The 113,345-nt window shown below is 72.5% G+C and carries 100 protein-coding genes and 2 pseudogenes (1 of these 102 running past the window's edge); 44 read left to right on the plus strand and 58 right to left on the minus strand.

Features of this window, described 5'->3' with window-relative positions:
* Positions 1 to 132, plus strand: a pseudogene (locus RM572_RS13790) (integrase core domain-containing protein); the annotation flags it as partial.
* Between the two features lie 226 nt (positions 133 to 358).
* Here RM572_RS13790 and RM572_RS13795 read toward each other — a convergent pair.
* Together RM572_RS13795 and RM572_RS13800 are read right to left on the minus strand one after the other, a co-directional pair.
* Complete coding sequence (locus tag RM572_RS13795) at positions 359 to 1,273, minus strand: SCO1860 family LAETG-anchored protein (RefSeq protein ID WP_311673627.1); 915 nt, start codon at positions 1,271 to 1,273, stop codon at positions 359 to 361.
* A gap of 211 nt (positions 1,274 to 1,484) precedes the next feature.
* Complete coding sequence (locus RM572_RS13800; protein WP_311673628.1) at positions 1,485 to 2,582, minus strand: amidohydrolase family protein; 1,098 nt, start codon at positions 2,580 to 2,582, stop codon at positions 1,485 to 1,487.
* Between the two features lie 450 nt (positions 2,583 to 3,032).
* Between RM572_RS13800 and ectA the strand changes: the two genes are divergently transcribed.
* The 4 genes from ectA to thpD all read left to right on the plus strand — a co-directional run bounded on the left by ectA (position 3,033) and on the right by thpD (position 6,421).
* On the plus strand, positions 3,033 to 3,566 hold the full coding sequence (gene ectA / locus RM572_RS13805; RefSeq protein ID WP_027762379.1) for a diaminobutyrate acetyltransferase: 534 nt from the start codon (positions 3,033 to 3,035) through the stop codon (positions 3,564 to 3,566).
* A gap of 94 nt (positions 3,567 to 3,660) precedes the next feature.
* A complete protein-coding gene (gene ectB / locus RM572_RS13810) occupies positions 3,661 to 4,929 on the plus strand; it encodes a diaminobutyrate--2-oxoglutarate transaminase (protein WP_311673629.1) in 1,269 nt (422 codons plus the stop codon).
* 81 nt (positions 4,930 to 5,010) lie between these two features.
* Positions 5,011 to 5,415 carry an ectoine synthase gene (locus RM572_RS13815; protein ID WP_027762381.1) on the plus strand — a complete coding sequence of 135 codons (405 nt, stop codon included), beginning with the start codon at positions 5,011 to 5,013 and terminating at the stop codon, positions 5,413 to 5,415.
* Positions 5,416 to 5,518: 103 nt separating this feature from the next.
* Positions 5,519 to 6,421, plus strand: coding sequence for an ectoine hydroxylase (gene thpD, locus RM572_RS13820; protein ID WP_311673630.1), 903 nt, complete (start codon positions 5,519 to 5,521; stop codon positions 6,419 to 6,421).
* Between the two features lie 24 nt (positions 6,422 to 6,445).
* Here the strand turns inward: thpD and RM572_RS13825 are convergent, their stop codons facing one another.
* The gene (locus RM572_RS13825) at positions 6,446 to 7,015 is read right to left on the minus strand and encodes a carboxymuconolactone decarboxylase family protein (RefSeq protein ID WP_311673631.1); all 570 of its coding nucleotides are present in this window, start codon (positions 7,013 to 7,015) and stop codon (positions 6,446 to 6,448) included.
* Between the two features lie 121 nt (positions 7,016 to 7,136).
* Here RM572_RS13825 and RM572_RS13830 point away from each other — a divergent pair, with 121 nt between their 5' ends.
* The 3 genes from RM572_RS13830 to RM572_RS13840 are packed head-to-tail and all read left to right on the plus strand — an operon-like array spanning position 7,137 to position 9,313.
* Positions 7,137 to 8,024, plus strand: a complete 888-nt coding sequence (locus tag RM572_RS13830; protein WP_311673632.1) for an alpha/beta fold hydrolase — start codon at positions 7,137 to 7,139, stop codon at positions 8,022 to 8,024.
* Between the two features lie 40 nt (positions 8,025 to 8,064).
* Positions 8,065 to 8,907 (plus strand): NAD-dependent epimerase/dehydratase family protein, encoded by an 843-nt coding sequence (locus RM572_RS13835; protein ID WP_311673633.1) that lies wholly within the window; start codon positions 8,065 to 8,067, stop codon positions 8,905 to 8,907.
* Between the two features lie 55 nt (positions 8,908 to 8,962).
* Positions 8,963 to 9,313, plus strand: a complete 351-nt coding sequence (locus RM572_RS13840) for a GlsB/YeaQ/YmgE family stress response membrane protein (RefSeq protein WP_247597796.1) — start codon at positions 8,963 to 8,965, stop codon at positions 9,311 to 9,313.
* A gap of 33 nt (positions 9,314 to 9,346) precedes the next feature.
* On the opposite strand, the gene RM572_RS13845 is transcribed toward RM572_RS13840, so the two are convergent.
* Positions 9,347 to 9,970 carry a TetR/AcrR family transcriptional regulator gene (locus tag RM572_RS13845; protein WP_311673634.1) on the minus strand — a complete coding sequence of 208 codons (624 nt, stop codon included), beginning with the start codon at positions 9,968 to 9,970 and terminating at the stop codon, positions 9,347 to 9,349.
* Between the two features lie 122 nt (positions 9,971 to 10,092).
* Here RM572_RS13845 and RM572_RS13850 point away from each other — a divergent pair, with 122 nt between their 5' ends.
* A complete protein-coding gene (locus RM572_RS13850; protein ID WP_311673635.1) occupies positions 10,093 to 11,025 on the plus strand; it encodes a DMT family transporter in 933 nt (310 codons plus the stop codon).
* A gap of 5 nt (positions 11,026 to 11,030) precedes the next feature.
* A complete protein-coding gene (locus RM572_RS13855) occupies positions 11,031 to 12,230 on the plus strand; it encodes a TerD family protein (RefSeq protein ID WP_311673755.1) in 1,200 nt (399 codons plus the stop codon).
* A gap of 78 nt (positions 12,231 to 12,308) precedes the next feature.
* Here RM572_RS13855 and RM572_RS13860 read toward each other — a convergent pair whose 3' ends face one another.
* Positions 12,309 to 13,784 carry an alkaline phosphatase PhoX gene (locus RM572_RS13860; RefSeq protein ID WP_311673636.1) on the minus strand — a complete coding sequence of 492 codons (1,476 nt, stop codon included), beginning with the start codon at positions 13,782 to 13,784 and terminating at the stop codon, positions 12,309 to 12,311.
* Between the two features lie 241 nt (positions 13,785 to 14,025).
* Between RM572_RS13860 and RM572_RS13865 the strand changes: the two genes are divergently transcribed.
* Positions 14,026 to 14,499, plus strand: coding sequence for a carboxymuconolactone decarboxylase family protein (locus RM572_RS13865; RefSeq protein ID WP_311673638.1), 474 nt, complete (start codon positions 14,026 to 14,028; stop codon positions 14,497 to 14,499).
* Between the two features lie 102 nt (positions 14,500 to 14,601).
* Here the strand turns inward: RM572_RS13865 and RM572_RS13870 are convergent, their stop codons facing one another.
* The gene (locus RM572_RS13870) at positions 14,602 to 16,122 is read right to left on the minus strand and encodes a hypothetical protein (protein WP_311673639.1); all 1,521 of its coding nucleotides are present in this window, start codon (positions 16,120 to 16,122) and stop codon (positions 14,602 to 14,604) included.
* Positions 16,123 to 16,488: 366 nt separating this feature from the next.
* Here RM572_RS13870 and RM572_RS13875 point away from each other — a divergent pair, with 366 nt between their 5' ends.
* Together RM572_RS13875 and RM572_RS13880 are read left to right on the plus strand one after the other, a co-directional pair.
* On the plus strand, positions 16,489 to 18,306 hold the full coding sequence (locus RM572_RS13875) for an endonuclease/exonuclease/phosphatase family protein (protein WP_311673640.1): 1,818 nt from the start codon (positions 16,489 to 16,491) through the stop codon (positions 18,304 to 18,306).
* Between the two features lie 148 nt (positions 18,307 to 18,454).
* Positions 18,455 to 19,066: a Uma2 family endonuclease gene (locus RM572_RS13880; protein ID WP_311673641.1), complete on the plus strand. Its 612-nt coding sequence runs from the start codon at positions 18,455 to 18,457 to the stop codon at positions 19,064 to 19,066.
* A gap of 23 nt (positions 19,067 to 19,089) precedes the next feature.
* Here RM572_RS13880 and RM572_RS13885 read toward each other — a convergent pair whose 3' ends face one another.
* The 8 genes from RM572_RS13885 to RM572_RS13920 all read right to left on the minus strand — a co-directional run bounded on the left by RM572_RS13885 (position 19,090) and on the right by RM572_RS13920 (position 25,585).
* The gene (locus RM572_RS13885; protein WP_311673642.1) at positions 19,090 to 19,920 is read right to left on the minus strand and encodes an EI24 domain-containing protein; all 831 of its coding nucleotides are present in this window, start codon (positions 19,918 to 19,920) and stop codon (positions 19,090 to 19,092) included.
* 67 nt (positions 19,921 to 19,987) lie between these two features.
* On the minus strand, positions 19,988 to 21,241 hold the full coding sequence (locus RM572_RS13890) for a WD40 repeat domain-containing protein (protein WP_311673756.1): 1,254 nt from the start codon (positions 21,239 to 21,241) through the stop codon (positions 19,988 to 19,990).
* A gap of 2 nt (positions 21,242 to 21,243) precedes the next feature.
* Positions 21,244 to 21,798 carry a SigE family RNA polymerase sigma factor gene (locus RM572_RS13895; protein ID WP_311673757.1) on the minus strand — a complete coding sequence of 185 codons (555 nt, stop codon included), beginning with the start codon at positions 21,796 to 21,798 and terminating at the stop codon, positions 21,244 to 21,246.
* Positions 21,799 to 21,932: 134 nt separating this feature from the next.
* On the minus strand, positions 21,933 to 22,937 hold the full coding sequence (gene dapD / locus RM572_RS13900; RefSeq protein ID WP_027762393.1) for a 2,3,4,5-tetrahydropyridine-2,6-dicarboxylate N-succinyltransferase: 1,005 nt from the start codon (positions 22,935 to 22,937) through the stop codon (positions 21,933 to 21,935).
* 157 nt (positions 22,938 to 23,094) lie between these two features.
* Positions 23,095 to 24,042, minus strand: a complete 948-nt coding sequence (locus tag RM572_RS13905; protein ID WP_311673643.1) for a CU044_5270 family protein — start codon at positions 24,040 to 24,042, stop codon at positions 23,095 to 23,097.
* A 1-nt stretch (position 24,043) separates the two neighbouring features.
* Positions 24,044 to 24,649, minus strand: a complete 606-nt coding sequence (locus tag RM572_RS13910) for an RNA polymerase sigma factor (RefSeq protein WP_311673644.1) — start codon at positions 24,647 to 24,649, stop codon at positions 24,044 to 24,046.
* Between the two features lie 40 nt (positions 24,650 to 24,689).
* Entirely contained in the window at positions 24,690 to 25,265 is a 576-nt protein-coding gene (locus RM572_RS13915; RefSeq protein ID WP_311673645.1) for a TetR/AcrR family transcriptional regulator, read from the minus strand.
* Entirely contained in the window at positions 25,265 to 25,585 is a 321-nt protein-coding gene (locus tag RM572_RS13920) for a DMT family transporter (RefSeq protein WP_311673646.1), read from the minus strand. The genes RM572_RS13915 and RM572_RS13920 overlap by 1 nt, the downstream gene beginning before the upstream one ends.
* 103 nt (positions 25,586 to 25,688) lie before the next feature.
* Between RM572_RS13920 and RM572_RS13925 the strand changes: the two genes are divergently transcribed.
* Positions 25,689 to 26,732, plus strand: a complete 1,044-nt coding sequence (locus RM572_RS13925; protein WP_311673647.1) for a hypothetical protein — start codon at positions 25,689 to 25,691, stop codon at positions 26,730 to 26,732.
* Positions 26,733 to 26,827: 95 nt separating this feature from the next.
* Here the strand turns inward: RM572_RS13925 and RM572_RS13930 are convergent, their stop codons facing one another.
* From RM572_RS13930 to RM572_RS13965, 8 genes are all read right to left on the minus strand, one after another.
* Complete coding sequence (locus RM572_RS13930) at positions 26,828 to 27,157, minus strand: metal-sulfur cluster assembly factor (protein WP_027762399.1); 330 nt, start codon at positions 27,155 to 27,157, stop codon at positions 26,828 to 26,830.
* Positions 27,154 to 27,648, minus strand: a complete 495-nt coding sequence (sufU, locus tag RM572_RS13935; protein WP_311673648.1) for a Fe-S cluster assembly sulfur transfer protein SufU — start codon at positions 27,646 to 27,648, stop codon at positions 27,154 to 27,156. Before sufU ends, RM572_RS13930 begins: the two co-directional genes overlap by 4 nt.
* 27 nt (positions 27,649 to 27,675) lie before the next feature.
* Positions 27,676 to 28,932, minus strand: coding sequence for a cysteine desulfurase (locus RM572_RS13940; RefSeq protein ID WP_311673649.1), 1,257 nt, complete (start codon positions 28,930 to 28,932; stop codon positions 27,676 to 27,678).
* Between the two features lie 5 nt (positions 28,933 to 28,937).
* Complete coding sequence (gene sufC, locus RM572_RS13945) at positions 28,938 to 29,693, minus strand: Fe-S cluster assembly ATPase SufC (RefSeq protein WP_136184707.1); 756 nt, start codon at positions 29,691 to 29,693, stop codon at positions 28,938 to 28,940.
* Positions 29,694 to 29,700: 7 nt separating this feature from the next.
* Complete coding sequence (locus RM572_RS13950) at positions 29,701 to 30,042, minus strand: non-heme iron oxygenase ferredoxin subunit (RefSeq protein ID WP_027762403.1); 342 nt, start codon at positions 30,040 to 30,042, stop codon at positions 29,701 to 29,703.
* A complete protein-coding gene (gene sufD, locus RM572_RS13955; RefSeq protein WP_311673650.1) occupies positions 30,039 to 31,220 on the minus strand; it encodes a Fe-S cluster assembly protein SufD in 1,182 nt (393 codons plus the stop codon). The genes RM572_RS13950 and sufD overlap by 4 nt, the downstream gene beginning before the upstream one ends.
* Before the next feature lie 99 nt (positions 31,221 to 31,319).
* Positions 31,320 to 32,741 carry a Fe-S cluster assembly protein SufB gene (gene sufB, locus RM572_RS13960; protein ID WP_027762405.1) on the minus strand — a complete coding sequence of 474 codons (1,422 nt, stop codon included), beginning with the start codon at positions 32,739 to 32,741 and terminating at the stop codon, positions 31,320 to 31,322.
* On the minus strand, positions 32,738 to 33,595 hold the full coding sequence (locus RM572_RS13965) for a helix-turn-helix transcriptional regulator (RefSeq protein ID WP_394813605.1): 858 nt from the start codon (positions 33,593 to 33,595) through the stop codon (positions 32,738 to 32,740). Before RM572_RS13965 ends, sufB begins: the two co-directional genes overlap by 4 nt.
* Before the next feature lie 156 nt (positions 33,596 to 33,751).
* Here RM572_RS13965 and RM572_RS13970 point away from each other — a divergent pair, with 156 nt between their 5' ends.
* From RM572_RS13970 to RM572_RS13985, 4 genes are all read left to right on the plus strand, one after another.
* A complete protein-coding gene (locus tag RM572_RS13970; RefSeq protein ID WP_027762407.1) occupies positions 33,752 to 34,675 on the plus strand; it encodes an ABC transporter ATP-binding protein in 924 nt (307 codons plus the stop codon).
* 158 nt (positions 34,676 to 34,833) lie between these two features.
* Positions 34,834 to 35,568 carry an ABC transporter permease gene (locus RM572_RS13975; protein WP_311673759.1) on the plus strand — a complete coding sequence of 245 codons (735 nt, stop codon included), beginning with the start codon at positions 34,834 to 34,836 and terminating at the stop codon, positions 35,566 to 35,568.
* An 84-nt stretch (positions 35,569 to 35,652) separates the two neighbouring features.
* Complete coding sequence (locus tag RM572_RS13980) at positions 35,653 to 36,651, plus strand: COX15/CtaA family protein (RefSeq protein ID WP_311673651.1); 999 nt, start codon at positions 35,653 to 35,655, stop codon at positions 36,649 to 36,651.
* Positions 36,652 to 36,817: 166 nt separating this feature from the next.
* Positions 36,818 to 37,228, plus strand: a complete 411-nt coding sequence (locus RM572_RS13985; protein WP_311673652.1) for a hypothetical protein — start codon at positions 36,818 to 36,820, stop codon at positions 37,226 to 37,228.
* 159 nt (positions 37,229 to 37,387) lie between these two features.
* Here RM572_RS13985 and RM572_RS13990 read toward each other — a convergent pair whose 3' ends face one another.
* Positions 37,388 to 38,326, minus strand: a complete 939-nt coding sequence (locus tag RM572_RS13990; RefSeq protein WP_027762410.1) for a heme o synthase — start codon at positions 38,324 to 38,326, stop codon at positions 37,388 to 37,390.
* Between the two features lie 345 nt (positions 38,327 to 38,671).
* Between RM572_RS13990 and tkt the strand changes: the two genes are divergently transcribed.
* From tkt to pgl, 5 genes are read left to right on the plus strand one after another with little or no spacing between them, the layout of a single operon-like run.
* A complete protein-coding gene (tkt, locus tag RM572_RS13995; RefSeq protein WP_311673653.1) occupies positions 38,672 to 40,747 on the plus strand; it encodes a transketolase in 2,076 nt (691 codons plus the stop codon).
* Between the two features lie 43 nt (positions 40,748 to 40,790).
* Entirely contained in the window at positions 40,791 to 41,909 is a 1,119-nt protein-coding gene (tal, locus tag RM572_RS14000) for a transaldolase (protein ID WP_311673654.1), read from the plus strand.
* Between the two features lie 6 nt (positions 41,910 to 41,915).
* Complete coding sequence (gene zwf, locus RM572_RS14005) at positions 41,916 to 43,442, plus strand: glucose-6-phosphate dehydrogenase (RefSeq protein WP_311673655.1); 1,527 nt, start codon at positions 41,916 to 41,918, stop codon at positions 43,440 to 43,442.
* Positions 43,439 to 44,572 carry a glucose-6-phosphate dehydrogenase assembly protein OpcA gene (opcA, locus tag RM572_RS14010; RefSeq protein WP_311673656.1) on the plus strand — a complete coding sequence of 378 codons (1,134 nt, stop codon included), beginning with the start codon at positions 43,439 to 43,441 and terminating at the stop codon, positions 44,570 to 44,572. The genes zwf and opcA overlap by 4 nt, the downstream gene beginning before the upstream one ends.
* Positions 44,569 to 45,354 (plus strand): 6-phosphogluconolactonase, encoded by a 786-nt coding sequence (gene pgl, locus RM572_RS14015; protein WP_311673657.1) that lies wholly within the window; start codon positions 44,569 to 44,571, stop codon positions 45,352 to 45,354. The genes opcA and pgl overlap by 4 nt, the downstream gene beginning before the upstream one ends.
* 69 nt (positions 45,355 to 45,423) lie before the next feature.
* On the opposite strand, the gene RM572_RS14020 is transcribed toward pgl, so the two are convergent.
* The 7 genes from RM572_RS14020 to RM572_RS14050 form a co-directional block, all read right to left on the minus strand.
* Positions 45,424 to 46,689 carry a GNAT family N-acetyltransferase gene (locus tag RM572_RS14020; protein ID WP_311673658.1) on the minus strand — a complete coding sequence of 422 codons (1,266 nt, stop codon included), beginning with the start codon at positions 46,687 to 46,689 and terminating at the stop codon, positions 45,424 to 45,426.
* Between the two features lie 5 nt (positions 46,690 to 46,694).
* A complete protein-coding gene (locus tag RM572_RS14025; RefSeq protein WP_311673659.1) occupies positions 46,695 to 48,008 on the minus strand; it encodes an MFS transporter in 1,314 nt (437 codons plus the stop codon).
* A 58-nt stretch (positions 48,009 to 48,066) separates the two neighbouring features.
* Positions 48,067 to 48,327, minus strand: coding sequence for a YciI family protein (locus RM572_RS14030; RefSeq protein WP_037789046.1), 261 nt, complete (start codon positions 48,325 to 48,327; stop codon positions 48,067 to 48,069).
* Between the two features lie 73 nt (positions 48,328 to 48,400).
* Positions 48,401 to 49,729, minus strand: coding sequence for an ATP-grasp domain-containing protein (locus RM572_RS14035; protein ID WP_311673660.1), 1,329 nt, complete (start codon positions 49,727 to 49,729; stop codon positions 48,401 to 48,403).
* Positions 49,726 to 50,691, minus strand: a complete 966-nt coding sequence (locus tag RM572_RS14040) for a sulfotransferase family protein (protein WP_311673661.1) — start codon at positions 50,689 to 50,691, stop codon at positions 49,726 to 49,728. Before RM572_RS14040 ends, RM572_RS14035 begins: the two co-directional genes overlap by 4 nt.
* 70 nt (positions 50,692 to 50,761) lie before the next feature.
* Positions 50,762 to 52,480, minus strand: coding sequence for a carbamoyltransferase N-terminal domain-containing protein (locus RM572_RS14045; RefSeq protein WP_311673662.1), 1,719 nt, complete (start codon positions 52,478 to 52,480; stop codon positions 50,762 to 50,764).
* Between the two features lie 52 nt (positions 52,481 to 52,532).
* Complete coding sequence (locus RM572_RS14050; RefSeq protein ID WP_158687288.1) at positions 52,533 to 52,739, minus strand: hypothetical protein; 207 nt, start codon at positions 52,737 to 52,739, stop codon at positions 52,533 to 52,535.
* A 468-nt stretch (positions 52,740 to 53,207) separates the two neighbouring features.
* Between RM572_RS14050 and RM572_RS14055 the strand changes: the two are divergent.
* A pseudogene (locus RM572_RS14055) lies at positions 53,208 to 54,062 on the plus strand (peptidoglycan-binding protein); the annotation flags it as partial.
* 102 nt (positions 54,063 to 54,164) lie between these two features.
* Here RM572_RS14055 and RM572_RS14060 read toward each other — a convergent pair.
* Together RM572_RS14060 and RM572_RS14065 are read right to left on the minus strand one after the other, a co-directional pair.
* Positions 54,165 to 55,646: a Glu/Leu/Phe/Val dehydrogenase dimerization domain-containing protein gene (locus tag RM572_RS14060; protein WP_311673663.1), complete on the minus strand. Its 1,482-nt coding sequence runs from the start codon at positions 55,644 to 55,646 to the stop codon at positions 54,165 to 54,167.
* A 672-nt stretch (positions 55,647 to 56,318) separates the two neighbouring features.
* Positions 56,319 to 57,458, minus strand: a complete 1,140-nt coding sequence (locus RM572_RS14065) for a methyltransferase domain-containing protein (protein WP_311673664.1) — start codon at positions 57,456 to 57,458, stop codon at positions 56,319 to 56,321.
* A 329-nt stretch (positions 57,459 to 57,787) separates the two neighbouring features.
* On the opposite strand from RM572_RS14065, the gene RM572_RS14070 reads away from it, so the two are divergent.
* Together RM572_RS14070 and RM572_RS14075 are read left to right on the plus strand one after the other, a co-directional pair.
* Positions 57,788 to 58,624, plus strand: a complete 837-nt coding sequence (locus tag RM572_RS14070) for a helix-turn-helix domain-containing protein (protein ID WP_311673665.1) — start codon at positions 57,788 to 57,790, stop codon at positions 58,622 to 58,624.
* An 8-nt stretch (positions 58,625 to 58,632) separates the two neighbouring features.
* Positions 58,633 to 58,827 carry a DUF397 domain-containing protein gene (locus RM572_RS14075; protein WP_311673666.1) on the plus strand — a complete coding sequence of 65 codons (195 nt, stop codon included), beginning with the start codon at positions 58,633 to 58,635 and terminating at the stop codon, positions 58,825 to 58,827.
* A 76-nt stretch (positions 58,828 to 58,903) separates the two neighbouring features.
* Here the strand turns inward: RM572_RS14075 and RM572_RS14080 are convergent, their stop codons facing one another.
* From RM572_RS14080 to RM572_RS14145, 14 genes are all read right to left on the minus strand, one after another.
* Positions 58,904 to 59,305 (minus strand): hypothetical protein, encoded by a 402-nt coding sequence (locus RM572_RS14080; protein ID WP_311673667.1) that lies wholly within the window; start codon positions 59,303 to 59,305, stop codon positions 58,904 to 58,906.
* A gap of 85 nt (positions 59,306 to 59,390) precedes the next feature.
* The gene (gene pgi, locus RM572_RS14085; protein WP_311673760.1) at positions 59,391 to 61,007 is read right to left on the minus strand and encodes a glucose-6-phosphate isomerase; all 1,617 of its coding nucleotides are present in this window, start codon (positions 61,005 to 61,007) and stop codon (positions 59,391 to 59,393) included.
* A 280-nt stretch (positions 61,008 to 61,287) separates the two neighbouring features.
* The gene (locus RM572_RS14090) at positions 61,288 to 61,575 is read right to left on the minus strand and encodes an RNA polymerase-binding protein RbpA (RefSeq protein ID WP_027762430.1); all 288 of its coding nucleotides are present in this window, start codon (positions 61,573 to 61,575) and stop codon (positions 61,288 to 61,290) included.
* A 221-nt stretch (positions 61,576 to 61,796) separates the two neighbouring features.
* Positions 61,797 to 62,033, minus strand: coding sequence for a preprotein translocase subunit SecG (gene secG / locus RM572_RS14095; RefSeq protein WP_311673668.1), 237 nt, complete (start codon positions 62,031 to 62,033; stop codon positions 61,797 to 61,799).
* 154 nt (positions 62,034 to 62,187) lie between these two features.
* Positions 62,188 to 62,964 (minus strand): triose-phosphate isomerase, encoded by a 777-nt coding sequence (gene tpiA, locus RM572_RS14100; RefSeq protein WP_311673669.1) that lies wholly within the window; start codon positions 62,962 to 62,964, stop codon positions 62,188 to 62,190.
* A 7-nt stretch (positions 62,965 to 62,971) separates the two neighbouring features.
* Positions 62,972 to 64,174, minus strand: coding sequence for a phosphoglycerate kinase (locus RM572_RS14105; protein ID WP_311673670.1), 1,203 nt, complete (start codon positions 64,172 to 64,174; stop codon positions 62,972 to 62,974).
* A 141-nt stretch (positions 64,175 to 64,315) separates the two neighbouring features.
* Entirely contained in the window at positions 64,316 to 65,320 is a 1,005-nt protein-coding gene (gap, locus tag RM572_RS14110; RefSeq protein WP_311673671.1) for a type I glyceraldehyde-3-phosphate dehydrogenase, read from the minus strand.
* 211 nt (positions 65,321 to 65,531) lie between these two features.
* A complete protein-coding gene (gene whiA / locus RM572_RS14115) occupies positions 65,532 to 66,509 on the minus strand; it encodes a DNA-binding protein WhiA (RefSeq protein WP_311673672.1) in 978 nt (325 codons plus the stop codon).
* Positions 66,500 to 67,522: a gluconeogenesis factor YvcK family protein gene (locus tag RM572_RS14120; RefSeq protein WP_027762436.1), complete on the minus strand. Its 1,023-nt coding sequence runs from the start codon at positions 67,520 to 67,522 to the stop codon at positions 66,500 to 66,502. Before RM572_RS14120 ends, whiA begins: the two co-directional genes overlap by 10 nt.
* The gene (rapZ, locus tag RM572_RS14125; RefSeq protein ID WP_311673673.1) at positions 67,522 to 68,457 is read right to left on the minus strand and encodes an RNase adapter RapZ; all 936 of its coding nucleotides are present in this window, start codon (positions 68,455 to 68,457) and stop codon (positions 67,522 to 67,524) included. The genes RM572_RS14120 and rapZ overlap by 1 nt, the downstream gene beginning before the upstream one ends.
* Before the next feature lie 26 nt (positions 68,458 to 68,483).
* A complete protein-coding gene (gene uvrC / locus RM572_RS14130) occupies positions 68,484 to 70,481 on the minus strand; it encodes an excinuclease ABC subunit UvrC (protein ID WP_311673674.1) in 1,998 nt (665 codons plus the stop codon).
* A gap of 73 nt (positions 70,482 to 70,554) precedes the next feature.
* Positions 70,555 to 73,362 carry a DEAD/DEAH box helicase family protein gene (locus tag RM572_RS14135; RefSeq protein ID WP_311673675.1) on the minus strand — a complete coding sequence of 936 codons (2,808 nt, stop codon included), beginning with the start codon at positions 73,360 to 73,362 and terminating at the stop codon, positions 70,555 to 70,557.
* On the minus strand, positions 73,359 to 74,015 hold the full coding sequence (locus RM572_RS14140; RefSeq protein WP_311673676.1) for an MBL fold metallo-hydrolase: 657 nt from the start codon (positions 74,013 to 74,015) through the stop codon (positions 73,359 to 73,361). The genes RM572_RS14135 and RM572_RS14140 overlap by 4 nt, the downstream gene beginning before the upstream one ends.
* Positions 74,016 to 74,127: 112 nt before the next feature.
* On the minus strand, positions 74,128 to 74,832 hold the full coding sequence (locus RM572_RS14145) for a maleylpyruvate isomerase family mycothiol-dependent enzyme (RefSeq protein ID WP_311673677.1): 705 nt from the start codon (positions 74,830 to 74,832) through the stop codon (positions 74,128 to 74,130).
* Between the two features lie 176 nt (positions 74,833 to 75,008).
* Between RM572_RS14145 and uvrA the strand changes: the two genes are divergently transcribed.
* Complete coding sequence (gene uvrA / locus RM572_RS14150) at positions 75,009 to 77,924, plus strand: excinuclease ABC subunit UvrA (protein ID WP_311673678.1); 2,916 nt, start codon at positions 75,009 to 75,011, stop codon at positions 77,922 to 77,924.
* A gap of 84 nt (positions 77,925 to 78,008) precedes the next feature.
* Here the strand turns inward: uvrA and RM572_RS14155 are convergent, their stop codons facing one another.
* The gene (locus tag RM572_RS14155; RefSeq protein WP_311673761.1) at positions 78,009 to 78,917 is read right to left on the minus strand and encodes a hypothetical protein; all 909 of its coding nucleotides are present in this window, start codon (positions 78,915 to 78,917) and stop codon (positions 78,009 to 78,011) included.
* A gap of 338 nt (positions 78,918 to 79,255) precedes the next feature.
* Here RM572_RS14155 and RM572_RS14160 point away from each other — a divergent pair, with 338 nt between their 5' ends.
* The gene (locus RM572_RS14160) at positions 79,256 to 82,615 is read left to right on the plus strand and encodes a phosphodiester glycosidase family protein (RefSeq protein ID WP_311673679.1); all 3,360 of its coding nucleotides are present in this window, start codon (positions 79,256 to 79,258) and stop codon (positions 82,613 to 82,615) included.
* Between the two features lie 10 nt (positions 82,616 to 82,625).
* On the opposite strand, the gene RM572_RS14165 is transcribed toward RM572_RS14160, so the two are convergent.
* The 3 genes from RM572_RS14165 to uvrB form a co-directional block, all read right to left on the minus strand.
* The gene (locus RM572_RS14165) at positions 82,626 to 83,654 is read right to left on the minus strand and encodes a TerC family protein (protein ID WP_311673680.1); all 1,029 of its coding nucleotides are present in this window, start codon (positions 83,652 to 83,654) and stop codon (positions 82,626 to 82,628) included.
* A gap of 257 nt (positions 83,655 to 83,911) precedes the next feature.
* A complete protein-coding gene (locus tag RM572_RS14170; protein ID WP_311673681.1) occupies positions 83,912 to 84,490 on the minus strand; it encodes a TerD family protein in 579 nt (192 codons plus the stop codon).
* Between the two features lie 73 nt (positions 84,491 to 84,563).
* Positions 84,564 to 86,699: an excinuclease ABC subunit UvrB gene (uvrB, locus tag RM572_RS14175; RefSeq protein ID WP_311673682.1), complete on the minus strand. Its 2,136-nt coding sequence runs from the start codon at positions 86,697 to 86,699 to the stop codon at positions 84,564 to 84,566.
* Positions 86,700 to 86,859: 160 nt separating this feature from the next.
* Between uvrB and RM572_RS14180 the strand changes: the two genes are divergently transcribed.
* Both RM572_RS14180 and RM572_RS14185 read left to right on the plus strand, forming a co-directional pair.
* Complete coding sequence (locus RM572_RS14180; protein WP_311673683.1) at positions 86,860 to 87,780, plus strand: glycerophosphodiester phosphodiesterase; 921 nt, start codon at positions 86,860 to 86,862, stop codon at positions 87,778 to 87,780.
* A gap of 87 nt (positions 87,781 to 87,867) precedes the next feature.
* Entirely contained in the window at positions 87,868 to 88,467 is a 600-nt protein-coding gene (locus RM572_RS14185; protein WP_394813606.1) for a methylated-DNA--[protein]-cysteine S-methyltransferase, read from the plus strand.
* Between the two features lie 84 nt (positions 88,468 to 88,551).
* On the opposite strand, the gene RM572_RS14190 is transcribed toward RM572_RS14185, so the two are convergent.
* Positions 88,552 to 89,403, minus strand: a complete 852-nt coding sequence (locus RM572_RS14190; RefSeq protein WP_311673684.1) for a M23 family metallopeptidase — start codon at positions 89,401 to 89,403, stop codon at positions 88,552 to 88,554.
* Between the two features lie 542 nt (positions 89,404 to 89,945).
* On the opposite strand from RM572_RS14190, the gene RM572_RS14195 reads away from it, so the two are divergent.
* Positions 89,946 to 91,304: an MFS transporter gene (locus tag RM572_RS14195; protein WP_394813608.1), complete on the plus strand. Its 1,359-nt coding sequence runs from the start codon at positions 89,946 to 89,948 to the stop codon at positions 91,302 to 91,304.
* Between the two features lie 46 nt (positions 91,305 to 91,350).
* Here RM572_RS14195 and RM572_RS14200 read toward each other — a convergent pair whose 3' ends face one another.
* Complete coding sequence (locus RM572_RS14200; protein ID WP_311673685.1) at positions 91,351 to 92,118, minus strand: PIG-L deacetylase family protein; 768 nt, start codon at positions 92,116 to 92,118, stop codon at positions 91,351 to 91,353.
* A 186-nt stretch (positions 92,119 to 92,304) separates the two neighbouring features.
* Between RM572_RS14200 and RM572_RS14205 the strand changes: the two genes are divergently transcribed.
* On the plus strand, positions 92,305 to 93,162 hold the full coding sequence (locus RM572_RS14205) for a class I SAM-dependent DNA methyltransferase (protein WP_311673686.1): 858 nt from the start codon (positions 92,305 to 92,307) through the stop codon (positions 93,160 to 93,162).
* A 57-nt stretch (positions 93,163 to 93,219) separates the two neighbouring features.
* Here RM572_RS14205 and RM572_RS14210 read toward each other — a convergent pair whose 3' ends face one another.
* Both RM572_RS14210 and RM572_RS14215 read right to left on the minus strand, forming a co-directional pair.
* On the minus strand, positions 93,220 to 93,717 hold the full coding sequence (locus RM572_RS14210) for a peroxiredoxin (RefSeq protein ID WP_311673687.1): 498 nt from the start codon (positions 93,715 to 93,717) through the stop codon (positions 93,220 to 93,222).
* A gap of 47 nt (positions 93,718 to 93,764) precedes the next feature.
* Positions 93,765 to 96,137 carry an MMPL family transporter gene (locus tag RM572_RS14215; protein WP_311673689.1) on the minus strand — a complete coding sequence of 791 codons (2,373 nt, stop codon included), beginning with the start codon at positions 96,135 to 96,137 and terminating at the stop codon, positions 93,765 to 93,767.
* A 150-nt stretch (positions 96,138 to 96,287) separates the two neighbouring features.
* Here RM572_RS14215 and RM572_RS14220 point away from each other — a divergent pair, with 150 nt between their 5' ends.
* The 3 genes from RM572_RS14220 to RM572_RS14230 are packed head-to-tail and all read left to right on the plus strand — an operon-like array spanning position 96,288 to position 98,084.
* Positions 96,288 to 96,575, plus strand: coding sequence for an acylphosphatase (locus RM572_RS14220; protein WP_311673690.1), 288 nt, complete (start codon positions 96,288 to 96,290; stop codon positions 96,573 to 96,575).
* On the plus strand, positions 96,572 to 97,420 hold the full coding sequence (locus RM572_RS14225) for a Mut7-C RNAse domain-containing protein (RefSeq protein WP_311673691.1): 849 nt from the start codon (positions 96,572 to 96,574) through the stop codon (positions 97,418 to 97,420). Before RM572_RS14220 ends, RM572_RS14225 begins: the two co-directional genes overlap by 4 nt.
* Positions 97,410 to 98,084 carry an AIM24 family protein gene (locus RM572_RS14230; protein WP_027762453.1) on the plus strand — a complete coding sequence of 225 codons (675 nt, stop codon included), beginning with the start codon at positions 97,410 to 97,412 and terminating at the stop codon, positions 98,082 to 98,084. The genes RM572_RS14225 and RM572_RS14230 overlap by 11 nt, the downstream gene beginning before the upstream one ends.
* Positions 98,085 to 98,119: 35 nt before the next feature.
* Here the strand turns inward: RM572_RS14230 and RM572_RS14235 are convergent, their stop codons facing one another.
* Positions 98,120 to 98,824 (minus strand): flavodoxin family protein, encoded by a 705-nt coding sequence (locus RM572_RS14235; RefSeq protein ID WP_311673764.1) that lies wholly within the window; start codon positions 98,822 to 98,824, stop codon positions 98,120 to 98,122.
* A 248-nt stretch (positions 98,825 to 99,072) separates the two neighbouring features.
* Between RM572_RS14235 and RM572_RS14240 the strand changes: the two genes are divergently transcribed.
* Together RM572_RS14240 and RM572_RS14245 are read left to right on the plus strand one after the other, a co-directional pair.
* Positions 99,073 to 100,335, plus strand: a complete 1,263-nt coding sequence (locus RM572_RS14240; protein WP_311673692.1) for a protein kinase domain-containing protein — start codon at positions 99,073 to 99,075, stop codon at positions 100,333 to 100,335.
* Between the two features lie 88 nt (positions 100,336 to 100,423).
* Complete coding sequence (locus tag RM572_RS14245) at positions 100,424 to 101,242, plus strand: SAM-dependent methyltransferase (protein WP_311673693.1); 819 nt, start codon at positions 100,424 to 100,426, stop codon at positions 101,240 to 101,242.
* Between the two features lie 40 nt (positions 101,243 to 101,282).
* Here RM572_RS14245 and RM572_RS14250 read toward each other — a convergent pair whose 3' ends face one another.
* The gene (locus RM572_RS14250) at positions 101,283 to 101,645 is read right to left on the minus strand and encodes an iron chaperone (protein ID WP_311673694.1); all 363 of its coding nucleotides are present in this window, start codon (positions 101,643 to 101,645) and stop codon (positions 101,283 to 101,285) included.
* A gap of 99 nt (positions 101,646 to 101,744) precedes the next feature.
* Between RM572_RS14250 and RM572_RS14255 the strand changes: the two genes are divergently transcribed.
* The gene (locus RM572_RS14255) at positions 101,745 to 102,491 is read left to right on the plus strand and encodes a hypothetical protein (protein ID WP_311673695.1); all 747 of its coding nucleotides are present in this window, start codon (positions 101,745 to 101,747) and stop codon (positions 102,489 to 102,491) included.
* Here the strand turns inward: RM572_RS14255 and RM572_RS14260 are convergent.
* Positions 102,475 to 103,743: a peptidoglycan DD-metalloendopeptidase family protein gene (locus RM572_RS14260; protein ID WP_311673696.1), complete on the minus strand. Its 1,269-nt coding sequence runs from the start codon at positions 103,741 to 103,743 to the stop codon at positions 102,475 to 102,477. The two genes, RM572_RS14255 and RM572_RS14260, sit on opposite strands and share 17 nt — an antisense overlap.
* 119 nt (positions 103,744 to 103,862) lie before the next feature.
* The gene (locus tag RM572_RS14265; protein ID WP_311673697.1) at positions 103,863 to 104,426 is read right to left on the minus strand and encodes a hypothetical protein; all 564 of its coding nucleotides are present in this window, start codon (positions 104,424 to 104,426) and stop codon (positions 103,863 to 103,865) included.
* Between the two features lie 220 nt (positions 104,427 to 104,646).
* On the opposite strand from RM572_RS14265, the gene RM572_RS14270 reads away from it, so the two are divergent.
* From RM572_RS14270 to RM572_RS14295, 6 genes are all read left to right on the plus strand, one after another.
* Positions 104,647 to 106,182: a tannase/feruloyl esterase family alpha/beta hydrolase gene (locus tag RM572_RS14270; protein WP_394813607.1), complete on the plus strand. Its 1,536-nt coding sequence runs from the start codon at positions 104,647 to 104,649 to the stop codon at positions 106,180 to 106,182.
* Between the two features lie 188 nt (positions 106,183 to 106,370).
* The gene (locus RM572_RS14275) at positions 106,371 to 107,156 is read left to right on the plus strand and encodes a 3-hydroxybutyrate dehydrogenase (RefSeq protein ID WP_311673698.1); all 786 of its coding nucleotides are present in this window, start codon (positions 106,371 to 106,373) and stop codon (positions 107,154 to 107,156) included.
* A gap of 118 nt (positions 107,157 to 107,274) precedes the next feature.
* Complete coding sequence (locus tag RM572_RS14280; RefSeq protein WP_311673699.1) at positions 107,275 to 108,675, plus strand: MFS transporter; 1,401 nt, start codon at positions 107,275 to 107,277, stop codon at positions 108,673 to 108,675.
* Positions 108,676 to 108,768: 93 nt separating this feature from the next.
* Entirely contained in the window at positions 108,769 to 110,700 is a 1,932-nt protein-coding gene (locus RM572_RS14285; protein WP_311673700.1) for a helix-turn-helix domain-containing protein, read from the plus strand.
* 153 nt (positions 110,701 to 110,853) lie between these two features.
* Positions 110,854 to 111,711, plus strand: coding sequence for a VOC family protein (locus RM572_RS14290; protein ID WP_311673701.1), 858 nt, complete (start codon positions 110,854 to 110,856; stop codon positions 111,709 to 111,711).
* A gap of 194 nt (positions 111,712 to 111,905) precedes the next feature.
* Positions 111,906 to 113,345 carry the 5' portion of an MFS transporter gene (locus RM572_RS14295; RefSeq protein WP_311673702.1) on the plus strand. The gene runs 72 nt beyond the window's last position, so 1,440 of the gene's 1,512 nt are visible here — the first part of the coding sequence; it begins with the start codon at positions 111,906 to 111,908; its stop codon lies off the right edge, out of view.

Genomic DNA, 113,345 nt, shown 5'->3' on the forward strand with positions numbered 1-113,345 from the left:
ACCAGCAACGAGCAGCGGACCGCAGCTCTGCAAGACTTCCTGCACACCTACAACCACCACCGCTGCCACACCGCACTCGGCGGCCAGCCACCGATCAGCCGTGTGAACAACGCTCCGGGTCAATACAACTAGGACCTGTCCGGCGGACCTTTGAGGGTCGGCCCGCGGCGTCGGATGCATGGGGTCTCCCCAGGCCCGCCAGGACCGTGGGGACGCATCGCAAGGCGGAGGATCGCAGCGCGTACGTGTCGTGCTCGCGCGAGGCGACAACGGTGGGGGCACCCCCGTGCCCGAAGGGCCACGGGGGAGAGGTGCCGTAGCCGTCGTCGCGGGCCCGAGAAGATCCGCCGGACAGGCCCTAGCCGCGGCGGCGGAGGGCGAAGACCGTCGCGGCGCCTGCGACGAGCAGCACCGCCGCGCCGCCGACGAGGTAATGCGTGGCCGGATCACCTCCTGTGGCGGCGAGTTCGGGACCGGCGGGCCGCTTCTCGCCGGGCACCGTCTGCGTCTGCGGGTCGGGCTCTTCCTCCGCCTCCGGCTCCGGCTCATCGCGCGGCGCGGGCGGTGCGGTGCAGGTCGCCTCCGCGACCGTGAGCGTGCCGGCGACCTCCGCGACACCGAGGTCCAGCGGGTCGACCTCCACGGACAGTTCGAGCGCCGTGGCGGCGGCCGTACGCGAGGTCCTGTCGGTGCGCGACAGTTCGAGCCGCACCTCGCCGACGCCGGGAACCGTCACCACCGTCGGGCCGCCCGCGGTCAGGGTCACCCGTTTGCCCAGTGCCCGCACGCTGCCGAGCACGTTCGCCTCGGCGGCGGGACGTTCGCCGGCCGCGCACTCCACCCGCGCGGTGACCTTCTCCAGTTCGACCACGGAAAGCAGCGGCAGCCCCGGGACGTGCACCCTGGCGTCGGCCAGGGTGACGGCACCCCAGCTCTTCGACGCGTCGTGGCCCGCCTCGGCGTCGGCGACCTGTGCCTGAAGCACGCTGAAGGGCTCGCCGCCCTGGACGCCGTCGAGCCGCGCCGTGAGCGCCGTGCGGCGTTCGGTGCCGCCGCCGTCCCGGGTGGTGACCTCGTTCAGGGTGCTGGTCAGCGGGACGTCGACGGTCTTGTTCAGCAGCCCGACGTCGAGCGCGGCACGGAGCACGGTGGCGCTCGCGGCGCCCTCGTCCCCCGCCCGGCGACCGTCGTCGCTGCCCGTGGCGTGCGCGGGTGCGGTGCCGGCCGCCGCCAGGACGGCGGCGGCGAGCAGACTGCGTACAGCTGTGTTCACGGTGTGAAACCCCCACGAAGGTGCTTGGTGTCAACCGGCGCACCCCTCCGGGGGTCGCTCGTGCCGGTGACGGAGACCAGCACATCGTTGACGCACACGGGTCACCCGAGAGGCGCAAGAGCGGAGATTCACCCACACGTGGGACATGTGGACGTATGCACGATTCTCCCGTCACTGCGGGCTTCCCACGCCCCTGCAGTCTCCGCCACCACTACTGGACGATGCGCCCCCGCAGCACCACCCGGCGGGGCCCGGCCAGCACCCGCACGTCCTCCCGGGGATCGGAGTCGTACACCACCAGGTCGGCCGGGGCGCCTTCCTCCAGGACCGGCCGGCCCAGCCACTCGCGTGCGCCCCAGGTGGTCGCGGACAGCGCAGCCAGCGGCGGGATGCCGGCCTTGACCAGTTCCTCGACCTCCTTGGCCACCAGGCCGTGCGGCAGCGCGCCCCCGGCGTCCGTGCCGACGAACACCGGGATGCCGGCGTCATGGGCGGAGCGGACGGTGTCGTAGCGGCGGGCGTGGAGCCGTCGCATGTGGTCCGACCAGCGGGGGAACTTCGCCTCGCCCCCGGACGCCAGGTGCGGGAAGGTCGCGATGTTGACCAGCGTCGGCACGATGGCGACGCCCCGTTCGGCGAACAGCGGGATGGTGTCCTCGGTCAGCCCGGTGGCGTGCTCGATGCAGTCGATCCCCGCCTCCACCAGGTCCCGCAGCGAGTCCTCGGCGAAACAGTGGGCGGTCATCCGGGCCCCCTCGGCGTGCGCCGCCTCGATCGCCTCCTCCACGGCCCAGCGCGGCCAGCACGCCGAGAGGTCGCCCTCGGCGCGGTCGATCCAGTCGCCGACGATCTTCACCCAGCCGTCCCCGCGCCGGGCCTCGCGCCGGATGTAGGCGGCGAGGTCGCCCGGCTCGATCTCGTGGGCGTAGTTGCGGATGTAGCGCCGGGTGCGGGCGATGTGCCGTCCGGCCCGGATGATCCGCGGCAGATCCTCGCGGTCGTCGACCCAGCGGGTGTCCGAGGGCGAACCGGCGTCGCGGATCAGCAGGGTGCCCGCCTCCCGGTCGGCCAGCGCCTGCTTCTCCGAGGTCGAGTCGTCCACCGGGCCGTGCGCGTCCAGGCCCACGTGGCAGTGTGCGTCGACCAGGCCGGGAAGGGCCCAGCCGTGGACCACGACGGGCTCCGGACCCGATCCTGCGGCAGGGGGCTCGTAGGTGACGCGGCCGTCCACCGCCCACAGCTCGTCCCGTACGTCCTCGGGGCCGGCCAGGATCCGCCCCTTGATGTGGAGAATTCCGCGGTCGCTCATGTCCGCACTGTACGAGGAGCCTGCTACGCTCCAGCACCCATCGGGCGCGGATGAATCGTCACCCTCGGTTTCACAGGGCTCACGACAAGAGATTCGGACACAATCCGGACTCGATTATCGTGTGTAGCCGTCCATATTCTTCTGCCCGCTTTTTTCCTTCTCAAACATTGAGATTTATCCCTTCACCGAAGCAGCAATTCCGGGGCGCTCCGGTCAGTCGTTATGCCAATGTGACAGACTCCACAGGCAGGACACTTCGTCCCGCCATGCCCGACATGAACAGGCAAAACGTCGCGCAGGTACGAAGAGGCTCGCGCCTGCGCGATACCACACAGCAGCACCCTTGTGAACCCCTTTCCGCGATGCGGTTTCAGATTCTCCTCGGTAAATTTGAATGCCATGACCGCCGCACAAGCAGACCATGCACGTGCCCCTAGCGATTTCCTGGAAATGCCGGAGGGACTGAAGCTCGACATTCCTCGACTGGAGGACGGAGCCGCGATGTGGCGCATCGCCCGCGACTCCCGGACGCTCGATCTCAACTCCTCCTACAGCTACCTGCTGTGGTGTCGCGACTTCGCCGACACCTCGGTCGTGGCCAGGGACGCGGGCGGCGACCCGGTCGGCTTCGTGTCCGGCTACCTCCGCCCCCGGAGCCCGCGGACCCTCGTGGTCTGGCAGGTCGCCGTCGACGAGGCGCAGCGCGGGCGAGGGCTCGCCGCCGCGATGCTCGACGGGCTGAGCTCCCGGGTGGCGGAGACACTGGGCATCGACGGGATCGAAACCACGATCACGCCGGACAACACCGCATCCAACCGCCTGTTCAGCCGTTACGCCGAGCGGCACAGCGCACCGCTGGAGCGCGAGGTGCTCTTCGACGCCGGGGTCTTCCCCGACGAGGGGCACGACTCCGAGGTGCTCTACCGGATCGGCCCGGCCCCTTCGCTCGTGGCGCTCGGACAGGCCGCGGATGGGCGTCCCTGACGTTCGCACCGCACGGCCCGGACAACCGACGACCCCTCTGCCCACCCCTTCAGACTTCCGCACTCTTCACGCGACACACTCCCAGGAGCATGCTGTGACCATCACCCCGCCCGACCTCAGTGTCTTCGAGACCGTGGAGTCGGAGGTGCGCAGCTACTGCCGTGGCTGGCCCACCGTCTTCGACCGCGCGCAGGGCGCCCACATGCACGACGAGGACGGCCACACCTACCTCGACTTCTTCGCCGGGGCCGGCACGCTGAACTACGGCCACAACAACCCGGTGCTGAAACGTGCCCTCATCGACTACATCGAGCGGGACGGCGTCACGCACGGTCTCGACATGTCGACGGCCGCGAAGCGCGCCTTCCTGGAGACCTTCTCCGAGACGATCCTCAAGCCCCGCGGCCTGAACCACAAGGTCATGTTCCCGGGGCCGACCGGCACCAACGCCGTCGAGGCCGCGCTGAAGCTGGCCCGCAAGGTCAAGGGCCGCGAGTCGATCGTGTCGTTCACCAACGCCTTCCACGGCATGTCGCTGGGCTCGCTGGCCGTCACGGGCAACGCGTTCAAGCGGGCCGGCGCCGGCATCCCGCTGGTGCACGGCACGCCGATGCCGTTCGACTCCTACCTGGACGGCGAGTACCCGGACTTCATGTGGTTCGAGCGGCTGCTGGAGGACTCCGGTTCCGGGCTGAACAAGCCGGCCGCCGTGATCGTCGAGACGGTGCAGGGCGAGGGCGGCATCAACGTCGCCAACGCCCACTGGCTGCGCGCCCTGTCGGACCTGTGCGAGCGGCACGACATGCTGCTCATCGTGGACGACATCCAGATGGGCTGCGGCCGGACCGGCGGCTTCTTCTCCTTCGAGGAGGCCGGGATCAAGCCGGACATCATCACGCTGTCGAAGTCCATCGGCGGCTACGGCCTGCCGCTGGCCCTGACGCTGTTCAAGCCGGAGCTGGACATCTGGGAGCCCGGTGAGCACAACGGCACCTTCCGCGGCAACAACCCGGCGTTCGTGACCGCCACCGCGGCGATCGAGACCTACTGGAACGACGCGCAGCTGGAGAAGCAGACACTCGCCCGCGGCGAGCATGTCGAGATGGCCCTCAAGGCCATCGCCGAGGAGCACCGGGACGCCGTCGCGGACGTCCGCGGCCGCGGCCTGGTGTGGGGCATGGAGTTCCACGACAAGCCCAAGGCGAACCTCATCGCCAAGCGCGCCTTCGAGCTGGGTCTGCTGATCGAGACCTCCGGCCCGGAGAGCGAGGTCGTCAAACTGCTGCCGTCGCTGACCATCACCTCCGAGGAGCTGGACGAGGGTCTGCGGATTCTGGCGCGAGCCGTCCGTGAGACCGTCTAGCCACCTCAGCCTCGGCCCGCCCCGCGCATGCGGGGCGGGCCGCCCCCTTGACAGCCACCACCCGAGAAAGGCACCACCGCAGTGATCGTTCGTTCGTTCAAGGACATCGAGGGCACCGACCGCGACGTGAAGTCCGCCTCCGGCACCTGGCGCAGCAAGCGCATCGTGCTGGCCAAGGAGCGGGTCGGGTTCTCCCTGCACGAAACAGTGCTCTACGCCGGCACGGAGACGTCGATGTGGTACGCGAACCACATCGAGGCCGTGCTCTGCGTAGAGGGCGAGGCCGAGCTCACCAACGACGAGACCGGCGAGAAGCACATGATCACTCCCGGCACGATGTACCTGCTCGACGGGCACGAGAAGCACACGCTGCGTCCGAAGACGGACTTTCGCGTGATCTGCGTCTTCAACCCGCCCGTCACCGGCCGTGAGGACCATGACGAGAACGGCGTGTACCCGCTTCTCACCGAGCCCGCCGACGGCTGAGTAGTTCCCGGACGGGTCAGGGGAGTGTGTTCTGGCCCATCCGGGTCACTCGGTTCATCCGCCCAACAGAAAGGGCCGTACGAGAGGAGAGGAAGGCAACACCATGACCACCGCACCCGAGCGCAGCATCGCCGACCTGTACCCGACCCGTGGCGCCACCGAGGTGGCGACTCCGCGCATGGACCCCGTCGTGTGGTCCGGACCGGGTACGCCGGGGCCCATCGAGGCCGCGGACCTGGCGGGCTACGAGCGGAACGGGTTCCTGGCGATGGACCACCTCATCACGCCCGACGAGGTGGACACCTACCGCCGGGAACTGGAACGGCTCACCTCGGATCCGGTAATGCGTGCGGACGACCGCTCCATCGTGGAGCCGAAGTCGCAGGAGATCCGGACCGTGTTCGAGGTGCACAAGATCAGCGAGGTCTTCGCTCGTCTCGTGCGGGACCCGCGTGTGGTGGGCCGTGCCCGGCAGATCCTGGGGTCGGACGTCTACGTCCACCAGTCCCGGATCAACGTCAAGCCGGGCTTCGGCGCCACGGGCTTCTACTGGCACTCCGACTTCGAGACCTGGCACGCGGAGGACGGTCTGCCCAAGATGCGGACCGTCTCGGTCTCGATAGCCCTGACCGAGAACTACGACACCAACGGCGGCCTGATGATCATGCCGGGGTCTCACCAGACCTTCCTGGGCTGTTCGGGCGAGACGCCGGAGGACAACTACAAGAAGTCGCTGCAGATGCAGGACGCGGGCACGCCCTCGGACGAGGCCCTCTCCAAGTTCGCCGACGCACACGGCATCGAGCTCTTCACCGGCAGGGCCGGCTCGGCGACCTGGTTCGACTGCAACTGCATGCACGGCAGCGGTGACAACATCACTCCGTACCCGCGGAGCAACGTCTTCATCGTCTTCAACAGCGTGGAGAACGAGGCGGTGGAGCCCTTCGCGGCGCCGGTACGGCGGCCGGAGTACATCGGAGCGCGTGACTTCACCCCGGTGAAGTGACGCGCCAGTAGCGGCGGCGCCCGGTCAGGCCGGCCGGGACCGTCGCAGGGGCACCTCGCACCGGTCGGAGAACCCCTGACCGCTCAGGCCGAGCGCGGCGTTCAGGCGCGACCGCTGGTTCTCCACCGCCACCATCAAGGCCAGCTCGACGAACGCCGGCTCACCCAGCCGCCGCACCAGTTCGGCGGCCATGGCGTCGGTGACGGCCGGCTCGGTCTCCGTCATCGCCTCGGCGAACTCCATCACGAGCAGTTCCCGTTCGGTGAACAGCTCACGGTGCTCGCGCCACTCCGGGACGTACTGCACCTTGTCCATCGGGAGCCCCTTCTCCGCGGCGTCCCAGTGGCCGAAGTCCACGCACCACGAGCAGCCGATCCGCACCGCGGACACCATGACGGCCAGGTGCTTCAGCGCGGGGTCCAGCTCCTTCCAGCCTGCGAGCCGCTGCTCGAAGCGGCCCCCGTCCCGCAGAGCACGAGGGTGGTGGCCCATGGCGCTGATCGGGTCGAGGACCTTCCCGTAGGTGCGGTGCGAGTACCACCGGGCGATGCGTACAGTGAGCGTGCGCGGCGGGTCGAGCGAGATGCGGGCCATCTCCAGGCCTCCTTCGACGGTTCTCGGAGCGTCTCTCCACCCGTACGACGGACCGGGGCCCGCGGAATGTGACATCCGCACCGGTTCCCTCCCGCTCCGGCCCACGAAGGAGTCACCGCTCATGCCCCAGGTGGAACTGTCGGCAGGCCCCCTCACCTACCTGGACACCGGCGGTGACGGACCGGTGGTCGTGCTGCTGCACGGCGTCGCGATGGACGGCAGCCTCTGGCGGAACGTCGTCCCGGCGCTGCGCGAGGACCACAGGTGCGTACTGCCCACGCTGCCGCTCGGTGCGCACCGCACCCCGATGCGGGAGGACGCCGACCTTTCGGTGCTGGGCGTGGCACGCCTGGTGGCCGAGTTCCTCGACGCGCTCGACCTGCGGGACGTCACCCTGGTCCTGAGCGACTGGGGCGGCGCGCAGGCGCTGGTCGCGGACGGCCGGGACGAGCGCATCGGCCGCCTCGTGCTGACCTCGTGCGAGGCGTTCGACAACTACCCGCCCGGCCTCCCGGGGCGGAATCTGCACGCCGCGGCGCGCCTGCCCGGCGGAACGGCCGCCGCGTTCGCCCTGCTGCGGCTGCGCGCGGCGCGGCGGCTGCCGATGACGTGGGGGTGGATGACCAGACGCCCGGTGCCGGCCGAGGTGATGGACGCCTGGTTCCGCCCGCTGTGGACCTCCGCGGCGATCCGCCGCGACCTGCGCCGCTACGTACTGGGCGTGCCGCCGCGGGAGGAACTGCTGCGCTGGTCCGAGGAGCTGCGGCGGTTCGACCGGCCGGCGCTCGTGCTGTGGGCGGCGGAGGACCGGGTGATGCCGCCCGAGCACGGCCGGCGGCTCGCAAGCATCCTGCCCCGGTGCACCCACGAGGAGATCCCGGACGCCTACACGCTCCTCCCCGAGGACCGTCCGGACGCCGTCGCAGCCCGTCTGCGGGCGTTCCTGGAGGCGACCGGCACGGACGCGGGACGGGCGGACGGTGCGGGAGGAGCCGCCGAGCAGCCGTAGGCTCCCGGGCTCCTGCGCCACACGGGCCTAGCATGGGGCGATGACCGCGCCCGCCTCGGCCTCGCCCCGCGCCGTCCCACCGCCCCGCACCGTTCTTCTCACCGGCGCGGCCGGCCGCATCGGCACCCTGCTGCGTGAACGGCTGCCCGGGTACGGTTACACACTGCGGCTGTTCGACGTCGAGCCGGTCGCGGGCGAGCCGGCGGCGGTGACGGCGGACCTCGACGACCAGGCCGCGCTGCGCCGGGCGGTGCGCGGCGTGGACGCGGTGGTGCACCTGGCGGGCATCCCGTCCGAGGCGCCCTTCGCACGCATCCTGCGGGCCAACATCGAGGGCACGACGCGGCTTTACGAGACGGTGCGTGAAGAAGGCGTACGGCGGGTGGTGTGCGCGTCGTCGAACCACGCGGTGGGGTTCACGCCGCTGCCGGGCCCGGGCGACCCTCGGATCCCGGTGCGCACCCCGCACCGGCCTGACACCTTCTACGGGCTGTCCAAGGCGTACGGCGAGGACCTCGCGCAGCTCTACTGGGACCGCCACGGCGTCGAGACGGTCTCGCTGCGCATCGGTTCCTGCGCGGCCGAGCCCGCCGATGTGCGGCAGCTGGGCATCTGGCTCAGCCCCGACGACTGCGCGCGCCTCGTCCACGCGGCGCTGAGCGCGGAGGGCGTGGCCCACACGGCCGTCTACGGCTCGTCGGCGAACACCCGCCTGGTGTGGGACCTCTCGGACGCACGCGCACTCGGCTACGCCCCGGAGGACGACTCCGAGACGTACGCCCCGGCGCTCCTCGCCGCGCAGGGCGCGCCGGAGACCGAGGGGGCAACGGCCCGGCTGCTGGGCGGGAGGTTCTGCACCGTCGACCCGCCCGGACTGCACTGACTCCTCCGCCGGCGGGCATGATGGAGACCAACGCCTGGCACACGGGGAGGACTTCATGGACGGCGCATTCGTCACGGCGGCCGCCGCTTTCGCGGCGGACGAGGAATCGACCGGGCTCGCCGAGCTCGCGAACTCGGGCGTGGTCAGCTGGCTGATCCTGGGGCTGGTGGCCGGCACGGTCGCCAAGGTGCTGCTGCCGGGCCGCGATCCGGGGGGCATCCTCGGCACCGCGCTGATCGGGGTGGCGGGCGCGTTCCTGGGCGGGTGGCTGTCCGCGACGTTCCTGGACCGGCCGGTGAGCGACAACTTCGTCGACCCGTCGCTGTGGCTGGCGGCGGTGGGCGGCTCGCTGGTGCTGCTGATCGCCTATCGCCTCCTCTTCGGCCACTCCCGCGAGCGCCGCTGACGGCAGGTCACCGCCCGTTTCCCGCCCGGCGCTTCACTCCGGGCGGCAGCCCGCCTCGCCCAGCGCCCGGGCCGCGAGCGCGCGGGCGGTGACGACCGGGTCGGCGCGACCCTGCCCCGCGCCGTTGTCACCGCCGCCCCCCTGACCGGCGACGGACAGCCCGCCGAGCACGGTGGCGCCCTCGTGCAGCAGGGCGAGCTCGTCGGCGAGGCGGTCCGGGTCGTCCGCGCCCGCCGCGACGGCGAGTTCCCGCAGCCGGCCGCGCAGCCACCGCTTCTGCCCGGTGATCACCGCGCGCGCCGGGTGGTCCGGGTCGGGGAGTTCGGCGGCGGCGTTGACGAAGCCGCAGCCGCGCGGGTTCTGCCGCCGCATCCACTCCCCCAGCGCGTCGAAGGTGGCGATCAGGCGTCCGTACGGCGTCTCCGCCCGGCGCTCGACCTCGGCGGTCAGCCAGGCGCGCCAGCGCTCGTCGCGCTCCCGGAGATAGGCGGTGACCAGCGCGTCCTTGGAGCCGAAGCGGTCGTAGAGCGTCTTCTTGGTGACGCCCGCCTCGCGGGCGACCAGGTCCACGCCGACGGCGGTGAGGCCGCGGTCGTAGAAGAGGCGCGCGGCCGCGTCGAGGATCTTGCGCGCACCGGGTGTGACCGTGCTCGTCATCTCCGTGACCTCCTGCCCGCCCTTGCGGTAGACCGATCTGTTTAGTTCACTGTAACCCGAGACCAGGTAAACAGATCGGTCTACTCGGCCTCACCGGGAGACCGGACGGAAGGGAGACCGGCGTGTCCACCCACAGCGCAACGGGAGTCCTCACCGGCGCGGGGCTCGTGGTGATGTGGAGCTCCGGCTTCATCGGCGCGGAACTCGGCACCCGCGCCGCCGGTGCCGACACCCTGCTGATGTGGCGGTTCGTCGCGGCGGCCGCGCTGTTCGGCGGCGGATGGCTGCTGCGCCGGCGCATGCCGCCTCCCCGTGCGCTCGCCGAGCAGGCCGTCGTGGGGCTGCTCTCCCAGGGCGTCTACCTCGGCTCGGTCTTCTGGGCCGTCGGCGCCGGAGTCCCCGCGGGAACCTGTGCGCTGATCGCCGCCCTCCAGCCGCTCGCGGCCGGGGCTCTCGCCGGCCGGCTGCTCGGCGAACGCGTCTCCCGCCGGCAGTGGGCCGGCCTGGTGGTGGGCCTCGCGGGAGTGACGCTGGTGGTGCGGGGCGATCTGGCCTCCGGCGCCGCACCGCCGTGGGCGTACGCGCTCCCGTTCGCCGGCATGGCGGGGCTGCTCGCCGCCAGCTTCGCCGAGCGGCGCGCGAAGCACCGCACGGCGGTCACCGACGCGCTGCCGTTGCACTGCCTCGTCAGCGCCGTGGCGTTCACCGCCGTGGCGGGCGCCGCCGGACACGCGGCGCCGCCCGCCGCCTGGGACTTCTGGCTCGCCGTCGCCTGGGTGGTGGCACTGTCCACGGCCGGGGGCTACGGTTTCTACTGGCTGAGCCTGCGGCGGCGCGGAGTCACCCGCACCAGTGTGCTGATGTACCTCACGCCGCCGCATGACGACCGCCTGGGCGTTCGTCATGTTCGGCGAGGCGCCGGGGACGGTCGCGCTGACCGGCACGGCGGTCAGCATCCTCGGCGTGACGGTCGCCGCCCTTCCCGGAAGGGCCGCGCGCGACCCGCTGCCGCCGGAGGAACCGGGATCCGGATCCGTTCGTTACTCCCGGCATGACTGCAATGACCCCTGGCTCGAACCTTCCGCTGACCACCGCGCGGGTCGCGGTGGACGTCACGGCCCCGGTGCGGCTGGACGTGTCGGGCCTGCTGATCGCCGCTGACGGCAAGGTGCGCTCCGACGACGACTTCGTCTTCTACAACCAGCCGCACGGCCCGGGTGTCACGCACAGCAGCGGCGGATCGGTCGACACCATCGCCGTCGACACCGCCGCCGTCCCGGCCGACGTGGAGAAGGTCGTGGTGACGGCCAGCCTGGACGCCCCGGGGGCCACGTTCGCCGGCACCGAGCCGACCGCCACCGTGCGCGACGCGCAGAGCCAGGCGGTCATCGCCACCTTCACCCCGCCCGGCCTCGGCACCGAGACCGCGCTCGTCGTGGTGGAGGTGTACCGGCGCAACGGCAGCTGGAAGGTACGGGCGGTGGGCCAGGGCTACGCGAACGGACTCGCCGGCATCGCCACGGACTTCGGCGTCACGGTGGAGGAACCCGCCCCCGCGCCGCAGGCCCCCGCGGCTCCCGCCGCCCCGCAGGCAAGTCCAGCCCCTGCCGCCCCGCAGGCTCCCTCGGCACCCGCCGCACCGCCCGCACCACAGGCACCCGCGGCTCCGGCTCCCGGCACCGGCAAGATCAACCTGGACAAGGGGCGCGTCTCGCTCCAGAAGAACCAGACCGTCTCCCTGGTCAAGGGCGGCCGTCCGGTGCTCACCTCGGTGCGGATGGGCCTCGGCTGGGAACCGGCGTTCCGCTCCAAGGACATCGACCTCGACGCCTCCGTCATCGCCTACGACGCGAACCGCAAGAAGATCGACGCCTGTTACTTCGGCAAGCTGGCCATCCTCAATGGCATCATCCAGCACTCCGGTGACAACCTCACCGGCGAGGGCGCGGGTGACGACGAGGTCATCACCGTCCACCTCGGCGACCTCCCGCCGCAGGTCACCGGCCTGGTCTTCACCGTCAACTCCTTCTCCGGACAGCGCTTCACGGACGTCGCCAAGGCGTACTGCCGCCTGCTGGACGGCGGCTCCGGAGAGGAACTGGTCCGCTTCGACCTCACCAACGCCGAGCCCCGCACCGGTGTGCTGATGTGCAAATTGATCCGCCAGTTCTCCGGCGAGTGGGACATGACCGCCCTCGGCGAATACGTCGACTCCCGCACCGTCCGCGGCATGGTCAAACCCGGCGGCGCCGCCCTCTGAGGTCCCCGCCGTGATGACGCATACGTGAAGGCGTCACCGGCACCCCCGTGCCGGTGACGCCCTCGCGGTGAGCGCCGGTCAGCGGTGGTGGCGGGGGCGGCGGCGCCAGGGGCCGGTGACGGCGAGGAGGATGCCCGGGGTCTGGATGCCGGCGAAGAGGGTGTCGCCGTCCGGCGAGAAGCACACGCCGGTCATCTCGCTGTACTCCGGCTCGTCCTCGGTGCCGATGTTGAACTCGTTGCGGGCGAGCGGGTAGGTCTCGCCGCGGTCGGTGGCCCCGAACAGGTGCTGCTGCCCCTCGCCGTCCTCGGCGATGATCAGGCCGCCGTACGGGGAGACCGTCACGTTGTCCGGGCCGTCGAGGGAACCGGGCCGCCCGGGGTCGGGGTTGACCCCCAGGAGGACCTTGAGGGTGACGGTGCGGCGGCGCGGGTCGTAGAACCAGACCTGCCCGTCGTGCGGCGTGCCGGGGCTCTCGTCCCGGGCGAAGGAGGACACGAAGTACGCGCCCCCGTCGCCCCACCACATGCCCTCGAGCTTGCGGGCCCGGGTGACCTCGCCGTCGGCGAACTGCTTCCGCACCGGGGTGGTGCGGGCGTCGCGGTCCGGTACCTCGGCCCAGTCGACGCCGTAGACGGTGCCGGCGCGGGTCGCGTGGGAGAGGTCCTCGACGAAACGGCCGCCGGAGTCGTGGCAGCGCATCGCCTGGAGCACCCCCGCGTCGTCCGCGAGGCCGCGCAGGGCGCGGCGGCCCTGGCGGAAGTTCCGCGGCGGCGTCCAGCGGTAGAAGAGGCCGTTGGGCCCGGACGCGTCCTCGGTGAGGTAGAGGTGGCCGCGCCGGGTGTCGACGACGACGGCCTCGTGGTCGTACCGGCCCAGGGCCTTGACCGGCTTCGGGTCGAGGTTGGCGCGGCGGTCGCAGGGGTCGACCTCGAAGACGTAGCCGTGGTCCTTGGTCATGCCGTTCTCGCCGGCCCGGTCGGTGTTCTCCTCGCAGGTCAGCCAGGTGCCCCACGGGGTCGCGCCGCCCGCGCAGTTGGTGGAGGTACCGGCGATGCCGACCCACTCCGCGACGTGGTCGCCGTGCCGGGAGACCTCCACCACGGTGCAGCCGCCCGCCGCGGCAGGGTCGTAGACCAGGCCGTCCGGCAGCGGGACCGGGTGGTCCCAGCCGCCGCGCGGGCCGCGCAGCTCGTGGTTGTTGACCAGGAGGACGGTGCCACGCGGGCCTTCGAAGGCGGCCGTGCCGTCGTGGTTCGAGGGCGTGGTCTCGCCGGACTCCAGGGTGGTGACGCCGGAGTGGGTGAGGATGCGGTACGAGAAGCCCTCCGGCAGCGCGAGCACCCCGGCCGGGTCGGAGAGCAGCGGGCCGTAACCGAGCTCCGGGCGGTGCCCGCCCTCACGACCGCCGTCGTGTCCGTGACCACGAGCGTGGCCGGACGGGTTCCCCAGCGCGCCGGGGGCGCTGGCGAGGACCCCGACGCTGCCGGCGAGGGCGACGCCCGCACCGGTGGCGGCGGAGCGCGTGGTGAAGTCTCTGCGGCTGATCGGCATGTGTACCGGCCTCTCCTGACGTGCGCGAAAGCGGGCACGGCACACGTTCGCCCGCCCCGGAGAACGGCGGTTGAACTGCGCACGACGACGGGCGGGCGTCCACCGTACGCGGTGCGGAAGATGGTGGTGGCACCGAAGCCCTCCCGAGTGTGGCGCACATCACAGGCAGGCCGTGTCACAGCCGGCGCCGCCCCGTCCGTCCTGGAGGTGCAACCACTCGACGACGACACAGGAGTGCGCCATGGAGGCTCGTCTCAACCTCTTCGAGAACCCGGTCGCAGCCCGGTTCGTGCGGCAGCTGACCGCCGCGAACAAGGTGCTGGCCGAATCGACCCTGCCGGCCGCGACGCAGGAGCTGGTGAAGCTCCGCGCCAGTCAGATCAACGGGTGCGGTTTCTGCGTCGACATGCACGCCAAGGACGCCTTGCACGCCGGGGAGACCGCGACGCGCCTCAGCCTGGTCGCGGCCTGGCGGGAGGCCACGGTGTTCACCGACGCCGAACGGGCCGCGCTGGAGCTGGCCGAGCAGGGCACCCGCATCGCCGACGCGGCGGGCGGGGTGACGGACGAGGCCTGGCAGAACGCGGCCAAGCACTACGACGAGGAGCAGCTCGGCGCGCTGGTGAGCGTCATCGCCCTGATCAACGCCTTCAACCGCGGGAACGTGATGATCCGGCAGCCCGCCGGGGGCTACCAGCCGGGCCAGTTCGCGTGACGGCCCGCTGAGCCGGGGCCGGCACCCGGCCGGGCCCGGTCGTCTGAACCGGGCAGCCGTGCGGGTCCCGGACCCGCACGGCGCCGGGCCGTGCGCGGGGGGTCAGCCGGGGTGCGCGGAGCGGGCCTTGAACGCGGCCTTGCGGGCCTCCTTGGCGGTGCCGCGGTCCGGGTGGAGGCGCCCCATCGCCTCCAGCACGTCGGCGGCCGCCGGGTGATCGACCTTCCACGCCTTGTCGAAGAACCCGGCGTGCTGGTCGACCAGGCCGCGGATCAGCTCCCGCAGCTCGTCGGGCTCACCGGCGGTGGCGAGCTGCGCGGCGAGGGTGTCGACGGCGAGCCAGAAGACCATGCGCTCGTCCGGCGGCGGGACGTCTTCGGCACCGTGCTCGACCAGCCACACCCGGGCGAGGCCGCCGAGTTCGGCGTCGTCGAGCACGTCGCGCAGCGCGGGCTCGGCGGCGTCCCCGGCGAGGGAGAGCGCCTGCTGGCACACCAGCCTGCGGCCCGGCGCCTCGTCGTCGCGGCCCCGTGCGGCGGCCAGCAGGTCGCGGGCTGCCCGGTCGGCGGAGTCCCGGGCGGCGAACCAGCCCTCCACCTCCTCGCGGGCACCGGTCTCGGGGTAGGAGACGAGCGCACCCAGCAGCGTGGTGGCGTCCTCCTCGGCGAGGTCGCCGACGAGCGGGGCGTCGATGCCGGCGTCCAGCATGCGCTGCCGCATTCCGTGCAGGCCCAGCGGGGTGAGGCGCACCATGCCGTAACGGGAGACGTCCTCCTCCTCGTCGGGGGCGGGTTCGTCGTCCGGCAGCGCGTCGTCGGCCTCCTGCGTCAGCGCCTCGTCCACCGGCCGGTAGGCCAGCATCCCGGTGGGCTCGAGGATGCGGAACTGCTCGTCGAGCCGCATCATCGCGACCGAGACCTCTTCCAGCACCTCGTCCGTCGGCTCGTCCATGTCGTCGGGGACGATCATCGAAGCGGCGAGGACGGGCAGCGGCACCATGGCGCCGGAGGCGACGGCCGGGTCCTGGAGGGTGAACAGGTAGAGGTTGCCGAGGGCGCTGTCGAGGAAGTCGGTCTCCTCCTCCGGGTCCCACTCCAGGGCGTCGAGGTCGACGGCGTCCGGGTCGATCTCTCCGTCGTCGCCGACGACGCCCTCCAGGTCGCCGAGGAGGTCCTCGAGACTGGGCGTGGCCGCGTCGGCGAGGACCGTCTCCATCCCGCCCTGCCAGAGCTCCAGGACCTCCGCGGGCGCAACGGAGCCGGTGAGGCGGGCGAGCTCGCCGCCGCCGGATGCGGTGCCGACGGCCTCGTCGCTCTCCAGGGTGGGTTCGGCGTCCTCGTCCTCGTCGACCTCGAGCAGGCCGGTGTCCACGGCGAGGTTCCACGCCTCGGCGGTCGCGGCGGTGCCCTCCGGGTCGGCGATCAGGCCGAGGCGCGTGGCGGCCTCGGCCAGTCCGTCGGCGAGCAGTTCGCCGCCCGCTCCGACCGGCACGGGCTTCTCGTCCGCCCAGCGGGCGAGGGAGACGGCGCGTGCGAAGAGCGGTGCCGCCAGGGCGTCCCGGGCCAGCTCGGCCTCGGAGGGCAGCCGCACGGGGGGCATGGTGGGGCGGTCGTCACCGGACATGGAACGGGGCTCCTCGCGGGGCGTCGATCGGCGGGGCGTGGACGGTGTTCCAGGCGTCCGGGGGCCGCGCGGACGGCGCGGCGGGAGGTGGACGTGCGGCGGGAACGACCGGAGCCCGGGGGCAGGGCCAGCCTAGAGGACTCGGCCTGGAAAGTCGTAAGTGAGACCTGCCGGTACGGCGGCGCCGCAGCCGCACGAGCAGGGACGTCGCCGTGCGGCCGCCTCGGGTTCACCCGTCCCCGACCGGGTGACTTCCTGCCGTCCCTTGACAACGACCTCCCCCTCGGCAAGCTTTACGCGCGTAGAGAACCGCCTTGCCACTTCCGGCGTGTTCCGGTGCTTCTCACCCGCCCCACGGAGGACCTCTTGACCACCCGTCACACCGCCGCGCTCGGTGCGCTCACCGCCGCCGCACTGACCTCGACCCTGCTCGCCTCCCCCGCCCTCGCCGCGGACGGCGACCCGCTGCGCATCCACGACATCCAAGGCTCCACCCGCCTGTCTCCCTATGCGGGCGAGGAGGTCCGGGAGGTGGCGGGCATCGTCACCGGCGTGCGCACGTACGGCTCGCGCGGCTTCTGGTTCCAGGACCCGGAGGGCGACGGATCGGCCGCCACCAGCGAGGGCGTGTTCGTCTTCACCGGCTCGGCACCCTCCGTGCGGCCCGGCGACGAGGTGCGGGTGACCGGCACGGTCGGCGAGTACTACTACGGCGGCCGGGACGGCGGGAACCAGTCGGTCACGCAGATATCCGGGCCCGAGGTGACCGTCGTCTCCTCGGGCAACCCGATCCCGGCTCCCCGCACCCTCGGCTCCCGCAGCGTGCCCTCGGCGTACGCCCCGGAGGGCGGCGCGGACGGCGGCATCGAGGACCTGGAGCTGCGCCCCTCGCGGTACGCGCTGGACCTGTACGAGTCGCTGGAGGGCAGCAACGTCCGCGTCCGGGACGCCCGGGTCGCCGGCCCCAGCACCGAGTACGCCGAGATGTGGGTGACCGTGGAGCCGCGGCAGAACCCCACCGCCGGCGGCGGCACCCGCTACGGCGGCTACGACGAGCAGAACCCCGGGCGCCTCAAGGTCGAGTCGCTGACCCCGCTCGCCGAGGAGCCGTTCCCGGCGGCGGACACCGGCGACACGCTGTCCGGCACGACGGAGGGCCCGCTGGACTACGAGCAGTTCGGCGGCTACTACCTCGCCGCCCGCGAGCTGGGCACCGTCGAGGACGGCGGCCTGGAGCGGGAGCAGACCCGCGAGCAGCGGCGCCGCGAGCTGGCGGTGGCCACGTACAACGTGGAGAACCTCGACCCGGGCGACGACGAGGAGAAGTTCGCACGCCTCGCCGACGGCCTGGTGAACGCCCTGGCCTCGCCGGACATCGTCGCCCTGGAGGAGATCCAGGACAACACCGGCCCCGAGGACGACGGCGTGGTCGCGGCCGACGAGACGGTGGCCAAGCTGATCGACGCGGTGGTCGCGGCGGGCGGACCGCGTTACGCATGGCGCGGCATCGACCCACAGGACAAGCAGGACGGCGGCCAGCCCGGCGGCAACATACGCAACGTCTTCCTCTTCAACCCCGAGCGGGTCGACTTCGTGGACCGCCCCGGCGGCGACGCCACCACCGCCACGGACGTGGTCGAGCGCCGCGGCCGGGCCACCCTCACGCACTCCCCGGGCCGCATCGACCCGACCGCCGCCGCCTGGGAGGACAGCCGCAAGCCCGTCGCAGGCGAGTTCCGCTTCCGCGGCCGCACGGTCATCGTGGTCGCCAACCACTTCGCGTCCAAGGGCGGCGACCAGTCGCTGCACAGCCGCTTCCAGCCGCCGTCCCGCTCCTCCGAGGAGCAGCGGCTGCTGCAGGCGCGGTCGGTCAACGCCTTCGTCAAGGACGTCGTGAAGGTGCAGCGGAAGGCCGACGTCGTCGTCCTCGGCGACATCAACGACTTCGAGTTCTCCGCCACCACCGAGCAGCTGACCGACGGCAGGGTGCTGCGCAGCGCGGTGCACGCCCTGCCGGAGTGCGAACGCTACACCTACGTCTACGACGGCAACTCACAGGTGCTGGACCAGACGCTGGTGTCGCCCGGCATCCGCCGCTTCGACTACGACATCGTGCACACCAACGCCGAGTTCGCGGACCAGGTCAGCGACCACGACCCGCAGGTGCTGCGGTTCCGTCCGTGACGCCGTGACCTTCCGGGCCCCCGGCCCCCGGCCTCCTGTGAGTGGCGCCGGTGGGACACGTGTGGTGACGCCACGTGTCCCACCGTCCGCCGTATCGTTGAACCGTGCGGCTGCGCCGCCCGGTGCGGCGGGCAGGAGTGGCACGTCGATGACCGTCGAGCTGACCGACAGGATCGAGAGGGCCGTGAGCGACGACCTGAGCTTGGACGAGCTGTTCGAGCTGCTGGAGCGGATGCCCGTCCCCGAGGGCTACAAGGCCGAGATCGTCGAGGGGACCGTTCACATGTCGCCGCAGCGGGACGCGCACTGGGAGATCATTCGCCGGATCGTCCGCGCCCTGGAGGACCGATTCGGTATGGACGCCAAGGTGAAGTCGGACGTCCGTATCGACTTCCCCGATTCGAGCAACGGGTTCGCGCCGGACGTGGCCAAGCTCAGGGACTCCGCAGGCAAGGGTCACACCGACGGTCGCCGCGGGTGGCTTCACGAAGACGTGGAGTTCATCGCCGAGGTGATCTCGCGGGGTACGGCCGCCAACGACTACGGGCCGAAGCAGCAGGCGTACGCCGCCGCGGCGGTCCCCGTGTACTTGATCGTGGATCCGTACACGGCCACCTGTCACCTCTTCACCCACCCCAAGGACGGCGAGTACCAGAGCCGCCTCACCGCGAAGTTCGGCGAGGTCCTGGATCTGTCGGGCACCGTCGTCGACCTGGAGCTCCCCACGGCGGACTTCCCCCGCGAGGGCGGCGACGTCTGAGCCTTTCCGGCCTGGGCCGGGCGTCAGCGACGCGGCGGGCCGGGGAGGTGCGGGGGAGCCGGGTGCGCCGGTGACGCCTGCTGGGCGGGCGGGGGCACGGCGGCCGGGGCGTCACGGTGGCCGTCCGCCACGTCGCGGACCAGCAGGGCCGCCCCGGCGACGGCGCCGGGCATCAGCAGGACCGCGACGAACGGCACCAGGAAGCACAGCACCAGCGGCACCCCGAAGCCGAGCACCAGCGAACGCCGCGCGCGGAGCAGCGCCAGCCGTTCCCGGACCGGGATCTCACGGCGCTGCATCGCCACCGAGGTCAGCTCGGCGGCCAGGAAGTACCCGGAGACGCAGAAGCCGAGCACCGGCACGACGGTCTGCCCGAGCACGGGCACGAAGCCGAGGACGAACAGCGGCACGGTGAACAACAGCGCCCGCCCCAGCACGTACAGGCTGTCCAGCAGCGAACGCCACAGCTGCCGCCACCAGGGCGCGTCCGAACCGGGCGGGCAGCCGCCCTCGGACTTCTCGACCTCCTCGGAGAGCTTCTCGTAGAACGGGTCGCCGACCAGCAGCGTCACGGCGGTGAAGGTGAGGACGGCGAGCGCCAGACCGGCGGCCCACAGCAGCGCAGCGAAGGTGACGCGGAGCGCGTCGCGCCAGAAGTCGCTCCAGTCGTCGGCGAACGGCGTCGCCCAGGCGGCGATGTCGTCGGCGCCGTAGGCGAGCGCGGTGAGGGCCGCGGCGTACAGCACGAACGCGACGAGAGCGGGCAGCAGCCCGAACCCGTACCACCGTCCGTGCCCGAACGCCCAGCGCTGCCCGCGCCCCAGATACCGCAGTCCCGCCCCGAGATCACTCATGCGCCGCAGCCTACCCGGGCCGCGCGAGTGCGCGGCCCGGGCAGGCGGCGGGGTGTGACGCTCACGCTCAGCGGCGGGAGAAGTACGGCGTCCAGCCGCTCTTGCTCTGGCTGTCGCGGAAGTCGGACAGTTCGCGCACGTTGCCGCCCTTCACGTCGACCAGCAGCAACTGCTGCCGGAACTCGCCGGTCCCGCCGCAGCGGTCGGGTTCGCACCCCCAGGCGATGAGCGAGTCCTCGTCGGCCCAGGCGAGGAGTTCCTGCACGGGCTGCTTCGCGACCGGCTTGCCGTTCCGCGCGTCGTACACCACGGTGGCGATGTTGTCGCCCTCGCCCGCGAAGTCGCCGGCCGCGTAGCGCCCGTCGGGCGACTTGCCCGCGTGGGAGTAGGCGTAGTTCTCCGTGGGGGACTTCGCCGGTTCGCCGTCGACCGTGTAGAACTTCTTCGGCGGCGTGGTGGAGTTGTGGGCCCGCACCAGAGTGCCGTCCCAGTTCCACTTCAGGTCGTCGCGACCGTTGCCGAAGTACGGCATGTCCTCGGGGGCGATGTCGTTCTCGACTCCGAACGGGGAGTCCTCCGGTGTCCACGGGAAGTCGGTCCAGTCGGCAGCGCCGGTCTCGGCGTCCACGACGGCGAACCCGGTGCGGCTGGGCAGCGGCCCCGGCTCCTCCTTCCCGTTGACGTTGCGCGGGTGCTCCTTGTGGTAGCGGTCCGGGTTCTTGCTGTAGGTGGTGGCGAGCAGGCGGTCCCCGTTCGGCGACCAGTAGACGCTGCCCGCCCCGTGCTCCAGCGGGATCCACCGCTTCACCTCACCGGTGGCGAGGTCCAGGATGCCGATCCGTTCGGCGGGGAGCTGCCGCTCCAGCACGGCGGCCACATCCAGGCCCGGGGCGACGTCCGCCCACGCCCAGTCCGTCTCCTCGTACCGGCCGGTGGCGGGGTTGTAGAGGTGCCAGACGCGGGTGTGGATCACGTCGCCGTCGGGCTGTTCGCGGTTCTCCCGGAGCGAGTACGCGGACATCGCGGTGTCGCCCGCGGCGATCAGTTCACGCGGCGGCGACTGGTGGGGGTGGGCGAGGACCTCCCGGGTGGCCACCCGGTCGGCGTGGTCGGCGACCTCGCCACGGGTGCCGCCGAGGTCGAGGGCGGGCACCGCGAAGGCCGCGGCGAGGACGCCGGCCAGCGCGAGGGCGACCGCGCCGACCCCCTGCACCCGGCGCCGGCGACGGGTGCGCAGCACCCGTTCCGCCAGGTCGGGCGGCGCGGGCGCGGCCTCCTTCTCGTGCATGTCCCGCAAGGTGTCCCGCAGGACCTGTTCCATGTTCACGACCGCACCTCCACGGGGGTCAGACCTGCTGCCGCGGGCGACGGGTCACCGAGGCCGAGCGCGGACAGTTCGGGGGCCAGGACGCGCAGCCTGGCGAGCGAGCGGTGGGTGGTGCTGCGGACCGTGCCCACGGAGCAGCCGAGGAGGCGGGCCACCTCGGCTTCGGGAAGGTCCTCGAAGTACCGCAGGACCAGCACCGTGCGCTGCCGAGCGGTGAGCCGCGCGAGAGCCTTGCCCATGACGACGCGGAGTTCGGCGCCGTCCCCGGCGTCGGTTCCGGCGGCGGTGTCGGGCGGCTCGGCCACGGACATCTCGCGCTGACGCCACCGCAGCCGCCACCGGCCGATCTGCTGGCGGTAGAGCACCTGGCGGGTGTACGCCTCCGGGTCCTCCACCTTGTCCCAGCGGCCCGCCACCTTGATCAGCGCGTTCTGGAGGAGGTCCTCGGCCGCGTGCCGGTCTCCCCCGCTGAGCAGCGTCGCCGTTCTCAGCAGCGCCGGCGAGCGCTGCGCCACGAACTCGCGGAAGTTCTCTTGCCCCTGCACATCCATCGTCACCTTCCGAAATTCTTCCGACGCTCTCTTCGACGCCTGCGGGACGCCCTCGCTATGCCTTTGCGCGCGAAAAACCCGCACCGGTCGCGGCGGGTGCGGGTCTTCGCGGGTGAGCCGGTCGGGCGGCGGGTTCAGTTGTGGGTGTGCAGGGCCTCGTTGAGGCCGCCCCAGGAGCCGCTGCGCTGAAGGGCCTCGACGGTGCCCGTGGTGGAGTTGCGGCGGAAGAGGAGGTTGTGGGCGCCGGACAGTTCCAGGGCCTTGACGACCTCGCCGTCGGGCAGGGTGACGCGGGTGCCGGCGGTGACGTACAGGCCGGCCTCGACCACGCAGTCGTCGCCCAGCGAGATGCCGACGCCGGCCTGGGCGCCGAGCAGGCAGCGCTCACCGATGGAGATCGTCTGCTTGCCGCCGCCGGAGAGGGTGCCCATGACGGAGGCGCTGCCGCCGATGTCGGACCCGTCGCCCACGACGACGCCCGCGCTGATGCGCCCCTCGACCATGGAGGTGCCGAGGGTGCCGGCGTTGAAGTTGCAGAAGCCCTCGTGCATGACGGTGGTGCCCTCGGCGAGGTGCGCGCCGAGCCGCACCCGGTCCGCGTCGCCGATGCGCACGCCCTTGGGGGCGACGTAGTCGGTCATGCGGGGGAACTTGTCGATGCTGGCGACGTTGAGCTGGACGCCGCTGGCACGGGCGGCCAGCCGTACCTGCTCGACGCGGTCGACGGCGACCGGGCCGAGGTTCGTCCAGGCCACGTTGGAGAGCAGGCCGAAGATGCCGTCGAGGTTCTGCCCGTGCGGGCGGACCAGCCGGTGGCTGAGCAGGTGGAGGCGCAGGTAGGCGTCGTGCGCGTCCAGCGGCTTGTCGTCCAGGGAGGCGATGACCGTGCGGACGGCGATGACCTCCACGTCGCGGCGCGGGTCCGGGCCGAGGGCGTGCGGCGCGGCGTCGCCCAGCAGCGCGGTGGCCTGCTCCGCGCTGAGCCGCTCGGTGCCGGCCGGACCGGGCTCGGCGGACAGCTCGGGGGCGGGGAACCAGGTGTCGAGGACGGTGCCGCCGTCGGTGACGGTGGCGAGCCCGGCGGCGACGGCGCCGGTGGCGGTGCTGGCGGTGGAGCTGGCGGTGGCTGCATCGGTCATACACCGAACGCTAGCCCGCGCTGCCCGCGCATGGCGAACCGGTCTCACCAGCCGGGTCGTCCGCCCAGGGGTGCCGGAGGCGTCCGGTCGGGACGGGCGTCCGGGGAGCGGCCCTCCCCCCTTGCGGGGTCGCTCCCCGGACGGTACGCGGCGACGGTCAGGGCCGCTCGTTCTCGCGGCCGACCATCGCGTGGTCGAGGACGGCGGAGTTGATGAGCACGTCGCCCTTCTCCGGCGGGTCGCCGTACGGAGAGTCGGGGAGGTTCTCGCTGTTCACGACGACAGCCCGGCTCCCCACCCGTTCCAGCGTCCGTGGGTCGAAGAGGAGTTCGTCCCGGAGGGTGGTGCCGGGGGTCTTCACGTACACCGCGATCGCCTTCTGTCCTGTGGCGTCGGTGACGAGGTGGTCGACCGCCGAGATGCCGTCCAGGGTGGCGAGCGCGCGGTAGACGCGGGCGATGCCCTGCGGGGGCACCGGCCAGGTGCCGGCGAGGACGCGGGCGGCGCGGTAGTCGTGCGCGAGGCGCGGCTCGTCGGGGCCGGCGGCGGGGTAGAACTCACGGAGCTTCGCGAAGAGCTTCTCCGGGTCCTCGGGGAGGTCGGCCACGAAGTCGTAGCGCAGCCGGTGGGAGTAGTCGTCGCCCTCCGTCCCGTTCTCGAACTGCGGGTCGGCGTAGAGGTACCAGCTCTCCTGCGGCCCGGAGCCGGGTTCCCCTTCGTCGGATCCGGTCTCGTGGCCGCGGACACTCTTCTCGTAGACCCACTGCCCCGGCTTCGGGTCCGGGTCGGGGCGCGCCTCGGCGGCGTCCGCGATGCGGTGGACCAGGGCGACCGGGTCGTCGAGGTCGGGCACCGTGACGACGGTGGAGGCGGCCGGCGACGGCTCGCCCCCGCCGGGTTCCTGGATCTGGACGCCGATCAGGACCGCCACCACAGCGGCGGCGGCGGCGCCGAGCGAGGCCAGACGCCAGTCGGTGCGCAGCGCGCGGCGGCGGGACCGCTTCGCGGTCACGTCGGCGAGGCGTTGCCGTCCGGCCGCGAGCCGGGCCCGGTCGGGGGCCGGGGTGTCGGCGCGCATCTCGCGCAGCCGTGTCATCTCGTCCATGTCACGCCACCTCCGCGGCGTCGGTGACGATCGTGGGGTCGCCGCCCAGAGCGGTGCGCACCTTGCGGCGGGCGCGGTTGAGCCGGGAACGGACGGTGCCGACCGGGATGGACAGCGCCTCGGCGACCTCCTGGTAGCTGAGGTCGGCCCAGGCGACGAGCAGCAGCACGTGGCGGTCGCGGTCGGCCAGGGTGGCGAGTGCGGCGGCCAGCGGCCGGTGGGCGGCCTGCGCGGTGACGCGGCTGTCCACGCGGTCGGACCAGGACTCGGCCACCGGGTCGATGCCCGTACGGGCCAGCGCCCGCAGCGCGCGCAGCTCGGTGCGACGGTGCTTGCCGATGAGGTTGGCGGCGATGCCGTAGAGCCAGGGCCGGGCACTGGACCGGTCGGTGTCGAACCGGGTGCGGTGACGGAACGCGGCCAGGAAGGTGTCCGCGGTGATGTCGTCGGCCACGGCGTCGCCGAGGCGCCTGGCGGCGTAGCGGTGGATGTCGGCGGCGTGGCGGTCGTAGAGCCGTGCGAAGACCTCCGGTCTCTCCCGGGATTCCCGGATGAGCGCCGCGTCGTCCGCGGTCGTCTCGTACGGCGTCGGTGGATCGTGGGTCACTGGACGGTCCCCCGTCGGGTCGGCGGCTTACTGCCCCTTGTCACCCGCTCGGGGAGGAGGAGTTCACGCCCGCGCCGGCCAGCGGCGCGAGGAGGGTGCGGAGTTCGGCGTGGTCGGGGGTGCGGCCGGTGAGGAGGAGCTGGAGGGTGAGTCCGTCGGTGAGGGCGGCCAGAGCGCGGGCGGTGGCGTCGTCGGGGGTGCGGCGGCGCAGGATGGCGGCGAGGCCGTCGACGCACTCGGCGGCCACCGGCTGGACGGCGTCGTGCCGGAGTGCGGCGAGGTACAACTCGTACTCCAGACGGGTGCGGGCCCGGCCGCCGGTCAGCGACTCCTGGACGAGGCGGGCGAGTTCACCGGCGAGCGGGGCGTCGGCGGGCAGGGCCCGTTCCCAGGCGGCGACGTCGGCCAGCCACCGGTCGCCGACCCGGCGCAGGGCGGCGACCAGCAGGTCCTCGCGGGAGGCGAAGTGGTACGTGGTGGAGCCGAGGGGCACGTCCGCCTCGGCGGCGACCCGCCGGTGGCTGAGCCCGGCGATGCCGTGAGCGTCGACGACGCGGATGGCGGCGTCCACCATCCGCGTGCGCCGTTCGGGGTCGTGGCGGCGGGTGGGGGCCATCAGTGGGCTCCGCCGAGGTTGAGGACGACGACTCCGGCGATCACCAGGAGCAGACCGATGATCTTCGTTGCGGTGACGGCCTCGCCGATGAAGACCATGCCGATGGCGGCGACGGCGGCCGTGCCGAGTCCGGCCCAGATGGCGTAGGCGGTGCCCACCGACATGGTCTTGAGTGTCTGGGCGAGGAGGAAGAACGCGATCAGGTAGCCGGCGGTGGTGCCGAGGGACGGCCACAGGCGGGTGAAGCCGTCGCTGTACTTCATCGCGGTGGTGCCCAGGACTTCGGCCAGGATCGCCCCGGCAAGCGTCGCGTAAACCATGTGTACGAGCGTACACATCTCCCTGCTCCCGAGCACCTGCCATGAACACGCCATTCGTCCTACGCTGGTCTCCTCCGTGCCGTGGACCGAAGGAGTACCGAACGTGCGAAGAACCGTCGGCAGAGTGCGGGCCCTCGGCCTGGTGGCGGCCGCCGCGACGGCCGCCACCCTGTTGTCCCCGACCGCCGCCGCCGCGCCCGCCCCCGGCGCGCCGAACGACGACCCCGCCTTCGTGCAGGTGGCGGTGAACAACGTGGAGAACCTGCCGACCGTGGGGCTCCAGTGCCCCGGCGACTGGCAGGACCTGGTCTACTACCTCGACCGGATGCCCTACCGTCCCGACCTGTTCCTCGTGCAGCAGATCAGCGGACGGCAGCAGCTCAACGACTACACCGCGCGGCTGTCCTCCCAGCTCGGCGAGGAGTACCGGGCCGTGATCGCGGAGAACTCCCCCAAGGCCATGAACAGCCCGTGCGGGACGCCGAAGAAGTACCAGACCAACGCGGTCGTCTACCGGGCCGCGCGCTTCTCCCTGGAGAGCGACCCGGACGCCTCGGTGAAGCGCTGGCAGGCGCAGTCCGACCTCGGCGGCGGCTGCACCAACAACAACCAGGCCCGCACCAAGGCCGTCAAGGTACGGCTGCACGACCGGGTCGCGGGCCGGGACCTCTCCGTCGCCTCGCTCCACTGGCCGACGGCGGCCCACGGCGGGAAACCCTGCACGGAGAGCAACGCCCGGGAGGCCGTCACCGAGATCCGCGAGGACGGCTTCGGCGGGGACCTGCTGATCCTCGGCGGCGACACCAACAGCACCGGCCTGACGTCGGCGGACAACTGGCGTTCCTGGTACGCGAGCACCAACGGCGACCTCGGCGGCTCGTACGGCTACCGGGACGCCCTCTACGCGGACTGCGCCGCCTCGGGCGGGGTGAAGGACTGCCTGAAGGACGAGTGGACGCTGTCCTCCGGCCGCCGCATCGACTTCCTGCTGGCCCGGCGCGGCTCCGGGGGTCTGCCCGCGGTCACCGCGGCCGACACCGTGGAGTGGAACGACGGCGACCAGGCCGACCAGGACGCCACCGGCAGCGACCGGGCGGACCGGCACTACTCCGACCACCGCGCCGTGACGGCCCGCATCCACTACTGACACGACGGACACCACCCCACGCGCGACGCCGCCCGTGCCCCGCAGCGGACTGCGGGGCACGGGCGGCGTCGGTCACCCGCGGACGGGCGGTGGTGTCACACGTTGAAGCCGAGGGCGCGGAGCTGCTCGCGGCCCTCGTCGGTGATCTTGTCCGGGCCCCACGGCGGCATCCAGACCCAGTTGATCTTCAGCTCGTTGACAATGCCGTCGGTCGCGGAGCGGGCCTGGTCCTCGATGACGTCGGTCAGCGGACAGGCCGCCGAGGTGAGCGTCATGTCGAGGGTGGCGACGTTGGAGTCGTCGATGTGGATGCCGTAGATGAGGCCGAGGTTGACGACGTCGATGCCCAGCTCGGGGTCGACCACGTCGTAGAGCGCCTCGCGGACCTCGTCCTCGCTCGCCGGCTTGGTGGTGGTCTCGGTCATGAGGTCTTCTCCGTCTTCTCCGTCGACTGCTCGGCGCCGTCCATCACGGACTCGCCCAGCGCCTGGACGGTGGCGTCCTTCCAGGCCATCCAGCTCAGCAGCGCGCACTTCACGCGCGCCGGGTACTTGGAGACGCCCGCGAACGCGACCGCGTCCTCGAGGACGTCCTCCATGGCGTCGTCCGGCTCCAGCTTGCCACGGGACTGCATCAGCTCCAGGAAGGTCTCCTGGATGCGCCGCGCCCGGTCCAGCTCCTTGCCGACCAGCAGCTCGTTGAGCACCGAGGCGCTGGCCTGGCTGATGGAGCAGCCCTGGCCCTCGTAGCTGACGTCGGCGAGGGTGGAGCCCTCGTACCGCACCCGCAGGGTGATCTCGTCACCGCACGTCGGATTGACGTGGTGCACCTCGGCGTCGCCGTCGCGCAGGCCACGCCCGTGCGGGTTCTTGTAGTGATCCAGGATCACTTCCTGGTACATCGAGTCGAGCTTCACGCCTCGTCCTTACCTTGCCCGTGGTCCTCAGCCGAAGAAGTTCCGTACGTGCTCCAGGCCGTCCACCAGGGTGTCGACCTCGGCCGGCGTGGAGTACAGGTAGAACGACGCCCGCGTGGTCGCAGGAATTCCGTACCGCAGGCAGACCGGACGGGCGCAGTGGTGGCCGACCCGGACGGCGATGCCCTGCTCGTCCAGCACCTGCCCGACGTCGTGCGGGTGGATGTCGCCCAGCGTGAACGAGATCGCCGCGCCCCGGTCCTCGGCCGTGACCGGGCCGATGATCCGCAGGTCGGGGACCTCCTGGAGCCGCTTGACGGCGTACTCGGTGAGCGCGTGCTCGTGCGCGGCGATCCGGTCCATGCCGATGGCCGACAGGTAGTCCACGGCCGCGCCGAGGCCGACGGCCTGCGCGATCGGGGGCGTGCCGGCCTCGAACTTGTGCGGCGCGGGCGCGTACGTGGAGGAGTTCATCGAGACGGTCTCGATCATCTCCCCGCCGCCGAGGAACGGCGGCAGGTCGTCCAGCAGGCCCTGCCGGCCCCAGAGCACGCCGATGCCGGTGGGGCCGCACATCTTGTGCCCGGTGAAGGCGACGAAGTCGGCCTGCAGCGCCTGCACGTCCAGCGGCATGTGCGGCGCGGCCTGGGAGGCGTCGATCACGACCAGCGCGCCGACCTCCTGCGCCCGGCGGACGATCTCCTCGACCGGGTTGAAGGTGCCCAGGATGTTGGAGACCAGCACGAAGGAGACGACCTTGGTCTTCTCGGTGATGATCTCGTCGATGCGGGACAGGTCGAGACGGCCGTCGTCGGTGAGGCCGAACCACTTCAGCTTCGCGCCGGTGCGCTGCGCCAGCAGCTGCCACGGCACGATGTTGGAGTGGTGCTCCATCTCCGTGATGACGATCTCGGACTCGTCCGAGACGCGGTACGGCTCGTCGGCCCAGCCGAGCATGTTGGCGACGAGGTTGAGCGATTCGGAGGCGTTCTTGGTGAACACCACCTCGTCCCGGCTGGGCGCGTTGACGAAGGCGGCGACCTTGTCGCGGGCGCCCTCGTACAGCGCCGTGGCCTCCTCGGCGAGGACGTGCACACCGCGGTGGACGTTCGCGTTGTGCCGCTCGTTGTAGTCGGCCATCGCGTCCAGGACCTGGCGCGGCTTCTGCGAGGTCGCCGCGTTGTCCAGGTACACGACCTTCCGCCCGTCGTGGACCGTGCGGTCCAGGATGGGGAAGTCCTTGCGGAGCGCCTCGGTGTCGAGGAGGCCCGGCAGCTGCGTCATGTGGCTCAGGCTCCCTTCACGTACGCCTCGTAGCCCTCGGCCTCCAGCTTGTCCGCGAGCTCGGGGCCGCCGGACTCGGCGATCCGGCCCTTGGCGAAGACGTGGACGTGGTCGGGCTTGATGTAACGCAGGATGCGCGTGTAGTGGGTGATCAGCATGGTGCCGACCTCGCCGGACTCGCGGACGCGGTTGACGCCCTCGGAGACGACGCGCAGCGCGTCGACGTCCAGGCCGGAGTCGGTCTCGTCGAGGACCGCGATCCGCGGCTTGAGGAGCTCCAGCTGGAGGATCTCGTGGCGCTTCTTCTCACCGCCGGAGAAGCCCTCGTTGACGTTCCGCTCGGCGAAGGCGGGGTCGATGGAGAGGCGCTCCATGGCCTCCTTGACCTCCTTCACCCAGGTGCGCAGCTTCGGGGCCTCGCCGCGGATGGCGGTGGCGGAGGTGCGCAGGAAGTTGGAGACGGAGACTCCGGGGACCTCGACCGGGTACTGCATGGCGAGGAACAGGCCGGCACGGGCCCGCTCGTCGACGGACATCTCCAGGACGTCCTCGCCGTCGAGCTTCACCGAGCCACCGGTGATCTTGTACTTGGGGTGGCCGGCGAGCGAGTAGGCCAGCGTCGACTTTCCGGAGCCGTTCGGACCCATGATCGCGTGGGTCTCGCCCTGCTTCACGGTCAGGTCGACGCCACGGAGGATCTCCCGCGCACCGTTCTCGGTGTCGACGGAGACGTGCAGGTCGTTGATCTCAAGCGTTGCCATGGGGAACTCAGGACTCCTGGGTGACGGAGACGAGCACAGCCGCGTCGGGGCCGTCTCCTTCGATCTTGACGGGGTAAACGGGGACGGGAACGGTCGCGGGCAGGCCCGAGGGCTTGCCGGTGCGCAGGTCGAACGCGGAGCCGTGCAGCCAGCACTCGATCTGGCAGTCCTCCACCTCGCCCTCGGAGAGCGAGACGTTCGCGTGGGAGCAGACGTCGTGGATCGCGAACACCTCTCCCTCGGTGCGGACCACCGACACGGGCGTGCTGTCGATCTCCACCCGCTTGGGGGTGTCCTCCTCCAGCTCGCCGAGGGTGGCGACGCGCACGAATCCGGATGCGTCACTCATGCGACGGACGCCTCCAGTTCCGCGTCGATCTTCGCGATCAGGCGCTCCTCGAGGTCGGGAAGGCCGATCTGCTGGACCAGCTCGGCGAAGAAGCCGCGCACGACGAGGCGGCGGGCCTCCATCTCCGGGATGCCGCGCGCCATCAGGTAGAACAGCTGCTCGTCCTCGAAGCGGCCGGTGGCCGAGGCGTGGCCGGCGCCGACGATCTCGCCGGTCTCGATCTCCAGGTTCGGCACCGAGTCGACGCGGGCGCCGTCGGTGAGCACCAGGTTCCGGTTGAGCTCGTAGGTGTCGGTGCCCTCGGCGGCCTTGCGGATGAGCACGTCGCCGATCCACACGGCGTGCGCGGACTCGCCCTGCAGCGCGCCCTTGTAGGCGACGTTGCTGCGGCAGTGCGGGCTGTCGTGGTCGACCATCAGGCGGTGTTCCTGGTGCTGGCCGTTGTCGGTGAAGAACACGCCGTACAGCTCGGCCTCGCCGCCGGGACCGGCGTAGTTGACCCGCGGGTGGAGGCGGACGACGTCGCCGCCGAAGGTGACGACGACGGACTTGAAGGAGGCGTCGCGGCCGACCAGCGTGTTGTGCTGCGAGCAGTGGACGGCGGTGTCGTCCCAGTCCTGCACGGAGACCACGGTGAGCTTGGCGCCGTCGCCGAGCACGTACTCGACGTTCGCGGCGCGCACGCCGTCACCGGTGTGGTCGATGACGATCACGGCCTCGGCGAAGGCACCGAGCTCGAAGACGGTGTGCCCGTAGGTGACGCCGCCTTCGCCGTGCAGGTTCACCCGGATCGGCTCCCCGAGCACGGACTCCTTGGGCACGGTGACGACCGTGGCCTTCTCGAAGGAGCTGAACGCCTGGGCCGCGACCCGGTCGACGGGCTTGCCCGCCCGGCCGACGCGGGCGTCGTCCCGGCCGACGGTCTCCACCGTGACGCCGTCGGGCGCGGCGATCTCCGCCTTGAGGGACCCGGAGGCCTCGGCACTGCCGTCGTGCAGCCCGCCCAGCCGCTCGAGCGGGGTGAAGCGCCACTCCTCCTCGCGGCCGTGCGGCACCGGGAAGTCGGCCACGTCGAAGGACGGCTCGGCGCTCATCCGGGTGGCGACGGTCGACTCCGCGGCCACCGCGATACCGCCGGAGGCGGTGGAACCCGCCGGGATGTTCTGACTCTCAGCCATGGCTGTTCGTGCTGCTCTCTTTCTCGGGACGCAGGTCCGTGGTCGGGGTGCGTGCCGCGGCGTCACGCCGCGGCACGCGTGGAGGGACGGGGGACGGCGTCAGCCGACCGCGCCCTCCATCTGCAGCTCGATCAGCCGGTTGAGCTCCAGCGCGTACTCCATGGGCAGCTCCTTGGCGATCGGCTCGACGAAGCCGCGCACGATCATCGCCATCGCCTCGTCCTCGGAGAGACCGCGGCTCATCAGGTAGAAGAGCTGGTCGTCGCTGACCTTGGAGACGGTCGCCTCGTGGCCCATGGTCACGTCGTCCTCGCGGACGTCCACGTAGGGGTAGGTGTCCGAGCGCGAGATGGTGTCGACCAGCAGCGCGTCGCACAACACGTTGGACTTGGAGCCCTCGGCACCCTCACCGATCTCGATCAGGCCGCGGTAGGAGGTGCGGCCGCCGGAGCGGGCCACCGACTTGGAGACGATGTTGGAGGAGGTCCGGGGCGCCATGTGCACCATCTTGGCGCCGGCGTCCTGGTGCTGGCCCTCGCCCGCGAAGGCGACGGACAGCGTCTCGCCCTTGGCGTGCTCGCCCATCAGGTAGACGGCCGGGTACTTCATCGTCACCTTGGAGCCGAGGTTGCCGTCCACCCACTCCATGGTCGCGCCCTCGTAGGCCACGGCGCGCTTGGTGACCAGGTTGTAGACGTTGTTCGACCAGTTCTGGATGGTCGTGTAGCGGCAGCGGCCGCCCTTCTTGACGATGATCTCCACGACGGCGGAGTGCAGCGAGTCCGAGTTGTAGATCGGCGCGGTGCAGCCCTCGACGTAGTGCACGTAGGCGTTCTCGTCGACGATGATCAGCGTCCGCTCGAACTGGCCCATGTTCTCGGTGTTGATCCGGAAGTATGCCTGCAGCGGGATGTCGACGTGGACGCCCGGCGGCACGTAGATGAAGGAGCCGCCGGACCACACGGCGGTGTTCAGCGCGGCGAACTTGTTGTCGCCGGCCGGGATCACGGTGCCGAAGTGCTCCTGGAAGATCTCCGGGTGCTCGCGCAGCGCGGTGTCGGTGTCCAGGAACAGGACGCCCTGCTCCTCCAGGTCCTCACGGATCTGGTGGTAGACGACCTCCGACTCGTACTGCGCGGCGACGCCGGCGACCAGGCGCTGCTTCTCCGCCTCCGGGATGCCGAGCTTGTCGTAGGTGTTCTTGATGTCCTCGGGCAGGTCCTCCCACGAGGTGGCCTGCTTCTCCGTGGACCGCACGAAGTACTTGATGTTGTCGAAGTCGATCCCGGAGAGGTCGGAGCCCCAGTTGGGCATCGGCTTCTTCTCGAACAGCTTCAGGCCCTTGAGCCGCAGCTTCAGCATCCAGTCGGCCTCGTCCTTCTTCGACGAGATGTCGCGGACGACGTCCTCGTTGAGGCCTCGCTTGGCGGCGGCGCCGGCCGAGTCGGAGTCGGCCCAGCCGTACTCGTAGCGGCCCAGGCCCTCGAGCTCGGGGTGGGCGGTCTCCGTGGGGAGAGTCATGCGGGGTTCCTCCCGGCCGTGTTCTCGGCAGATGCTGTGGTGGCTGTGCTGGCTGTGGTGTCGTGCGTGCTGCTGTTGCGGGCGTTCTCTCCGGCCCGGGGGCCGGATCCGGTCTGTGCGGGCTGCGCCCGGGGGACGTAGGTGGTGCACACACCGTCGCCGTGGGCGATGGTGGCCAGACGCTGCACGTGCGTCCCCAGCAGTCGCGAGAAGACCTCGGTCTCCGCCTCGCAGAGCTGCGGGAACCGTTCGGCGGTGTGCGCCACCGGGCAGTGGTGCTGGCAGAGCTGCTCCCCGCTCGCGGCAGGGGCGCTGCGCGCGGTGGCAGCGTACCCGTCCTCGGTCAGGGCTTCTGCCAGTGCTGCGGTGCGCTGCGACGGGGGTGCCTCGTCCAGTGCCGCGCGGTAGCGCTCGGCCTGTGCGGCGACCCGGGCGCGGGCGAAGGCGGCGACGGCCGCCTCTCCTGCCGCTCCCCCGCCCGCCGACTCGGCGATCCAGTGCAACGCCTCGGCGGCGAGCTGGTCGTACGCCTGGTCGAAGGCGTCCCGGCCGGCGTCGGTGAGGGCGAACACCCGGGCCGGACGACCGCGCCCACGGGTGCCGTAGACGCGCTTGGCGCGGGCCTCGACGACCCCCTCGGCCACCAGGTGGTCCAGGTGGCGGCGGACGGCGGCCTGGGTGAGTTCCAGGCGCTGGGCGAGCTCGGCGGCGGTGGACGGGCCGTGGTCCAGGACGGACCTGGCGACCTTGTTCCGGGTGCCGTGCTGCTCGTCGGGGGCGCCGGGCACGGCGGCTCCGCCGGCGGCCGGTCCGGCCGTCGTGCGGGGCTGCTGCGTCTCGCCCGTCTTTTTCACAACGCCATTGTTGCGTAATTCGGCGGAGAGCGGCAAGCGACGCCGTGACCAGCCCGGATGGCGTGCATCACGGAAGGTAAGCCTTACCGAACCTGCGGCCGGGCGTCCCGGACACCCGGCCGCAGGGCCTCCAGAAGGGCTCCCTAGACTCCGGACATGCGCAACGCACCGGCCGTCGAGATCGCGGGCCTGGTCAAGCGGTACGGCGGCCGGACCGCGGTGGACGGGCTCGACCTGACCGTCGCGGCCGGTTCCGTCACCTCCGTCCTGGGACCCAACGGAGCGGGCAAGACGACCACCATCGAGACCTGCGAGGGCTTCCGCCGCCCCGACGCCGGGACCGTACGCGTCCTGGGCCTCGACCCCGTCACCCGTTCGGCGGAGCTGCGGCCCCGGATCGGGGTGATGCTCCAGAGCGGCGGCGTCTACCCGACCGCCCGTGCCGGGGAGATGCTGCGCCACATGGCGGCACTGCACGCCCACCCGCTGGACGTACCGGCGCTCTCCGCCCGGCTCGGCCTGGACGCCTGCGGCCGCACGCCCTACCGGCGGCTCTCCGGCGGCCAGCAGCAGCGCCTCGCGCTGGCGATGGCCGTGGTGGGACGCCCGGAGCTGGTCTTCCTCGACGAGCCGACCGCCGGCCTGGACCCGCAGGCACGCCGCGCGACCTGGGACCTGGTCCGCGAGCTGCGCGCCGACGGCGTCACCGTCGTGCTCAGCACGCACCACATGGACGAGGCGGAGCAGCTCTCCGACAGCGTCGCCGTCGTGGACGGCGGCACGGTCATCGCGCACGGCACGCCGGAGGAGCTGTGCCGCGGCGGCGCCGAGGACAGCCTGCGCTTCACCGGGCGGCCCGGCCTGGACCTCGCCTCCCTGCTCAAGGCGCTGCCCCCGGGCAGCGCGGCGGCCGAACTCAGCCCCGGCGGCTACCGGATCACCGGCACCGTCGACCCGCAGCTGCTGGCCACCGTCACCTCCTGGTGCGCGCAGAACGGCGTCCTGCCGGACGGCATCACGGTGGAGCGGCGCACGCTGGAGGACGTCTTCCTGGAGCTGACGGGGAGGGAGCTGCGGTGACCGGAGCGAAGCGGCACCCCCGACCGGCCGGGGGCCCGGGGGTCGCCCCCGGGAAACAGCAGCCTCGAGCTGACGGGGAGGGAGCTGCGGTGACCGGAGCGACGACGTCCATCGACGGCACGTACCGGCCGCGGCCCGGCGCCGCGCCCGTGCCGCGCATGATCGCCGCGCAGGCGGCGCTGGAGACCCGGATGCTGCTGCGGCACGGCGAGCAGCTGCTGCTCACCGTGGTCATCCCGACGCTGGTGCTGGTGCTGTTCAGCGTCGTGGAGATCGTGGACGTGCCGGTGGCGACCGCCGGGGGCGAGGGCGCCCGTGTGGACTTCCTCGCCCCGGGCGTGCTGGCTCTGGCCGTGCTCTCCACCGCCTTCACCGGGCAGGCGATCTCCACCGGCTTCGAGCGGCGCTACGGCGTACTGAAGCGTCTCGGCGCGTCGCCCCTGCCCCGCTGGGCGCTGATGGCGGCCAAGACCTGCGCGGTGCTGGTGACCGAGCTGCTCCAGGTGCTGCTGCTGACCGCCGTGGCGTTCGGGCTGGGCTGGTCGCCGCAGGGCGGCTGGCTCGCCGCGGTGCTGCTGCTCGTCGCCGGTACGGCCGCGTTCTCCGGGCTGGGGCTGCTGATGGCGGGCACGCTGCGCGCCGAGGCCACGCTCGCGGGAGCGAACCTGCTCTTCATCCTGCTGCTGGTCGGCGGCGGCGTGATCGTGCCCCTGTCGCGCTTCCCCGGTCCGGTGCAGGCCGTGCTGGAGCTGCTGCCGGTGTCGGCCCTCTCGGACGGGCTGCGGCAGGTGCTCCAGCACGGCGCCGGCCTGCCCTGGGCCGACCTCGGCGTGCTCGCGGTGTGGGCCGTCGTGGGACTCGGAGCGGCGGCCCGCTTCTTCCGCTGGGAGTAGCCCTCCGCCGCCGCCCGCTCCGGTGGCCCGGCCTTCCGGTACCCCTTGTGAAGGCGGGCACAAGCCCGGGCCTACGATGGGCGGGTGCCGAAACTGCTCGAACTGGTACGCAATCCCGTCGCGTACGTCGCCGCCCGCTGGACCCCGTCGCAGCGGATGCTCCAACGCGCCACGCTCGCGCCCGTCGTGATGAGCGTGGTCATCGTGGTCACCGGCGGGGCGGTGCGGCTGACCGGCTCCGGGCTGGGCTGCGACACCTGGCCGATGTGCAGCGACGAGAGCCTGGTCGCCACGCCCGAGATGGGGCTGCACGGCGCCCTCGAGTTCGGCAACCGGATGCTGACCTACGTGCTCTGCGCCGCCGTCGGCTGGGCCATCGTCGCCGCTCGGGCGGCGAGGCCGCGCCGTCGCGGGCTGAGCCGGCTGGCCTGGTCGCAGTTCTGGATCGTGTTGTCGAACGCCGTGCTGGGCGGCATCACGGTGCTCACCAGGCTCAACCCCTACACGGTCGCCGGGCACTTCGTCGCCGCCACGGCGCTGGTGACGGTGGCGACCGTCACCTGGCTCCGCGCCCGCGAGGGCGACGACCCGCCGCGCCCGCTGGTCGGCAAGCCGGTGAAGCAGCTGGCCTGGCTGGTGGCCTGGGTGTCGGTGGCGCTGATCGTCATGGGCACCGTTGTCACGGGCGCCGGGCCGCACGCCGGGGACAGCAGCGACGTGCCGCGCATGCCGGTCGACTGGGACACCGTCGCCCGCATCCACTCCGCGCTGGCCTGGATCGTGGTCGCGCTGACCCTGGCGATCTGGTTCGTGCTGCGCGCGTTCGACGGCCCGGTCGGCCCGCGCGCCCGGGTGCGCGAGCTGATGATCGTCCTGGTCGCCCAGGGCGCGATCGGCTACGCGCAGTACCTGACGGAGCTGCCCGAGGTGCTGGTGGGGCTGCACATGCTGGGTTCCACGCTGATGTGGATCGCCGTGGTGCGGCTGGTGCTGTCGGTGCGGGAACGGGGGCTGCCGGTGACTCCGCCGACCGTTCCGGCCCCCGCGTCGGCCCCGGACCGCCCCGTCGCCGCAGCGAGTTGAGTCCCCCGCTCCCCCTACGCGCCCCCACTCCCCCGGAAAGCCCCCTCCCGTCGCCGTCGACGCGCAGCGCCACGCCCGCACGCACCGCCCGCCGACGGTGTGGCCTGGGTCTCGCCGGGGCCGGGAGTCGTGACCCGCACGCATACCCGCCGGTAGCATCCGGTCCATGGCAGAGACACAGCATGCCGAGGAACCCGCGGACGGCACGGACGGCACGGAGGACACGACCGCCCCCGCCGACGCCTCGGACCGGAACAGGAGCAGGGGCCGGCAGGAGCGCCGGGTGGCCCGGCTCGCGCACCGCATCAGCGCCTTCGCCGACGCACACGGCGGCGGTGCCGAGGGCCAGATCTCGTACCTGGGACAGCGCGGGGCACGCATCGTCCTCGTCGGCGAGAACGGCGAGTGGGGCGACCTGGTGGCCCCGTCCGTGCAGTTGGCGGAACAGGCGGTCGCGCGCGCGGGCATCACCGTGCACGAGAAGTTCGACGGCACGATGGCGGCCCGGGTGCGCACCGGCCGCTACGAGTGGTCCCGGATGGCCGGCATCCAGCTCGGCGGCCCGTCCAACGACTGAATCCCCGCGGCCCGACCGCCGCAGGAGCATCCCCATGCGACAGGTCCCCGGAAGCGGACGCTTCCGGGGACCTGTCGTGTTCCGGACGGCGCGGCGCCCGACGCGTCGGGCCCGGGTGCGACCCGGCCCGTCGGGCCAGGGCCCGACGGGTCCGGCGGCTCAGCGCAGGAACGGGTCCACGGCGACAGCGACGAAGAGCAGCGACACGTACGTGATCGACCAGTGGAAGAGCCGCATCTCCTTGAGCCGGGCCCCGGTCAGACCGGCCTTGGCGCGGCTCTGCAGGGCGTGCGCCTCCCACAGCCACCAGCCGCCGGCCACCACCGCGACCAGCGGGTAGAACCAGCCGACGTAGCCCAGCGGCCACAGCAGGAGCGACACGCCGACCATCACCCAGCTGTAGAGGACGATCTGCTTCGCCACCACGGTGTTGGTGGCGATCACGGGCAGCATCGGCACGCCGACGCGCGCGTAGTCGTCCTTGACCTTCATCGACAGCGGCCAGTAGTGCGGCGGCGTCCAGAAGAAGATCACGCCGAACAGCACCACGGCCGCCCAGCTGACGTCGTTCGTCACGGCCGACCAGCCGATCAGCACGGGCATGCAGCCGGCGATGCCGCCCCAGACGATGTTCTGGGAGGTGCGGCGCTTGAGCAGCATCGTGTAGACGACGACGTAGAAGAGCAGAGCCCCCAGCGAGAGCGCCGCGGAGAGCCAGTTGACCAGCAGCCCGAACCAGAGCGTGGAGCCGACGGCGAGAGTGAGGCCGAAGACCAGGCCCTCGCGGGGCGAGACCATCCCGGTCACCAGCGGGCGCCGCTCGGTCCGGTGCATCAGGGCGTCGATGTCCCGGTCCAGGTACATGTTGAGCGCGTTGGCGCCGCCCGCGGAGAGGAAGCCGCCCGCGCAGGTGGCGAGCACCAGCGTCAGGTCCGGCACGCCCTGGGCGGCGAGGAACATCACCGGAATGGTGGTGATGAGGAGGAGTTCGATGATGCGCGGCTTGGTGAGGGCGACGAACGCCATGACACGGGCGCCGAACGGGCGGTGGACGGTGCCCTCGAGCACCCCCGCTGGACGGGATTCGACGGCCGTCACGAACACCCCTGATCACGTCAACGAACAAGCGAGCCCGGGCGTCACGGCGACGCACGCGCCCGGCCGGGAAGGGTCCGGGGAGGGCTCGCACCTACCACGCCACTCTAGACGGCGGCCATACCTCGACCGCCCCGGGGGTCCCACGTGTCAGCCGCCCGTCCGCGCCCGGCCGCGCGCCGCGACCGACGGCGCGCAGATGAGACGGGCGCCGAGCACATGAGGTGTGGGATGACCACAGTGCGAGCACCCGGGGGGCGGCGGACCGCACAGCGGTAGTCTCGACAGCGCCCGGTGCACACCGTCCGTCACCGGCCTTTCGACAGGTGAGAGGAGCCCTGACGCAGGGTGAGCGAGAAGCCGACCATGACAGACCTCGAGTGGACCGATCTGGACTCCCGGGCCGTGGACACCGTGCGTGTCCTGGCCATGGACTCCGTGCAGAACGTCGGCCACGGCCACCCGGGCACCGCGATGAGCCTCGCGCCGGCGGCGTACCTGCTCTTCCAGAAGCTGATGCGCCACGACCCGGCCGACGCCGAGTGGACCGGCCGCGACCGCTTCGTGCTGTCGCTGGGCCACTCCAGCCTGACCCTCTACATCCAGCTGTACATGGCGGGCTACGGCCTGGAGATGGACGACCTGAAGTCGTTCCGCACCTGGGGCAGTCTCACGCCGGGCCACCCGGAGTACGGGCACACCCGCGGCGTGGAGACGACCACCGGTCCGCTGGGCCAGGGCGTCGCGAACGCCGTCGGCATGGCGATGGCCTCCCGCTACGAGCGCGGCCTGTTCGACCCGGACACACCGGTCGGCGAATCGCCGTTCGACCACACCGTCTGGTGCTTCGCCAGCGACGGCGACATGCAGGAGGGCATCGTCTCCGAGGCGTCCTCGCTCGCCGGCCACCAGAAGCTCGGCAACCTGGTCCTGATGTGGGACGACAACCACATCTCGATCGAGGGCGACACCTCGGGCGCGGTCTCCGAGGACACCGCGGCCCGCTACGAGGCGTACGGCTGGCACGTGCAGCGCGTGGAGCCGCTGCCCAGCGGTGACCTGGACCCGAAGGCCCTGTACGCGGCGATGAAGGCCGCGCAGGAGGAGACCGAACGGCCGTCGTTCATCGCGGTCCGCTCGATCATCGCCTGGCCCGCGCCGCACGCGCAGAACACCGGCGCCGCGCACGGCTCCGCGCTGGGCGAGGAGGAGGTCGCCGCGACCAAGCGCGTCCTCGGCTTCGACCCGGAGCAGCACTTCCACATCGACGACGAGGTCCTCGGTCACGTCCGCGGCGCGGGCGACCGGGGGCGCGCGTGGCGGGCGGAATGGGACAAGCGGTTCGAGGCCTGGCGCGGCGCCGAACCGGAGCGGGCCGCCGAGTTCGACCGCATCCGCGCCGGCGAACTGCCCGAGGGCTGGGAGCAGAAGCTGCCCACCTTCGAGGCGGGCAAGGACATGGCCACCCGGAAGGCGTCCGGCGCGGTGCTGAAGGCTCTGGGCCCGGTCATCCCCGAGCTGTGGGGCGGCTCCGCCGACCTCGCCGGCTCCAACAACACCACCTTCGCGGAGACCTCGTTCCTGCCGGAGGGCAGCGCGCTGCCGGGCGCCGACCCGTACGGCCGGACGGTGCACTTCGGCATCCGCGAGCACGCCATGGCCGCGGCGATGAACGGCATCGCGCTGCACGGCAACACCCGCATCTACGGCGGCACCTTCCTGGTGTTCTCCGACTACATGCGGAACTCGGTGCGGCTGGCCGCGCTGATGGGCGCGCCGGTCACCTTCGTGTGGACGCACGACTCCATCGGCCTGGGCGAGGACGGTCCCACCCACCAGCCCGTGGAGCACCTGGCGTCGCTGCGCGCCATTCCCGGGCTGAACGTGGTGCGGCCGGCGGACGCGAACGAGACCGCGACCGTGTGGGCGGAGATCCTGCGCCGCCACGCCACCAAGCCCGCCCCGCACGGCCTGGCACTGACCCGGCAGAACGTGCCGACCTTCGACGCCCACCCCGAGGCGGTCCGCGGCGGGTACGTCTTCGCCGAGGCCGAGGGCGGCGCCCCGCAGGTGGTGCTGATCGGCACCGGTTCCGAGGTGCAGATCGCCGTGGAGGCCCGTGAGGAGCTGCAGAAGCAGGGCGTCCCGACCCGGGTCGTCTCGATGCCGTGCGTGGAGTGGTTCCAGGAGCAGGACCGTGCCTACCGCGAGTCGGTGCTGCCGCCCGGCGTCCGGGCCCGTGTCGCCGTGGAGGCGGGCGTCGCCCTGACCTGGTACCCGTTCGTCGGCGACGCCGGCCGGGTGGTCTCGCTGGAGCACTTCGGCGCGTCGGCCGACTACCAGACCCTGTACCGGGAGTACGGCCTCACCGCGGACGCCGTGGTGGGCGCGGCCCGCGAGTCCCTCGAAGCCGCAGCCGGCTGACGACCGCTCGAACCCGACAAGAACCAGGAGGAGATGCATCCCGATGACGGAGGCACTCAAGCGCCTGTCCGACGAAGGCGTAGCGATCTGGCTGGACGACCTGTCCCGCAAGCGCATCACGTCCGGCGCCCTCGAGGAACTGCTCCGCGAGCAGCACGTGGTGGGCGTGACGACCAACCCGACGATCTTCCAGAAGGCCATCTCGGCCGGTGACGGGTACGAGGAGCAGGTCGCCGACCTGGCCGCCCGCGGCGTCACCGTGGAGGAGGCCGTGCGGATGATCACCACGGCGGACGTCCGGGACGCGTGCGACATCCTGCTGCCGCTGAACGAGGCGACCGGGGGCCGCGACGGCCGGGTCTCCATCGAGGTGGACCCGCGCATGGCGCACCGCACGGACGCGACGGTGGCCGAGGCCAAGCAGCTCGCCTGGCTGGTGGACCGGCCGAACGCGTTCATCAAGATCCCGGCGACCCGAGCGGGCCTGCCCGCCATCACCGAGACGATCGCCCGCGGCATCAGCGTCAACGTCACGCTGATCTTCTCGCTGGAGCGCTACCGCGAGGTGATGGACGCGTACCAGGCCGGTCTGGAGAAGGCCGACGCCAAGGGCCTGGACATCTCGCAGATCCAGTCGGTGGCGTCGTTCTTCGTCTCCCGCGTGGACACCGAGATCGACAAGCGCCTGGAGGCGCTGGGCACCGACGAGGCCAAGGCACTCAAGGGCAAGGCCGCGGTCGCCAACGCCCGCCTGGCCTACCAGGAGTACGAGCAGGTGATCGCCGCCGACCGCTGGAAGGCCCTCGCGGGCAAGGGCGGCAACCCGCAGCGGCCGCTGTGGGCCTCGACGGGCGTGAAGGACCCGGCCTACCCGGACACCCTCTACGTCACCGAGCTGGTCGCGCCGAACACGGTCAACACCATGCCGGAGGCCACCCTGGAGGCCACCGACGACCACGGCGAGATCACCGGCGACACCGTCCGCGGCACCTACCAGCAGGCGCGTGCCGACCTGGACGCCGTGGAGAAGCTGGGCATCTCCTACGACGAGGTGGTCCAGCTGCTCGAGGACGAGGGCGTCGAGAAGTTCGAGAAGTCCTGGACCGACCTGCTGGATTCCACCGACGCAGAGCTGAAGCGTCTCGCTCCGAAGGGGGCGTAAGGCCAAGTGAGCAGCGCGGTCAACCCGCTGCGTGACGCACAGGACCGGCGGCTCCCGCGGATCGCGGGGCCGTCGGGCCTGGTCATTTTCGGCGTCACCGGGGACCTGTCCCGTAAGAAGCTGATGCCCGCGGTCTACGACCTGGCGAACCGGGGGCTGCTGCCGCCTGGCTTCTCGCTGGTCGGCTTCGCCCGCCGGGACTGGGAGCACGAGGACTTCGCCCAGGTCGTGCACGACGCGGTCAAGGAGCACTCGCGCACGCCCTTCCGCGAGGAGGTCTGGCAGCAGCTCGCCGAGGGCATGCGGTTCGTGCCGGGCGTCTTCGACGACGACGAGGCGTTCGCGACGCTGAAGTCGACCATCGAGGAGCTCGACAAGTCGCGCGGCACCGGCGGCAACTTCGCGTTCTACCTGTCGGTGCCGCCGAAGTTCTTCCCCACCGTGGTCGCCCAGCTGGAGAAGCACGGCCTGAACCGCGGCGAGGGCGAGAGCTGGCGGCGCGCGGTGATCGAGAAGCCCTTCGGGCACGACCTGGCCTCCGCGCAGGAACTCAACCGGACCGTGCACGGCGTGTTCCGGGCCAGCGAGGTCTTCCGCATCGACCACTACCTGGGCAAGGAGACCGTCCAGAACATTCTGGCGCTGCGCTTCGCCAACACCATGTTCGAGCCGCTGTGGAACCGGTCGTACGTGGACCACGTGCAGATCACCATGGCCGAGGACATCGGCATCGGCGGTCGCGCGGGCTACTACGACGGGATCGGCGCGGCCCGCGACGTCATCCAGAACCACCTGCTCCAGCTGCTGGCGCTCACCGCCATGGAGGAGCCGTCGTCCTTCGACGCGAAGGCCCTGGTGGCGGAGAAGCTGAAGGTGCTCAACGCCGTCCAGCTGCCGAAGGACCTCGCCCGGCACACCGTGCGCGGCCAGTACGCGGCGGGCTGGCAGGGCGGGAAGAAGGTGCCCGGCTACCTCGACGAGGAGGGCATCGACCCGCAGTCCGTCACCGACACCTACGCGGCGATCAAGCTGGGCATCGACAACCGGCGCTGGGCGGGCGTCCCGTTCTACCTGCGCACCGGCAAGCGGCTGGGGCGGCGCGTCACGGAGATCGCGGTCGTCTTCCAGCGCGCCCCGCATTCGCCCTTCGGCGCCACCGACACCCAGGAGCTGGGGCAGAACGCCCTGGTCATCCGGGTGCAGCCGGACGAGGGCGTGACCATCCGGTTCGGTTCGAAGGTGCCGGGCACGCAGATGGAGATCCGCGACGTGACCATGGACTTCGCCTACGGCGAGTCCTTCACCGAGTCGAGTCCCGAGGCGTACGAGCGGCTGATCCTGGACGTGCTGCTGGGTGACGCCAACCTCTTCCCGCGCCACCAGGAGGTCGAGCGGTCCTGGGAGATCCTGGACCCGGTCGAACGGCACTGGGCGCGGAGCGGCCGGCCGGAGCAGTACCCGGCCGGCACCTGGGGACCCGGAGCGGCGGACGAGATGCTCGCGCGAGACGGACGGAGCTGGCGGCGGCCATGAACATCGACCTCACGGACACCACGTCCAGCCAGATCAACGCGGCGCTGGTGAAGGCGCGTCGGGCCAGCGGGTCGCCCGCGATCGGCATGGTGCTCACGCTGGTGATCGTCACCGACGAGGGCAACCACTACGACGCGCTGAAGGCCGCGGGCGAGGCGTCGAAGGAACACCCCTCCCGCATCCTGGTGGTCGTACGCCGCCCCGGCCGGTCGCCCCGCGACCGGGCCATGGCGCGACTGGACGCCGAGGTGCGGATGGGCCCGGACGGCGGCGCCGGGGAGACCATCCTGCTGCGGCTGCACGGCGAGCTGGCCGCGCACTCCTACAGCGTGGTGCTGCCCCTGCTGCTGCCGGACGCCCCGGTGGTCGTCTGGTGGCCCGAGGACGCCCCGGACAACCCGTCCAAGGACCTGCTGGGCACGCTGGCGCAGCGGCGGATCACCGACGCCTCGGCCACCGAGGACCCGGTGGCGACGCTGAGTCTGCGGTCCGAGACCTACGCGCCGGGCGACACCGACCTGGCGTGGACCCGGACGACGCCCTGGCGGAGCGTGCTGGCGGCGGCGCTGGACCAGAAACACACCAAGATCAAGTCGGCGCAGGTGGAGGGCGAGGAGTACAACCCCTCGACCGAGTTGCTGGCCCTGTGGCTGGCCGAACGGCTGCGGGTGCCGGTGGAGCGGGTGTTCTCCGAGGGACCGGGGATAACGGCGGTGCGGATGGCGACGGCCGACGGGGAGATCTGCCTGGACCGGCAGCACGGGTCGCTGGCCGAACTGGCGGTCCCCGGACAGCCGGACCGGCACGTGGCGCTGCACCGGCGCAACACCGCCGAGCTGATCGCCGAGGAGCTGCGGCGGCTGGACCCGGACGAGGCGTACGAGGGTGCGGTGCGGTTCGGTGTGGACCGCATCCGCGGCGTGCGGCCGGGCGCCGCGGACGGAGACGGTTCCGGTTCCGGTTCCGGTTCCGGTTCCGGTTCCGGTTCCGGTTCCGGTTCCGGTTCCGGTTCCGGCGGAGCGTCCGGCGCGGGCACCGGTACGGCGGAGGCCGGGGCCGGTGCGAAGGAGAAGCCCGCGAAGCGCGCCGCCCGCGGTGGCAGGAACGGTTCGAAGGCGGCCTCCTCGTGACCCACACTCCTCAGGTCGCCGTCCACCACGACCCCCGGGAGATGGCGCGTGCGGCCGCCGCCCGGCTGATCACCCGCATCGTCGACACCCAGGCCGCCCGCGGCACCGCGTCCGTGGTGCTCACCGGCGGCCGCAACGGCAACGGGCTGCTCGCCGCGCTGGCCGAGTCGGCGGCGCGGGACGCCGTCGACTGGTCGCGCCTGGACCTGTGGTGGGGCGACGAACGGTTCCTCCCGGAGGGCGACCCGGACCGCAACGTCACCCAGGCCACCGAAGCACTCCTCGCGCACGTGCCCCTCGCCCCGGAGCGGGTGCACGCCATGCCCGCCTCGGACGGCGCGTACGGGAACGACGCGGACGCGGCGGCCGCGGCGTACGCGGAGGAACTCGCCCGCGCGGCGGCGCCCGAACACCACCTCGGCGTGCCCGCATTCGACGTGCTCCTGCTGGGCGTCGGCCCGGACACCCACGTGGCGTCCCTGTTCCCCGAGCACCCGGGCGTCCGGGAGACCGGGCGCACGGTCGTCGGCGTGCACGGTGCGCCCAAGCCCCCGCCGACCCGCGTGTCACTGACCCTGCCTGCGATCCGGGCGGCGCGTGAGGTGTGGCTGCTCGCCGCCGGCGAGGACAAGGCCGACGCGGTGGCGCTCGCCCTGTCCGGCGCGGGGGAGCTCCAGGCCCCCGCGGCGGGCGCGTACGGCACCGCCCGCACCCTGTGGATGCTCGACACGGCGGCCGCTTCCCGCCTGCCCCGTGACCTGGCCTCTCCTCCCACCGCCTGAGCCGAGGAGGGGGACCGCGCGGGGCCGTCCTGTTCGCCCCGCGCGGTCACCCCCAGCCGCGTTGCCCGCTCAGGCTGAGCGGACCGGCAACGCGGCGCGGTAGGCGGTCCAGCGGCTCTCCAGGAAGCGCACGAGGCGGTGCACGGCGTCGAGCTCCGCGGGGTCCGGCACCCACAGCCACGTCTCACGGGCGTGCAGCGTGGCCCCGCGGATGAGTTTGGCGCCGAACCCCTCGAAGCCGAACCGCACCCGGGCGCCCCCGTGCGCCGCCGCGTGGCGCAGCGGCTCGTAGAAGGTGAGGCACGGATAGGCCGTGCTGAGCTGCTCGGCGCCTTCGGCGTCGCTTCCGTAGAGCAGGACGCAGTAGTCGCCGCCGTCGGCGAGGTGCACGCCGCAGGCGAGGACGCGCTCGTCGCGCACGGCGACGGGGACGCGTACCCGCTTCCCGAGCAGCCGGGCCATGGCGGTACGGGCGGCCGCCACCTTCTCCCGGTCCGCCCGGCCACCGTGCTTGGCGGTGTTGGACGTCTCCAGCTCCGCGACCCGCTGCACGACGTCGGCGAGCTCGCGGTGTTCGAGGCGCAGTCCCGCTTCGCCGAACTCCCGTTCCTCCTTGCGGTAGCGGTGCCGGTGACGACGGGAGAGACCGGTGAGCAGCTCCTCGTACGACACCCCGGCGGGCACCTCGAACTCGGTGGTCGCGGTCAGCCGGGCCGAACGGAACCCGGCCTCGGTCAGGGCGGCGCGCAGCGGCGCGTCGTCCTCCCGCACGTAGGGGAGGGCCACGGCACCTGCCGCTCCCTCCCGGACGGAGGTCTGCAGGGCGTGCAGCAGCGCGAGCGCCGTCCGCCGGGCGGCCTCCGTATCCGGTTCCGTTCTCAGCTGGGCCCGGCTGGTGTCGAAGCCGCGGATCACGAGCGCTTCGCCCAGGGCCGCGGTCAGCGCGCCCGCCCCGGGCACGCCGTCGGCCTGGAGCGCGGAGGCGGGAGGGGGTGCCGCACCGCAGACCTCGCCGACCCGGGCGGCGTGTTCCGCGCGGGCGGCCGCTTCGTCCCCGTCCTCCCCCTCGGCCTCGGCCCGGCGGAACTGTGGCGCGGTCAGCAGCTTCCACGGGTGGCTGAAGAGTCCGGAGCCGGGCGTGGTCGCGGCGCCGTGCAGCGCGCCGGAGAGTCCCAGCGCGTCGTGGGCGGTGACCACCACCGGCCGCCCCGGTTCCACGTGTTCGCGGAAGTGGAGGTAGCCGTGGCACGAGTCCACGCGGTGCGTGCCGCCCAGCTCCGCCCAGTCGCGTTCCGCGACGTCCGCCACGCTGTCCCGCCACCGGACCGTGGTCACCGCGTTCACCTTCCGATCGTCTTGGGGTCGTGTGTGTCACCGGCCGGCCCGGGGGCCGGGACGGCTTCCGCCTCCTCCACGCGCCGCACCCGTTTCAGCGGTGAACGGAGCAGCAGCAGCGAGCAGAGCGTGACGGAGAGGCCCGCCCACACCAGTGCCTCGCCCGGTCCCGCCAGGTCGGCGAGGACGCCGCCCACGAGTGCGCCGAGAGGTGCCGGCCCCAGGGAGACCAGCCGGTAGTTCGCCGTCACCGCGCCGAGGAGTTCCCGGGGCGGCAGCACCTGGCGGAGGCTCACGGCGTACACGTTGTAGACGCCGAGGGCCACCCCGTTGCACAGGAAGGCGGCGGAGAACACCACGGCGGTCGGTCCGGCGGGCGCCGCCAGCGCGGCCGCGGCCAGCGAGGCGGAGGCGATCACCAGACCGGCCGTCAGGGTCCGCCCGGCGTGCAGCCGTGCGGTCCACCGGCCGACCGCGACCGAGCCGACGAGGGCGCCGGCGCTGGCCACCCCGATCAGCAGGCCGACGGTGCCGGCGGACAGTCCCGCCTCGCGCACGCCGTAGATCATGAACGCGGTCAGGAACGCCTGCTCGTGCAGGTTGAACAGACCGGACTGGACGCAGAGGTCACGGATGGGGCGGCAGCCCCAGGTGAAGCGCATGCCGGTGAGGACGGCCCGCACGCCGCGCTGCGGGCGTCCGGCCGGTGAGGCGGCCGTCTCAGGGTCGCCGGCCGGTATGCGCAGCGACCAGAAGCTCACCAGCGCACCGGCGAACAGTGCCGTGGTCACGGAGACCGCGAAGGGCAGGCCCGCGAGCGAGACGAAGAGCCCGGCGAGCGCCGGACCGGCCATCTGCGTGGCCGAGTTGACCGCCTGGAGCAGGCTGTTGCCCGCCGCCAGTTCCTGCGGACGCAGGAGCTTCGGGATCGCGGACTGGTACCCGACGTCGTAGAAGACCGTGGCGGAGCCCACCACGAGAGCGACGGCGAGCAGCATCCACAGCGTCAGCCCGAAGGCCGCGTAGCTGAGACCGAGCATGCCGAGGGCGGCACCGCGGACCACCGTGCAGACCAGGACGAGGCGACGGGGGTCCAGCCGGTCGGCGAACACCCCGGCGGTCAGGGAGAGCGCGACCACGGGCACGAACTGGGCGGCGGAGACCAGCCCGGTCTGCGAACCGCTGCTGCCGAGTTCGACGACCGCGAGCAGAGGGAGGAGGAACTGCGCGGTCCGGTAGCCGAGCCGCGCCATCGCCTCGCCCGCCCACAGCCGGCGGAAGACCCCCCGCCGCAGCAGCGCCCGCTGTTCCGATGCCATCGTGAAACCGTTCCCCTCCGTAGCCCGCCTGGTCCCCCCGCGTCCCGTCCCCCGGTGGTCAGGTCAGGAACGGCCGCCATTCCCTCACCTGTGCGACCTCGACTCCGGTGGTGCCGAAGTAGGGGTCGGCGGCGAGCAGTCCGTCGAGTGCGGCGCGGTCGTCCACGTCGAAGACGAGCACCGCACCGGAGTCGTCGGCGAGCGGCCCGGCCATCCGCACCAGGCCCTTCGCGTGCAGTTCGTCCAGCTTCTCCCGGTGCGCCGGGCGTGCCTCCAGCCGCTCCGGGCTGCCGTCGAAGGCGAGTTCCACGATCCACATGACGAGCACCTCACAGGTGAGATCCGACTGGTCCGGGCAGCGCGGGGCGGGGACGGGTGTCCCCGCCTCCTCGCTACCGTCTGACGGTCACGTCGACGGACGCCCGCACCTCGGCCTCCAGCGCGTCGAGTTCCGCGGTGGTGGCGGCGTCGATGAGGAACGTGACCACGCGGTCACCCGACTCCGTCAGCGGGCCGATGCTATCGCCGCGTCTCCGCAGCACCAGGACCGCGCGCAGCGCGGGCGGGTCCTGCGGCGCGCCGGGCCGCAGCGGGGGCCATGCCTCGCCGTCGGCCGCCCATACGGGCGCCGCGCACTGCGGGTGACGCACCTTCACGTCCTCCAGCACGCCCTGCGGCGTCTCCAGGTAGACCTGCCGCGCCACCCTGTGCGGGGCCGGGGCGTGGACGGTCTCGCCCAGCGCCGTCCGGAGGATCTCCCGCTCCAGCGGGCGCCCGGTGGCCAGGTGGTAGAGGTGCAGGATGCCGTCGCCCGGGGTGCGGGCGGCGACCTCCATCAGCACCACGGTGCCGGCGGCGGTGGTGCGCAGTTCCGTGTGCACGATGCCGTCCTCGAAGCCGAGCCGCGCCACCACCGCCCGGTTGGCCTCCAGCAGCTGCCGGGTCTCCGGGCCGTCGGGGGCGGGAACGGTGTGCCCCATCTCCACGAACCGGTCGGTGCCCTGCTCGTTGGTGCGTTTGGCGGTGACCGAGTCGAAGACGACGTTCCCGTGCTGGACCACGGCTTCGACCGAGTACTCGGGGCCGTCCACCGCCTCCTCGACCAGCAGCGTCTCGCCCGCCGGGTAGGACGCCAGCGCGGCGGCGAGTTCCTGCGGGCCGCCGATCCGGCGTACACCGGAACTGGACCTGCGCGCTGCCGGTTTGAGTACGGCGGGGTACGGCAGCTCCGACGCCGGGAGGGCGTCCCGGCCGTTGGGCGGGACCACCCGCACTTGGGGGCTGAACTCGGGCAGGTAGGCGCGTTGCAGGTACTTGCTGCGGCAGATCCTGGTGGCCCGGAGCCCGGGCGACGGAACGCCCAGCAGATCGGCGGCGACGCCGGTCTGCTCCACGAGTATCTCCCCGGCGGCGAAGACGCCGGTGATGCGGTAGCGGCTGCGCCACTCCATCAGGTGCGCGATCACGCCGGAGGTGAATCCGCCCTCGATCGCCACGTCGCCCTCGACGAAACCGGCGTCGTCGATCAGCGCGCCCGGCTCCTCCCCGGACCGCATGGCCCGCAGCGTCTCGGCGCGCCAGTCCTCGGAGGTGAGGACCAGGACCTTCAGTCCGCGGTCGCGGAGTTCGGTCAGGTAGACGGAGTTGCGCAGGATGACGCGGAGCCCGCCCAGCAGCACGAAGGCCGGTGGGCGGGACGCGTCCGGGACGTTCGGTGTCACCACGTGTATCCGTACTGCTCGACGAGGTCGCCGAACTGCTCGCGGAAGCGCTCGGCGTTGCGGTCGGTGAAGTGTTCCTGCCAGGCGCCGGACCGCCCCTTGAAGAAGCTCCAGGAGCTCTCGTTGTAGATGCGGTCCACGATCTCCTCGGCGTCGATGTCGGAGGAGAGGTGCGTCAGGATGCGCGAGAGCGCCCCGACCTGCCGCTCCCGCGAGCCGCCGCCCTTGGGCCCGACCAGGTCCTCGAAGCGGACGGTGCAGACGTCCGGGTGCCGGAGCAGCCACATCGACCGTTCGAACTGGTCGCGGCCCAGGAAGGACGGGTCGCGCAGGGCGTAGTCGATCTTCTCCTCCCAGGTCTTCATCGAGCGGAGCGTGCGGTGGAAGACGTCGAACTCGTAGAAGTTGCCGTAGCCGGCCGGCGTCCGCCCCTCCAGGAAGTTGATCATGGAGATCACGGTGTCCCGGGGGTCCCGGAAGTTGAGGAAGAGCGGCGGCGCGGCGGTTCTCACCCACTCGTCGAGGAACGCCCCGTCGACCTTGTCGATGTCCAGCTCGTGGAAGATCCAGCACAGGCCGGGCGGGGTGTCGGCGAACCGCGAGTAGGAGATGTGCGGGTTGGTGATGACCTCGTCGGCGTGGTCGTAGGAACGCTGCCCGTACCGGTTGACGACCCGCTGCCCGAGCCGGCGCTGCCAGCTCCAGCCGAGCGCCGTCCAGTCGTGCCGGGTGGCGCGGCGGAGCTCGTCACCGGACAGCTTCCGCAGGGCGGCCCAGTCGTCGGCGGACCGGGTGACGGAGGCGATCTGCAGCAGCTCCTCGTCCCCGAACTCCGGCACGTTGTCCGGCGAGGGGCGGGGGACGCCCGCCATCTTGTAGCCCAGCTGGACCATCAGTCCCTGCATGAGATGGGTGCCGGCCTTCTGCAGGGATATCACCATCGTGCGAGGTGCTTGGCGCATGCGAAGTCTTCCGTCCTCCCGCCGGGCTCGCCGCCCGGACCCGTCCTGTGTCCTCAGCCGAGTGGTTCCGTCAGTGCGTGGTGTCACCGAACGCGCGCTGGTAGAGGACCCCTTCGGCCCAGACCAGGTCGAGGCGCCCCCACTCCATGGCCGAGGCCGCGTCGGGGAAGAAGCTGCTGCCGTTGTAGTTCGCGCTGGTGTTGCACAGCACCGGGATGCCGCTCCACTTGTGGTACTCGCGGAGGACCGCGGCCAGGTTCGGGTCGTCGTCCTGGCTGACGGTCTGCAGCCGGGCGGTGCCGTCCAGGTGCAGGATCGCCGGGATGCGGTCCACCCAGTCCGGACGCACCCGGTGCTCGAAGAGCATGTGCGGGTCCGGGGTGCCCGGGTCGAAGATCTCCGGCGCGTGCTCGACGAGGCAGATCGGCGCGACGGGCCGGTAGTGCTCCCGCTTCTTCACGTCGTTGAGGTGCTTCTTCATGTCCGGGTCCACCGCCGGGGCGATGATGCTGCGCGCTCCGAGCGCCCGCGGGCCCAGCTCGGCGCGCCCGTTCAGCAGCACGGCCGCCTTTCCGGTGCGGTGCAGGATCCGGGCGAGCTCCTCCGGACGGCAGGGCGAGATGGTCCAGCCGTGCGGCACGTGGGGGGTGCGGACGAGTTCCGGTCCGAGCAGGGTCCCCCACCGCACCGGGCCGAGCATGCCGTCGGCCGAGGCGCGCAGGCAGGCCGCGCCGACGGCGGAGCCGGAGTCGTCGGGGAAGGGCGGCACCCACATGGCCTTGATCGCCGGGTGGCTGCGCAGCGCGCTGTTCCACTTGATGTTCAGGGCGCAGCCGCCGGCGAAGCACAGGTTCCAGGGCTCGTCGCCCTTCCAGGCGCGGATCTTGGCGACCACGCGTTCCAGGAGCAGTTCCTCGAGGAAGGCGTGCACGCTGGCGAGCACGTCCTCGTCGGACACGCCCAGGGCCGTGGTGCGGTCGTGCACGTCCCGCAGGAAGGCGTGCACGTAGCCGTGCGAGGGCTCCCCCGTGCTGCCGCATCCGATGATCTTCTCGCGGTAGGCGCGGACGCGCGGGCTGTCGGCCTCGAAGTGCTCGTGGAAGAGTTCCGCGAACACCTCCTGGATCTCCCGCCGGGGCGTGCCCAGCGCGATGTAGGCCATCATCTTGCCGGCCACCGCGAGATCGTCGACGTGACTCGACTTCGCCGTCCGCCGGTACGGCCCCCAGTGCTGGGACGCCATCGCATAGGTGTGGCCGATCAGGGGGAAGACCTCACCGCCGGGTTCCACCCTGCCGTCGGCGTCGACGCAGTAGAGGCGGGGGAAGCAGCCGCCGTCCCACACCATGACCATGGTGGGCTCGCCGCGCTGCGCGAACGGGCTGGTGCAGTAGGCGGCGGCGAGGTGGCTCGCCACGTGCACGTAGCTGGCGTAGCTCCGCGCCTCGCCGCCCAGCGTGAACTCGCCGTGGTATCCGGGGGTGGCGGGGTTGGGCACCGCGTCGGTCTCGCGGTAGGGCGCGACGGTCAGTTCGAGAGGACGGCCGGCGTTCAGCAGGGAGACGCGGCCGTCGACGGCGCCGTCCCAGCCGTCGATCGCCCACCGGTCGACGTCGGCCGTCTTGTAACCCTCCGCGGAAAGGATCGCGGAGACGTCCTGGAGTTCCTCGACATCGCTGTAGCGCGCACCGTTCCGCAGCTTCTGGATCTCGATGTTGAACGCCAGACGGTCGCCGTCCAATAACGCGACGCCGCCACTCTGCGTCAGTTTCACACCGGCAGTGAGCATGTTGGATCCCCTCGTTGAGTTCGTCCCGCGAGATTTCGATGGCAGTGCCGGATCAGTACGGGGTCCTCCGGCCGTCGTCGTGCACGCTGCGCACGACGCAGGTCGCCGTGTGCACCGCGGCTCTGGCCGCGCTCAGCGCCTCCCTGGCCGTCTCCACGTCGTCGCCCTTGGGCAGCAGTTCCACCACGGCCATGGCGCATTCGACGAGATGCACGGCGGCACGCGGAAGCTTCTCGCTGTCGCCGAATTCCGCGACCAACGCGTCCCGAGCGGAAAGGAGTAAGCCGGCTGACCGCTCCGCATGCCGACTCGGCTCCATGGTGCCGCCCCCGTTGAATGTCGTGCCCGACGTCTCCACCGACAGCGCTTACAGCGCCCACGGCCGTACCACCGAGGGAAATCTAGCCGCCGCCGGACCGCGGTCAAGAGCCCGCAGGGTCCAGGGGGCGTTTCCGGCCAGCGAAACGGAGGCGAACCGGGCCCCGAAGACCTGGATGCGGGGAGGGTGGGCGCGGAGGAAGTCTGACCGGAAAGCCCTTCTTGACGTCCGGGGGGCGCAGTCGCAGCGGTGCAGCCCCGTGCCGGACCCGGCGCGGGTGACACGCAGTCATGTGGCCGCAGGATGGGTAGAACGCCAGGAGGAGACCGTGCGCACCTTCCCGGAGACGGGAACAGCCGGTCGTCGGGGCCGCGTTCAACGGCTCCATGAGGAAGGGAGTTCAGACCCATGGCTACGCCCCTGAGCGCGTCCCGGTTCGTCAGAATCCTTCGCGAGGAGGGCCTGGAGGTCCACGAGTACCGCAGCTGGCGGACCCACAACCGCAATCACAAGGGTGCCTGGGGGCCGATCAACGGCGTGATGATCCATCACACCGTCACCCGTGGCACGGACAGTTCGGTGCGCCTGTGCTACGACGGCTACGCGTCGCTGCCGGGCCCGCTGTGTCACGGCGTCATCGCCAAGGACGGCTCGGTGTGGCTGGTCGGCAACGGCCGCGCGAACCACGCCGGGCTGGGTGACGACGACGTCCTGCGCGCGGTCATCGACGAGTCGGCGTCGCTCCCCCGGGACAACGAGTCCAACACCGACGGCAACGCCCGCTTCTACGGGTTCGAGTGCATCAACATGGGCGACGGGAAGGACCCGTGGCCGGAGGCGCAGCTGGAGGCGATCGAGAAGGCGGCCGCCGCCGTGTGCCGTGCGTACGGCTGGACCGAGCGGTCGGTCATCGGGCACCTGGAGTGGCAGCCGGGCAAGGTCGACCCGCGCGGCTTCTCCATGAACGGCATGCGGGACCGGATCGCCGCCCGGCTCGGCCGTCCGCCGCAGGGTCCGGAGTTCGAGCCCTTCCCGGGCGCCGACTTCTTCCATGACGGGCAGCGCAGCACGATCATCACCCGGATGGGTGAGCGCCTGGTCGAGGAGGACTGCGGCCGCTACGAGGTCGGCCCGGGGCCGCGGTGGACGGACGTGGACCGCGCGTCGTACGCGGCGTGGCAGCGGAAGCTCGGCTACTCCGGGGACGACGCGGACGGCATTCCGGGGACGGTCAGCTGGACGAAGCTCCGGGTCCCGGGGGGGGGGCGGGCGGGGCGGGGGGCCGGGGCGGCGGGGCGCCGGCGGGGGCGTGTCCGGCGCGGGCCCCGGGGGGGGCGGGGGGCCGTCGACGGGGTGCGCGTGCGGTCAGGGGGTTCCGGTGCCCGCGTCGCCGGGCCAGTAGGCGGGCACGGCGTCGGGGGCCTGGAAGCCGGTGTCGACCGGACCGTCGAGCAGGTCGGCGGCCTCCGGGTAGGAGCCGTTCAGCGGAACCGGGGGCGTGTCCGCGTCCGGCACGGCGACAGCCTCGGGGCGCACGTCCAGGACGACGGCCGGGACGACGTCCGGCACCTCGCGCGGCAGCGGCGGCACCTCCGCGGCGGCGACGTCGTGGCCCGGCTGGGTGGCGGTGTAGAGGTCGCGGAAGGCGACCGCTCCGCCGTTCTCGCGGATCATGCGCTGCGAGTTCTCGCGGGCGAAGAGCACCGCGGTCTGTCGCACCGAGCCGCCCGTGGCCGCGGCCCGGCTCATCAGGCCGGCCACCAGTGGACGGATCTGCGCGGACAGGCGGCTGCACGCGCCGACGGGGCTCACGACCTCGCCGAGGATGACCCACCAGGCACCGGCGGCGGCGCCGGTGTTGGCGATGAAGTCCGGGATCACGGTGACGCCCCGCTCCAGCAGGCGCTGCTCCGCCTCCGGTGTGGTCGGCACGTTCGCCGCCTCCACGATCAGGCTGCCGCGGACGCGGTCGCAGTTGTCGGCGGTGATCGTGTACGACACGGCCGCCGGCACCAGCACGTCCACGTCCTGGCTCAGCCACTCGTCGCCGGGGACTTCCTCGTCGTCCTCCCGCAGCGCGGACCGGTCGATGAGGCCGGACGAGGTCCGTGCGGCCAGCAGAAGCTCGACGTCGAGGCCGCGTGCGGCGTTGCGGATCATGCCCCGGGCGTCGGTGATGCCGACGATCTTCACGCCGGCCCGGGCCAGGTAGAGGGCGGTGGAGCCGCCCATGGCGCCGAATCCCTGCACCACGGCCCGCGCCCCGTCGGCCGGGATGTGCCGCTCCTCCAGGGCGGCGAGGGCGGCCTCGGCCACGCCGTAGCCGCCGACCAGCTCGGACAGCTTGAGCCCTTCGGTGCGGGTGTCCGACGCCTGCCGGATGCGGGCGCGGACCTCGGCCTCGTCCTCGGCCCGGACCACGGCGGCGTGGAAGGACGTGTCGCCCATGCCGATCCGCGCGAAGGTCTGGTCGAGCTGCTCCTGCTGGGTGCCGAGGTCTCCCGCGGTGACCCAGAAGCGCTCCAGGAGCGGGCGCACGCCCTGGAGGAACCGTTCCCGGACCTCCTCCGCGCGCGGGTCGGCCGGGTCGAAGTCGATACCGCCCTTCGCGCCGCCGACGTGAATGCCGAAGGCGCCCATCTTGAGCGTCATCTCGCGGGCGAGTTCGCCGACCTCGTGGAGGGTGCAGCCGGGCCGCATGCGCAGCCCCCCGGTCGCGATCCCGGTGACCAGCTGGTCGATGACCACGAAGCCGCGGGCGGGTGTCTCCGTGTCGCGCCATGTGACCTGCAGATAGGGTTCATGCTCGAGGACCTGCAAAGGCGTCTCGACGGCGGTCTGCGTCATTTCGGCACTCACCCTTTCCAGTCACTTATCGACACGTGCGGAATTGCACAGCCCGTTTCCGCCGATGCGCCCGCAGGCTGTTTCGGCGGTGGTATGGGCAGCTCGAATAGCACCCGCTGGGCACGCAGTAGCAAGCCCGCATGACGGCGCCATGAAAAATGTTCGGCGGAAATACGCATTGAACGCTTCTGATTGCGTTGTGCGTAGCGCCCACTGTGAGGTCACGGTTCCGGGCGTGTCAAGACATCTCTGGGGTCAGTTCCGCCAGTCGAGTTGGACCCCTGGAAGGCCGTCTTCGATCACGGAATCGAACGTTCTGTGGGTGCCACCTCGCGGGGGTCGGCACCCGCCGGAAAAGGCCAGTTCAGGGCGCCTTTCCCGACGTCCTCGCGACCCTCCCGGAACACCCCCTGCCGACCCCGGCGCGGCGGCCTGACACCCGGTGCCGCACAGGGCCCCGAAGACCGCCGCGCGGCGCCCTTCGCAGAATCTCCATACGGCCTCCCGCCGCATTTCCCGGCACCCCCGCCGACGGCCCTTTCCGCGGAAGCACGAGGGGCGTACGGCGGGGACGGACATCCGCCCCCCGTATGCGCCTGCCCGGCGACCGCGAAACGGCGGCCCGCCGGCAAGGGCCCCCCACCGTGCCGCGGCTCGGCGCCCGCCCGGGGTTCACGGCAGGTGCTCCGCGATGACGGTCTCCGGATCGTCCAGCCACGCGTGCTGACCGCGATCGGAGACGGTGACGCCGAAGCGGCCGAGGTCCGGCTGCCCGGCCGTGCGCCAGCTCGTGTACGCGGCGACGACCTCCGGCCACAGGTCCCTGGGGCCGTACGCGACCACCGCGGCGGGTTCGTACCAGCCGCCGTACGACACGAGCGTCACCGAGGTGCCCGTCTGGTCCCAGAACTGCACCTGGCGTTCCTCGCCGTCGCCGCGGTGTGCGTGACCGACGTCGGGCACCCACAGGCCGAGCGCGAAGTCCTGCGCCCAGGGACCGCCCATGACCTGCCCGGGATCGAGGGGGGACGCCGCCCTGCGGCACGTCTCGGGCGGGTGCAGCGCACGGCTGGGGCGTTCGCTGCGCACCCACATGTAGCGGGCCGTCCCCACAAAGCGGCCGGTCGCCCTGCCGCGGGCCACCGTGAGCCTGAGCAACCCGCCGTTCGCGAAGCACGTCCCGAACGGGGTGAGGATCACCGCGCCGTCGGTGCACTGGGCCGGCCAGGCCCGGGGGACGTGCCGCACGGCCGCGGTGGCGATCACGCGGTCGAACGGCCCCGAGGCCGGGTGCCCCGCCAGACCGTCCCCGCACACGACCTCGGGGTGGTAGCCGGCCCTGGCGAGATTGGCTGCGCCCCGGGCGGACAGCTCGGGATCGATCTCCAGCGTCGTGACGTTGCCGTCGCCGACCCGTTCGCACAGCAGGGCGGTGGCGTACCCGCTGCCGGTGCCCAGTTCCAGCACCCGGTGTCCCGGCTCGAGGCCGAGCCGGGACAGCTTGGTGCACACGATGTCGGGTGCCGACACCGAACTGGTGAAGTCGCCACGCGCGGCGTGCACGGGCAGCGCGCCGTCGTCCATCTGCGTGACGACGCTGCGGTGCGGGTCCCAGACGGCCCGGTACCAGCCGCCGGGGTCCCGCTCGCGATCGAGCACCGGGTACAGCCCGTCCCGGTCGGCCGACTGCGACCAGACCCTGCCCGGCACGAAGTCCGCGCGGTCGACGGCCAGGAACGCGTCCCGCACCCATTCCGCGCCGAAGCCGCCCTTGGCCGCCACCGCGCGGGCGCACACGTCTCGGTGGTCCATGGCGACGGCTACGCGTGGCCGGGGTTGTCGCCGTCCGGGCTCGGCGGCTCCGGCGGCGGAGTCCACGGCTTGTCCGACGGCTCTCCCCTGTGCTTCCCCATGTCGTCTCCCTCCGGCGCACGACCGATGCTTTCGGTCCTTGCGGTCGCATGCTGCCGTGCGTGCCCGCATCCGGCCAGGAACGACGGGGACACAGCGGCGTCTGTACGCGTCCACGCGGAACGTGTACGCGTCGCGGAGCGTGACGGCCGCCCTCACTTCCCCGTTGAGCGCCAAGAGCGGTGCACGGCAGGCGAGTCGGCGAACGGATGCCTCGGAGGGGCGGAGCGATGGACGAACACCAGCGGTCGTCGGAGCAGGACCCCGACCACGGGTCCGGCATCCTGCAGGTCTTCGGCCGGCAGTTGAAATTGAGCCGCAAGCGCGCCGGCCTGGAACGGACGGACCTCGGCTCGCGAACAGGCTACTCCCCTTCCACGATCGCCGCCTTCGAGCAGGGACGCCGCATCCCCTCCCCCTCCTTCATCGACCAGGCCGACGAGGTACTCGACGCCGGTGGTCTGCTGAGCGCCGGCAAGGAGGAGGTCGCCCGGGCGCAGTACCCGGCCTTCTTCCGCGACGCCGCCCGGCTGGAGCGCGAGGCGCTCGAACTGCACGTCTACGCGACCCAGGCGGTGCCGGGGCTGCTGCAGACCGAGGACTACGCGCGCGCCGTCTTCGCCATGTGGCGGCCTCTCCTGGACGAGGACACGATCGAACAGCGCGTCGCCGCACGCCTGGCCCGGCAGGAGATCTTCTCCCGGAGGCCGCTTCCGCATCTCAGCTTCGTCATGGAGGAAGCGAGTCTCCATCGTCGCCTCGGCGGCTCCACTGTCTGGCGAGGGCAGCTTGAGGAGCTCTTGGCTGCCGGACAGCGACGCAACGTCGAAATCCAGCTGATGCCACTCACGCGAGAGCAGCACGCGGGGCTGGCTGGCCCCTTCACCTTGATCGAGGACCGGAACGGGCGGAGGATCGCCTATACAGAAGTACAGGGGGACAGCCGCGTTCACACTGGGCGTTGCAAGGTCCGTGAGCTGGAAGCAGCGTACGGAATCCTGCGCGCGCAGGCCCTGACGCCTGACGCGTCCCTCGTCCTGATCAAGAAGCTGCTGGGAGAGAGATGAGTGGGGCAATGGCCGAACACGAAGCCGAGTGCTTGAGCTGGTTCAAGAGCAGCTACAGCGCCGGTGACGGCGGTGAGTGCATCGAGGTCGCCGGTCGGCACGGCACGGTCCATATCCGGGACTCCAAGGACACGACCGGACCCGTGCTGTCTCTCCCGCACGCCGGCTGGGCGGCGTTCGTGGAGTTCGCCGCGGGCGACTGAGCGACCGGTCCGCCGCCGGATCGTTTCCGGCGGCGGGCCGTCGGCATGCCTCGGGGTCGCCCGCTGGCAGCACTTCTCAAGGGAAGGCACTCAGGCCGCTGCACCCTGTTCCGCCTGCCGGGTCGGGGGCGTACGTCCAGTACAGGACCAGCATCTCGGCGAGGAGCAACAGAGGCAGCGCACACACTGCCGCGGCAGCCGCCCTCCCCTTCCGGCCGGACGTCGGACGATGCCCGCGGCGGACGGCCGATCCCCAGAGCAGCCATGCTGCCGCCGACGCGACGGGTGCGGCCCACGCCGTGACATACATCGGCAGTGACGGGCCGAGGTACGCGCAGTCGTGGTGGGTGTCCCCGCCGAAGAGGATCCGCGCGGCGAGCAGCACCACGGATACCGCGACGAGCCACAGGACGGCCGGCAGCCGACGGTGCCGCGCGGGTCCCGGCGTGCGGGCCTTGTCGGCGAAAGGAGTGTGCACGCGCCTCGGTTCCCCCTCGTTGCGCCGATGGACGAGCCACGGGTGCCGTGCGGGCCCGCCCGGCCGGCGGGCCCGCGTCGGCTGGTCAGCGGCCGCGCAGCGTGCGGTAGCGGGCGACGAGGGCCGTGGTGGAGGGGTCGAGGCCCTCCACTTCGGAGCCCTCGGTCAGGGCGGGTTCGATGCGCTTGGCGAGGACCTTGCCGAGTTCGACGCCCCACTGGTCGAAGCTGTCGATGTCCCAGATCGCGCCCTGGACGAACACCTTGTGCTCGTAGAGGGCGATGAGCTGGCCGAGCACCGACGGGGTCAGCTCCGGGGCCAGGAGGGTGGTCGTGGGGCGGTTGCCGGGGAAGACGCGGTGCGGGACCTGTGCGTCCGGGACGCCCTCGGCACGGACCTCCTCCTCGGTCTTGCCGAAGGCGAGGGCCTGTCCCTGGGCGAAGAGGTTGGCCATCAGCAGGTCGTGCTGGCCGGCGAGTTCGCCGAGTCCGGCGACCGGGCGGGCGAAGCCCACCAGGTCGGCCGGGACCAGCTTGGTGCCCTGGTGCAGCAACTGGTAGTAGGCGTGCTGCCCGTTGGTGCCGGGGGTGCCCCAGACGACGGGGCCCGTCTGCCAGTCCACCGGCCGGCCCTCGCGGTCGGTGGACTTGCCGTTGGACTCCATGTCGAGCTGCTGGAGGTAGGCGGTGAAGCGGGACAGGTAGTGCGAGTACGGCAGCACGGCGTGCGCCTGGGCGTCGAAGAAACCGCCGTACCAGACGCCGAGCAGGCCGAGGAGCAGCGGCGCGTTCCGCTCGGGCGGCGCGGTGCGGAAGTGCTCGTCGACGAGGCGGAAGCCGTCCAGCATCTCGCGGAACCGGTCCGGGCCGATGGCGATCATCAGCGAGAGGCCGATCGCGGAGTCGTAGCTGTAGCGGCCGCCGACCCAGTCCCAGAACTCGAACATGTGCGAGGTGTCGATGCCGAACTCGGCGACCTTCGCGGCGTTCGTCGACAGAGCGACGAAGTGCTTCGCGACGGCCGACGCGTCGCCGCCCGGGCTCTCCAGCAGCCACCGCTTGGCGGCGTGCGCGTTGGTGAGGGTCTCGATGGTCGTGAACGTCTTGGAGGCGACCACGAACAGCGTGGTGGCCGGATCCAGGCCGTGCAGCGCCTCGTGAAGGTCGGCGCCGTCGACGTTGGAGACGAAGCGGACGTCCAGGTCGCGGCGGGTGTAGGGGCGCAGCGCCTCGTACGCCATGGCCGGCCCGAGGTCGGAGCCGCCGATGCCGATGTTGACCACGGCCCGGATCGGCAGGCCGGTGTGCCCGGCCCACTTGCCGCCCCGTACGGCTTCCGCGAACGCGCTCATGCGGTCGAGGACCGCGTGCACCTCGGGGACGACGTTCTCGCCGTCGACCTCGACGACCGCGTCCCGCGGGGCGCGCAGCGCGGTGTGCAGCACGGCGCGGTCCTCGGTGATGTTGATCCGTTCGCCGCGGAACATGGCATCCCGCAGGCCGGCGACGTCCGCGGCGGAGGCCAGGTCGCGCAGCAGCCGCAGCGTCTCGTCGGTGACCAGCTGTTTGGAGTAGTCCAGGTGGAGGTCGCCGACCTGGACGCCGTACCGCTCGGCCCGGCCGGGGTCCTGCGCGAAGAGGTCGCGCAGGTGTACGTCTCCGAGTGCGTCGCGGTGTGCGGCCAGCGCCCGCCACTCGGGCATGCGGTCGAGCGGTGTGCGCGGCGCCGCACCCTCTCCGTGTGTCTGCACAGTCAGCCCATTCGTCTCGTTGGTTCCCCGCCGCAACAAACCTAAGGGATCGACGGCCCCGCCACGCCACCGGACGGGGCGGGGGCGGGGTCGTTCACGAGAGGTCCGCCCGCGGGCCACCCGACGTTCGGACACGGTGGGAGACGGCGGCGGGCGGAAGAACGGTGCACGGACGGCGCGGCTCGCGGACGGCCCCCGGACCTGGGCCCCGACGGGCCGGTCGGGGTGCGCGTCAGATCTCGCCGCGCAGCTTGGCCAGCGCCTCGGCGAGGATCGCCTCGCCGTCCGCGTCGCTGCGCCGCTCGCGGACGTAGGCGAGGTGGGTCTTGTACGGCTCGGTGCGCGGCGGGTCGGGCGGGTTGTCCCGGTCCTTGCCGGCGGGGAAGCCGCAGCGAGGGCAGTCCCAGGTGTCGGGGACGGTTGCGTCCCCGGCGAAGCTCGGCTGTGTCTCGTGCCCGTTCGAGCACCAGAAGGAGATGCGCAGGCGCGGAGCCGACTCACCGCGCTCGGCTTCTCCCATCGGCCCCGCCCCGACCCGGCTGCCCCGGATCGCGTTGCCACTTGCCACGGTCGTACTCCCTGCCTCACGGTGCCGCGGAGCGTGGAGATGCCGCTCGCCGCACACGCCCTGGTTTACGTAGGACCAACGCGCGTCCCGCGACCCGAGTTACTTACTCCGGCCGCGGACCGCGGAGCCACATGATAGGCAGGGCGGGCGGAACGTCGACAGCGTGCGGACGGTCAGCCCTCGAACTTCATCAGCAGACCGAGCACCACGATGATCGCGAACCACGCGATGGCGACGACGACCGTGATGCGGTCGAGATTGCGCTCGGCGACCGAGGACCCGCCGACGGACGACTGCATGCCGCCGCCGAACATGTCGGAGAGGCCGCCGCCCTTCCCCTTGTGCATCAGCACCAGCAGCAACAGCAGCAGGCTGAAGACGACGAGGGCGATAGAGAACCCCATGACCACGGCTGGACCAACTCTCTCGGACGGTGAGCGGAAGACTTCTGGATGGTGCGGGGGCCGGAGGACTGACTCCGGCCCCCGACAGGGTACGTCGTGTGGTCACCCGTCGTCACTCGTGCCCGTCGTGACGGGCGACGACGGCGCTGTCACGACCCTGTCACTGGTCGCGGAAGCGGACGATCTTCACGAATTCGTCCGTGTCCAGCGAGGCGCCCCCGACCAGGGCGCCGTCCACGTCGGGCTGCGCCATGATCGCGGCGACGTTGCCGGACTTGACCGAGCCGCCGTACTGGATGCGGACCTTTCCGGCGACCTCGTCGTCGTACAGCTCGGCCAGCCGGCCGCGGATCGCGCGGCAGACCTCCTGGGCGTCCTCCGGGGTGGCGACCTCACCGGTGCCGATGGCCCACACCGGCTCGTACGCGATCACGAGCGTCGCCGCCTGCTCGGCGGGCACGCCGTCGAGGCCGCCGTCGAGCTGGGCGAGCGTGTGGGCGACGTGGTCGCCGGCCTTGCGGACCTCCAGGCCCTCGCCGACGCACAGGATCGGGGTGAGCCCGTGCGCGAAGGCGGCCTTGACCTTGGCGTTGCAGACGGCCTCGTCCTCGGCGTGGTACTGGCGTCGCTCCGAGTGACCGATGGTGACATAGGTGCACTTGAGCTTGGCCAGCATCGCGCCGGAGACCTCGCCGGTGTAGGCGCCGGATTCGTGCGCGGACACGTCCTGGGCGCCGTACCTGATCTTGAGCTTGTCGCCGTCGACGAGGGTCTGCACCGAGCGCAGGTCGGTGAACGGCGGCAGGACGGCGACCTCGACGGCCTCGTGGTCCTTGTCCGCGAGGGCGAAGGCGAGCTTCTGGACGTGTGCGATGGCCTCGAGGTGGTTGAGGTTCATCTTCCAGTTGCCCGCCATCAGCGGCGTGCGGTTACTCATGGGGTGTTCAGTCCTCCAGTGCGGCGAGGCCGGGGAGCGTCTTGCCCTCGAGGTACTCGAGGCTGGCGCCGCCACCGGTCGAGATGTGGCCGAAGGCATTCTCGTCGAAGCCCAGCAGGCGGACGGCGGCGGCACTGTCTCCGCCGCCGACGACCGTGAAGGCCGAGCCGTCGAGGAGACCCTGCGCGACCGCGCGCGTACCCTCGGCGAAGTCCGGGTGCTCGAAGACGCCCATCGGCCCGTTCCAGAAGACGGTGGCCGCGTCCGCCAGCTTGGCGGCGTACAGCTTGCGGCTCTCCGGGCCGATGTCCAGGCCCATCAGGTCGGCCGGGATGGCGTCGGCGGGCACGGCGACGGGGTCTGCCGGCGCCTTCGTCTTCAGGTCCGGGAACGCGGTGGCGGCGAGCACGTCGACGGGGAGGACGAACTCCACGCCGCGCTCGTCCGCCCGCTTGAGGTAGTCCTGGACGGCCGGGATCTGGTCCTCCTGGAGCAGCGAGCCGCCCACCTCGTGGCCCTGGGCCTTGAGGAAGGTGTACGCCATGCCGCCGCCGATGAGGATGCGGTCGGCCTTCTCCAGCAGGTGCTCGATGACGCCGAGCTTGTCGGAGACCTTGGCGCCGCCGAGGACGACGGCGTAGGGGCGGGCGACGTTCTCGGTGAGCTTCTTCAGCACGCCGACCTCGGTGGCGATCAGGCCGCCGGCCGCGTGCGGGAGCCGGGCGGGGAGGTCGTACACCGAGGCGTGCTTGCGGTGCACCGCGCCGAACCCGTCGCCGACGTAGAGGTCGGCGAGGGCGGCGAGACGGTCGGCGAACGCGCCGCGTTCGGCGTCGTCCTTGCTGGTCTCCCCGGCCTGGAAGCGGAGGTTCTCCAGCAGGGCCACGTCGCCGTCGGCCAGGCCGTCCACGGTGGCACGGGCCTGGTCGCCGACGGTGTCGGCGGCGAAGGCGACGTCCCTGCCGAGGAGTTCACCGAGCCGCGCGGCGACCGGGGCGAGGGAGAACTGCGGGTCAGGGGAGCCCTTGGGGCGGCCCAGGTGGGAGGCGACGACCACGCGGGCCCCGGCCTCGGCGAGTCTGCGGACCGTGGGGACGGCGGCGCGGATGCGGCCGTCGTCGGTGATGGTGTCCCCGTCGAGCGGGACGTTCAGGTCGGCGCGGACGAAGACCCGCTTGCCGTCCACCTGAAGAGCGTCGATCGTCTTCATCGTTCCTCGGAATTCCTCGTGTCGGGCCGCGCCAGGGGGCGGCCCCGTACGAACCGGGGCCCGCGCAACGCGTCATCGCGCTCCGCGAGCCCCGGCCATGTCACCTCGCTGCTGCCGTCGTGGTGGACGTACCGCCGACGGTCAGAGCTTGCCGCCGACGAAGACCGTCAGGTCCACGAGGCGGTTGGAGTAGCCCCACTCGTTGTCGTACCAGCCGACGATCTTCACCTGCTTGCCCTGGACCATGGTCAGGGACGAGTCGAAGGTGCAGGACGCCGGCCAGTTGACGATGTCCGAGGAGACGATCGGGTCCTCGGTGTATTCCAGGACGCCCTTGAGCTGACCCTCCGCGGCCTTCTGGAAGGCGGTGTTCACCTCGTCGCGGGTGACCTCCCGGTCCAGTTCGATGACCAGGTCCGTGACCGAACCGGTCGGGACCGGGACGCGCATCGCGATGCCGTCCAGCTTGCCCTTGAGCTGCGGCAGGACCAGGGCGGTCGCCTTCGCGGCGCCGGTGGACGTCGGGATGATGTTCTCGGCCGCGGCACGCGCCCGGCGCAGGTCCTTGTGCGGGAAGTCCAGGATGCGCTGGTCGTTGGTGTACGCGTGGACGGTCGTCATCATGCCCTTGACGATGCCGAAGCTCTCGTCCAGCACCTTCGCCATCGGCGCCACGCAGTTGGTGGTGCACGAGGCGTTGGAGATGACGTGGTCCTTCTCCGGGTCGTACTTGTCCTCGTTGACACCCATGACCACCGTGATGTCCTCGTCCTTGGCCGGAGCCGAGATGAGGACCTTCTTCGCGCCCGCCGCGAGGTGCTTCGCCGCGTCCTCGCGCTTGGTGAAGATGCCGGTGGACTCGATGACGATGTCGGCGCCGAGTTCGCCCCAGGGAAGCTGGGCCGGGTCGCGCTCCGCCATCGTCCGGAAGGTCTGGTTGCCGACCGTGATGGTGTCGTCGGTGTGGCTGACCTGCTGCTTCAGGCGACCGAGGATGCTGTCGTACTTCAGCAGGTGCACCAGGGTCGCGTTGTCGGTCAGGTCGTTGACGCCGACGATCTCGACGTCCGCCCCCTGCTCAAGGAGTGCGCGGAAATAGTTGCGGCCGATGCGGCCAAAGCCGTTGATGCCTACGCGGATCGTCACGAACCGATCTCCTCGTTGGGTACGCCGGCGTGTGCGGACGCCGGCGAGAGCTGTATGGGCTGTGTCCCCGACCACTTCCGACCCTACCGCGCGCGTCCGGGTCCCGGCGCCGCTCCCCTCCCCGTGCCGTCGCGTTCCCGTCCCCGTTCGCGGGACGGGCTCCCCGCCGGAGCCCGTCCCGCGAACGGGGACGGCGGCACGGAGGCGGGCGTCAGACCGCCATCTCCTCGGCGAGGTTGGACTCGGTGCCGGGGACGCCCAGGTCCTGTGCCCGCTTGTCGGCCATGGCCAGCAGGCGGCGGATCCGGCCCGCCACCGCGTCCTTGGTCAGCGGCGGGTCGGCGAGGGCGCCGAGTTCCTCCAGCGACGCCTGCTTGTGCTCCATCCGCAGCGCGCCCGCCGCCGCCAGGTGCTCGGGGACGTCCTCCCCGAGGATCTCCAGCGCACGCTGCACCCGCGCACCCGCCGCCACCGCGGCCCGCGCGGAACGCCGCAGGTTGGCGTCGTCGAAGTTCGCGAGCCGGTTCGCGGTCGCCCGCACCTCGCGCCGCATCCGGCGCTCCTCCCAGGCGAGCACGGCCTCGTGCGCGCCGAGCCGGGTGAGCAGGGCGCCGATGCCGTCGCCGTCGCGCACCACGACCCGGTCGACGCCACGCACCTCGCGGGCCTTCGCGGGGATCTGGAGGCGCCGGGCGGCGCCGACCAGGGCCAGGGCGGCCTCCGGGCCGGGGCAGGTGACCTCGAGGGACGAGGAGCGGCCGGGCTCGGTCAGCGAGCCGTGGGCGAGGAAGGCGCCGCGCCAGGCGGCCTCCGCGTCGCAGGTGGCCCCCGAGACCACCTGCGGCGGCAGGCCGCGGATCGGGCGGCCTCGGCTGTCGACCAGGCCGGTCTGGCGGGCGAGCTGGTCACCGCCGGCCACCACGCGGACGACGTAGCGTGAGCCGCGCCGCAATCCGCCGGGGGCCATGACCACCAGGTCGGAGGAGTGGCCGAAGATCTCCAGGATGTCCTTGCGGAGCCGCCGGGCGGCGATGCCCGTGTCGAGTTCCGCCTCGATCACGATGCGTCCGCTGACCAGGTGCAGGCCGCCCGCGAAGCGAAGGGTCGACGAGACCTCCGACTTCCGGCAGCAGGTCCGGGTGACGGGGAGCCGGGAGATTTCGTCCTTCACCGCTGCCGTCATCGCCATGGGCCGATCCTTCCATGCATCCGAAAAATACGGTCGTACGCGGCCGCCAGCAGCTCCGGGTCGTGCCGGGCGGACTGGCCGGAGGCCGCGACGGGGGCCAGCTGGACCGTGGCTCCGAGCTGCTCGGCAGCCTCCCGGAGACTGTGTGCGTCCGGCACCGCGTCCTGGTCGGCCAGCACCGCGTCGAAGGCGAGTTTAGGGGCGTGTCGGGCCAAAACCTCCAAATGACGCTGCGGGGAGAAACCTTCCGTTTCACCCGGTTGCGGCGCGAGGTTGAGGGAGAGCACCCGGCGCGCCTTGGTCTCCTGGAGCGCGTCGCGCAGTTCGGGCACCAGCAGGTGCGGGATGACCGAGGAGAACCAGGAGCCCGGCCCGACCACCACCCAGTCGGCGTCCAGGACGGCGGCGACGGCTTCCGGCACGGCGGGCGGGTCCGGCGGCACCAGGTGGACCTGCTGCACCTCACCGGGCGTCAGCGCGACGGTGGCCTGTCCGCGCACCGTGCTCACCTCGTCGGGCCGGGCGGCATCGTGTCCGCGCACGCTCGCGGTGAGTTCGAGCGGGACGGCGGACATGGGCAGCACCCGGCCGTGCGCGCCGAGCAGCCTGCCGACCAGGTCGAGCGCCTGGACGTGGTCGCCGAGCTGCTCCCACAGGGCGACGATCAGCAGGTTGCCGACCGCGTGCTGGTGCAGTTCGCCCTTGCTCTCGAAGCGGTGCTGGATGACCTCCGCCCAGGTGCGCCCCCAGTCGTCGTCGCCGCACAGCGCGGCGAGGGCCTTGCGCAGGTCGCCGGGGGGCAGCACGCCGAGTTCGTCCCGCAGCCGGCCGCTGGAGCCGCCGTCGTCGGCGACGGTGACGACCGCGGTGAGGTCGCCGGTGATGCGGCGCAGCGCGGTGAGCGAGGCGGAGAGGCCCATGCCGCCGCCGAGTGCGACGACCTTGGGCTGGGCGCCGCGGCGTACCGTCTGTCCGCCGACGAGGCGCCGCAGCCGTATCGTCCTACGAGCCATTACTCACGTCCCATGTCCCGGTGGACGACGACGGTTTCCACGCCCTCTCGCGAGAGGCGGGCGGCGAGGCGTTCGGACATGGCGACCGACCGGTGCTTGCCCCCGGTGCACCCGACGGCGACCGTGACGTAGCGCTTGCCCTCGCGGCGGTAGCCCGCGGCGATGAGCTGCAGCAGTTCGGTGTAGCGGTCGAGGAACTCCTTGGCTCCGGGCTGGTTGAAGACGTAGCCCGAGACCTCCTCGTTGAGCCCGGTGAAGGGGCGCAGCTCGGGCACCCAGTGCGGGTTGGGCAGGAAGCGGCAGTCGACGACCAGGTCGGCGTCCACGGGGAGTCCGTACTTGTAGCCGAACGACATGACCGTGGCGCGGAGTTCGGGCTCCTCCTCGCCGGCGAACTGGGCGTCGAGCTTGGCGCGCAGCTCGTGCACGTTGAGGCTGGAGGTGTCGATCACCAGGTCCGCGTCGCCGCGCAGTTCGCGCAGCAGGTCGCGTTCGGCGGCGATGCCGTCCACGATGCGTCCGTCGCCCTGGAGGGGGTGGGGGCGCCGCACGGATTCGAACCTGCGCACGAGGGCTTCGTCGGAGGCCTCCAGGTAGACGGTGCGCCGGGTGACCTCCTTGGCGTCGAGGTCGATCAGCGACTGCTTGAGGTTGTCGAAGAAGCGCCGGCCGCGCACGTCGACGACCACGGCGATCCGGGCGACGTTGCCCTGCGAGCGCGCGCCGAGATCCACCATGGTGGGGATGAGCGCGGGCGGCAGGTTGTCGACCACGAACCAGCCGAGGTCCTCCAGGCACTTCGCGGCGGTGCTGCGCCCCGCCCCGGACATGCCGGAGATGATCACCAGCTCCGGTGTCGTCGCGTCCTCGGTCTCGGCGGGCGTGCCCGTGCTCACCTGTGCTCCGTCTCTGCGGTCCTCGTGTGCTTCGTCCATGATCGCGTCCCCCGGTCCGGCCGTCGTCAGCGGTTGCCGCCCCGCGTCTGGCGGAGGCGTTCTTCGTCTTCCACGATCTCACCCGTGGCGGTGTTGACGGCGGGTCCTCCCGCAGCCGCCCCGGCCAGCGACGCCACCACGGTCTCCGCGGTCTTGCGGCCGAAGCCCGGGACCTCGCAGATCTGCTCCACGGTGGCCGCGCGGAGCCGTTTGACCGACCCGAAGTGCTTGATCAGCGCCTGTTTGCGGGTCTCGCCGAGACCGGGCACGGCGTCCAGCGGGCTCGCCGTGAGGGCCTTCTTCCGCTTGCTCCGCTGGTAGGTGATCGCAAAACGGTGCGCCTCGTCGCGGACGCGCTGGAGGAGGTAGAGGCCTTCACTCGTACGGGGGAGAACGACGGGGTCGTCGTCCTGCGGCAGCCAGACCTCCTCCAGCCGTTTGGCGAGGCCGCACACGGCCACGTCGTCGACCCCGAGCTCGGTCAGTGCCCGCTGCGCCGCCGCGACCTGCGGCTTGCCGCCGTCGACCACGAGGAGCTGCGGCGGGTAGGCGAACTTCTTCGGACGCCCGTCCTCGTCCCGGCCGTGCTCGCCCTCCTCGCCCTCGGGCCACTCGCCGGTCCGCTGCATCTCCTGGAGGTACCGCCGGAAACGCCGGGCGACGACCTCGTGCATGGCCCGTACGTCGTCCTGGCCGGCGAAGGAGCGGATCTGGAAGCGCCGGTACTCGCTCTTGCGGGCGAGGCCGTCCTCGAAGACGACCATGGACGCGACCACGTCGTCGCCCTGGAGGTGCGAGACGTCGAAGCACTCGATGCGCAGGGGCGCGGAGTCGAGGTCGAGGGCCTCGGCGATCTCCTCCAGGGCGCGGGAGCGGGTGGTGAGGTCGGAGGCGCGCTTGGTCTTGTGCAGGGCGAGTGCCTGCTGGGCGTTGCGCTGGACGGTCTCCATCAGGGCCCGCTTGTCGCCGCGCTGCGGGACACGGAGGTTCACGCCGGCGCCGCGGCGACCGGCCAGCCACTGGGCGAGCGGCTCGACCGGCTCGGGCAGGGCGGGGACCAGCACCTCGCGGGGCACGGTGTCGCCGCTCTCCTCGCCGTAGAGCTGCTGGAGGGCGTGCTCGACGAGTTCGGCGGTCCCGACCTCCTCGACGCGGTCGGTGACCCAGCCGCGCTGGCCGCGCACGCGGCCGCCGCGGACGTGGAAGATCTGCACGGCGGCCTCGAGTTCGTCCTCGGCCAGCGCGATGAGGTCGGCGTCGGTGGCGTCGGTGAGGACGACGGCGTTCTTCTCCATGGCGCGGCGCAGCGCCTCGATGTCGTCGCGGAGCCGGGCGGCGCGCTCGTACTCCGTCTCCTCGGCGGCCTCGTGCATCCTCTCCTCGAGGCGGCGCAGGTAGGCGCCGGTGCGGCCGGCCATGAAGTCGCAGAACTCGTCGGCGAGTTCGCGGTGCTCCTCGGGGCTGATCCGCCCGACGCAGGGGGCGGAGCACTTGCCGATGTAGCCGAGCAGGCAGGGACGGCCGATCTGCGCGGAGCGCTTGAAGACGCCCGCGGAGCAGGTGCGTACGGGGAAGACGCGCAGCAGCAGGTCGACGGTCTCGCGGATGGCCCAGGCGTGGGCGTAGGGCCCGAAGTAGCGCACGCCCTTCCGCTTCGGGCCGCGCATCACCTGGACGCGCGGGAACTCCTCGTTCAGCGTGACCGCGAGGGACGGATAGCTCTTGTCGTCGCGGTACTTGACGTTGAAGCGGGGGTCGTACTCCTTGATCCAGGTGTATTCGAGCTGGAGCGCCTCCACCTCGGTGGAGACCACCGTCCACTCCACGGATGCCGCCGTGGTCACCATCGTCCGGGTGCGCGGGTGCAGGCCCGACAGGTCCTGGAAGTAGTTCGCCAGGCGCGAGCGGAGGCTCTTGGCCTTGCCGACGTAGATCACGCGGCGGTGCGCGTCACGGAACCGGTAGACCCCCGGCGAGTCGGGGATCTCTCCCGGCTTGGGTCGGTAGGTGGAGGGGTCTGCCATGCGTCACACCCTACGTGCGGGGACCGACGTCCTGCGGGGCGCTGCCCGGGCGGTTCCGCCGCCCGCGGCCGGGTCACGTCCAGGCGACGCGGAGGGCGGTGGAGGCGTCCAGCGGCGAGGCTCCGGCCTGGGCGGCGAGCACGCCCGCGCCCTCCGGGGAACGGGTGTAGACGGGCACGGCCTCGCTCACGTACCGGCGCCAGGCCGCCGCGTACAGGTCGACGCGCCGGCGGTTCTCGCCCAGCACGGCGGGCACCGCGTGGTGCACCACCGCGTGGGAGCGGAGGCGGCCGCGCGCCGCCAGGTCCCCGTCGCGCAGGCCGTGCCCGGTGACGAGGTAGCGGGGAAGGAGGTAGCGGGGGTCGCCGACGGGCGACACGGCCTCGTCGAAGGCGGTGGCGAACAGGGCCGACGCCGCCGCCGGCACCCCCGCCAGCCGCACCCGGTAGGCGCCGGTCTCGTCGGGGGCGACGGACACCGCCTCCGCTCCGCGCGGGACGAGCCCTGCCGCGTGCAGGGCCTCCGCGACGGCGCGGGCGACGGCGGGGACCGGAGGCTCCGCTCCGGCGGCGCGGAGCATGCGGGCGCCGAGCGCGGCCCTGCGGAGCGTGTAGGCCGCCCCTCCCCCGGTCGCGGCGGCGAGCGGCGCGAGGACGCCCGCGCCGAGGAGCACGGCCGCGACCGCGCACACCAGTGCCGCCGCCGCGGTCGCCGCCCACAGCGCCGGGGGTCGCGGGACGGCGGGGGCGACGCCGACGGGCGCGGGGACGGCGACGGGAGGGCGTACCGGCGCGCCGGGTTCGGCCGCGGCGGGGACGGGACCGCGTCCGGCGGGCAGCGCCACCCGCACGGTGTGCACGAGGCGGTCGTCGTACGGGCTGCCGACGCGCCACGCCTCGCGGGTGGTCTCCCGCTGCTCGGCGCGGCGCAGCATGACCGCGTTGAGCCGGTCGAAGTCGTGGGCCGGCGGCGGCGCGTACGGGGACAGTGCGGCGTGGACGTGGGCGACGCCGGAGACGACCTCGCCGGCCTCGGTGATGCCGAGGTAGCCGGCGTGTTTGCGGACGAAGCGGTCCCAGTCGCCGGTGCCCTTGGGGTGGCCGTCGGCGACGCAGACGACGGACCAGGTGTGGGCGGTCTTCTCCGGCCAGGAGGGGTCGATGCGCAGGGCGCGGCCGCGGGTCTGCACGACGGCGGTCGCGGTGGTGGCCTCGGTGAGGTCGACGAGGGTGTTGACGCCCCGGGCGTCCCATCCCTCGCCGAGCATGCCGCGGGTGCCGACCAGGGCGCGGGTGCCTCCGCTCTCGAAGAAGCGGGTGGCCAGGGCGACCCAGCGGCGGCTGTCCCAGCGTCCGGTGATCTCCACCGTCCCGCCGTTCCCGGTGGCGGACGGCGGGTCGAGGCGGAGAGCGGGGTCGGCCTCGGCGGCCCAGGCGTGGAAGCGGCGCGCGGTTTCCGGCGCGGCGGCGACCGTACGGCCGGTGACCAGGAGCGGGCCGAGCACGGCGGTGCGGGGGTCGGCGGCGAGTTCGTCGAGGACGAGGCGCGCGGAGCCGGCCTCCTGGGCGAGGACGCCGTCGAGGGAGGCGGGCAGCGTGGCGGTGGCCCGCTCGTGGTCGCAGACGACGACCGCGCGGAGCCGGTCGCCGAGCGTCGTGCTCTCGGCGGCGAGGATCTCCCGGACGGCGGTGGTCTTGGCGGCGCTGCGGGCGAGCACGCGGTCGACGGGTGAGCGGCCGGCGCGGATGCCGGCGCGGGTGAGGCGGTGCCCGACGGCCGGCAGGGCGGCGCGTACGGCCTCCACCGCCCGGGTGTCGCGGGGGTCGTCGCTGCGGAGCAGGCAGCGGCGGATCCAGTCGTCCAGCAGGCAGACCCAGTCGGCGGCGAGCGGCGCGTGCCGGTGCTCCTCGCGCAGGCGGGCACCCTCGGGCAGCTCGAGCAGGCCGTGGTAGTGGAAGCGGAGGGCGGCGTCGGCGGTGTCCGGGTTCTCGCGGGCGAAGCGGTGCCAGGGCAGGGCGCGTTCGCCGGTGGCCGTCCGGCGTCGCACGATCCGCTCGTCGAGCCAGGCGAGGAAGGGGGTGGCGGCGAAGCCGGGGTCCAGGAGGTCGGTGGTGAGAGTGGCGAAACGTTCGGCCTCCGCCGCGAGCCAGTGCTCCTCGTCGGCGGTGGGCGGGGTGATCCAGGCGAGTTCGGCGTACGGGGCGAGATGACCCTCCCGGACGGCGGCGGGGATGGACGGGCCCTGGACGGCGGGGCCGAAGAGTTCGTCGACCAGTGCCGCCTGCGCCGGGGTGAGACGGTCGGGCGGGGTCGCGGTGAGGCCGATGACGGTGGCGTCGGGCAGTTCGCGCAGCAGCTCGGCGAGCAGTTCGCCCCAGGTGTCGAGCAGGTGGTGGCACTCGTCGAGGAGGAGCGTGACGCGGCCCGCATCACGGAGCGCGGCGACCAGGGCGCGGCCCTGCGGGCGCAGCCGGTACAGATGCTCGGTTCCGCCGGGTTCGCCGGCGCCCTCCTCGTCGACCTCGGCGTCCGGGTCGAAGGTGGCGAGGGCCTGGTAGGTCAGCACGGTCACCGGGTCGGTCAGCGCGCGGTCGGTGCCGGCCGGAGGCGGCGCGGGGCGGTAGGTGCTCCACGCGGTCAGCCACTGGCCCTGGATCGCGGTGTTCGGGCCGAGGACGACGGTCCGGTCGCCCCGTCTGCGTGCGGCTTCCAGGCCGGTCAGGGTCTTGCCAAGGCCGGGTGGGAGCACCACCCAGGCCCGGCGTCTGCCCGCCGCGAACGCCTCGTCGAGGGCGTCCAGCGCCTCGGACTGGTGCCGGCGCAGCAGTACGGGCGGCCGGACGCCGGCGAACCCGGTGCCGTCCACGGCGGGCGTGCTCACCAGCCGCGCTCGCGCCACTCCGCGAGGTGCGGGCGCTCGGTGCCCAGCGCGGTGTCGGCCCCGTGGCCGGGGTAGACCCACGTCTCGTCGGGGAGCCGGTCGAAGAGCTTGGTCTGCACGTCGTGCAGGAGCGTCGTGAATGCCTCCGTGTCGCCGAAGGTGTTGCCGACGCCGCCGGGGAACAGGCAGTCCCCGGTGAACAGGTGGGGATGACCGTGCGGGTCGTCGTAGACGAGGGCCACCGAGCCCGGGGTGTGGCCGACCAGGTGGCGGGCGGTGAGCTCGACCCGGCCGACGCGGACGGTGTCGCCGTCCTCCAGCGGCACGTCGGTGGGCACCGGGATGCCCTCGGCGTCGTACCGCCCGGCGTACGTGCGGGCGCCGGTGGCGCCTACCACCTCGGCCAGCGCCTGCCAGTGGTCGCCGTGGCGATGGGTGGTGACGACCCCGGCGATGCCGTCCTCACCGATGAGCCGGAGGAGCGTCTCCGGCTCGTTGGCCGCGTCGATCAGCAGCTGCTCGCCGGTGGCGCGGCAGCGCAGCAGGTAGGTGTTGTTGTCCATCGGGCCGACGGCCGCCTTGGAGATCATCAGGTCGGCCAACTCGTGCACGTCGGCGGGACCGCCGACCTTCACCGCTCCGCTGTAAGCCATGCCCTCACCTTAGTCCTCACGGGCCGGCCGACGACCTCCCCGTGCCTGCCCGGAAACGGTTCCGGGCAGGCACGGGGAGTTCCCCCGCGCCTGTCCGGCAACGGGGCGGACGTCAGAAGGTGGGGAGGGCCGGCAGCGGCTCCGGGGCGGAGAGGCCGGACCCGTCGGCGCGGCCGGTGATCCAGCCCATGAGGGCGACGGGCGTGCCCGTGACGACGAGCGGCTCGCCCTCGGCCGCACCGGTACGCCAGGACCGCCCGTCCCCGGTGCGCAGCTCGACGCCGACGGTCAGGTCGGCGTGGCCCTGGTACCGCGCGGCCATGTTCGCGATCTCGCGCTCGACGAAGTCCGCCGGAACGTCCGTCAGTTCGTATCCGACACCGAGGTCCACGTGGTGCAGTTCGGTCTCGATCCAGCGCCGCCACGGGATGTTCGCGACCCGGTCGGTGACGCCGTTGCGCAGCTCGACGGTGCGCTCCCATCCGGCGTCGCCGTCCGGCTGCCCCTCGAAGGCCCCGTCGAGGCGGAGGGCCGTGACGGCCACGTCCTCCATCTGCTCGGCGGCCGGGCGGGGCGCGCCGCTCTCGATGTCGGCGTCGCGCGCCTCGGCGCTGACGTACATCGGCCTGCCGGCGAGTACGTTGAGCAGCGCGTCGGAGTTGCGGGCGAGGTGGGCGAGGACGTGGCCGCGGGTCCAGCCCGGGAGGCGGGAGGGCGCGGAGACCTCCGGGTCGCTCAGCTTCGCGACGGACTCGAGGAGGCGTGCGGTGGACTCGCGGAGGGCCGCGCAGTCGTCGGCGGGAGAGTGCGTGGTCATGATCCCAACGTAGCGGCCTCACACCATCGGGTGAAGCTCGCACTCCAGGCCCGGAAATCGAATGCGCGTGCTATAGGCTCGCTCTGCGGCATCCGAAGCACACCGTCGCGGCGCTCCCATACCCTGGGGTTCGTGGGCCTGCGCCCACAGCTCCCGCACGAAAGGTCTCATCCGGCGTGGCCGACCGTCTCTACGTACGTGGCGCTCGCGAGCACAACCTCAAGAACGTCTCCATCGACCTCCCCCGGGACGCGTTGATCGTGTTCACGGGGCTTTCCGGGTCGGGCAAGTCCTCCCTGGCCTTCGACACCATCTTCGCCGAGGGCCAGCGGCGCTACGTGGAGTCGCTCTCCAGCTACGCGCGGCAGTTCCTCGGCCAGATGGACAAGCCCGACGTCGACTTCATCGAGGGCCTGTCGCCTGCCGTCTCCATCGACCAGAAGTCGACCTCGCGGAACCCGCGGTCCACGGTCGGCACCATCACCGAGGTCTACGACTACCTGCGGCTGCTCTTCGCGCGGGTCGGAAAGCCGCACTGCCCCGTGTGCGGCGACCCGATCGCCCGCCAGTCCCCGCAGGCCATCGTGGACAAGGTGCTGGACCTGGAGCCGGGCAGCCGCTTCCAGGTGCTGTCGCCGCTGGCGCGGGAGCGGAAGGGCGAGTTCGTCGATCTCTTCCACGAGCTGCAGACCAAGGGGTACAGCCGGGCCCGGGTGGACGGGACGACGATCCAGCTGTCGGACCCGCCCAAGCTGAAGAAGCAGGAGAAGCACACCATCGAGGTGGTCGTGGACCGCCTCACGGTCAAGGAGGGCGCGAAGCGCCGCCTGACCGACTCGGTGGAGACCGCGCTCGGCCTGTCCGGCGGCATGGTGATCCTCGACTTCGTCGACCTGGACGAGGACGACCCGCTGCGCGAGCGCATGTACTCCGAGCACCTGTACTGCCCGCGGGACGACCTGTCCTTCGAGGAGCTGGAGCCGCGGTCGTTCTCCTTCAACTCGCCCTTCGGCGCCTGCCCCGAGTGCACCGGCATCGGCACGCGGATGGAGGTGGACCCGGAGCTGATCGTCCCGGACGAGGAGAAGTCGCTGGACGAGGGCGCCATCCACCCGTGGTCGCACGGCCACACCAAGGACTACTTCGGCCGGCTGGTCGACGCGCTGGCCGACGCACTCGGCTTCCGCACCGACATCCCCTGGGCCGGCCTCCCCCAGCGGGCGAAGAAGGCCCTGCTGAACGGCCACCGCACCCGCATCGAGGTCCGGTACCGCAACCGCTACGGCCGGGAGCGCGCCTACACCACGGCCTTCGAGGGGGCCGTGCCGTTCGTGCGGCGGCGCCATCAGGAGGCCGAGACCGACAGCAGCCGGGAGCGCTTCGAGGGCTACATGCGCGAGGTGCCCTGCCCGACGTGCGAGGGCACGCGCCTCAAGCCGATCGTGCTCGCCGTCACGGTGCAGGGCCGCTCGATCGCGGAGGTGTCCGCGATGTCCATCAGCGACTGCGCGGACTTCCTGCGGGACCTCAGGCTCACCGCACGGGAGAAGACGATCGCCGAGCGGGTGCTGAAGGAGGTCAACGAGCGGCTGCGGTTCCTGGTCGACGTCGGCCTCGACTACCTCTCGCTGAACCGCGCGGCCGGCACCCTCTCCGGCGGCGAGGCGCAGCGCATCCGGCTGGCCACGCAGATCGGCTCCGGCCTGGTGGGCGTGCTCTACGTGCTGGATGAGCCGTCCATCGGCCTGCACCAGCGGGACAACCACCGGCTGATCGAGACGCTGGTGCGGCTGCGGGACATGGGCAACACGCTGATCGTCGTCGAGCACGACGAGGACACCATCAAGACCTCGGACTGGGTGGTCGACATCGGTCCGGGGGCCGGCGAGCACGGCGGCCGGGTCGTGCACAGCGGCCCGCTGGACCAGCTGCTCACCAACGGCGAGTCGGTCACCGGCCACTACCTCTCGGGGAAGAAGCAGATCCCCACGCCCCGGGAGCGCAGGCCGGTGGACGGCGACCGCCGTCTCCTGGTGCGCGGCGCGCGGGAGAACAACCTCCAGAACATCGACGCCGCCTTCCCCCTCGGCGTCCTGACCGCCGTCACCGGAGTCTCCGGATCCGGCAAGTCGACGCTGGTCAACGACATCCTCTACACCCACCTGGCGCGCGAGCTGAACGGCGCCAAGGCGGTTCCGGGCCGGCACACCCGCGTCGAGGGAGACGACCTGGTCGACAAGGTGGTGCACGTCGACCAGTCGCCGATCGGCCGCACCCCGCGCTCCAACCCGGCGACGTACACCGGGGTGTTCGACCGGGTGCGGAAGTTGTTCGCCGAGACCACGGAGGCGAAGGTCCGCGGCTACCAGCAGGGCCGGTTCTCCTTCAACGTCAAGGGCGGCCGCTGCGAGAACTGCGCGGGCGACGGCACCATCAAGATCGAGATGAACTTCCTGCCGGACGTCTACGTGCCCTGCGAGGTGTGCCACGGCGCGCGCTACAACCGGGAGACCCTGGAGGTCCACTACAAGGGGAAGAACATCGCCGAGGTCCTCGACATGCCCATCGAGGAGGCGCTGGACTTCTTCGAGGCGGTCCCGGCGATCGCCCGTCACCTGCGCACGCTCAACGACGTGGGCCTGGGGTACGTGCGGCTGGGGCAGCCGGCGCCGACGCTGTCCGGCGGCGAGGCCCAGCGCGTGAAGCTCGCGAGCGAGCTGCAGAAGCGCAGCACCGGCCGCACGGTGTACGTGCTGGACGAGCCGACGACCGGTCTGCACTTCGACGACATCCGCAAGCTGCTGGGCGTGCTGTCGGGGCTGGTCGACAAGGGCAACACGGTGATCGTCATCGAGCACAACCTCGACGTCGTCAAGACCGCCGACTGGCTCGTGGACATGGGCCCGGAGGGCGGCAGCGGAGGCGGCCTGGTGATCGCCGAGGGCACCCCGGAGGACGTCGCGGCGATCCCGGCGAGCCACACGGGCAAGTTCCTCCGCGAGATCCTGGGCGACCGGGTGAGCGACGCGCAGGTGCCCGCATCGCGCAAGCCGCGGAGCACCGCGCGGAAGAAGGCCGCGGCCCGGAAGTAGCGCCGCCGCGTGGGGCGGGTCCGTCGCCGGGCCCGCCCCACGTCCGCGTACCGGCGCCGCTTCGGGCCGGGCGTCCCCCTTCGGTCAGGCCCAGTCCCAGCTGATGCCGAGGAGTCCGGGTTTCACGTCCTGGTGCGCCAGGTGCACCGCGCGGTGCGGCGCGGACAGGTCGAGTTCGCGCACCTGCGTCGGCCGTGCGCCCGGCGCGGTCCGCGCGAAACTCCGGCAGCCCACCGGCAGCGCGTCCGCGTCGAACCCGGCCTGGAGCACGTACTGCCCTCCGCCGAAGCTGAAGCCGCGCACGTACTCGCCGCACGGCCCGGCCGTGCCGTCCTCGAAGGTGTAGCTGAACATGTGGGTGTCGCCCACCCGCAGCCGCGTGTCGAAGAGGAGCTCCGCGGCGACCAGCCCCGTCGGCCCGTGCCGTCGCACACTGCCGGGCCGGCAGTTCTCCCCCGCTCGCAGGCGGACGCCGGACACGTCGCAGCCGGCGTCGCCGTAGTGGATGGCCACGTACCGGTCGATGCCGTCCCGGTGCGCGCGCACCACCTGTTCCGAGTGCCGGGAGGCGAGTTCGCGGCGTGCCCCGATCCGCACGCGTTCGACGTGCAGCACGGTGTGCACGCCGCCGTCGGCGGGCCAGCGCAGTTCCGCGAGCAGCTGCTGGAGCGCGTCCGCGGCGTCGACCAGCGACCGGTACGGTCGTGCGGCGGGCCGTTCCGCCGAGGCGGTCTCGCGCAGCAGCCGGGTGAGCGCGTCCCGCGGCAGATCCAGCACCTGCTCCAGCGCGGTGACCGCACGCATCGACTCGGGCCGGGCCGGGCGCCGGTTGCCCTGCTGCCAGTAGCTGAGGCTGGTCACCCCGACCTGTATGCCGCGCTCCGCGAGCCGGTGCTGGATGCGGTGCAGCGCGAGACCGCGCGCCTGGATGGCGGCGCGCAGCGCGACGTGGAACGGCCCGGTCTTCAGAAGCTGGTCCAGTTCGGAGTGCATGCTCACGGTGTCGCTCTCGTTCTCGCGCGGGCCGGCAGCGCGGCGCCGGCTCCTCGACGTCCGTTCGTTCACTTCGGCGCCGGTGACGTTCACATCGTTTCGCTCCCGCGCATTACAGCCTGTTGACCAGCGAGTCAGCAAGGCTTTCGGCACCGCCAGAGGTCGGCCCAATAGTTCGTGCCGAATTCGCCGACGGCCCTCTGGTGCGACCCGCCCTCCCTTGCCACTGTGTGCGGCTGTGTGCACGCCTTGTGCGCTGAACTCACCTGTACCGAGGGGGTTTTGTGAAAGAAGCTCGCCCGCGCAGACGGTTCCCCGTCCGTTGGATACTCGTCCCGGTGGCCGCCGCGTCCGCGCTGGCCACCGGGCTCACGGCTCCGGCCGGTGCCGCTCCCGGCGCTCCGGTCCCGGCGCACGCCCCGGCCTCGCCCGTTCCGGCACCCGGCACGCCGGGGCCGGGCTGGGAGATCGACAGCACCAGCCGCCCGGTGGCGCCCGGCGCCACCCTCACCTCCTTCGACCGGCTCGCCCCCGACAAGTGGCTGCGGGCCGACGCGCTCAGCGTCGACCTCGAGGAGGGCACGCGCGTCGACCACCTCTCGGGCGCGGTCTCGGAGCGCCGCACGCTCGGCGAGCACGTCGCCGCGCACGACCCCGGCGAGGGACGCCGCACGGTCGCCGCGATCAACGCGGACTTCTTCGACATCAACGCCACCGGCGCTCCGCTGGGCCCGGGCGTCCGGAACGGCGACATCACCCAGTCCCCCGAGCCCGGTGCCACCCAGGCGGTCGGCTTCGGACCGGGCAGCGCCGGCCGCGTCCTCGACCTGTATTTCGAGGGCACGTTGACCCTCCCGGACGGCGAAGAGCCGCTCGCCGCCTACAACGCGGCCGACGTTCCGCAGAACGGCATCGGCGCCTACAACGCCCAGTGGGGCGACGCCGACCGGACGGCGACGGTGGAGGGCGCGGCCGAGACAGCCGAGGTGGCGGTCCGCGACGGCCGCGTCGTGAGCGTCTCGGAGAAGCCCGGCGACGGGGCCGTCCCGCCGGACACCACCGCGCTGCTGGGCCGCGACGCGGGCGCCGAGGTGCTGGCCGGGCTGAAGGCCGGCGATCCGGTGTCCTGGGAGTACGACCTGCGCACGGGCGACGGCGGGCCGCTGCCGCGGACGGCGGTCGGCGGACGCGGCATCCTGGTGCTCGACGGCGAGCCGCAGGACTGGGAGGGCCGGCCGAACAACACGACCGCGCCGCGCACCGCGGTGGGCTTCTCCCGTGACGGCTCCACGCTGCACGTACTCACCGTCGACGGGCGGCAGGCCGCGTCCGGCGGCGTCACCCTCACCGAGCTGGCCCGGATGATGGACGAGTTGGGCGCCTACAACGCGCTCAACCTGGACGGCGGCGGTTCGTCCACGCTGCTGGCCCGCGAGCCGGGCTCGGACACGCCTCAGCTGGAGAACGCCCCCTCCGACGGGGAGCAGCGCGAGGTGCCCAACGGTCTGGCCCTCACCGCGCCCGACGGCAGCGGCGACCTGCGCGGCTTCCGGGTGGAGACCGCCGCCGACCCCGCCCTCGCTCCCACCGCGGACCCCGTCCCCGGCGGCCACCCGGAGCGCGTCTTCCCCGGCCTCACCCGGCAGTTGACGGCCGCCGGCTACGACGAGACCTACGGTCCGGCCGAGGGCGACCCCGACTGGCGGGTGCACCGGCGCAGCGTGGGCCGGGTCGACGACGACGGCACGTTCCTCGCCCGCCGCACCGGCAGCACCGAGGTGACCGCCCGGCGCGGACGCGCAGACGGCTCCGTCGAGCTCCGGGTCCTCGGAGAGCTGCGTCGCGTGACGCCGACCCGGGACCGGGTGGGCCTGGCGACGCCGCAGGACGAGGGCACCTTCGGGGTGCTGGGATTCGACGCGGACGGCACCAGCGCGCCCGTCGACCCGGCCGATGTGGAGCTGGAGTACGACCGGGCGCTGTTCGCCATCGCCCCGGACGCGACCACCGGCGGCTTCACGGTGCTTTCCCGCAGCGGCGAGGAGGGCGCGTCGGGAACCGTGAAGGCCACCGTGGCCGGGCACAGCACCGTACTCGCCGTGACGGTCGGCCTGCGCGACCAGCGCGTCGCCGCCTTCGACGACGCCGGCGACTGGACGTTCTCCGCCGCCCGCGCGGAAGGCTCGGTCGCCCCCGAACCGTCCGGTCGCGACGGGCAGGCGCTCCGGCTGGACTACGACTTCGGACAGTCCACGGCGACCCGCGCGGCGTACGTCAACCCGCCGCAGTACCTCGAAGTGCCGGGGCAGCCGCAGGCGTTCACCCTGTGGGTCGAGGGCGACGGCCGTGGGGCGTGGCCGTCGCTGCACCTGGTCGACGCGAACGGCACCTCCCAGGTGCTGCGCGGTCCGCACGTCACCTGGGAGGGCTGGCGGCAGGTGACCTTCACCGTGCCGGAGGGGGTGGCCTACCCCCTGAAGGTACGGCGCTTCTACGTCGCCGAGACGCGTCCGGACGCGCAGTACAGCAGCAGCATCGTGCTGGACGAGCTGGTGGCGAGGACCCCGCCGGACGTGGAGCTGCCCGCGCAGCCGGCCGTGCGGGACCGCCTGATCACCACCGCGCGGGACGTGGCCGGCCGCGACTGGCGGTTCGCGGTGATGTCGGACGCCCAGTTCGTCGCCCGCGAGCCGGACAGCGAGCTGGTGGCCAAGGCGCGGCGGACGCTGCGGGAGATCCGCGCGGCGGACCCGGACTTCGTCGTCGTCAACGGCGACCTGGTGGACGAGGGGTCGCCCGAGGACCTGGCGTTCGCCCGGCAGGTCCTGGAGGACGAGCTCGGCGACGCCGTGCCCTGGTACTACGTGCCGGGCAACCACGAGGTGATGGGCGGGAGCATCGACGCCTTCGTCGCGGAGTTCGGCCCGGCCCGCCGCACGTTCGACCACGAGGGGACCCGCTTCGTCACCCTGGACACCTCCTCGCTCTCGCTCGGCGGTCTGGAACAGTTCGCCGCGCTGCGCGGGCACCTGGACGCGGCGGCTCGCGACCGGCGCGTACGGTCGGTGGCGGTCGTCCAGCACGTGCCGCCGCGCGATCCGACGCCGCAGCGGGCGAGCCGTCTCACGGACCGGCTGGAGGCGGATCTGCTGGAGAAGCTGCTCAGCGCCTTCCACGCCCGGAGCGGCAAGGACGTGCTGTTCGTCGGCTCGCACGTGGGCGTCTTCCACGCCTCACGGGTAAACGGCGTGTCGTATCTGGTCAACGGCAACGCGGGGAAGAACCCGGCCGCGCCTCCCGGTGAGGGCGGATTCACCGGCTGGTCCCTGGTCGGCGTGGAACGGGACGACACGGTGCACTCCGGCCGGGAGGCGTTCGCGGTGCAGACCCGTGCCCACGTGGACGGCCTGACGCTCCAGGCGCCGGACGCCCTGCCGGACGGCGCGACCGACGCCGCGGGGGCGACCGTGCGGCAGGGCGAGGGAGCCGGGGCGGGCGAGGTGCCGGTGGCGTGGCCGGTCAGCGCGGACTGGTCCGGCTCGCGGAACCTGTGCCTGGGCGACGGGCGGCCGAAGCGGCGCTGCGACGCCGCCTTCGACCCGGCGACGGGGGTGCTGACGGCGCTGCGCCCGGGCACCGTCTCCCTCGCGGTGGAGGTGAACGGCGCCCGGGCGGAGCGGACGGTGGTGATCGGCTGACGCGCAGGCGTCAGTCGTCGTCCTTGGAGAGGGGGCCCCGGTCGTCGCGCGCGTCCGGGGTCCCCACCGGGGCGGTCTGCTCCTCGCGCTGCTTCCGGTCCTGCTTCTTCGAGGCGTAGAGGCTGGTGACCGTGGTGACGACCAGCACGGCGCAGATGACCCCGAGGGAGACCGGGATGCTGATCTCCGGGACGTGCACTCCCGCCTCGTGCAGGGCGTGCAGCACCAGCTTGACGCCGATGAAGCCGAGGATGATGGACAGCCCGTAGGACAGGTGGACGAGCTTCTTGAGGAGGCCGCCGATCAGGAAGTACAGCTGGCGCAGGCCCATCAGGGCGAAGGCGTTCGCCGTGAACACGATGAACGGGTCCTGGGTGAGGCCGAAGATCGCGGGGATGGAGTCCAGTGCGAAGAGGACGTCGGTGGTGCCGATCGCGAGCATCACGATCAGCATCGGCGTCATCAGCCGCTTGCCGTTCTCCCGGATGAACAGCTTGGTGCCGTGGTACTGGTCGGTCGAGGGGAAGCGCCGCTCGATCATCTTGAGCATGCGGTTCTCCTCGTACGCCTCCTCCTCGTTCTCGACGCGCGCCTCCTGGATGAGCTTCCAGGCCGTCCAGATCAGGAAGGCGCCGAAGATGAAGAAGACCCAGGAGAACGTGGAGACGATCGCCGCGCCCGCGGCGATGAAGCCGGCGCGCAGCACCAGGGCGATGAGGACGCCGATCATCAGCACCCGCTGCTGGTAGATGCTGGGCACCGCGAACTTCGCCATGATCAGGACGAAGACGAAGAGGTTGTCGACGCTGAGCGACTTCTCGGTGATGTAGCCCGCGAAGAACTCGCCGGCGGGCTGCCCGCCCCCGAAGACGAAGAGACCGATACCGAAGATGACGGCCAGGACGATCCAGACGATCGTCCAGATGCCCGCCTCCCTGAGGGAGACCTCGTGCGGTTTGCGGCCGACGAAGAAGTCGACGGCGATCAGGGCACAGAGACCGATGACGGTCGCCGCCCATACGGCAAAGGACACATCCACGTGACGTACACCTCCGGCTGATGCGCTGCCGGAGGTCTCTTCCGCCCGCGCCGCGCGTGGCCTGTTCCGGTACGCGCCGCCGGACCGGCGCCCCGGGGCCGGTCCGACCGGCCCGTACTGACGGGGTCACCGCGACGTGGGAATACTCCCCTCCGCACGGTCCAGGGTAAAGCAATACCAAGAAAAGGCAAAGAGGAGCTTTACCCGATCGGGTGGCGGAAGGGCGGGAGGAGCCGGCAGGGCCGGACGGCCCGGCGTCAGAGGTGCGGCACGATCGCCGGCATCAGGTCCTGGAACGTGCGGCCCTCGGCGGGCTCACCGATGGCGGTCATCTGCCAGCCGCTGCCCTCACGCTGCACCTTTGCCATGATCTGCGCGGTGTACGCCCCGCCGCCGGTCAGCGTGTACCGGGCGAGCTCCTCCCCGTTCGCCGCGTCGAGCAGGCGGCAGAAGGCGTTCTCCACCTCGGTGAAGGTCTGGCCGGTGAAGGAGTTCACGGTGAAGACGATCTGGTCGATGTGTGCCGGGACGTGCTGGAGGTCGACCATCACTGTCTCGTCGTCGCCGCCTCGACCGGCGCCGCCGACCAGGTTGTCCCCGCTGTGCCGGACGGATCCGTCGTCGCTGACGAGGTGCTTGAAGAAGACCACGTCCACCGGCTGCTTGCCGGCGAAGAGCACCGCGGAGGCGTCCAGGTCGATGGCCTTGGTCCGGCGGCCGAACAGCCCACGACGGGGTGCCGCCTGCCAGCCCAGACCCATGCGCACGGCCGAGAGGCTGCCGCCGTCGGACTTCCGCAGGCTGACCGCCTGCCCCTTGGACAGGTTGACCGTCACCGTGTGTCCCCTCTCGACGTGCCCTCCGCCGTCACCGGCACTCCAGCGCCTGTCCGGCCCTGGGGACGGCAGCCTACTTGAGGCCGGCCTCGCGCATCTGCCGCAGCTCCTTCTTGAGTTCGCCGACCTCGTCGCGCAGCCGTGCGGCCACCTCGAACTGGAGCTCCGCGGCCGCGGCGCGCATGCGCTGCGTCATGTCCTCGATGAGGTCGGCCAGATCCCCCGCCGGGCGGTCGGTGAGGACCTCTCCGTCGGCCTTCCCGCCGCCCCGGGCGGCCCTCCCGTGGCCGAGGTCGGGCACCGGGGCCTTCTGTCCACGGCCCTTCTCCACCGCACTCTGCCGGTACCCGGTGCCGAGGAGCTCCTCGGTGTCGACTCCCTCGCGGGCGATGTCCGCCACGATGTCGCCGATCTTCTTGCGCAGCGGCTGCGGGTCGATGCCGTTGGCCTCGTTGAAGGCGATCTGCTTGGCACGCCGGCGATTGGTCTCGTCGATGGCCCTGGCCATCGCGGGGGTGACCTTGTCGGCGTACATGTGCACTTGACCGGAGACGTTGCGCGCCGCGCGGCCGATGGTCTGGATCAGAGAGGTGCCGGAGCGCAGGAAGCCCTCCTTGTCCGCGTCCAGGATCGCGACCAGCGACACCTCCGGCAGGTCCAGCCCCTCACGCAGCAGGTTGATGCCGACCAGCACGTCGAACTCGCCGGCCCGCAGCTCCCGCAGCAACTCCACCCGGCGCAGCGTGTCGACGTCGCTGTGCAGGTAGCGGACCTGGATGCCGAGCTCCAGGAAGTAGTCGGTCAGGTCCTCGGCCATCTTCTTGGTGAGGGTGGTGACGAGCACCCTCTCGTCGGCCTCGGTGCGGGTCCGGATCTCGTGCACCAGGTCGTCGATCTGGCCTTCGGTCGGCTTGACCACGACCTCCGGGTCGACCAGGCCGGTGGGGCGGATGATCTGCTCGACCACGCCGTCGCCGCGCGACAGCTCGTACGCGCCCGGGGTGGCCGAGAGGTACACCGTCTGGTCGATGCGCTCCAGGAACTCCTCCCACTTCAGCGGGCGGTTGTCGATCGCCGACGGCAGCCGGAACCCGTGGTCGACCAGGGTGCGCTTGCGCGCGGCGTCCCCCTCGTACATCGCGCCGATCTGCGGCACCGTGACGTGCGACTCGTCGATGACCAGCACGAAGTCGTCGGGGAAGAAGTCGATCAGGGTGTGCGGCGCGGAGCCGGGGTCACGGCCGTCGATGTGTCGCGAGTAGTTCTCGATGCCGGAGCAGGTGCCGATCTGCCGCATCATCTCGATGTCGTAGGTGGTGCGCATCCGCAGCCGCTGCGCCTCCAGCAGCTTGCCCTGCTGCTCCAGGGAGGCGAGCTGCTCGGCCAGCTCGGCCTCGATGCCGCCGATGGCCTTCTCCATCCGCTCCGGACCGGCGACGTAGTGCGAGGCGGGGAAGACGTACAGCTCGCTGTCGTCGGTGATGACCTCGCCGGTCAGCGGGTGCAGCGTGGACAGCGCCTCGATCTCGTCGCCGAACATCTCGATGCGCACGGCGAGCTCCTCGTAGACCGGGAAGATCTCGATCGTGTCGCCCCGGACCCGGAAGGTGCCGCGGGTGAACGCGGCGTCGTTGCGGCTGTACTGGATGTCGACGAAGCGGCGCAGCAGCGCGTCGCGGTCGATCTCCTCGCCGACCTTGAGCGGCACCATCCGGTCGACGTACTCCTGCGGCGTGCCCAGGCCGTAGATGCAGGAGACGGAGGCGACCACGACGACGTCGCTGCGGGTGAGGAGGGAGTTCGTCGCGCTGTGCCGCAGGCGCTCGACCTCCTCGTTGATGGACGAGTCCTTCTCGATGTAGGTGTCCGTCTGCGGGACGTACGCCTCGGGCTGGTAGTAGTCGTAGTACGAGACGAAGTACTCGACGGCGTTGTGCGGCAGCAGCTCGCGGAACTCGTTGGCCAGCTGGGCGGCGAGGGTCTTGTTCGGCGCCATGACCAGCGTCGGGCGCTGGAGCTTCTCGATCATCCACGCGGTCGTCGCTGACTTGCCGGTGCCGGTGGCGCCGAGCAGCACGACGTCCTTCTCGCCACCCCGGACACGGCGGGCCAGGTCCTCGATGGCGGTGGGCTGGTCGCCGCTGGGCTGGTACGGGCTGACGACCTCGAAGGGCGCCACCTTGCGTTCGATCTTGGTCACGGGCCGCATGACACCCACCGTACGGCCCGGCACCGACATGCGCCCCGACGCACGGGGTTCAGCCCTCGGACACCCGTTCGCCTGTTGTGTGTACGACGCAACCGGGAACCTCTCTCTGGCAGGAGCACGCGGATCACCGTGTGCTCACGGACGGACGCGAGGAGTCTCCATGGCGATGCGCCCTCTCACCGTGGCAGCCGGTGCGCTGCTGGGCCTGTCCACCCTCTTCCTCTCCGCCACCCCCGCGGCCTCGGCCGCCGGGGTGGCGGCCGCCCTCCCCGCCGCGAAGGCGGCGGCGAAACCGGGGCCCGGCCGGGCGCCGGTCGTCGTCGCCCACCGCGGCGCCTCGGCGTACGCCCCGGAGAACACCCTGGCCGCCGTGGACGCGGCGCACGACCTGGGCTTCGCCTGGGTGGAGAACGACGTCCAGCGCACCCGCGACGGCGAACTGGTCGTCCTGCACGACGAGAGCCTGGCCCGCACCACGGACGTGGAGGAGGTCTTCCCCGACCGCGCGCCGTGGCGGGTGGCCGACTTCACCGCGGCGGAGGTGGCGCGGCTGGACGCCGGAAGCTGGTTCGGCGAGGAGTTCGCGGGCGAGCGGATCCCGACGCTGGAGCAGTACCTGCGACGGGTCGAGGCGAACGGGCAGAGGCTGCTGCTGGAGCTCAAGAAGCCGACGCTCTACCCGGGCGTGGAGAGCCAGACCCTCAAGGAGCTGGCGAACGAGGGCTGGCTGGACCGGCAGCACGTGGCGCGCCGGCTGGTGATCCAGAGCTTCGAGGCGGGGACGGTGCGGACGGTGCACGAGCTGGCCCCCGAGGTGACCACCGGCTTCCTCGGCACTCCGGCGGCCGCCGACCTGCCCGGCTACGCGGCGTTCACCGACCAGATCAACCCGAACCACTCCACCGTGACCGCGGACTACGTGTCCGAGGTGCAGGCCCTGGAAGGCGCGCACGGCAGGCCGCTGGAGGTGTTCACCTGGACCGTGGACGACGCCGCGACCGCCCGCCGGGTGGCCGAGGCGGGGGTCGACGGGATCATCTCCAACGCCCCCGACGTCGTGCGGGACGCGGTGGGCCGCTGACCCCGGGGCTCTCCCTCTCCCCGGCCGCCCGGGGAGGGGGAGCCGCCGCGGCGGCGCGATGTCGGTGGGCCGCCGTACGCTGACTGCGTGGTGAACGGAGCGGACGAGGCGGACGAGAACGGGCCCGGCAGGGCGGCGGAGTGGGGCTGGAGCCTGTTCGAGTCCCCGGTGGGTCCGCTGCTGCTGGCCGCCACCGCGGACGGGCTGGTGCAGGTGGTCTTCCACGCCACCCCGGGGGTGACACGGCGTGCGCTGGACCGCCTGCATGCCCGCACCGGGCGGGAGCCCCACGGCGGGCGCGGCGCGCCGGGCACCGGTCCGTGGGCCGGGCATCTGGCGTGCGCCGAGCGGGAGCTGGCCGCCTACTTCGCGGGCGACCTGCGCGTCTTCACCGTCCCGCTGGACTGGTCGCTGACCGGCGGCTTCCACCTGCGGGTGCTGCGCGCCCTGGCAGCGGGCGTGCCGTACGGGACGACGGCGGGATACCAGGACCTGGCCGACCGGGTCGGCGAGCCCGGTGCCGCCCGCGCCGTCGGCGTCGCGATGGGGGCGAATCCGCTGCCCGTGGTGGTGCCCTGCCACCGCGTGGTGGAGAGCGGCGGCGGGCTCGGCGGGTTCGGCGGCGGGAGGGAGACGAAGCGGGAGCTCCTCGCGCTGGAGGGCCTGCTCCCGCAGCCGCTCTTCTGATCTGTTCTTCCCGGTCTTCCCGGTTCTGCCGGCTCCGGACGGTCCGCCCGGAGCCCCCTCGGAACGAGGGCCTTCAGCCGAGCGTCACGGGTTCAGGCCGTGGCTCTTCAGGAAGCCGACCGGGTCGAAGCCGGAGCCGTAGACCGGGGTGGTGCGGATCTCGAAGTGCAGGTGCGGACCGGAGGAGTTGCCGGTGCTGCCGGACTGGCCGATCTGCTCGCCGGTGTTCACCTGCTCGCCCGTGCCGACGCCGATCTTCGAGAGGTGGGCGTACTGGCTGTACTTGCCGTTCGGGTGCTCGATCACGATGCGGTTGCCGTAGGAGCCGCCCCAGCCGGTGGTGACGACGGTACCGCCGTGCACGGCCTTCACCCCGGTGCCGGTGGGCACGGCGAAGTCCTGGCCGGAGTGCGTGGCGGACCAGCGGTTGCCGCTGTCGGCGAAGCCGGCGGTCTTGGTGTACGGCTTCTCCACCGGGAGGGACCAGGACGGTGCCTGCGCGCGGCCCTGGCCACGGCTCGCCTTCTTCGCCTTCTTGGCCTTCCCGTCCTTGCCGCCACCGGCCTTGTGCTGGTGGCCGCCGTCGCGGGACTGGGCCTTCTTCTCCGCCTGGGCCTGCTTGCCCGGCCCGTCCTTCTTCTCGTCCTTGCCGTCCTGGGCGGCGCCGGCCTTCTTCCCGGCCTTCTCGCCCTTCCCGGCCTTCTCGCCCTGGCCGCCCGTGTCGGCCTTGCGGTCCTTCTTCTGCGCGGCGTCGGCCTGCTGCTGGGTGGCGTGTGCGGCCTTGGCAGGGGTGTCCGTCGCGAACATGTCGTCGCCGGCTGCGAGCGCCACGCCGGAACCCAGGGCCAGGGACGCGCCGACCCCGCCGGCGATGACGGCGTTACGGGTGCGCGGGATGCGGCCGAGGGCGTCGGTAATCGTGGTGTGCAGGCGCATGGGGTACTTCCTCCGGAATTCGGTGGGGGGTTTCCTGGCTCTGCGGACCAGGCCCCACCTTGGTAACCCGCCAATCCGGCATTTCCAAAGAAGACCGGCTACTAACGGGCGCCGTACCCGAAAAGGACAAAAGGGGCATGAGGTGGAGGTGCTCGCGGTCTCCGGGAACGGCCCCGCGAGGGACTCCCGGCACGCCACCTGCGCACATCCCCCAGCAGGAGCGGCCCGTGGCCTGCCACGGCGACGAGGCGAGAGGCCCGGCCGGGGGCGGGCCGGGAGTCCGGGACCTTCGTCCCGGGCATTCCTATGCCGCTTCGTAGGGGCCGTTCTCCTGTGCCTCACCTCACCCGCGGAAAGGCTCCGCCGGTGCTTCTTGTGACGTGCGGCACGGGAATTCTGTGACGTGGCTTACCTGAATTCTGTGACCTGACGCACCAGGAATTCTGTGACCGGCAGCACTCGGCACCCGGACCCACCCGACCGGTGCCGGACGACCCCCTGCGCCGCGGGTGGCGCGCTGGCAGACTTCCGCTGTGACCGACATCCGCGAACCCTCGGACGCTGCTGACGCCTTCCCCGCGCCCTCCTCCGCGCCCGCCGCACCGAAGGCCCCGGACGCGGGCGCGTTGCGGGCGGTGCGGCGGCGCACCACGGCGGTGCTGGTCGCCAGCCAGATCCTGGGCGGACTGGGCGTGGCGACCGGCATCGCGCTGGCCGCCGTGCTGGCGGAGGAGGTGAGCGGCTCCGAGGGCCTGGCAGGACTGGCCTCCACCGCGTCCGTGATCGGCACCGCGCTGCTGTCGCTTCCCCTCGCCTCCCTGATGGCGGCGAAGGGCCGGCGGCCCGGCCTCACCCTGGCCTACCTCATCGCCGCCGTCGGAGGCGCGACGGTCGTCCTGGGCGCCACCGCGGACAGCTTCCCCCTGATGCTCTGCGGCATGGCGGCGTTCGGTGCAGGGTCGTCGGCCAACCTCCAGGCCCGGTTCGCCGCGGCCGACCTCGCCGAGCCCCACCACCGGGCGCGGGCGATCTCCACCGTCGTCTGGGCGACCACGATCGGCGCGGTGCTCGGGCCGAACATCGCGGGCCCCGCCGGGGAGAGCGTCGCCGCCCTCGGCACGGGCATACCGGTCGCGGCCGGGCCCTTCCTCTGGGGTTCCGCGATATTCCTGGTCTCCGCGCTGACCGTGCACCTGCTGCTCCGGCCCGACCCGCTGCTCACCGCCCGCGACCTCGCCTCCTCGGCCGCCGCGCAGGGGGAGGGTGGCTCCTCCGGCGGACGGCGCGCGGACGAGAGGTCGCTGCGGGCGGGTCTCGCCGCCGTCGCCGCCTCCGCACGGGCACGGCTGGCGCTGGTGACCATCGCCGGCGTGCACACCGTCATGGTGTCGATCATGGTGATGACGCCGGTGGACCTCGGTCACCACGGCGCCGGCATCGAGCTGATCGGCCTGGTCATCAGCATCCACATCGCCGGCATGTACGCCTTCTCACCGCTCATGGGCTGGCTGGCCGACCGGCTCGGCCGGGTCGCGGTCATCGGGCTGTCGGTCGGCCTGCTGGCCTGCGCGGCGGCGCTGGCGGGCACGGCCGGGGCGGACCACCTGCAGTCCGCCGCCGGACTCTTCGTGCTGGGCCTGGGCTGGTCGGCGGGCCTGGTCTCCGGCTCCGCGCTGCTCACCGACGCCGTACCGCAGGGCGCACGGGCCGCCGTGCAGGGCCTCTCCGACCTGACGAGCAACGCCGCCGCCGGCGCGGGCGGTGCGCTGTCCGGCCTGGTGGTGGCCCAGGCCGGCTACGGATGGCTCACCGCGCTCGCCGCGGCCCTGCTGCTCCCCGTGGGCGCGACGGCCCTGGCCGTCGCCCTGCGCCGTACGCGCACCCCGGCGTCCGGGGCCTGACCGGCTTGCGACCGCCGCACCGGCGGCCCCGACCGCCGGCCCGGTCTCAGCGCGGGTAGAGCTGGAACGACACGCCGCGCCGGCCGCCGAAGCTGCCCGCGACACCGCTGATCGCCTCGCCGAGGAACCTCCGCGCGTACGCCTCCGGCTCCTCGTCGCTGAGCACGGTCAGGTACGCCCGGTGCTCCGCCAGCGAGGCGACGGCCAGCTCCATCGACCCTTCCGAGACCTCCTCTGCGTGCGTCGCGTGCGGGGAGGCCGCCACGGCCACCCAGCGCACGCCGCCCCAGGGCTCCAGCCCGCCCTCCTCCAGCTGCTCGCGGAAGATCCACCGGTTCCCCGCGTCGCCGACCGCGTCCAGCACCGCGCGCCCCACCGCCCGGTGGTCCGGCGTGTTCCACCACGTGCCGCCGAAGGTGTCGTGGTGGTTGAGGGTGATCACCAGCTCGGGCCGGTGCCGCCGCACCGCTGCCGCGACGTCGCGGCGCAGCGCCAGGCCCTCCTCGATCACTCCGTCGGCGTGGTCCAGGAACTCCACCTCGCGCACCCCCACCACCGAGGCACTGGCCCGCTGCTCGCGCTCGCGGACCCGGGCGGCCTCCTCCGGCGCCATGCTGTCGATGCCTGCCTCACCGCGCGTGACCAGCAGGTACGTCACCTCACGGCCGGCCGCGGTCCACTCGGCGACGGCGGCGGCCGCACCGTACTCCAGGTCGTCGGGGTGCGCGACCACCGCCAGCGCACGGGACCAGTCCCGCGGCATCGGCTCCAGCTGCCGTACCTGCCCGCCGACGACGGCGTCCTCCTGGCTCATCGCGTCCCTCCGTCAACCGCTTGCGCCGCATCACTCAAAGGCTCGGTCATCCTGGGCACGCTATCGCCAAACGGGCTTCGAGCGGGGAAAATGCCCAATCACAGACATCACGGCCGTCACGCGCCGGGGCACGCCCGGCCGCCGGCTCCCCCGGACAAGCCGTCAGACGCAGGAGACCCCGTAGCAATGCCCACCGCCGTCCCCTCCCACAACCGCTCCTCGCTGGCCCACCGCCTGCGCTACGCCGCCCGCCACCCTCAGCGCGTCGTGCCGTACCTCCGCCGGCACCTGCGGGACTGGCGGCTCCAGCGCCGGTCCGGCGGAAACCACATCGCCTACTACCGCGCCGTGATGAAGTCCGACACCGCGCGGAACCCGCTCGGCGCCGTCGGCACGCCGTCGCAGGAGCGGTGGAACGCTCTGGGCAGGATGCAGTTCGACTACCTGGTCGGGCACGGCCTGAAGCCCGGTGACCACATGCTGGAGATCGGCTGCGGCAACCTCCGCGCGGGACGCCACTTCATCGACTACCTGGAGACCGGCCACTACTACGGTGTGGACATCTCCCCCGACATCCTGCTCGCCGCGCAGCAGACGGTGGTCGACCACGACCTCCAGGACAAGCTGCCGCACATGACGCTGGTCGACGACATGCGGCTGGCGCATCTGCCCGGGGGCCGCTTCCGGGTCGTGCACGCGCACAGCGTCTTCTCGCACTCGCCGGTCCACGTCATCGAGGACTGCTTCCGCCACGTGGGCAGGCTGCTGGCGCCGGGCGGGTTCTTCGACTTCACCTACAACCGCACCGACGGCACGGAGCACGACGTGCTGCGGGAGGACTTCTACTTCCGCCCGGCCACCCTGATCGCGCTGGCCGAGAAGCACGGTCTGGCCGCGCACACGATGGACGACTGGGACGACCTGCCGCACAAGCAGTCCAAGATCCGGGTCACGCTCCCGGCGCCGGAGGAGGCGGCCGGGAAGAGCGGGGAACGGGCGCAGACCCCCGACGGAGACGGGGAGCCCAGCGGCAGCCCCGCCTGAGACGTCCGCCCGGTTCCGCCCCGGCGACGAACCGCCCGGGGCGGCCCGGCCGGCTGCTCAACCCTTCCGGAGCGCGGCCAGCCGGGCGGTCAGGGTGTCCACGTCCTGGTAGGTCATGCCGAGCAGCGCCACGTGCTTCCAGGCGACGGTGCCGTCCGGGGCGACCAGAAACACCGACCGGCGCAGCCCGATGCCGGGCGCGGCCACGCCGTACGCGCGGGCGACGGTGCCGTCGGTGTCGGCGAGCAGGGGCATCCGCAGGTCGTGCTTGCGGGCGAACCGCTCGTGGCTGTCGACGCCTTGCGGGCTGATCCCCCAGACGGTCGCGTCGAGTTCCTCGAAGCGCTCCAGTCCGGAGGAGTAGGAGCACAGCTGTTTGGTGCACACGGCGGTGTCGTCGCCGGGGTAGAAGGCCAGCACCAGCGGACGTCCCGGTGCCCCGTCGACGGTGTAGTCGGCGCGTACGAAGGCCGCTTCGGGCCCTTCGCCGCTCAGCACGCCGCCGGGCAGGCTGAACTGCGGCGCCGGGCCGCCGGCCTCGGTGGGCTTCGCCATGCGGACTCCTGGAGGTGCGGGGCAGACGCCCGGCAGGGCGCCCTCCGTCACGCTACCGGCGGGTCACTTCCCGTCCGGTTCCGGGGGCCGGACTTCCGTGCCGCAGGGGCGTCGGCGCCGCCCCGCGAGCCGTCGCCCGATGCGTCGCCCGGCGCCGCGCCGCCGTCGTCGGTCGCGGCGCCGTCGGGAACGGGCTGCGGTTCGGCGTGGACGTGCGGCAGCACGCGGTCCAGCCATCGCGGCGCCCACCAGACCCGGCTGCCCAGCAGGTTGAGTACCGCCGGCACCAGCAGCAGCCGTACCAGCGTCGCGTCGACCAGGACGCTCACGGCGAGCCCGAGGCCGAGCATCTTCACCACGATGTTGCTGCTGAGCACGAACGCGGCGAAGACGCTGACCATGATCAGCGCGGCGCAGGTGATGACCCGGGCGGTGATCTCCAACGCGTGCGCGACGCTCGCTCTGCTGTCGCCGGTGCGCAGCCACGCCTCGTGGACGCGGGAGAGCAGGAAGATCTCGTAGTCCATGCTGAGCCCGAAGACGATGGCGAACATCATCATCGGGACGTAGCTTTCCACCGGGACGGTGCCGGACACCCCGAGCGCGGGCCCGCCCCAGCCCCACTGGAAGACCGCGACCACGACGCCGTACGACGCACCGATGGACACCAGGTTGAGCACCGCCGCCTTGACCGCGACCAGGACGCCGCGGAAGACGGTGAGGATGATCAGCAGCGCGAGACCGACGACGACGGCGATGATCAGCGGCAGCCGTTCGGCGACGATGTCGCGGAAGTCGGTCTGGCCCGCGGTGGTGCCCGTGACGTACCCCTGTGCGTCGGTGCCGGCGACGGCCTGCGGCAGGACGGTGCCGGTGAGGCGGTGCACCAGGTCGGTGGTGCCGGCGCTCTGCGGCCGTTCGGCGGGGATGACGGTGGCGGTGAGCACGTCGCCGTCCTGGGTGGGCTGCAGGGTGCTGACGGCGGCAGCGCCCGGCAGGCCCTTGAGAGCGGAGGAGACTCTGTTGTCCAGACCCGAACGGTTGCCGCCGGAGACCCCGCTCTGGTCGACGACCACCGTCAGCGGGCCGTTGACGCCGGCCCCGAAGGCGTCGGTGACCAGGTCGTACGCCCGCCGGTCCGTGTAGGAGGTGGGGTCGGCGCCGTCGTCGATGTGGCCGAGGCGCAGCGAGAAGAGCGGCACGGTGAGCACCGCCAGGACCACGAGGCCGGCGGCCAGGTACCGCCACGGACGCCGCCCGACGCGGAGTGCGTACCGGTGCCAGAAACCGCCGGATGCGTCCGCGCCTGCCTCGGCCACCGGGGTGCGCACGTGGAAGCGGTCGAGGGAACGGCCGGCGAGTCCGAGCAGCGCCGGCACCAGGGTGAGCGCGCCGAGCACGGCGGTGACGACGGTGACCGCCGCGGCCGCCCCGAGTTTGCCGATGAAGCCCACCCCGGAGGCGTTGAGGCCGGCCAGGGCGACGATCACGGTGGTGCCGGAGACCAGCACGGCCCGGCCGCTGGTGTGCGTGGCGCGACCGGCGGCGGCGACCGGGTCGGCGCCGTCCATCAGGTCCTGCCGGTGCCGGGTGAGGAGGAAGAGCGCGTAGTCGATGCCCACGCCCAGGCCGATCATCGTGGCAAGCGTGGGCGAGACCTGGGCGAACGTGGTCGTGACCGCGATCAGTCCCAGCACGCTGAGCCCGACCAGGACCGCGGCGAGGGCGGCGACCAGCGGGACGGCTGCGGCCAGGACGCTGCCGAACCCGACGAGCAGCACCACCACCGCGACGCCGTAGCCGATGGACTCGCTGGCCAGGTCGGCCGCCTCGGGCCGGGCCAGTTCGCCGAGCGAGCCGCCGTACTCGACCTGCACGCCCGCCTGGCGCAGCGGCTCGACGGCGTCGTCGACGCCGTCGAGGTAGCCGTCGCCGAGCGAGGCCGGGTTCTCGTCGAAGGTGACCGTGACGTAGGCGGTCCTGCCGTCGGGCGAGACCGGGCTGAGCGGGGCGGACGGTGTGCCGTCGGCCTGGGGCTTCGGCGCGGTGAGGGGGTTCTGCGCGGAGAGCACGTGCGGCAGCCCGCCGAGGTTCTTCACGACGGTGGCGACCTGCTGCTGGTGCCCGGAGAGCTGCTGCCCGTCGTGCAGCACGACGAGAGAACTCTGGCCGCCGCGGTCGGGCTGGTGTGCGCGGAGGACGTCGAGGCCCTGCTGGGACTGGGAGTCGGAGAGGGTGAAGTCGTCGGCGTACGACCCACCGAAGGCGCTCTGCGCGGCGTGCAGCCCGCCGACGGCCGCGAGCCATCCGAGGAGCACGACGACGAAGTGCCGGGCGCACCATTCCCCGAGCCGCCGCAGCCGCCCCTTTCGGGGTGGTGCCGGGGGCCGTCTTCGCGCCGCGGGGCGACCGGTGGTCACTCTTGAACTGTAGGTCCGCCCTGCGCACCGGGCACCCGGTGACGGCGGCCCGGGCGGTGCCCCGGGCCCCGGCCGCGACGGGCCGTGCGGGGCCCCCGCCCGCGCCTACGATGGCGGGGAGACCGGCAGCGGAAGGACGGGGAGGCCGCCATGGCCAGCAAGCGCGTGATCGTCTCCGGGAAGGTCCAGGGCGTCTACTACCGCAACGACTGCCGGGCGGCGGCGGTCGAGCACGGGGTGCGCGGCTGGGTGCGCAACCTGCCGGACCGCACGGTCGAGGCGCACTTCGAGGGCGACGCGGACGCAGTGGAACGGCTCGTCGCGTGGGCGCGGCAGGGCCCGCCGGCGGCGCGGGTGTCGGACGTGCGGGTCTCGGAGGCCGAGCCCGAGGGCCTGCCGGACTTCGAGGTCCGGCCCACCCCGCGCGGAGCGCGGTGACGGACCGGCCGCCGGACGCGCCCCGCCGGATACGGCTCCGGTTCGCGGCGGAGCTGCGGTTCCTGCTGCCCGCCCCGTACCGGGGCGGTGACGTGCGGCGCGTGCACGACGGCAGGTCGTCCCTGGGCCACGTCGTCGAAGCGCTGGGGGTGCCGCTCACCGAGGTCGGGGAGTTCACCGAGGCCGTGGAGCCCGGCCACGGCCCGGGCTCCGGTGGCGTGCGCTCGCAGGTGCGCACCGTCCCGCGGGCGTACGTGCCCCGCGCCGGCGACGCGCTGGACGTGCACGCCGTGCGGCGCCCGCAGCCGCTGCCGCCGGGGACCCCCGGGCCGCCGCGCTTCCTGCTGGACGTCCATCTCGGCGCTCTGGCCCGCCGCTTGCGGCTGGTCGGCGTCGACACGGCGTACCGCAACGACAGCGACGACGACACGCTGCTGGAACGCGCCAACGCCGAGCAGCGCGTCCTGCTCACCCGGGACCGGGGCCTGCTGCGCCGGCACGCGCTCCGGCTCGGCGCGTACGTCCGGGGGGACGGTCCGGACGACCAGCTCAGGGACGTGCTGACCCGGTTCGCGCCGCCGCTGCACCCGTGGAGCCGCTGCCCGTCGTGCAACGGCTCCCTCGTCCCGGTGCCGAAGGCGGAGGTAGCGCACCGCCTCGAGGCGGGCACGCGCCGGACCTACGACGCGTTCACCCGGTGCCGGGACTGCGACCGCCTCTACTGGCCGGGCGCGCACCACGCCCGGCTGGCCGCCACCGTCGCCGCCGCCCGCACCGCGGTGGGAAGCGCGGAACACCTTGGCGGAAGCAGGGATTCCGGGGGAGGATCCGGACATGCAGAGTGAGCTCTTCGCCTCCGAGAACATGGCGCAGCCGGCGACCGCGCCCGGGATGACCCGGCAGAACTCCAAGTCCCTCAAGTACGCGGTCAACGGCGAGTGTCTCGCCCGGCAGGGCGCGATGATCGCCTTCCGCGGGAACCTCCAGTTCGAGAAGCAGAGTCAGGGGGTCGGCAACTTCATCAAACGCTCGGTCACCGGCGAGGGCCTGGCGCTGATGGCCGTGCGCGGGCAGGGCGAGGCGTGGTTCGCGCACCAGGGCGCGAACTGCTTCATCGTCGACTTCGCCCACGGCGACGCGCTCACCGTCAACGGACGGAACGTGCTCTGCTTCGACGCCTCGCTGAGCTACGAGATCAAGATGGTCAAGGGCGCGGGCATGGCGGGCGGTGGCCTCTTCAATTGCCTCTTCACCGGCCAGGGCCGGCTCGGCGTGGTGTGCGACGGCGACCCGATCGTCATCCCGGTGTCGCCGCAGGCGCCGGTCTTCGTCGACACCGACGCGGTGGTGGGCTGGAGCGCGGCGCTGCACACCTCCCTGCACCGCTCGCAGAGCATCGGCTCGATGATCCGCGGCGGGTCGGGCGAAGCGGTCCAGCTCAAGCTGGAGGGCGAGGGCTTCGTCGTCGTCCGCCCCAGCGAGACCCGCCCCGCGGGCCAGGCGGCCTGACGGCACACCCGTGGTCGGCGCGGGCGGGAGCGGCCTCAGCGGTGTTCGGGGTTCTCGAAGCCGGGGCGGCAGCCCGCGTCCCACTCGGTACGGCGGTTGCCGTAGGCCGGGACGCCGCCCGCGGCGCGCAGCATGGCCGCCGTGTGCAGCAGGTTGAACGTCATGAACGTGGTGTTGCGGTTGGTGAAGTCGTTCGCCGGTCCCCCGGATTCGGGGTCGAGGTAGGAGGGCCCGGGCCCGGCTTCGCCGATCCAGCCGGCGTCGGCCTGCGGCGGGATCGTGTAGCCCAGGTGCTGGAGGCTGTAGAGCACGTTCATCGCGCAGTGCTTGACGCCGTCCTCGTTACCGGTGATCAGGCATCCGCCGGCGCGGCCGTAGTAGGCGTACTGTCCGGCGTCGTTGAGGAGGCTGGAGCAGCCGTACAGCCGCTCGACGACGCGCTTCATGACCGAGCTGTTGTCGCCCAGCCAGATGGGTCCGCACAGCACCAGGATGTCGGCCGCCAGCACCCGGGGGAACAGGTCCGGCCAGGCGTCGGCCGCCCAGCCGTGCTCGGTCATGTCCGGCCAGACGCCGGTCGCGATGTCGTGGTCCACGGCGCGGATCGTGTCCACCTCGACGCCGTAGCGGCGCATGATGCCCGCGCTGAGGTCGATCAGCCCTCCGGTGTTGCTGACCTCGGGCGACCGTTTGAGGGTGGCGTTGACGAAGAGCGCGCGCAGGCCGGTGAACCGGCGCACCGCCTCCGCGTCGGCCCCGTCGGCTCCCGCAGCCGCCTCCGCGCCCGTGCCGTCGTGCCCCACGCCTGACCTCCGTTCGGCGGCAGCCGTCCGCCCGGTGGCGCCGGCTTCCGGGCCCAGCCTGCTGGCCCGCGCCGGGAGCGGCAACCGGTACGGGCCGATCGTGCGCGCGGGACCGCACCACCGTGCCGGGCCGTTCGGGCGACCTGGGATCATCGTCGGACCGACCGTCCCGGAGGGTGAACAGCGTGCAGCAGATCGGAACGTATGTCCTGGAGCGCGAACTCGGACGGGGTGCTCTGGGCACCGTCCACCTCGCGCGGACCGCCGCGGGGAGGGCGGTCGCCGTCAAGGTGCTGCACCCCGGGGCGGCGCGGGACGAGGCGACCGACGACCGGCTGCGCGCGGCCGTCGAGGCGGTACGGGGTGTCGGCGGGTTCCACACCGTGCCGGTGCTGGATGCGGACACGGACGCCGGCACCCCGTGGTTCGCCACCCCGTACGTGCCCGGTCCGTCGCTGGCCGAACTCCTCGCCTCCCGGGGCGCCCTCGGGGAGGACGAGGTGCGCCGCCTGGGCACCGGCGTCGCGGACGCCCTCCGGTCGGTGCACGCGCGCGGCCTCGCGCACGGCGGTCTCAAGGCCACCGACGTTCTGATGGCCGACGACGGCCCGCGCGTACGCGACTTCGGGCTGCGGCCGGCCCCCGGCGACGACGCCGGGGCGGCCGCGGACGACGTGCGGGCGCTCGGCGGCCTGCTGCTCGCGGCCTGCGGCGGTGACCCGTCGCGGGTGCCGGCGGCGCTGGGCGCAACGGTCCAGGCGTGCCTGGACGACGACCCGGCTCGCCGCCCTGCCCCGGAGGCGCTGATCGCGGCTCTCGCTCCACCGACGCAGGCGCAGACGGAGACGCAGATGGGGGAACCCGCGCCGGTCGCGCCGCCCGCCGCCCAGCAGCCCGCCGGTGCCCCTCCAGTACCCGCGCAGGCGCCCGCCCCGCCGCCGATGCCGCCTGCCGCCCCGGCTCCGGGCCCCGGCGCGTACGCGCCGCCGCCCGCCCAGGCCGGTCACCCGGGGCACCCGGCGCAGATGCCGCAGCCGGGCCCGGGCGGCTTCGGCCCGGCGGCGCCGATGCCCCCTCCCGGACAGCCGGGACATCCCGGACAGCCCGGCCACCCTGCGCAGCCGCATCCGGGCGCGCCGGGGATGCCCGGCGGGGAGGCCGGCGAGCCGGAGTTCCTCGCCATGGACCGCAAGAACGACATCGTCGCCGACGCCCACGGCGTCTCGTTCACCGCGCACGGCCGGAGCACCCACCTCGCCTGGCAGCACATCCGGTTCGCCCAGCACCGGCGCGACCCCCAGGGCTCCAGCCACGTCCTCACCCTCGTCCTCCACCTCACGAACGGCGCGCAGACGGTGTGCCGGGTGAGCACCCGCAACGCGTGGGAGCTGGAGCATTGGGCGGCCCAACTCGACGTCGTGCTCTCCCGCTTCCTCCCCAGGCGGTGAGCGAGCGGCGCAAAGACGGTCACATCGGGCTTCCGGTGTGCAAGTCTGGTCGCGGTCACAGCAGTTGAGAGGCGGAGGGGTTCGAGGGATGGCTGACGACGGCCGGGACGGAACGCGCGGCGACACGATCGCCGACAAGATCGACAACACCGTCCCGCACTCGGCGCGGGTGTGGAACTACCTGCTGGGCGGCAAGGACAACTACGAGCCCGACCGCCAGATCGGCGACCACATCTCCCGTACCTGGCCCGGGCTGGCACTGGTCGCCCGCACCAGCCGCCACATGCTGGCCCGCGCCGTCCGCCACCTCGCCGCGGACGCGGGGGTACGCCAGTTCCTCGACGTGGGCACCGGCCTGCCCACCGTCGACAACACCCACGAGGTCGCCCAGAGCGTCGCCCCGGACGCGCGCGTCGTCTACGTCGACAACGACCCCCTCGTCCTGGTGCACGCCCAGGCGCTCCTCACCAGCACCCCGGAGGGTGCGACCGCCTACGTCGACGCGGACCTCGGCGACGCGGACACGATCCTGGCCGAGGCCGCCGAGGTCCTCGACATGGAGCAGCCGGTCGCCCTCATCCTCATGGGCATCATCGGCCACGTCGCCGACTACGACGAGGCCCGCGCCATGGTGCGCCGCCTCCTCGACGGCCTGCCCTCGGGCAGCTACCTCCTCTACTACGACGGCACCGCCACCAGCGAGGCGATGCTCACCGCGCAGGAGGAGTACAACCGCAGTGGCGCCGTCCCCTACTACGTCCGCACCCCGGAGCAGATCGCCGGCTTCTTCGAGGGCCTCGACCTCGTCGAGCCCGGCGTCGTCCCCGTCACCGCATGGCGCCCGGACCCCGAGCCGGAGCCCCCGGCCACCGTCGACGCCTACGGCGGCCTGGCCCGCAAGCCGTAGGCCGCACAGGCCTGTTCCCCCACGGGCGTGAGAAACCGGGTCAGCAGACAGGGCCGCGGGTGGCGGCCGTGGCGCGGAGGAGGTCGCGGACGAGGGACCAGTCGATGTGGTCGGGGCTGCGGAAGCGGAGGCAGACCTTGCCCATGTCGTGGGCGGCGAGGCGGTCGGCGAAGGCGGCGGTGACGTCCTCCCGCACGTAGAGGGAGAGGTACCGCTTCTGGTTGGCGAAGGCGAACTCGGCTGTGTCTTCGCGCTGGTAGCAGGGCATGCCGTGGGCCATCGTCTCGGTGTGGCCGGCCAGCTCGCTGCGGCACATCTCCCGCAGGCGGTGCAGGGCCGGGCGGCGCTCGGCGGAAGCTTCGGCGAGGTAGGTGTCGACGTCTGTCGCGCTGCTCTGGACCATGCCGCCGGAGTGTAGGAGGCGGCACTGACAGCGGCAGCGAGGCCGGGGCGGTGCGAGAAAGGCGGCGGGGGTGTGGGGCGGCGTCGGTAGGGTGGGCGGGTGGATGAAGCACGACGTTCCGGGCGGCGGGTGCCGGCCAACCGGCCGTTCCTGCTCGGTGAGCTGAACCGGACGGTGCCGGGCGTGGACGACCGGGTGCGGGCACTCGGCGAGGACGCCGGACCGGCGGAGTACGAGGACGTGGCCGACCGGTTGTGGAGTCTGTTCCTGGTCGCTCGCGAGCTGGCGCCGACGCGTTCGCGCACGGGGTGCGACGTGCATCCCGACGGGCCGGTGGATCCGCTCGCGCCCGAGGGGTGGACACGCTGCCTGCTGTGCAACCGGAACCGGCGCATCGGCGACCCTTCGGTGCCGGGCGTGGAGACCGGACGGGCGCCCGGTCAGCGGTACGAGGCACCGCGGCCGCCGTACACCCGCGAGGCGCTGACGGAGGCATTGCGCCGGGTCCGGGAACTGCAGCTGGACCTGGGCCCCACCTCGCCGAACGAGGAGTTCGCGCGGCTCGCGGAGGCGGTGCACCGGGCGTTCGTCACGGCGCGGGAGCTGTCCCGGCCGCGGACGGCCTCCGGATGCGCACGGCACCCCGGCGCCCCCGTGGACCCGACGGCGGAGGAGACCGGCGGCGCGGCGTGCCTGTTCTGCCGGGGCGAGGAGACGCGGCGCGCGCGGCAGGGCCCGCCGGTCCCCCGGCCGCGCCGGACGCGTCCGCGCCGCCGCATCGGGCATCGCATCACGCCCCCGCCCCGGGGAGACCGTCCGGACGGGCCGCCTAGCACCAGCCGTTGACGGGGCCGCTCACACCGGTCCACAGGTAGGCGTCGCTCACCCAGGTGCCGTCCGAGAGGCGGTTCCACAGGCTCGTCGTGCCGTAACGGCCGGTGTGCGACGTGCCGTCGGCCGAGCAGGCGATGTCCACCGTGGCGCCGTCGGCGACGGTTCCGGCCAACCCGTGGCCGGTGCCCGGGCCGGTGCGCTTGTTGAGGTGGGTGCCGCCGAAGGTGTCGATGACGCCCTGCGTGAAGCCGAGGGCGCCGTGGTGGTGGAGGGCACCTCCGGGACCGACCTGACGGCTGCCGAGCAGGGCGTGGCCCTGGTAGGCGCCGCCGCCGTTGAAGAACACCCACCTGCCCAGGGCGTGGCCGGCCACGCCGACGTAGTCGCCGTTCTGGCGGAGCGCGAAGTGCACGTGGCGGCCGGTGGCGGAGCCGCCGCAGGTGACGTCCGTGCCGGTGTCGCCGAGGTAGGTGCCGGTGTTCACCGCGGCGCCGTCGGCGTCGATGTGGTTCCACAGGTGGTAGTAGTCGGTGGCGTAGCCGCGGTCGTGGACGACGCGGATCCAGCCGCGGCACATCGTGTACGCGGTGCCCTGGCGGGCGGCGCGCACGGCCTCGTCGCCGCCGGCGAAGTCGAGGGAGCTCCACGGAGCTGCGGCGCCGGACCAGCCGTGTGGTCCGCTGGTCATGTACGTGGCGCGGTCGGCGGTCGTGGGCAGGGCCATGCCGGTGCGGAAGTCACCCCCGGCGGCGAACGTCCCCCGCCGGTCCGCTGCTCCGCGAGCCTCGGGCCGGCGGGCCTCGGGCCGGCTGCCGTCCTGGGCGGCGAGGAGCGCCTGTTCCCGGCCCTCGACCAGCGGGGCCCGGCGAGCCAGCGCGGCGAAGGCCCGCTCGCCCTCGAGGGCCGCGGTCCACCGTCCGTCGTCGCGTTCGGCGAGGAACAGCCAGCCCTGGGGCAGGGGTGCGGAGCCGGGTTCGGTCGCGAGCACGGCGGTGCCGAAGGCCCAGTCGCCGGACCTCCGTGTGACCTGGACGCGGGGCTTGGTGGCGGCGGTGGTCCGCGCGGTGCGGGCGCGGTCGGCGAGGCGTTCGGTCACGGCGGCGGCCGGGCCGGTCTCGGGGCGTGCGGCGGACGCGGCGGACGCACCGGGAGCGGCGGACGCGGCGGCGCCGGCCGGCGGGGAGACGGCGAGTGCGCCGGCGAGTGCCAGCGCGGCGGCGGTGACCCGCGCCCAGCGGGCGTGGCGTCGTCTTCGGACGGACATGGGACCTCCCGGGGTCGGACGTACGGACGGCACGGTGCACCGGGCGAGGTGGGCGCGGGGCGCGCCGGACGGGCCGCGCGGGGCCCGTCCGGCGCGCTCACCGAGGAGGGGCGGACGGCTCAGCAGCCGCCGCAGTTGTAGAAGGTGACGTCCCAGTGGTTGCTCTCGCGGGCGTAGATGTTGCCCGAGGCGGCCTCGTACAGCGCCGCTCCGTCACCGCGGTCGCCGATGTAGGTGAAATTGCCGGTGATGTAGCCGCTGACGCAGCTGGTGGGGCGGAAGTCGAGCTTGTAGCCGTTCCAGTGGCTGTAGGTGCCGCCGGCGTGGCCGGTCTCCGTGCCGCCGGTGATGTGGAGGGCGCATCCGCTGGCGCTCTTGAGCGTCTGGGCGCCCTGCACGGTGGCCAGGTTGATCTGGGAGAACGAGGTGCAGGTGGGGGTGTTGCGGTCCGAACAGCCGCCGGTTGACGACCAGGTGATCCCGGAGGAGCTGAAGCGGGACGCGGCGTCGGAGTGCGAGAGCTTGGTGGCGGCGAGGGCGGGCGCGGCCGGTGCGGGGGCGGCCGTCGCGGTGGGGGGAGCCGCGGTCTCGGCGGCGGTGGCGAGGCCGACGCCCGGGGCGGCGACCAGGGAGCAGGCGAGGGCGACGGCGCCCAGGCCGGAGCGGAGGCGAGACACGCTCATGGGGGGTTCCTCCAGCGAAAGTGAACGTCGCGCACACGTTGTCGTGCACACGTCGTGTCTGATGATGCCCGAGATCTACGCGCGTGCAAGGCCCCGGCGAGGCACATCCCTGCGGAAGCCACCGTCGAGCGGCCGATTGTGGTGCCCCGCACCATGTCGCGGCGGGGCCGACCTCCGTACGGTGTCCGGCGCCCTGACGATCCGACAGCCGGAGGTCGCCGTGCCGCCCACACCCACCAGACCGCCCCGACCGGGCCGCCCCCGGCGCGCCCCGTGGTCCCGCCGCGAGGGCGCCGCGGACCGGCGCCGCCGCGGCACGTACACCGCACCGCTGGCAGCCGCGGCCGGCCTGCTGCTGTGCGGCGGCCTCCTCTCCCCCGCCGCCGCCTCCCCCGCCGGGCCCGACGGGCGCGGCGGGGAAGGCCACTGCGACCGTCTGGACCGCGTCCGCGTCCCCGGCGCCGCACACCAGCAGGCCGCCTGCCTGGCCGAGTTGACCACGGCCGGGACCGTGGAGTCGGGCCACACCGTGCCCGCCGACTGGGCGGGGCTGACGGCGTCGGGCACGGACGTGCCGACCGGCGTCCCCGGCATCCAGATCGACGGCTACTTCCCGGACTCCTCGAGCGGCAACACCCACCACGGCTGGGACCACGACGCGCAGTTCGTGATCCGCCTCCCCGACGACTGGAACGGCGGGCTGGTCGTCACGGGCGCGCCGGGGGTCCGCGCGCAGTACGCGAACGACCGGGCCATCGCCGACCACGTGCTGTCGCGCGGCTACGCGTTCGCCTCCACGGACAAGGGGAACGTCGGCGGCACGTTCTTCCGGGACGGCCGCCGCCCCGGCGACGCCGTGGCCGAGTGGAACCGCCGCGTCACCCAGCTGACCCGCGCAGCCCGCGCGGCCGTCGTCCAGCGCTACCACCGGCCGCCGGAGCGCACGCTCGCCGCCGGGATGTCCAACGGCGGCTACCTGGTGCGCTGGCAGCTGGAGAACCGGCCGTGGCTCTACGACGGCGGCGTGGACTGGGAGGGCACGCTCTGGCGCGCCGACGGCCGCGGCCGGGCGGAGACCGGACGGGGCCCGAACCTGTTCACCTTCCTGCCACCCGCGCTGCGCGCCTACCCCGCCTACGCAGCCGGCGGCGAAGGGGCCGACGAGGCGCACGCCCGCATGGTGGACGCCGGGTTCCCGGCCGGGTCGGAGTTCCTCTGGCCGTACCACCACGACTTCTACTGGGACGTCACCCAGCGCATCTACCGGGAGGAGTTCGACCCCGGGTACGACGGCGACCGCGAGGCCGGCACGCCGTACTGCCCGCCCGGCTCCGGCCCCGGCTGCGACACCGACTACGCGTACGCGGACCGCCCGCACCAGGTGCACCGGGCGGTGGAGCGGATCGGGCTGACCGGCCGGATCGGACGGCCGCTGATCACCTTCCACGGCACGCTGGACGTGCTGCTGCCGATCAGCCGGTCCTCCGACGTCTACACCCGCATGGTGCGCGACGCCGGACGCGAGGACCTGCTGCGGTACTACCGCATCGCGGACGGCACCCACGTCGACGGCCTGTTCGACACCTACCCGGAACGGCTCCGGCCGCTGGAGCCCTGCTTCCGCTCCTCGTTCGCCGCACTGGACGGCTGGCTCGACGGGCGCTCCCGGCCCCCGCACAGCCGTACGATCGAGCGGCCCGCCGGCGCGGACCGCGACGCGCTGACGGCCTCCTGCCGGCTGGACGCCGCCGGCTGACCGTCCCCCGGCGAACCCGCTGCGGCCCCGGGCCGCCCGTCGTGCCCCGGAGCGGGCCCGCCCACCCCGGCGGGCCCGCTCCGGCACGTCACCCCGAAGAGCGGTGTGGGGGAACACCATACCTACGGGCGTCACTGTGGTGATCCCACCTGTAGGCGTGGCAGCCGTGCGTCCCTACCGTTCACGCCATGACAAGCCGATTCGACGCGGGCGTCACCGCGCCCCCCGCCGCCGACCTCTCCGGCCGCACCGCCATGGTGACCGGCGGCGGCAGCGGCATCGGGCGGGCCGTCGCCCGCGCGCTGGCGGCGGCCGGGGCGGACGTGCACGTCGTGGACGTGGACGCCGAGGCCGCCAAGGCGGTCGCGGAGGACACCGGCGGCCGGCCGCACGCCGTGGACCTGGCCGACGCCGGGGCGCTGGAACAGCTCCCGTCCGAGGTCGACATCCTGGTGAACAACGCCGGGCTGCAGCACGTCGCCCCGCTGGAGGCGTTCCCGCCGGAACGTTTCGCGCAGATCCAGAAGGTGATGGTCACCGCGCCGTTCCTGCTGCTGCGCCGCACCCTGCCGCACATGTACGCGCAGGGCTGGGGGCGGGTGGTGAACGTGTCGAGCGTGCACGGCCTGCGCGCCAGCCCGTACAAGGCCGCCTACGTCGCCGCGAAGCACGCCCTGGAAGGGCTGAGCAAGGTCACCGCCCTGGAGGGCGCGGCGTACGGCGTGACCAGCAACTGCGTCAATCCGGGCTACGTGCGCACCCCGCTCGTCGAGGGCCAGATAGCGGACCAGGCGGAGGCGCACGGCATCCCCGAGGAGAGGGTGGTGCGCGAGGTGATGCTGGAACGCTCGGCGATCAAGCGGCTGATCGAGCCGGAGGAGGTGGCGGGCCTCGCGGTGTGGCTCTGCGGCCCGCACACCGGCTACCTCACCGGTGCCTCACTCCCCGTCGACGGCGGCTGGACCGCCCACTGACGCCGGCGCGACCGCCGCACCTCCCGGTCCCCCACCCCCCGTCCCCGCGCCCGCACCCACCCGCACCCGCACCACCGTCCCCGTTCAGCTCCACCCAGCGAAGAGTGGTGAACCTCCCATGGCAGCAACCCCGCAGCCGGACGTCAGAGACAAGACCCGCATCGGCCGCGTCATCAGCGCGAGCATCATCGGCACCACCATCGAGTGGTACGACTTCTTCCTCTACGGCCTGGCCGCCGCGCTCGTCTTCGACAAGCTGTTCTTCCCGGAGAACGACCCGCTGGTCGGCACACTGCTGGCGTTCGCCACGTTCGCCATCGGCTTCGCGGCCCGCCCGATCGGCGGCCTGGTCTTCGGGCACTACGGCGACAAGATCGGCCGCAAGAAGCTGCTGGTCGTCAGCCTGATGCTGATGGGCGGCTCGACCTTCGCGATGGGCCTGCTGCCGACGCACGCGACCGTGGGCGCGCTGGCGCCGGCGCTGCTCGTGCTGCTGCGCCTGGTCCAGGGCTTCGCCCTGGGCGGCGAGTGGGGCGGCGCCGTGCTGATGGTGTCCGAACACGGCGGGCCGGAACGGCGCGGGTTCTGGGCCTCCTGGCCGCAGTCCGGCGCGCCCGGCGGCAACCTCCTCGCCACCGGTGTTCTGGCGGTGCTCGCCGCCGTGCAGACCGACGAGGCGTTCCTCGCCTGGGGCTGGCGCATCCCGTTCCTGCTGTCCGGCGTGCTGGTCGTCGTCGGCCTGTGGATCCGGCTGGTGGTCAGCGAGTCGCCTGTCTTCCTGGAGGCGCAGCGCAAGGCCGCGGAGATCAAGAAGGAGACCGGCGGCGACGAGCAGGCCCCGGTCGTGGAGGTCTTCCGGTCCAGCTGGCGCGAGGTCCTCACCGCGATCGGCGCCCGGTTCGGTGAGAACATCTCATACTACATCATCACCTCGTTCCTGGTGGTGTACCTCACCACCCAGCTCGGACTGGACAAGTCCACGGCGCTCAACGCGGTGCTGATCGCCTCCGCCGTCCACTTCGTCACCATCCCCCTGTGGGGTGCCCTGTCCGACCGGGTCGGCAGGCGCCCGGTGATCGCGATCGGCGGCCTGGGCATGGCGGTGTGGGCGTTCCTGTTCTTCCCCGTGCTCGACACCGAGTCCTTCGCTGCCATCACGGTCGCGGTGACGATCGGTCTGCTCTTCCACGGCGCGATGTACGGCCCGCAGGCCGCGTACATCTCCGAGATGTTCGACACCAAGGTGCGCTACACGGGTGCCTCGATGGGCGCGCAGGTCGCCTCGATCGTCGCGGGTTCCATCGCTCCGCTCATCGCGGTCGCCCTGCTCGACGCGTTCGGCTCCTCGGTGCCGGTCTCCCTCTACCTCGCCTTCGCGTCGGTGGTCACCGCGGCGGTGGTCCTGGCGAGCCGGGAGACCCGTGGCCGGGACCTCACCAAGGACCTGCGCACCACCGGCGTCCGGGACGACTCGGGAGAGGTGAAGGCCACCGCCGGGTCCGCCTCCGTGTCCGGCTGACGCACCGGGCGGGCGCACCCGCCCCGCCGCACCCCTCCCGGCCTTCCCGGGAGGGGCGCGGTCACCTCGACGGCCCGCTGGAAAGCACCCCGTATGCTCCCCACCGTGACAGCCACCGGCTCCCCCCGAACCCAGGGCGCCCTGCGCACGCTGCTCGACCTGCTCGCCGCCGGCGCCCCCGCCGAGGACTTCGCCCGCCCTGCCGCCCGGGCACGTGCCGACGGCGCCTCGGCCGCCGAACTGGCCGAGGTGGACGAGGCGACCCGGGTGGCGCTGCGCATCCGCCGGACCCTGAGCCAGCACCGGGTGAGGGAGGCGGAACTGACCGCCCTCTTCGACACCGCCAGCGACCTCGCCGCGCTGCGCGACCTGGACGCGGTGCTGCGGGCCATCGTGCACCGCGCCAAGCTGCTGCTCGGCACCGACATCACCTACCTGTCGCTGAACGACGAAACGGCCGGCGACACGTACATGCGAGTGACCGACGGCTCGGTCGCCGCCTCCTTCCAGCAGGTCCGGCTGGGGATGGGCGAAGGGCTCGGCGGACTCGTCGCCCAGTCCGCACGGCCGTACGCCACCGACGACTACCAGGCCGACAACCGCTTCCATCACACCGACACCATCGACGGCGCGGTCCTCGACGAGGGGCTGCGGGCCATCCTCGGCGTGCCGCTGCGGCTGGGCTCCCGCGTGATCGGCGTGCTCTACGCCGCGGACCGCACGCCGCGCCGCTTCGCGCGCGAGGAGGTGGCGCTGCTCTCCTCGCTCGCCGACCATGCGGCGATCGCCATCGACGGCGCGCGGCTGCTGGAGGAGACCCGCACGGCGCTGGGCGACCTGGGCGCGGCGAACGACACCATCCGCGCGCACAACCAGGCCATGCACCGCACCGAGGAGGCCCACGACCATCTCACCGACCTGGTGCTGCGCGGCGCCGACGCCACGGAGGTGGCGGCCGGGATCGCCGCCCTGCTGGACGGCGGCATCCTCATCCACGACGCGGACGGCACCGAACTGGCCCGCACCGGAACGGCGCCGCTCACGCCGCCGGTCGACGGCGTGGCCGCCTCCCGCACCAGCGGGCGGGCCGTCCCCGTCGAGGCCGCGGCCGGTACCTGGGTGTGCGCGGTGCTCGCCGGCCCGGAGCTGCTGGGCAGCATCGCCCTCACCGGCCGGCCGGACCTGCCGGACACCGACCGGCTGCTGTTCGAACGCGCCGGGATCGTCACCGCACTGCTCCTGCTGCTGCGCCGCTCGGCCGCGGAGACCGAGGACCGGGTGCGGGCGGAGCTGCTGTACGACCTGCTGACCGCGACCGGGGACGGCGGAGCGCTGGCCGCACGCGCCCGTCGGGTCGGCGTCCAGCTGTCACGGCCGCACGCCGTGCTCGTGGCGCACGGCGAGGCGGCGACCCGGCAGCGGCTGCTGTCGGCGGCGGCGCAGAGCGCCCGCACCCGGGGCGGGCTGGCGGGCATCCACCACGACCACGTGGTGCTCGCCGTGCCGTCGAAGGCTCCCGGCCGGTGCGCCCAGGAGATGGCGGCGGAACTGGGCAAGGCGCTCGGTTCGCCGGTCACCGTGGGCGCGGCGGGCGCGGCCGCGGAGCCGGGCACCGGCGACGGGACCGGCTCGCTGCCCACGGCACACGAGGAGGCGCAGCGGTGCCTGTCCGCGCTGCTGGCGCTCGGCCACACCGGGAACGGCGCCGCCCTTCCGGACCTGGGGTTCCTCGGCGTGCTGCTCGGCGACCAGGCCGACCTGGCCGGATACGTGCGGAACACGCTGGGGCCGGTGCTGGACTACGACGCCCGGCGCGGCACGGAACTGGTGCGCACGCTGGACGCGTACTTCGTGCACGGTGCCAGCCTGACCCGCACCAAGACGGCGCTGCACATCCACGTCAACACGGTGGTGCAGCGGCTGGAGCGCATCGGACGGCTGCTGGGCAAGGACTGGAACGCCCCCGCCCGGTCGCTGGAGATCCAGCTGGCGCTGCGGCTGCACCACCTGGCCCAGGATCTCTGAGGCCGGGCCGGTCCCGGGGCGCCTGACCGGCCGCCGCGGTGTCCTGCCCGTCCCGCGCGGGTGTCCGCCCGTCCCACGCCGTCCCGCAGATGTCCCACAGATGTCCCGCGGTGTCCGGATGCGGCCCGCGCACGCCGGTGTCACCGTGGAGCCATGAAGATCACGGAGCCGGTGCTGGGCGCTCCCTGCTGGGCCGAACTGGGCACACCCGACGTCGCGGATGCCGGACGGTTCTACGGCGGACTGTTCGGCTGGACTCCGGAGGAGGACGCCAGTCCCGAGGCCGGCGGTTACACGATGATGCTTCTGGACGACGACCCGGTCGCGGCCGCGACTCCGCTGTACCAGACCGACCAGCCGGTGGCCTGGACGATGGCGGTGTCGGTCGCCGACGCCGACGTGGTCGCGGAGCGGGTGCGGGAGACCGGCGGCGCCGTGCTGATGGAGCCCATGGACGTGTTCGACCTGGGCCGGTTCGCGGTGGTCGCCGACCCCGGAGGGGCGGTCTTCACCCTCTGGCAGGCCGGGCTGTTCCGGGGCGCGGCGCGCCTGGACGAACGCGGGGCGCTGTGCTGGGTGGAACTCGCCACCCGCGACACGGTCGCGGCGCGCGCCTTCTACACCACCGCCCTCGGCTGGACCGCGACCGGCGGTGACGCCGCCGGTGACGCGGAAGGGAGCAACGGCGGCGGTCCGTACGGCGGATACACCCAATGGGGCATCGGCGGCCGGGACTTCGGCGGCATGGTGCGCATGACCGACGACCGCTTTCCGCCCGGCGTGCCCCCGCACTGGCTGCTCTACTTCGCGGTCGACGACGTGGACGCCTCGGTCGCCCACGCCCTGGAACTGGGCGGGGGCACCACCTTCCCCGCCGTGGACGTCCCCGGGACGGGCCGGGTCGCCGGACTGACCGATCCGCAGGGCGGGGCCTTCGCGCTGTACACCCCGGAGAGCTACCGCTCGGCCGGGCGCGCGGCCAGCCGGGGGCTGACGGCGGACGGCTCCTGACGGCGGACGGCTCCTGAGCACAGGCGGCTCCTGACGGCGGACCGCGTCCCGGAGGAACGACGCGCGCACGGCGTGGCGGCGCCCGCTCCCGCATGGCGGGCCGCTGACGGGGCACCCGGCGTCCGGACACCGCCCCGAGGGCGGCGCCTCGGAGGCAGCGAGCCCGGTACCACCGGGGGCGGGAGGAGTTCCGGATGGGAGCGCCACACGACCACGACGGCACGGGTCCCGGCGGCGGAGAGCCGAGCGGGACCCCCGGCGGGTACGGCACCGTCACCACCGCCGTACCGGCCCGGCTGGACCGGCTGCCGTGGTCACGGTGGCACTGGATGATCGTGATCGGCCTCGGCACCGTCTGGATCCTGGACGGTTTCGAGGTCACCATCGTCGGCAACATGGCCGCCCGGCTCGCCGAGGACGGCAGCGGCCTGGACATCTCCGCGGCGCAGGTCACCGGCATCGCCGCCGCCCTCTACGTCGCGGGCGCCTGCACGGGTGCGTTGTTCTTCGGCTGGCTGACGGACCGGTACGGGCGCAAGAAGCTGTTCATGATCACCCTGGGCGTGTACCTGGCGGCCACCGCGCTGACCGCGCTGTCCTTCGAGTCGTGGTGGTTCTTCCTCTTCCGCTTCCTGACCGGCTTCGGTATCGGCGGCGAGTACGCGGCCATCAACTCCGCGATCGACGAGCTGATCCCGTCGTTCTACCGGGGGCGCGTCGACCTGATCATCAACGGCAGCTTCTGGCTGGGCGCCATCGGCGGCTCCCTGCTGTCCATCGTCCTGCTCGACACGGACGTCTTCGCCCAGGACCTGGGCTGGCGGCTGGCGTTCGCCTTCGGCGTGGTGCTCGGCCTGGTGATCCTGCTGGTTCGGCGCAACGTGCCGGAGAGTCCACGGTGGCAGTTCATCCACGGACGCGGCCAGAAGGCCGAGAGCCTGGTCTCCGGCGTGGAGGACGAGATCCGCCGGGAGACCGGGAGGGAACTCCCGCCGCCCGCCGGGGAGATCACCATCCACCAGCGCAAGTCGATCGGTTTCGGCCTCATCGCGAAGACCGTCTTCAGCAGGTACCGGCGCCGCGCGGTCCTCGGGCTGTCCCTGTTCATCGGGCAGGCGTTCCTCTACAACGCCATCACCTTCGGTTTCGGCTCCATCCTCGCCACCTTCTTCGACGTGCCGTCCGGCAACGTGGGCTACTTCTTCGCGGTGATCGCCGCCGGCAACTTCCTGGGTCCGTTGCTCCTGGGCAAGCTCTTCGACACCGTCGGCCGCCGCGTCATGATCTCCGGCACCTACCTGCTGTCCGGTGTGCTGCTGTTCGGCACGGCCTACCTGTTCGACAACGGCCACCTCACGGCGAACACGCTCACCGCCTGCTGGGCCGTGGTGCTGTTCTTCGCCTCCGCGGGCGCCAGCAGCGCCTACCTGACGGTCTCCGAGGTCTTCCCGATGGAGACCCGCGCGATGTCGATCGCGTTCTTCTACGCCATCGGCACGGCGGCCGGCGGCATCAGCGGGCCGCTGATCTTCTCCAAGCTCACCGAGTCGGGCGTGGTCGGCGAGACGACGCTGGCCTTCCAGATCGGCGCCGGACTCATGTGCGCCGCGGGCCTGGTGGCGGCGGCGCTCGCC

This window comes from Streptomyces hazeniae (assembly GCF_031845485.1).
Classification (GTDB): Bacteria; Actinomycetota; Actinomycetes; order Streptomycetales; family Streptomycetaceae; genus Streptomyces; species Streptomyces hazeniae.

What these genes read in the sequence shown, in the direction of transcription:
- RM572_RS14075 (WP_311673666.1), top strand. Translation starts at nt 58,633, where the DNA reads ATGGCCGAACACGAAGCCGAGTGCTTGAGCTGGTTCAAGAGCAGCTAC.
- RM572_RS14140 (WP_311673676.1), bottom strand. Translation starts at nt 74,015, where the DNA reads ATGGCTTACAGCGGAGCGGTGAAGGTCGGCGGTCCCGCCGACGTGCAC.
- pgi (WP_311673760.1), bottom strand. Translation starts at nt 61,007, where the DNA reads ATGCCCGAGTGGCGGGCGCTGGCCGCACACCGCGACGCACTCGGAGAC.
- RM572_RS14285 (WP_311673700.1), top strand. Translation starts at nt 108,769, where the DNA reads ATGCTCCCCACCGTGACAGCCACCGGCTCCCCCCGAACCCAGGGCGCC.
- sufC (WP_136184707.1), bottom strand. Translation starts at nt 29,693, where the DNA reads ATGGCAACGCTTGAGATCAACGACCTGCACGTCTCCGTCGACACCGAG.
- RM572_RS14265 (WP_311673697.1), bottom strand. Translation starts at nt 104,426, where the DNA reads ATGAGCGTGTCTCGCCTCCGCTCCGGCCTGGGCGCCGTCGCCCTCGCC.
- RM572_RS14090 (WP_027762430.1), bottom strand. Translation starts at nt 61,575, where the DNA reads ATGGGAGAAGCCGAGCGCGGTGAGTCGGCTCCGCGCCTGCGCATCTCC.
- opcA (WP_311673656.1), top strand. Translation starts at nt 43,439, where the DNA reads ATGAACATCGACCTCACGGACACCACGTCCAGCCAGATCAACGCGGCG.
- RM572_RS13835 (WP_311673633.1), top strand. Translation starts at nt 8,065, where the DNA reads ATGACCGCGCCCGCCTCGGCCTCGCCCCGCGCCGTCCCACCGCCCCGC.
- RM572_RS13920 (WP_311673646.1), bottom strand. Translation starts at nt 25,585, where the DNA reads ATGGTTTACGCGACGCTTGCCGGGGCGATCCTGGCCGAAGTCCTGGGC.
- RM572_RS13950 (WP_027762403.1), bottom strand. Translation starts at nt 30,042, where the DNA reads ATGAGTGACGCATCCGGATTCGTGCGCGTCGCCACCCTCGGCGAGCTG.
- RM572_RS13880 (WP_311673641.1), top strand. Translation starts at nt 18,455, where the DNA reads ATGACCGTCGAGCTGACCGACAGGATCGAGAGGGCCGTGAGCGACGAC.
- thpD (WP_311673630.1), top strand. Translation starts at nt 5,519, where the DNA reads ATGACCACCGCACCCGAGCGCAGCATCGCCGACCTGTACCCGACCCGT.
- RM572_RS14030 (WP_037789046.1), bottom strand. Translation starts at nt 48,327, where the DNA reads ATGTGGATCGTGGAACTCGCCTTCGACGGCAGCCCGGAGCGGCTGGAG.
- RM572_RS13865 (WP_311673638.1), top strand. Translation starts at nt 14,026, where the DNA reads ATGGAGGCTCGTCTCAACCTCTTCGAGAACCCGGTCGCAGCCCGGTTC.
- RM572_RS14180 (WP_311673683.1), top strand. Translation starts at nt 86,860, where the DNA reads ATGGCGATGCGCCCTCTCACCGTGGCAGCCGGTGCGCTGCTGGGCCTG.
- RM572_RS14260 (WP_311673696.1), bottom strand. Translation starts at nt 103,743, where the DNA reads ATGTCCGTCCGAAGACGACGCCACGCCCGCTGGGCGCGGGTCACCGCC.
- uvrC (WP_311673674.1), bottom strand. Translation starts at nt 70,481, where the DNA reads ATGGCAGACCCCTCCACCTACCGACCCAAGCCGGGAGAGATCCCCGAC.
- RM572_RS13985 (WP_311673652.1), top strand. Translation starts at nt 36,818, where the DNA reads ATGGCAGAGACACAGCATGCCGAGGAACCCGCGGACGGCACGGACGGC.
- RM572_RS13825 (WP_311673631.1), bottom strand. Translation starts at nt 7,015, where the DNA reads ATGGCCCGCATCTCGCTCGACCCGCCGCGCACGCTCACTGTACGCATC.
- sufD (WP_311673650.1), bottom strand. Translation starts at nt 31,220, where the DNA reads ATGGCTGAGAGTCAGAACATCCCGGCGGGTTCCACCGCCTCCGGCGGT.
- RM572_RS14025 (WP_311673659.1), bottom strand. Translation starts at nt 48,008, where the DNA reads ATGGCATCGGAACAGCGGGCGCTGCTGCGGCGGGGGGTCTTCCGCCGG.
- RM572_RS14210 (WP_311673687.1), bottom strand. Translation starts at nt 93,717, where the DNA reads ATGGCGAAGCCCACCGAGGCCGGCGGCCCGGCGCCGCAGTTCAGCCTG.
- RM572_RS13905 (WP_311673643.1), bottom strand. Translation starts at nt 24,042, where the DNA reads ATGGACGAGATGACACGGCTGCGCGAGATGCGCGCCGACACCCCGGCC.
- RM572_RS13855 (WP_311673755.1), top strand. Translation starts at nt 11,031, where the DNA reads ATGACCCCTGGCTCGAACCTTCCGCTGACCACCGCGCGGGTCGCGGTG.
- RM572_RS13975 (WP_311673759.1), top strand. Translation starts at nt 34,834, where the DNA reads ATGATCGCCGCGCAGGCGGCGCTGGAGACCCGGATGCTGCTGCGGCAC.
- RM572_RS13940 (WP_311673649.1), bottom strand. Translation starts at nt 28,932, where the DNA reads ATGACGCAGCTGCCGGGCCTCCTCGACACCGAGGCGCTCCGCAAGGAC.
- RM572_RS14060 (WP_311673663.1), bottom strand. Translation starts at nt 55,646, where the DNA reads ATGACGCAGACCGCCGTCGAGACGCCTTTGCAGGTCCTCGAGCATGAA.
- RM572_RS14200 (WP_311673685.1), bottom strand. Translation starts at nt 92,118, where the DNA reads ATGAGCCAGGAGGACGCCGTCGTCGGCGGGCAGGTACGGCAGCTGGAG.
- RM572_RS14070 (WP_311673665.1), top strand. Translation starts at nt 57,788, where the DNA reads ATGGACGAACACCAGCGGTCGTCGGAGCAGGACCCCGACCACGGGTCC.
- RM572_RS14280 (WP_311673699.1), top strand. Translation starts at nt 107,275, where the DNA reads ATGGCAGCAACCCCGCAGCCGGACGTCAGAGACAAGACCCGCATCGGC.
- dapD (WP_027762393.1), bottom strand. Translation starts at nt 22,937, where the DNA reads ATGACCGATGCAGCCACCGCCAGCTCCACCGCCAGCACCGCCACCGGC.
- RM572_RS14275 (WP_311673698.1), top strand. Translation starts at nt 106,371, where the DNA reads ATGACAAGCCGATTCGACGCGGGCGTCACCGCGCCCCCCGCCGCCGAC.
- RM572_RS13890 (WP_311673756.1), bottom strand. Translation starts at nt 21,241, where the DNA reads ATGGAACAGGTCCTGCGGGACACCTTGCGGGACATGCACGAGAAGGAG.
- RM572_RS14105 (WP_311673670.1), bottom strand. Translation starts at nt 64,174, where the DNA reads ATGAAGACGATCGACGCTCTTCAGGTGGACGGCAAGCGGGTCTTCGTC.
- RM572_RS14190 (WP_311673684.1), bottom strand. Translation starts at nt 89,403, where the DNA reads ATGCGCCTGCACACCACGATTACCGACGCCCTCGGCCGCATCCCGCGC.
- RM572_RS14145 (WP_311673677.1), bottom strand. Translation starts at nt 74,832, where the DNA reads ATGACCACGCACTCTCCCGCCGACGACTGCGCGGCCCTCCGCGAGTCC.
- RM572_RS13800 (WP_311673628.1), bottom strand. Translation starts at nt 2,582, where the DNA reads ATGAGCGACCGCGGAATTCTCCACATCAAGGGGCGGATCCTGGCCGGC.
- RM572_RS13870 (WP_311673639.1), bottom strand. Translation starts at nt 16,122, where the DNA reads ATGTCCGGTGACGACCGCCCCACCATGCCCCCCGTGCGGCTGCCCTCC.
- RM572_RS13885 (WP_311673642.1), bottom strand. Translation starts at nt 19,920, where the DNA reads ATGAGTGATCTCGGGGCGGGACTGCGGTATCTGGGGCGCGGGCAGCGC.
- RM572_RS14250 (WP_311673694.1), bottom strand. Translation starts at nt 101,645, where the DNA reads ATGGTCCAGAGCAGCGCGACAGACGTCGACACCTACCTCGCCGAAGCT.
- RM572_RS13895 (WP_311673757.1), bottom strand. Translation starts at nt 21,798, where the DNA reads ATGGATGTGCAGGGGCAAGAGAACTTCCGCGAGTTCGTGGCGCAGCGC.
- RM572_RS14245 (WP_311673693.1), top strand. Translation starts at nt 100,424, where the DNA reads ATGGCTGACGACGGCCGGGACGGAACGCGCGGCGACACGATCGCCGAC.
- RM572_RS14040 (WP_311673661.1), bottom strand. Translation starts at nt 50,691, where the DNA reads ATGCGCCAAGCACCTCGCACGATGGTGATATCCCTGCAGAAGGCCGGC.
- RM572_RS14290 (WP_311673701.1), top strand. Translation starts at nt 110,854, where the DNA reads ATGAAGATCACGGAGCCGGTGCTGGGCGCTCCCTGCTGGGCCGAACTG.
- whiA (WP_311673672.1), bottom strand. Translation starts at nt 66,509, where the DNA reads ATGGCGATGACGGCAGCGGTGAAGGACGAAATCTCCCGGCTCCCCGTC.
- RM572_RS13970 (WP_027762407.1), top strand. Translation starts at nt 33,752, where the DNA reads ATGCGCAACGCACCGGCCGTCGAGATCGCGGGCCTGGTCAAGCGGTAC.
- tpiA (WP_311673669.1), bottom strand. Translation starts at nt 62,964, where the DNA reads ATGAGTAACCGCACGCCGCTGATGGCGGGCAACTGGAAGATGAACCTC.
- RM572_RS14220 (WP_311673690.1), top strand. Translation starts at nt 96,288, where the DNA reads ATGGCCAGCAAGCGCGTGATCGTCTCCGGGAAGGTCCAGGGCGTCTAC.
- uvrB (WP_311673682.1), bottom strand. Translation starts at nt 86,699, where the DNA reads ATGCGGCCCGTGACCAAGATCGAACGCAAGGTGGCGCCCTTCGAGGTC.
- RM572_RS13840 (WP_247597796.1), top strand. Translation starts at nt 8,963, where the DNA reads ATGGACGGCGCATTCGTCACGGCGGCCGCCGCTTTCGCGGCGGACGAG.
- RM572_RS14155 (WP_311673761.1), bottom strand. Translation starts at nt 78,917, where the DNA reads ATGCACTCCGAACTGGACCAGCTTCTGAAGACCGGGCCGTTCCACGTC.
- ectA (WP_027762379.1), top strand. Translation starts at nt 3,033, where the DNA reads ATGCCGGAGGGACTGAAGCTCGACATTCCTCGACTGGAGGACGGAGCC.
- RM572_RS14120 (WP_027762436.1), bottom strand. Translation starts at nt 67,522, where the DNA reads ATGGCTCGTAGGACGATACGGCTGCGGCGCCTCGTCGGCGGACAGACG.
- rapZ (WP_311673673.1), bottom strand. Translation starts at nt 68,457, where the DNA reads ATGGACGAAGCACACGAGGACCGCAGAGACGGAGCACAGGTGAGCACG.
- RM572_RS14065 (WP_311673664.1), bottom strand. Translation starts at nt 57,458, where the DNA reads ATGGACCACCGAGACGTGTGCGCCCGCGCGGTGGCGGCCAAGGGCGGC.
- RM572_RS13845 (WP_311673634.1), bottom strand. Translation starts at nt 9,970, where the DNA reads ATGACGAGCACGGTCACACCCGGTGCGCGCAAGATCCTCGACGCGGCC.
- RM572_RS13860 (WP_311673636.1), bottom strand. Translation starts at nt 13,784, where the DNA reads ATGCCGATCAGCCGCAGAGACTTCACCACGCGCTCCGCCGCCACCGGT.
- RM572_RS14205 (WP_311673686.1), top strand. Translation starts at nt 92,305, where the DNA reads ATGCCCACCGCCGTCCCCTCCCACAACCGCTCCTCGCTGGCCCACCGC.
- RM572_RS13915 (WP_311673645.1), bottom strand. Translation starts at nt 25,265, where the DNA reads ATGGCCCCCACCCGCCGCCACGACCCCGAACGGCGCACGCGGATGGTG.
- RM572_RS13830 (WP_311673632.1), top strand. Translation starts at nt 7,137, where the DNA reads ATGCCCCAGGTGGAACTGTCGGCAGGCCCCCTCACCTACCTGGACACC.
- RM572_RS14230 (WP_027762453.1), top strand. Translation starts at nt 97,410, where the DNA reads ATGCAGAGTGAGCTCTTCGCCTCCGAGAACATGGCGCAGCCGGCGACC.
- RM572_RS14045 (WP_311673662.1), bottom strand. Translation starts at nt 52,480, where the DNA reads ATGCTCACTGCCGGTGTGAAACTGACGCAGAGTGGCGGCGTCGCGTTA.
- tal (WP_311673654.1), top strand. Translation starts at nt 40,791, where the DNA reads ATGACGGAGGCACTCAAGCGCCTGTCCGACGAAGGCGTAGCGATCTGG.
- sufB (WP_027762405.1), bottom strand. Translation starts at nt 32,741, where the DNA reads ATGACTCTCCCCACGGAGACCGCCCACCCCGAGCTCGAGGGCCTGGGC.
- RM572_RS13930 (WP_027762399.1), bottom strand. Translation starts at nt 27,157, where the DNA reads ATGACCGAGACCACCACCAAGCCGGCGAGCGAGGACGAGGTCCGCGAG.